The sequence below is a fragment of the Streptococcus pseudopneumoniae genome (assembly GCF_001074565.1).
In the GTDB taxonomy this organism is placed as follows: Bacteria; Bacillota; Bacilli; order Lactobacillales; family Streptococcaceae; genus Streptococcus; species Streptococcus pseudopneumoniae_J.
On the sequence record NZ_JUQX01000018.1, the window covers coordinates 115,343 to 205,873 of the forward strand.

73 protein-coding genes and 2 pseudogenes are annotated in these 90,531 nt (G+C 40.3%); 11 read left to right on the top strand and 64 right to left on the bottom strand.

Going from position 1 to position 90,531, the window contains the following annotated elements; all coding sequences use genetic code 11:
- Positions 1 to 272 precede the first annotated feature (272 nt).
- From ADI74_RS02215 to ADI74_RS02305, 19 genes are all read right to left on the bottom strand, one after another.
- Positions 273 to 2,255, bottom strand: coding sequence for a peptide ABC transporter substrate-binding protein (locus ADI74_RS02215; protein WP_049536754.1), 1,983 nt, complete (start codon positions 2,253 to 2,255; stop codon positions 273 to 275).
- A 177-nt stretch (positions 2,256 to 2,432) separates the two neighbouring features.
- Positions 2,433 to 3,461 (bottom strand): acyltransferase family protein, encoded by a 1,029-nt coding sequence (locus ADI74_RS02220; protein WP_049536756.1) that lies wholly within the window; start codon positions 3,459 to 3,461, stop codon positions 2,433 to 2,435.
- Positions 3,448 to 4,557 carry a UDP-galactopyranose mutase gene (gene glf / locus ADI74_RS02225; protein ID WP_049536757.1) on the bottom strand — a complete coding sequence of 370 codons (1,110 nt, stop codon included), beginning with the start codon at positions 4,555 to 4,557 and terminating at the stop codon, positions 3,448 to 3,450. Before glf ends, ADI74_RS02220 begins: the two co-directional genes overlap by 14 nt.
- A gap of 13 nt (positions 4,558 to 4,570) precedes the next feature.
- Complete coding sequence (locus ADI74_RS02230) at positions 4,571 to 5,569, bottom strand: acyltransferase (protein ID WP_049536758.1); 999 nt, start codon at positions 5,567 to 5,569, stop codon at positions 4,571 to 4,573.
- A gap of 1 nt (position 5,570) precedes the next feature.
- Positions 5,571 to 6,986 (bottom strand): flippase, encoded by a 1,416-nt coding sequence (locus ADI74_RS02235; protein WP_049536761.1) that lies wholly within the window; start codon positions 6,984 to 6,986, stop codon positions 5,571 to 5,573.
- 153 nt (positions 6,987 to 7,139) lie between these two features.
- Positions 7,140 to 8,093 (bottom strand): glycosyltransferase family 2 protein, encoded by a 954-nt coding sequence (locus ADI74_RS02240; protein WP_049536762.1) that lies wholly within the window; start codon positions 8,091 to 8,093, stop codon positions 7,140 to 7,142.
- Between the two features lies 1 nt (position 8,094).
- Entirely contained in the window at positions 8,095 to 9,099 is a 1,005-nt protein-coding gene (locus ADI74_RS02245) for a glycosyltransferase family 2 protein (protein ID WP_049536763.1), read from the bottom strand.
- 8 nt (positions 9,100 to 9,107) lie between these two features.
- The gene (locus ADI74_RS02250) at positions 9,108 to 10,196 is read right to left on the bottom strand and encodes a glycosyltransferase family 4 protein (protein ID WP_049536764.1); all 1,089 of its coding nucleotides are present in this window, start codon (positions 10,194 to 10,196) and stop codon (positions 9,108 to 9,110) included.
- A gap of 15 nt (positions 10,197 to 10,211) precedes the next feature.
- Positions 10,212 to 11,012 carry a LicD family protein gene (locus ADI74_RS02255; RefSeq protein ID WP_049536765.1) on the bottom strand — a complete coding sequence of 267 codons (801 nt, stop codon included), beginning with the start codon at positions 11,010 to 11,012 and terminating at the stop codon, positions 10,212 to 10,214.
- 136 nt (positions 11,013 to 11,148) lie between these two features.
- A complete protein-coding gene (locus tag ADI74_RS02260; protein WP_049536766.1) occupies positions 11,149 to 12,327 on the bottom strand; it encodes a hypothetical protein in 1,179 nt (392 codons plus the stop codon).
- 19 nt (positions 12,328 to 12,346) lie between these two features.
- Positions 12,347 to 13,153 carry a DUF4422 domain-containing protein gene (locus tag ADI74_RS02265; RefSeq protein ID WP_192833022.1) on the bottom strand — a complete coding sequence of 269 codons (807 nt, stop codon included), beginning with the start codon at positions 13,151 to 13,153 and terminating at the stop codon, positions 12,347 to 12,349.
- A complete protein-coding gene (locus ADI74_RS02270) occupies positions 13,140 to 14,507 on the bottom strand; it encodes a sugar transferase (protein WP_049536768.1) in 1,368 nt (455 codons plus the stop codon). Before ADI74_RS02270 ends, ADI74_RS02265 begins: the two co-directional genes overlap by 14 nt.
- A gap of 21 nt (positions 14,508 to 14,528) precedes the next feature.
- The gene (locus ADI74_RS02275; RefSeq protein WP_049536769.1) at positions 14,529 to 15,212 is read right to left on the bottom strand and encodes a tyrosine-protein kinase; all 684 of its coding nucleotides are present in this window, start codon (positions 15,210 to 15,212) and stop codon (positions 14,529 to 14,531) included.
- Between the two features lie 9 nt (positions 15,213 to 15,221).
- The gene (gene cpsC, locus ADI74_RS02280) at positions 15,222 to 15,914 is read right to left on the bottom strand and encodes a capsular polysaccharide biosynthesis protein CpsC (protein WP_049536770.1); all 693 of its coding nucleotides are present in this window, start codon (positions 15,912 to 15,914) and stop codon (positions 15,222 to 15,224) included.
- Between the two features lie 8 nt (positions 15,915 to 15,922).
- Positions 15,923 to 16,654: a capsular polysaccharide biosynthesis protein Cps4B gene (gene cps4B / locus ADI74_RS02285; protein WP_049536771.1), complete on the bottom strand. Its 732-nt coding sequence runs from the start codon at positions 16,652 to 16,654 to the stop codon at positions 15,923 to 15,925.
- 1 nt (position 16,655) lies between these two features.
- On the bottom strand, positions 16,656 to 18,101 hold the full coding sequence (gene cps4A / locus ADI74_RS02290) for a capsular polysaccharide biosynthesis protein Cps4A (RefSeq protein ID WP_049536772.1): 1,446 nt from the start codon (positions 18,099 to 18,101) through the stop codon (positions 16,656 to 16,658).
- A gap of 193 nt (positions 18,102 to 18,294) precedes the next feature.
- Positions 18,295 to 20,256 carry a peptide ABC transporter substrate-binding protein gene (locus ADI74_RS02295; RefSeq protein ID WP_065428536.1) on the bottom strand — a complete coding sequence of 654 codons (1,962 nt, stop codon included), beginning with the start codon at positions 20,254 to 20,256 and terminating at the stop codon, positions 18,295 to 18,297.
- Between the two features lie 145 nt (positions 20,257 to 20,401).
- A complete protein-coding gene (locus ADI74_RS10570) occupies positions 20,402 to 22,369 on the bottom strand; it encodes a peptide ABC transporter substrate-binding protein (protein WP_053092579.1) in 1,968 nt (655 codons plus the stop codon).
- 168 nt (positions 22,370 to 22,537) lie between these two features.
- Positions 22,538 to 24,148, bottom strand: coding sequence for a glycoside hydrolase family 13 protein (locus tag ADI74_RS02305; RefSeq protein WP_049536774.1), 1,611 nt, complete (start codon positions 24,146 to 24,148; stop codon positions 22,538 to 22,540).
- 152 nt (positions 24,149 to 24,300) lie between these two features.
- On the opposite strand from ADI74_RS02305, the gene ADI74_RS02310 reads away from it, so the two are divergent.
- Together ADI74_RS02310 and ADI74_RS02315 are read left to right on the top strand one after the other, a co-directional pair.
- On the top strand, positions 24,301 to 25,785 hold the full coding sequence (locus ADI74_RS02310; protein WP_049536775.1) for a DUF1846 domain-containing protein: 1,485 nt from the start codon (positions 24,301 to 24,303) through the stop codon (positions 25,783 to 25,785).
- 91 nt (positions 25,786 to 25,876) lie between these two features.
- Entirely contained in the window at positions 25,877 to 26,359 is a 483-nt protein-coding gene (locus ADI74_RS02315; RefSeq protein ID WP_049536776.1) for an S-ribosylhomocysteine lyase, read from the top strand.
- Between the two features lie 58 nt (positions 26,360 to 26,417).
- On the opposite strand, the gene ADI74_RS02320 is transcribed toward ADI74_RS02315, so the two are convergent.
- Both ADI74_RS02320 and pflB read right to left on the bottom strand, forming a co-directional pair.
- On the bottom strand, positions 26,418 to 28,523 hold the full coding sequence (locus tag ADI74_RS02320; RefSeq protein ID WP_049536777.1) for an ATP-dependent Clp protease ATP-binding subunit: 2,106 nt from the start codon (positions 28,521 to 28,523) through the stop codon (positions 26,418 to 26,420).
- 393 nt (positions 28,524 to 28,916) lie between these two features.
- On the bottom strand, positions 28,917 to 31,232 hold the full coding sequence (gene pflB, locus ADI74_RS02325; RefSeq protein WP_049536778.1) for a formate C-acetyltransferase: 2,316 nt from the start codon (positions 31,230 to 31,232) through the stop codon (positions 28,917 to 28,919).
- Positions 31,233 to 31,468: 236 nt separating this feature from the next.
- Here pflB and dinB point away from each other — a divergent pair, with 236 nt between their 5' ends.
- Positions 31,469 to 32,530 carry a DNA polymerase IV gene (gene dinB, locus ADI74_RS02330; RefSeq protein WP_049536779.1) on the top strand — a complete coding sequence of 354 codons (1,062 nt, stop codon included), beginning with the start codon at positions 31,469 to 31,471 and terminating at the stop codon, positions 32,528 to 32,530.
- Positions 32,531 to 32,563: 33 nt separating this feature from the next.
- On the opposite strand, the gene ADI74_RS02335 is transcribed toward dinB, so the two are convergent.
- Both ADI74_RS02335 and ADI74_RS02340 read right to left on the bottom strand, forming a co-directional pair.
- A complete protein-coding gene (locus ADI74_RS02335) occupies positions 32,564 to 33,409 on the bottom strand; it encodes an undecaprenyl-diphosphate phosphatase (RefSeq protein WP_009729779.1) in 846 nt (281 codons plus the stop codon).
- Between the two features lie 59 nt (positions 33,410 to 33,468).
- Positions 33,469 to 35,358 carry a DUF2207 domain-containing protein gene (locus ADI74_RS02340; protein ID WP_049536780.1) on the bottom strand — a complete coding sequence of 630 codons (1,890 nt, stop codon included), beginning with the start codon at positions 35,356 to 35,358 and terminating at the stop codon, positions 33,469 to 33,471.
- Between the two features lie 132 nt (positions 35,359 to 35,490).
- Between ADI74_RS02340 and ADI74_RS02345 the strand changes: the two genes are divergently transcribed.
- Both ADI74_RS02345 and ADI74_RS02350 read left to right on the top strand, forming a co-directional pair.
- A complete protein-coding gene (locus tag ADI74_RS02345) occupies positions 35,491 to 37,056 on the top strand; it encodes an ABC transporter substrate-binding protein/permease (protein ID WP_049536781.1) in 1,566 nt (521 codons plus the stop codon).
- Entirely contained in the window at positions 37,053 to 37,793 is a 741-nt protein-coding gene (locus tag ADI74_RS02350; protein WP_049536782.1) for an amino acid ABC transporter ATP-binding protein, read from the top strand. Before ADI74_RS02345 ends, ADI74_RS02350 begins: the two co-directional genes overlap by 4 nt.
- 92 nt (positions 37,794 to 37,885) lie before the next feature.
- On the opposite strand, the gene ADI74_RS02355 is transcribed toward ADI74_RS02350, so the two are convergent.
- The 22 genes and pseudogenes from ADI74_RS02355 to ADI74_RS02460 form a co-directional block, all read right to left on the bottom strand.
- On the bottom strand, positions 37,886 to 38,101 hold the full coding sequence (locus tag ADI74_RS02355) for a hypothetical protein (protein ID WP_000241003.1): 216 nt from the start codon (positions 38,099 to 38,101) through the stop codon (positions 37,886 to 37,888).
- Between the two features lie 106 nt (positions 38,102 to 38,207).
- On the bottom strand, positions 38,208 to 39,104 hold the full coding sequence (locus tag ADI74_RS02360) for an SPFH domain-containing protein (RefSeq protein ID WP_049536785.1): 897 nt from the start codon (positions 39,102 to 39,104) through the stop codon (positions 38,208 to 38,210).
- A gap of 82 nt (positions 39,105 to 39,186) precedes the next feature.
- A complete protein-coding gene (gene ilvA / locus ADI74_RS02365) occupies positions 39,187 to 40,437 on the bottom strand; it encodes a threonine ammonia-lyase IlvA (protein WP_049536786.1) in 1,251 nt (416 codons plus the stop codon).
- Positions 40,438 to 40,515: 78 nt separating this feature from the next.
- On the bottom strand, positions 40,516 to 41,538 hold the full coding sequence (gene ilvC, locus ADI74_RS02370) for a ketol-acid reductoisomerase (protein ID WP_049536787.1): 1,023 nt from the start codon (positions 41,536 to 41,538) through the stop codon (positions 40,516 to 40,518).
- 90 nt (positions 41,539 to 41,628) lie between these two features.
- Positions 41,629 to 42,105, bottom strand: a complete 477-nt coding sequence (gene ilvN / locus ADI74_RS02375) for an acetolactate synthase small subunit (protein WP_001253812.1) — start codon at positions 42,103 to 42,105, stop codon at positions 41,629 to 41,631.
- Positions 42,098 to 43,798: an acetolactate synthase large subunit gene (locus ADI74_RS02380; protein ID WP_049536788.1), complete on the bottom strand. Its 1,701-nt coding sequence runs from the start codon at positions 43,796 to 43,798 to the stop codon at positions 42,098 to 42,100. The genes ilvN and ADI74_RS02380 overlap by 8 nt, the downstream gene beginning before the upstream one ends.
- Before the next feature lie 323 nt (positions 43,799 to 44,121).
- On the bottom strand, positions 44,122 to 46,203 hold the full coding sequence (fusA, locus tag ADI74_RS02385) for an elongation factor G (protein ID WP_000090339.1): 2,082 nt from the start codon (positions 46,201 to 46,203) through the stop codon (positions 44,122 to 44,124).
- A gap of 244 nt (positions 46,204 to 46,447) precedes the next feature.
- Positions 46,448 to 46,918, bottom strand: a complete 471-nt coding sequence (rpsG, locus tag ADI74_RS02390) for a 30S ribosomal protein S7 (RefSeq protein WP_000087874.1) — start codon at positions 46,916 to 46,918, stop codon at positions 46,448 to 46,450.
- A gap of 19 nt (positions 46,919 to 46,937) precedes the next feature.
- Positions 46,938 to 47,354, bottom strand: coding sequence for a 30S ribosomal protein S12 (rpsL, locus tag ADI74_RS02395; RefSeq protein WP_001142333.1), 417 nt, complete (start codon positions 47,352 to 47,354; stop codon positions 46,938 to 46,940).
- A gap of 317 nt (positions 47,355 to 47,671) precedes the next feature.
- Positions 47,672 to 48,271, bottom strand: coding sequence for a response regulator transcription factor (locus tag ADI74_RS02400; RefSeq protein ID WP_049536789.1), 600 nt, complete (start codon positions 48,269 to 48,271; stop codon positions 47,672 to 47,674).
- A 1-nt stretch (position 48,272) separates the two neighbouring features.
- A complete protein-coding gene (locus ADI74_RS02405; protein WP_049536790.1) occupies positions 48,273 to 49,370 on the bottom strand; it encodes a sensor histidine kinase in 1,098 nt (365 codons plus the stop codon).
- Positions 49,371 to 49,374: 4 nt separating this feature from the next.
- Entirely contained in the window at positions 49,375 to 50,109 is a 735-nt protein-coding gene (locus ADI74_RS02410; protein ID WP_049536792.1) for an ABC transporter permease, read from the bottom strand.
- Between the two features lie 12 nt (positions 50,110 to 50,121).
- Positions 50,122 to 50,997, bottom strand: a complete 876-nt coding sequence (locus ADI74_RS02415) for an ABC transporter ATP-binding protein (RefSeq protein WP_049536793.1) — start codon at positions 50,995 to 50,997, stop codon at positions 50,122 to 50,124.
- On the bottom strand, positions 50,984 to 51,178 hold the full coding sequence (locus tag ADI74_RS02420) for a hypothetical protein (protein ID WP_049536794.1): 195 nt from the start codon (positions 51,176 to 51,178) through the stop codon (positions 50,984 to 50,986). Before ADI74_RS02420 ends, ADI74_RS02415 begins: the two co-directional genes overlap by 14 nt.
- Positions 51,175 to 51,381, bottom strand: a complete 207-nt coding sequence (locus ADI74_RS02425) for a hypothetical protein (RefSeq protein ID WP_049536795.1) — start codon at positions 51,379 to 51,381, stop codon at positions 51,175 to 51,177. The genes ADI74_RS02420 and ADI74_RS02425 overlap by 4 nt, the downstream gene beginning before the upstream one ends.
- A 252-nt stretch (positions 51,382 to 51,633) precedes the next feature.
- Entirely contained in the window at positions 51,634 to 52,176 is a 543-nt protein-coding gene (locus tag ADI74_RS02430; RefSeq protein ID WP_049536797.1) for an SP0191 family lipoprotein, read from the bottom strand.
- 10 nt (positions 52,177 to 52,186) lie between these two features.
- Positions 52,187 to 53,854: a DAK2 domain-containing protein gene (locus ADI74_RS02435; protein ID WP_049536798.1), complete on the bottom strand. Its 1,668-nt coding sequence runs from the start codon at positions 53,852 to 53,854 to the stop codon at positions 52,187 to 52,189.
- A 2-nt stretch (positions 53,855 to 53,856) separates the two neighbouring features.
- A complete protein-coding gene (locus ADI74_RS02440) occupies positions 53,857 to 54,222 on the bottom strand; it encodes an Asp23/Gls24 family envelope stress response protein (RefSeq protein ID WP_000216432.1) in 366 nt (121 codons plus the stop codon).
- Between the two features lie 258 nt (positions 54,223 to 54,480).
- On the bottom strand, positions 54,481 to 54,669 hold the full coding sequence (gene rpmB, locus ADI74_RS02445; RefSeq protein WP_001140948.1) for a 50S ribosomal protein L28: 189 nt from the start codon (positions 54,667 to 54,669) through the stop codon (positions 54,481 to 54,483).
- Between the two features lie 106 nt (positions 54,670 to 54,775).
- Positions 54,776 to 55,450 carry a LiaF transmembrane domain-containing protein gene (locus tag ADI74_RS02450; RefSeq protein WP_049536799.1) on the bottom strand — a complete coding sequence of 225 codons (675 nt, stop codon included), beginning with the start codon at positions 55,448 to 55,450 and terminating at the stop codon, positions 54,776 to 54,778.
- A gap of 5 nt (positions 55,451 to 55,455) precedes the next feature.
- Entirely contained in the window at positions 55,456 to 55,902 is a 447-nt protein-coding gene (locus tag ADI74_RS02455) for a LytTR family DNA-binding domain-containing protein (RefSeq protein ID WP_000776579.1), read from the bottom strand.
- A gap of 113 nt (positions 55,903 to 56,015) precedes the next feature.
- Positions 56,016 to 56,189, bottom strand: a pseudogene (locus ADI74_RS02460) (phosphatase PAP2 family protein); the annotation flags it as partial.
- Positions 56,190 to 56,390: 201 nt separating this feature from the next.
- Here ADI74_RS02460 and ADI74_RS02465 point away from each other — a divergent pair.
- From ADI74_RS02465 to ADI74_RS11200, 3 genes and pseudogenes are all read left to right on the top strand, one after another.
- On the top strand, positions 56,391 to 58,940 hold the full coding sequence (locus ADI74_RS02465) for an SEC10/PgrA surface exclusion domain-containing protein (RefSeq protein ID WP_049536800.1): 2,550 nt from the start codon (positions 56,391 to 56,393) through the stop codon (positions 58,938 to 58,940).
- A gap of 251 nt (positions 58,941 to 59,191) precedes the next feature.
- Complete coding sequence (gene tnpA, locus ADI74_RS02470) at positions 59,192 to 59,656, top strand: IS200/IS605 family transposase (RefSeq protein ID WP_049536802.1); 465 nt, start codon at positions 59,192 to 59,194, stop codon at positions 59,654 to 59,656.
- 143 nt (positions 59,657 to 59,799) lie between these two features.
- Positions 59,800 to 60,076: pseudogene (locus tag ADI74_RS11200) on the top strand (IS3 family transposase); the annotation flags it as partial.
- Positions 60,077 to 60,618: 542 nt separating this feature from the next.
- Here the strand turns inward: ADI74_RS11200 and ADI74_RS11395 are convergent.
- The 5 genes from ADI74_RS11395 to ADI74_RS02495 all read right to left on the bottom strand — a co-directional run bounded on the left by ADI74_RS11395 (position 60,619) and on the right by ADI74_RS02495 (position 65,410).
- Positions 60,619 to 60,741, bottom strand: coding sequence for a hypothetical protein (locus ADI74_RS11395; RefSeq protein ID WP_260467084.1), 123 nt, complete (start codon positions 60,739 to 60,741; stop codon positions 60,619 to 60,621).
- An 89-nt stretch (positions 60,742 to 60,830) separates the two neighbouring features.
- Positions 60,831 to 61,334 carry a phosphatase PAP2 family protein gene (locus ADI74_RS02480; protein WP_049536805.1) on the bottom strand — a complete coding sequence of 168 codons (504 nt, stop codon included), beginning with the start codon at positions 61,332 to 61,334 and terminating at the stop codon, positions 60,831 to 60,833.
- Positions 61,335 to 61,445: 111 nt separating this feature from the next.
- Positions 61,446 to 63,206 (bottom strand): ABC transporter ATP-binding protein, encoded by a 1,761-nt coding sequence (locus tag ADI74_RS02485; RefSeq protein ID WP_049536806.1) that lies wholly within the window; start codon positions 63,204 to 63,206, stop codon positions 61,446 to 61,448.
- A complete protein-coding gene (locus ADI74_RS02490; RefSeq protein ID WP_049536809.1) occupies positions 63,196 to 64,965 on the bottom strand; it encodes an ABC transporter ATP-binding protein in 1,770 nt (589 codons plus the stop codon). Before ADI74_RS02490 ends, ADI74_RS02485 begins: the two co-directional genes overlap by 11 nt.
- Positions 64,949 to 65,410, bottom strand: coding sequence for a MarR family winged helix-turn-helix transcriptional regulator (locus ADI74_RS02495; protein ID WP_049536810.1), 462 nt, complete (start codon positions 65,408 to 65,410; stop codon positions 64,949 to 64,951). Before ADI74_RS02495 ends, ADI74_RS02490 begins: the two co-directional genes overlap by 17 nt.
- A 214-nt stretch (positions 65,411 to 65,624) precedes the next feature.
- Here ADI74_RS02495 and ADI74_RS02500 point away from each other — a divergent pair, with 214 nt between their 5' ends.
- Positions 65,625 to 66,293, top strand: coding sequence for a CD20-like domain-containing protein (locus ADI74_RS02500; RefSeq protein ID WP_049536844.1), 669 nt, complete (start codon positions 65,625 to 65,627; stop codon positions 66,291 to 66,293).
- 47 nt (positions 66,294 to 66,340) lie between these two features.
- On the opposite strand, the gene ADI74_RS02505 is transcribed toward ADI74_RS02500, so the two are convergent.
- Together ADI74_RS02505 and ADI74_RS02510 are read right to left on the bottom strand one after the other, a co-directional pair.
- Complete coding sequence (locus ADI74_RS02505; protein WP_049536812.1) at positions 66,341 to 67,057, bottom strand: YebC/PmpR family DNA-binding transcriptional regulator; 717 nt, start codon at positions 67,055 to 67,057, stop codon at positions 66,341 to 66,343.
- 96 nt (positions 67,058 to 67,153) lie between these two features.
- Positions 67,154 to 68,524, bottom strand: a complete 1,371-nt coding sequence (locus ADI74_RS02510) for an MATE family efflux transporter (RefSeq protein WP_049536814.1) — start codon at positions 68,522 to 68,524, stop codon at positions 67,154 to 67,156.
- Positions 68,525 to 68,624: 100 nt separating this feature from the next.
- Here ADI74_RS02510 and ADI74_RS02515 point away from each other — a divergent pair, with 100 nt between their 5' ends.
- Entirely contained in the window at positions 68,625 to 69,179 is a 555-nt protein-coding gene (locus tag ADI74_RS02515; protein WP_049536815.1) for a GNAT family N-acetyltransferase, read from the top strand.
- Between the two features lie 49 nt (positions 69,180 to 69,228).
- Here ADI74_RS02515 and recA read toward each other — a convergent pair whose 3' ends face one another.
- The 9 genes from recA to rpoB form a co-directional block, all read right to left on the bottom strand.
- Positions 69,229 to 70,377, bottom strand: coding sequence for a recombinase RecA (gene recA, locus ADI74_RS02520; RefSeq protein WP_049536817.1), 1,149 nt, complete (start codon positions 70,375 to 70,377; stop codon positions 69,229 to 69,231).
- 54 nt (positions 70,378 to 70,431) lie between these two features.
- Complete coding sequence (locus ADI74_RS02525) at positions 70,432 to 71,688, bottom strand: competence/damage-inducible protein A (RefSeq protein ID WP_049536819.1); 1,257 nt, start codon at positions 71,686 to 71,688, stop codon at positions 70,432 to 70,434.
- 71 nt (positions 71,689 to 71,759) lie between these two features.
- Positions 71,760 to 72,800, bottom strand: a complete 1,041-nt coding sequence (brpA, locus tag ADI74_RS02530) for a biofilm formation/cell division transcriptional regulator BrpA (RefSeq protein ID WP_049505416.1) — start codon at positions 72,798 to 72,800, stop codon at positions 71,760 to 71,762.
- Between the two features lie 4 nt (positions 72,801 to 72,804).
- The gene (locus ADI74_RS02535; RefSeq protein WP_049536820.1) at positions 72,805 to 73,326 is read right to left on the bottom strand and encodes a GNAT family N-acetyltransferase; all 522 of its coding nucleotides are present in this window, start codon (positions 73,324 to 73,326) and stop codon (positions 72,805 to 72,807) included.
- Positions 73,316 to 73,759 (bottom strand): tRNA (adenosine(37)-N6)-threonylcarbamoyltransferase complex ATPase subunit type 1 TsaE, encoded by a 444-nt coding sequence (gene tsaE, locus ADI74_RS02540; RefSeq protein ID WP_049536821.1) that lies wholly within the window; start codon positions 73,757 to 73,759, stop codon positions 73,316 to 73,318. Before tsaE ends, ADI74_RS02535 begins: the two co-directional genes overlap by 11 nt.
- 83 nt (positions 73,760 to 73,842) lie before the next feature.
- The gene (locus ADI74_RS02545) at positions 73,843 to 74,466 is read right to left on the bottom strand and encodes a hypothetical protein (protein WP_049536823.1); all 624 of its coding nucleotides are present in this window, start codon (positions 74,464 to 74,466) and stop codon (positions 73,843 to 73,845) included.
- A 133-nt stretch (positions 74,467 to 74,599) separates the two neighbouring features.
- Positions 74,600 to 75,019: a nucleoside-diphosphate kinase gene (ndk, locus tag ADI74_RS02550; RefSeq protein ID WP_049536825.1), complete on the bottom strand. Its 420-nt coding sequence runs from the start codon at positions 75,017 to 75,019 to the stop codon at positions 74,600 to 74,602.
- Positions 75,020 to 75,130: 111 nt separating this feature from the next.
- Positions 75,131 to 78,796, bottom strand: a complete 3,666-nt coding sequence (rpoC, locus tag ADI74_RS02555; protein ID WP_049536826.1) for a DNA-directed RNA polymerase subunit beta' — start codon at positions 78,794 to 78,796, stop codon at positions 75,131 to 75,133.
- Between the two features lie 32 nt (positions 78,797 to 78,828).
- Positions 78,829 to 82,440 (bottom strand): DNA-directed RNA polymerase subunit beta, encoded by a 3,612-nt coding sequence (rpoB, locus tag ADI74_RS02560; protein ID WP_049536827.1) that lies wholly within the window; start codon positions 82,438 to 82,440, stop codon positions 78,829 to 78,831.
- Positions 82,441 to 82,880: 440 nt separating this feature from the next.
- On the opposite strand from rpoB, the gene ADI74_RS02565 reads away from it, so the two are divergent.
- A complete protein-coding gene (locus ADI74_RS02565) occupies positions 82,881 to 86,591 on the top strand; it encodes a pullulanase (protein WP_049536828.1) in 3,711 nt (1,236 codons plus the stop codon).
- Positions 86,592 to 86,820: 229 nt separating this feature from the next.
- Here ADI74_RS02565 and ADI74_RS02570 read toward each other — a convergent pair whose 3' ends face one another.
- From ADI74_RS02570 to glmS, 3 genes are all read right to left on the bottom strand, one after another.
- On the bottom strand, positions 86,821 to 87,351 hold the full coding sequence (locus ADI74_RS02570) for a hypothetical protein (RefSeq protein ID WP_065428537.1): 531 nt from the start codon (positions 87,349 to 87,351) through the stop codon (positions 86,821 to 86,823).
- 41 nt (positions 87,352 to 87,392) lie between these two features.
- Complete coding sequence (locus ADI74_RS02575) at positions 87,393 to 88,004, bottom strand: helix-turn-helix domain-containing protein (protein ID WP_049536829.1); 612 nt, start codon at positions 88,002 to 88,004, stop codon at positions 87,393 to 87,395.
- Positions 88,005 to 88,189: 185 nt separating this feature from the next.
- A complete protein-coding gene (gene glmS, locus ADI74_RS02580; protein WP_049536830.1) occupies positions 88,190 to 89,998 on the bottom strand; it encodes a glutamine--fructose-6-phosphate transaminase (isomerizing) in 1,809 nt (602 codons plus the stop codon).
- Between the last annotated feature and the right edge of the window lie 533 nt (positions 89,999 to 90,531).

Consider the following 90,531-nt stretch of genomic DNA (forward strand, 5'->3'; position numbering starts at 1 on the left):
CCTAAATCCTTTCATTTTCCAGTAAGCGTTTACATTTCTTTTTTAAAAAATACTCCTTTCTCTGAAAGTGCTCTGCTTAACTGTTATAAATAAAAAATAATTGTACTTTTAATATAACAAATAAAAGACCAGAAAGCAATAGGAAATAGGTAAAATTCACTAAAATTTTCTCTTTTCTGAAAAATCCTATCTCTCATCATTCAGGGACTTATACCAAGATAAAAAAGGACTTAACCATCATGTCGATGGCTAAATCCTTCACTTTTTTAAAGTTATTTCACATGGTTTGCGAGTTCTTCTTGGGCCTTTTTATTTGACTCTTCTTTTTCTTTCAACCATTTTTCTTGAGCCTTTTGGTATTCGTCTGTTGTCACGGCTTTATCTTGTACTTCTAGATATTTGTACAAAAGGGCTTCACTCATACCCTTGTTACCAGAGTATGCAAATGGAAGTGTAAATGGCACCATCTTAGACAACATTGGACGACCAGTTTGAGAAGTTGTTGGGATGAGCAAGGCACTGTCTGTCAACCAAGCTTGGGCAGCAGCATATTTCTCATAACGTTTTGAAACATCAGTGGTTTCTTCACCAGCTTCCACAACCATTTTTTCGTAATCTTCTAAACCAACTTGCTTAGCCGCAGCGTTGTTTGTCCCAGAATCAAATCCTAGATATGTTTTCGTATTTTCTCCTACAGAAGGCTTGATAATATCAAGATAAGTAGATGGATCGATATAGTCTGGAGACCAACCCACGTTATCTGAGATATCCCAGTCTTCTCCAGCCGCAGTTTCAGCGAAGTAGGTAATGTTTTGAACATCATCTTTTTGGAGCTGTTGGATGTCGATAACCACATTATCTGATCCTAGATTTTCTTCAACTGACTGTTTAAAAGATTGAACACGTTGAACTTTTGTTGTATTGGTTTGATCTACAGGCATATCCAAGTGGATTGGGAATTTCACACCTTCCGCTTGAAGGGCCGCCTTAGCTTTAGCGAACTCTGCTTTGGCTTTGTCAGGATTGTAGAGTCCATCTTGGGCATCATCCAAGTTTACGTTGCTCCACTCATCTCCATAGGTCACCAATTTTTCCTTAACTAATTCCCCAAAGTTTTTCCCATCTGCCTGTACAAATGTAGGAGGAACAAATAAGTTACGAAGCAGCTTAGTAGCACCACTTGCACCATTGACTTGAGAAGCATAGGCTGTTCTATCAAAACCAAAGGCAAGTGCTTGACGGAAGTCTTTGTTTAGAAGAGCTTTCTTGGTAGAAGTTTTTTGTTCATCAGTTGTTTTAGATGAGTGTTGATAAGATTGACGATCGATATTGATACCAACTAAGAAAGTTGATGAGTCTTGTTGTGTATAAACAATATTGTCTTTATATTCTTTTTCAGTCTCTGGGTAGCTAGCGCTTGTTGGGAAGAGACGGGCCATTGTAAAGCTGCCATCTTTGAAGGCTTCAGTTGGTTTGTTGGTGTCTTGACCATCCCAGTAGGACAATTTCACTTTATCGAGATGAACATTGTCCTTATCCCAATAGTTTGGATTTTTTTCAAACTCAACAGAAGATTTGGCTACGATAGATTTAAGCAAGAATGGGCCATTGTATAGGATGCTACTTGGATCTGTTCCTTTAGCGAAATCATCCCCTTTAGAGTTTAAGAACTCTTCATTAACTGGAGCCATTACCCCCATCGTTGTCTTAGAATTCCAGAAGCTTTCTGGCTTGTTCAAGGTGTACTGAACAGTGTGGTCATCAAGAGCCTTAATACCTACTTCTGCGAAATCTTTGATTTCCCCTTTAACATAGGCATCCAATCCTTTGATTGATTCCTGAACAAGGTAAAGACCATCTGATTTTTTATCAGCTGCATATTTTAGACCAGTTACAAAGTCTTGCGCTTTAACCGTTGCGTATTCTTCTCCTTCAGAAGTATACCATTTTGCATCCTTCCGAATGGTATAAGTATAAGTCAATCCATCCTTGGACACTGACCAATCCTCGGCCATTGACGGTACAAAGTTACCATAGCGGTCATTTTCTAGCAAACCATCAACAACGTTACTGGTAATATTTGCAGTAGCCGCCTTACCAGTTGTCAAATAGTTGAGGTTATCAGGGTCTGTTTCATAGATATATGAGAAGGTTTTCTCAGATTTTGCACTCGATCCTGATCCAGAGCAAGCAGCTAGAGTCGCAGCCGCCAATAAGGTTACACCCGCAAGGGCAAATATTTTTGAACTTTTCATTTATTTCTCCTTTAAAACTTTCTCTCCATTATAGACTCTTTTTAGAGAGATGTCAACAGAATTTTCTGAATTTTTGTGTTAATTTGGTATATTCTGAAAAGACCAAAAAGGAGAAGACAGTGATTGTCCTCTCCAGATGTTAGCTAACAAAGAGCCACATTATAAATCTAAAATAATTTATTTTAATTTAATATACTTTTGTGGTAATAAAACAATATTCAAAAATGGAATTTTTTTCAATATATAAGTTGCCAGTATGGATAAATACCAACCCAAGACAATCCCAACAACAATGTGAAGAAAAACTGAGTTTATCCCCACTTTCAACATTAGAATCCGAATCATGCTACAAATTGGTGCATGAAGAATATAGATCCCTAAACTATCTTTCCCGTATTTAGTGAAATATAGGAATGTTTTAGGGAAATTTTTCTCCATTTTAGGAAAAATCACAAAAGCAGCTAATACAGAGACAATAAAAGCAATCCCCCACAAACCTGGGTTACTATAGCTTACATAATCCTTCTTAGATCCTACTTCATAAAACAAGAACCAAGCGAACATATAAATAAAATCAAATAGCACAAAGAAAAAAAGAATTTTTTTCAAATTAATTTTATCAAAGTGAATTTCACTTAATACACTGCCAAGAAAGAAACAAAGCCCCCAAACTAGCGTTCTTTGAATAATATAAATATCTGTTTGAACAAATAGGGTTAAACAATAAGCGAAAACACTTATCAAAAATAACATTCTACGATTTTTGACTAAAATAGACAATAATCCATAGATTATCAAAATCGACCAGAGTATATATAAATACCACGAAACCCCAAGAGGATCTTTATAGATATTTAGCAAATCAGATATGGTTGTAGGAACACGAACAGATGCCCCTGCAACTTTTTGAAGACCAAAGTGAATGATCGAATAGAAAATATATGGCAGACCAAAAACAATTGTCTTCTTTTTAGCATATTGCCAGAACTCCTTCAAATCCGACACAGGTTTGAAAAAGTATCCTGATAAGGCAAAAAATACTGGTATATGAAATATGTAGACTTGTGCTATCAACAATGATAGTATGTTGTTTGCTGTGGGAAATTTTTCCGATTGATACAGTCCAAGCAACACATGTCCTACTAAGACTAAAAATATGGAAAAGCCTTTTCCAAAATCTATCCAATTGATTCTACTTTTTGTCATATCCAAACTCTTTCTCCACAACCTCAAGCGCTCGTTCAATCACCACATGCATATCGTAATACTTATAATCTGCTAAGCGTCCACAGAAGATAACCTTATCATTCTTTGAAGCCTCCTCTTGGTACTTAGCAAACATAGTATTATTTTTCTCATCGTTGATCGGATAGTAGGGTTCGTCCCCACGCTTCCAGTCGGCTGGATATTCACGCGTGATAACGGTCTTTGGCTGCGTGCCATACTCGAAATGCTTGTGTTCGATAATACGAGTATAGGGAATCTCACGCTCTGTATAGTTCACTACAGCATTCCCTTGATAATTTTCCTCGTCCAAGGTTTCATGCTCAAAACGAAGGCTACGGTATTCTAACTCTCCGTGCTTGTAGTCAAAATACTGGTCGATCATTCCTGTGAAGACAACTTTATTAGCAGATGCTTCCAACTCTTCACGGTGAGCAAAGAAATCTACTCCAAGTTCAACTTCTACATCTTTCAGCATATTTTCGATGATGACATTGTAACCACCAATAGGAATTCCTTGGTAACGGTCGTTAAAATAGTTATTATCAAAGGTTAAACGAACTGGAAGGCGTTTGATGATAAATGGTGGAAGGTCTGTCGCAGAACGTCCCCATTGTTTTTCAGTATAACCCTTGATCAATTTTTCATAGATATCCGGACCAATCAACTTGATAGCTTGTTCTTCCAGATTTTTCGGCTCAACATCCTTCATATCAGCTGTCTGCTCAGCAATTTTATCTTTCACTTCCTGTGGAGTTTTTGTCCCCCACATAGCATAGAAAGTATTCATATTGAAAGGAAGATTATAAAGACTTCCTTTATAGTTTGCGACAGGTGAGTTGATATAGTTGTTAAACTCAGCAAATTGATTAACATAGTCCCAAACTTTTTTATTAGAAGTATGGAAGATATGGGCACCATATTTATGGACATTGATACCTTCTACATTTTCACAGTAGATGTTCCCTCCAATGTGATCGCGTTTATCAATCACTTTTACTTTTTTTCCACGTTTTGTAGCTTCGTGAGCAAAAATAGCTCCAGACAAACCAGCTCCGACGATAAGATAATCGTACATAGTGTTCTCCTTTTTATAATTTAACGATTCGATTGAAATAAGGAATTTTCATTAACATTCCAACAATAATAAAACTAACACTTAAAGTAAATATAGCGAAAAGTAAATATGATCCTACGAAACTAAAACCAAATAGTTTTTCCCATACCTTCATAGTATATGTATGTATTATAAAAACTCCCATAGTTTGATTAGAAAGGGAAACAATACATTCGCTCCGTTTTTCATTCAAAGTAAGCGTGAGGATAGTTAGAAAAATTCCCAAACTTACAACTTTTACAAATAAAATATCATAAAAATATTCAGCAAAAAGATTATGATAAGTAGTCTTCGCTATGAAAAATAATATTACTGGTGAAATCAATAACAACAGTACCACAACTGCTTTCATCCATCTCTTAAACCTATTTTTGATAATATCCTTGTTAAATTGCGCTATAAAACCACCTAAAAGGTAGTAAAAAAACCAAGTCCATAATCTAAAGGTTTGTATAACATATGTTTGTGCTGGCATTTGAAATACAATATTTGCTAACTCAAAAATCAAACCAATAACTACCAATAAAGATAGACTGTATAAATAACTTCTTTTTGAATTTAGAAATTTTTTCAAAATCGGCAAACATATATAAATAAGCATTAAGGATCCGAAAAACCAAAACTGAAAGAAATAACCTTTTTGTATCAAAGAACCTACAATTTTTTTAATTAGGTTCTCTGTGAAGTCTCTTTTAAACAGCCAGACGATAAAGGTCCATGACGACACTGTTATTAGAATCCATTTTACTTTCTGCAGTATGTAAGAATAGGTAATCTCTCTCTTTCCCAACAATAAATAACCATTGACCATAAAAAATAAAGGGATAGAATAAGTTCCTAAGTAATATAAATATGTCAAAAGATTCCATGAACCTGTCTCTTTAAACCCATCCATCGTTGTATGAAGTAGAACAACTCCAACACATGCAAGTACTTTTAATAGATCTAAATTAATATTTCGATATTTGCGCATTCTAATTTTTCCTAATCATTTGTTTTAATTCTGTCACATCTACCACTTTCAGAGATAGAATCAAAAAAAGGTAAATGATTCCACCAAGCACCACAAACACTAAAACATTTATGACCGGTGAAAAATGTATGAATGTTTTTGAAGCCAGCAAAATGCCATACATGATAGCAGATCCGAGTACAACTTTTGTCATAGATCCAATAATGGGAACTTCTTTTAAGTATTTACGAGTAAAGAACAATTGAATTGCCCATACAAGAACTTCTGTCAACACTGAGACAATCGCTGCCCCTATATAACCAAGCTTAGGGAGAAATAACAAATTCAAAGCAACACTGAGAATCGCAGGCACAGTTGTTGAAGCCATAAATTCCTTATTTTTATTGTGTGGAATCAAAATTTGAATTCCCATAATATTGGTCCAACCGATAAAGAACATACGAAAAATCATAATAGAAATTGCATAGCGTGCATCTTGAAAGTCCTTCCCAAGGAAAAATTGAACAAAATCATCGTTGACAATCAACATTCCTGCTATGATTGGGAAAATCACCAAGTTATAGATTAAAAAAGACATCTCGTGCATCTTATTGACTGCCTTATAATCTCCTGTTGCTAATAAATTAGCAACTCGAGGTAACATAACACTCCCAAGCGATGTTACCAATGTTAATAAAATATTTACCAATTTAAGAGCCTGATCATAAATTCCTACATCTTTTGTAGAGGATAAAGCACCAAGCATCGTACGATCCAAAGTTACATAAAGCGAAATAGCAATCTGTGGTAAGAATAGCAAAATAATAGGCTTCAAATGATGTTTGGCGTACTCTAAATCAAAATGAGGTTTTCCAATAAATTCCCGAGCGGGTAGCCACATGCTTAGCTGCCCCAAGAGTTCAAATATGGTTAGCAAAAAGACATAGAGGTATAGGTCATTTGCAGATTTGACAAAAAGGAAGATGGAAACCACTCCAACTAATTTTACTGTAATATTGCGAACAGTAATCTTTCGAAAATCCTCCAACCCTTGAAAGAGCCAGGATATATCTAATCCTTTAGAAACCAAAGCCAATCCTAGAATGTAGGCTACTGGATTTTGCATAAAGGGAAGGGTTAGACAAAGAAGACCATACAAGGTTAGAGAAAGGACTGTTGCACCTAATTGCAGAGAGTAGATTCCCCAAAAGTTTTTTTCAATTTCCTTGCGATGCCCTGAAATTACCTTGGTCCCATAGTTGGCAACTCCTAGAGTCGCTAAGAGGATAAAATAAGTAACGATGGAGTTAAAATAACCATAAATTCCTAAATCATCCGAAGAAAAGACCCGTGTTACATAGGGAGTCGTAATAATCGGAAGTATAATCACCAACAATTGATAAGATAGATTGTAGGCATAGTTTTTAAGTACTTTCATTTCAAGTCGTCCTATTTAGAATCAATCAGCGAAAATAAAAACTTTGACCGATTAGACTTATAATGGGCAATTATTCTAAAAGTTTCTTTCATATTTCCTCTTTCCTACAATTTTTAAGACTTATTCCAAATTAAATTGAATCTATACACGATACTATCGTAGCAACAAATACAATTTAGTGCTAAAAATAAAAATAAGGTATTTAAGTTTTACTTTCGATGATAACTTACTATTTTTTAATAACTCACTCATTTTGACTCTCAATAACTCTTTATCTTTTGCAAAATCTTTTAAACCTGAGTCAGCTTTTGCACCAATTACTACAAAACCACCCAATATTTTTTTTGCTTGTAATGATTGTAGTAACTCTTCACATTGGTTATATTTTTTCCTAATGACTTCTTCGTTTCTTTCAACCGCATCAAAGAATTCATACCTTTTTTCAGTAAATGTTGAACGGACAATACTTCCCTCTCTTCGATAATAATTGTATGTTTCAAGTGGGCTGATTACAATTTTATCTGCAAGAGAAAGGTGTTCACTAACGACATAAAAATCTTCATAAATTTTACCAACTGGAAAAGGAACTGTCTCCAGGATACTTTTGTGGTAGAGTTTGGCACAAGCAGAAACTGTCGCGAATTTATCATCCAACATTGCTTCCAGAGCCTCTTCTTTTGTGATTGGAGCTAGACCTTTATAATCTGATTCTTGTAAGCGATAAGAAGTATAAGCATTATATTTAGACGCTGTCTTCACCTTAGTTGAAATCAAGTCTGCATGATGCTCCTCATGAATTTTCACGATTAACTCTAGAGTATATTCTTCAAGATAATCATCTGGATCTAAAAAGAAAATCCAATCTGAACTCGCTTTAGAAACTCCAAAGTTACGTGCATCAGATAAACCACCATTTTCTTTGTGAAAAACATGGATATTTTCATACCGATTTGCATAATCCTCGCATAACATAGGAGAATTGTCTGTTGAACCGTCATTTACAAGGATTACTTCGAAATTTTGATAGGTTTGCTTTATCAAACTTTCTATAGCAAAGTGCAAATAGTCTGCAACATTATAAACCGGAACAACAATGCTAATCAACATCTTAAACCCCTCTCTCTTTTTCTTTCTTCTTCGAGTATTTCTTCAAAATGGGATTGAAAATCACACCTAGTGCATAGTTGGTGTTATGGTTCAAATAAGATAATTTATCAAATTTTTTCGTAGGAATGTAGTTATATGAACTTTGCTGAATTTTACTGTATAGTTCAGTCAAGAGTGCCTTAGAGTCATCAACTATCCAAGACAAATCAACTTGCAAACTAATTAAATAGACCAATGTCTCAGAAACAACTCGATTCAAGACAACATCGCCCTCAATTTTTGAAAAATAGTCTAGCACAGAGTTTGTTACAGTTAGATGATGACGAACATTTCGCTTCATACTCTCAATATTCATACTCTGTTCAGGTCTTCCAATATAGTATTGATAAATATCGAAATTCCAGTAAACAAAACTATGGACATACTCTAAAGGAAATAGAGTGTACTGCATATCAACGTAAAAAGTTTTTTCACTCAATCGAATGTTATTCTTTGATAAGATAGATGTTTTATAAGCAACTGAATGCATTGGAATTCGAACATCAGGAATTCCCGTATATGTCTTACCAACTTCATATTTATCAATAAAATCATTTCGAACAACAGTGTCATTATATACATGTTGTTCTGTAAAATCGGTAATAATCATATCTACATCAGTAGTTTCAAGAGCATCCAAAAACTTTTCAAATTCTGCCGGAATAATCCAATCATCTCCGTCAATAACTTTAAAAAATTTCCCTTTCGCTTCCTGAATACCACGATTGATAGTGGAACCATGTCCACCATTTTCTTTCGTTATTACTCGTCCATTCAGTAAAGAATCTTTTTCCAAAACTTCTTTTGCTACTTTTTCTGTATCATCTGTACTTCCATCATTCACAATCAAAACCTCAAATTTTTCTTTATGATTTGGGTTTACTTGCTGGAAGGATTCAATTCCTTTTAAAATATAGTCCTGAATATTATAACTAGGCATTACAATTGTTAACAAACAATCTTTCATTTTATCTCCTAAATTTTCTCAATCAGTTCAATCCACTGGTTAAGAATCATATTTTTATCAAATTTATCCATATTGTCTTTGGCATGAGATGAAAAACGATTCCTAATTTCCTTGTCATTCATTAGCTCTAACAATCTCTTAGACATCTCATCTATATCATAACAATCTATTAGATATCCATTAATACCATTTTCGACAATCTCACTAGGCCCTGTCGGACAACTGAAACTAACAATAGGAAGATTGTATTGCTGAGCTTCTAACAATACCAAGGGTAAACCCTCGTAACGAGAAGTCATGACGTAAATCCCTTTATCCCCATATATTAGATCCTGATTTTTCTCTAGTCCTTTAATGAACAATTTATCCTGCAAATTGTTTTCCTTGATTAGTTCCCGGATTTTGTCTACTTCATCTTGATTGCCAGAACCGTAGATTTCCCAGGTCCAGTCAGACTTCTTAGACAAAACCTTTTTGGCAACTTGAACAAGGTAATCATAGCCTTTTTGATTATCAAAACGACCAACTGTAACAAGTTTAGTCGACTCATTGTTATAAGTTACATTAGAAAGAAGATTTTCTTTCCAATTGTAAATATAAGCAATCTTATCCTCAGAAATACCGTATTTGCTTATATAATTTCTACGATCTTCTAGGGTGAGAGTAATAATCTTATCTGCAAGCTTTGTTCCAACATACCTTTGTACTCTCTGAGAAAATTCTCTATTATCAGTAATTGAATTGGTGTGATCACATAAAACTACTTTAGTAGGAATCCCTATTCCTGCTAAAGATAAAAATACATTGGCGGATATCCCTATCCCAAAGGCAACCTCTATCTCATTATCTATAAAATATTTTTTTAACATTTTTGAGATTTTGAGAATATTCTTAGACAAGCGTACTCTATGGTCAAAAAAATTGGAGTATTTTACCTGAGAATTAATTTTAAAGAAAAGGTTAGATTGCTTTGTTGTAATTCCAATCAAATGAACTTCACACTTTTTTGTGAGTTCATTTGCCAATGATATAGCAACTCGCTCACCACCGCCAGAATCGTCTAAAATCCATTTCACAATACATACTTTTTTTGCCAATTTTTAACCTACCCTTTACTCTTTATCTCTAGTTGATATAAGCTCGATATTATGTGCCACTCTATCTTCTACTGGAGGGAGTTCCATGAAATCGCCATAAATTTCCGTCAAATAACCTTTATAATCTGTAGGACATTTTATTATAACATCTTCAAAATTAAGAGAGTTAGGCTCCCCAAAGTACTCTTTAGGAACTATTTCTCTCTCCCTATATCTGCCTAGAACATTCCCAACGTAACGGGAAGTTTTTAAATCATATTTCTGAATAAGTTTATGCAGATTCTTTACTAAAGCATCTTTTGGAAGTAGCTTTTGGATTCTTAGCGTTTTAGATATTTTAACTATAAGATTCTCTATAGTTCCGCGATTTTTGTCTTCAAGATGATCCAAAACTGATATTTTACAAAGCATTCTTTGAAACAACACTCTAGAACTATGTAATTTAGCTGCAAAACTCCCCTTTTCTGGATAACCATCTAGAGGAAAAATATCAATAAAGACATTGCTTTCCAAATTTGCAAATTTAACAATCACATTTTTATCGACCAATTGAGTTATATCGAGATTTAGAGGATTATTGACTATCTTTAAATAGCTTGGTAATAAACGTGGAGCTACTTTTTTAAACTTTTCATAATCTTCCCTCGGCATGCCAATATCAATATCATCATCCCAAGGGATAAATCCTTTGTGACGTACTGCTCCAAGCAATGTTCCCCCTAGAGCATAGTAGGTCAAATTATTTTCTTCACAAATATTAATAAATTCTTTCAAGATAGACAGAATCTTGTTTTGAATAATTTTGATATCCGACATACTTTTCTCCTCTGTAAAAACGATACAATTCGATATATAATAATACTCCTGTTCAGTATTCTCTTAAATCTGTAGCTGACTAATACTACTTAATTTCCCATTATATTATTTTTTCAAACGAATCATTCTCTAACATTTAATCTCTTTCGCTGGAAGATTGATAATCAGAATATATTAAACTTCCTATCAAAATCCAAAATATATTGTACTGAAGGTACAAATTCAAATCATCAATTATTGAATGGAAACTCATCAATATCAAAATAAAAGCAAGAACCCATTGACGTCTCTTAATAACTTTAAACAAAGTTAAGGTTAACAGTATAATCATCAATACTAGGATTAGCAAACCGTATTTTTGTAAAATTTGCATATACAAATTATCCACATATAGATACGTCTGATAAATTTTTACTCCCTCTGTAGTGAGACCATTCCCAGTCCATTCAACTTGTCGGCCAAACAAACCAAAGCCATATAGCTGCAGAGATTTATTCGTCAAATATATACGATTACCTAACATGTAGTTTAATTCATAAAGAAAATTATTAACAAAAACATTAGTTGAATTGAGATAAGTAAATGAAATCCAAAAACTCACTAGTGCATTTACAATAAAGGTAAATTTAAAAATACTAAACATACGTCCTAATTTAGAGAAAAGATCAGGAAACCACTTTATTAATAAATTGCAAATCAACAATATACAGGAACTATAAAATGTCAAACGAGAATCAGTCTGTTCATATACCCAATAAACAGATAAAGCTAGCAAGAACCACTGCCAATAATAGATTCTATTTTGCTTTAAATAAAATACAATAGCAACTACATTCATTAGCAAAGCCGACGGAAATAAAGCATATCTAAAGCCCAAATAGTTACGGACTCTCCCAGAAATCTCTAAATAATTAGGTATAACTCCCAATTTAGCACTTATTATAACAAACAATAACAAGCATACACTTATCACTAAAGCAATTTTCGCTACATTTTTAAACGGAATATCACGTAAAGAATAAACAAACAATATACCTACTGCGATATTAGAATTGATAGTGCCCATTTCCCCTATAATAAAGTAAAGTAAAATTGTAGCAAATAATCCAATGAGTGTTTTGTAATCATACTTTCTTTTAAATGACTCTTTTGTAAACAAAAAAAAGAGTAAAGTAGCTACCACTATTTTATAAACTTCTTTAGGTAAATATTGAGCATAAAAAGTCACACTTAATATTGAAATAATTAAAAATATCCCTAACGCAACAAGAGCTAAAATTTCTGGCAAAGACTTTATTTTTACTATTAATTTCATTCTTATTGTTCATCCCTATCTAAAAACTCTGACCATACTTCTTTCCGAAAAATTTGGCCAGTAAGAAAGATTTTCCTTTTTCAAATAAATTCACTCTCTCCATATACATAAATGGGAGTTCTTTTGGCTTAATGTTCTTATGTTTCAACCACACATTAAATAATAATTCACTAACACGACCGAACAGTCTAGCTTCAAATGGTGTTAACTGGGATACATCTATTTGCTCATACATCTTGTCTAAAATAGGAAATAACCAAGAAAAATACTGATTTACCAAATCTTTTTTCATAATAAACATATTGAACATGTAACCACTACGTTGCTTCATGACCTTATCGAAGACCGTCAAATATTCTGGACTTAACTGTTTAATGACATCACGAGCAATATCAAGATGACTTCCATTCAAAGTATGGGCATAGTGTGAATAGAGTGTTTCAATATAATACCGCCTCTTCTTAGGAACCAGAACATCATTTGTCAAAAGAAGATTATCTAAATCATCTCGAGATAAAACAACTTCATCCATACTGATATAATCTGAATATCTTTGTGATCTTTTGGTAAAATAACGGCGATAGTGTACCAAACCTAGATAATCACAGTCTAAGTTCTTCCACGCCCAGTAAAGTCCTGTTAATTCACAATAATATGGATTTAAAGATGAAATATTATCACCAGTATTATCTCCAATAAAACCGATATCTGATTTTCCTTCTCTCCCAACATGTATTGGAAGATAAAGAGTATTATCTTGAGGCATTTTAGCCTTCTTGTGTGTTGCTACTATGATTTTTACATCTATCAATCTACTTCGCTCCATCTTTCATCAATACAACTTTAACTGTCTTCAATAAAATCTCAATATCTTTCCAAATTGTCCAATCGTCTATATAGGCCACATCTAATTTGACAACTTCATCGAAATTCTTGATCTCACTTCGTCCACTGACCTGCCATAACCCTGTTATCCCAGGTTTAAAACTTAGACGACGTTTTTGTTCTGGGGTATAGTGTTCATACTCGTCCACTGTTGGTGGTCGTGTACCTACCAAACTCATATCTCCCTTTAGAACATTATAAAACTGTGGCAGCTCGTCCAAGCTAGTCTTCCGTATAAAGCGACCAATTTTCGTGATACGTGGGTCATCATCCACCTTAAACATTCCACCCTGCATGGTATTTTGTTCCATGAGTTCTCTTTTTTTGTCCTCAGCATCTACACACATGGAGCGAAACTTGTAAAAAGTGAAGTGGCGACCATTTTTTCCAATACGCGTCTGAGCAAAAATAGCAGAGCCCCCATCCTTTCGAATCAAAGGGACCAGTAAAACACCGACTAGACCACATAGTATCAGCCCTACCAATGCACCCACGATATCAATAATCCGCTTAGCAATCACGTGGCTAGTCTTATAAAATGTTGTAGAAAAAGTCACAACGTTTAATCCTGCCATCTCACGGATTTGCTTGTTACGTGCCAAACTACGATCAAAAACATTTAGATTGACTGTTACATCAATTCCCATCGTTTCAAACTGAGAGATAAGCTCTCCAATATTGTATTTTTCACTTGGAAGATTGATAAAGACTTCATCGACCACCTCATGAGTCGCAAAGTCTACTATCTCCTCCTCTGCTACTACCTTTAAAGAATTATGCTGAAAATCTGGTTTGTCTAAAACACTGACAGCTACCAACTCCCCAACAACCTCATTTGATTCTATTAATCTATCCAGTACCTTTTCGACACGAGAAGTTGCTGTAAGCAAGAGGATCTTCTTACTTCCTTTAAAATTGGGATAAGCTCGTTTCCAATACCACTTGATAAATAGGTTTAGCATATAGACTAAGAGAGCATGTAATGTGAGGAAGTAAATCATGCCTCGTCTAGAAATACTAAATCGATCTTCTAAGAAAAAATTAGAAATACTAATCGCTAGCGCAAAGAACAGGATATATTTCAATGTCTGGACAAGTTCAATCAAATATCCCCTTTTAAAGAAATCCTGTCCATAATCACTGATATAAAAGACAAAATAATGGAGGATATAAAGTGCAATAGCTGTTGTTGAAACAATCTCCGTTTCTCTCACAGCGCTAAGCAGATAAGTCAATAAAATAACAAGAAAACTCTGGATTATGGCCAATAAAGGCTTTACTACTTTTCCATTCATCTCTATCCCCCAACCTATTTTTTATTTTTTCCCGTAATCTCCATAATTTCCATAAGAACCGTATTTGTCTACTGAAGTATCGAATTTATTCAACACAACTCCTAAAAACGGCTTCTCTGTGTGTTCCAATTGTTCTTTCGCTTTTTGAATATCTCGTCGATTTGTTTCACCTGCTGCTGTCACTAAAATAGAAGCATCACATTTTCGCGTAATGATAGCTGCATCAATCACGACACCGACAGGAGCAGTATCTACAATGATGTAGTCAAAATATTTACGCAAGGTTTCAAGCATTGTACTGAAATTCTTACTTTGAAGAAGAGCTGTCGGATTCGGTGACACAGAGCCAGCCTGAATTACAAAGAGATTTTCGATATTGGTATCACAAAGCCCTTGCGATAGGTCTGTAGTTCCTGATAGAAATTCTGTCAGACCTGTGATTTTATCCCTTGCTTTAAAGACACCTGACATAACAGAATTGCGGATATCTCCATCAATCAACAGCGTTTTGTAACCTGCACGCGCAAAAGCCCAAGCTATATTAGTGGAAGTCGTTGATTTTCCTTCTCCTGGTTTCACAGAAGTGATAGAAAATACTTTCAAATCATCTCCACTTAACTGTAGGTTCGTGCACAAAGCGTTATAATATTCCTCCACCTTTTTTACAAGATCCAATTTTGCCTGTGAGATTTCTAACGTTGGCATAACTTCCTCCTATTTCATTTTATCCAAATCTGGAACGACCCCTAGAAGTGGAATTTGTAGTACATCTTCGACATCTTCAGGACGTTTCACACGGGTATCGAGTAACTCAATCAAAAGAACAGTAATTACTGTTACGACGACTCCTCCAAGAAAACCAAACAAGGTGTTGCGTCGAACATTTGGAGAAGAGGGAGTCGTAGCTGGTCGCGCTTCTTCAAGCGTCGTTACATCAGATACTCGCGTTACAGCGATGATCTTTTCTGCAGCAGCTTCTCGTAGAGAATTAGCGATGCGACTGGCTTCCTCTGGTTGTTTATCCTTGACAGAGATTGAGACGATACGAGTGTCAGCTGGTACAGTCACTTGAACTTTGCTGGCTAACGTTTTTGCTGGCATATCCAATTTCAAATTTGTCGCTACCTTTTCCAATACATCCTGCGAAAGGATAATCTCACGGTAGTCTTTTACCAGATAAGATCCTGCCTGCAAGTCCTGATTTGTCAGTCCCAGCTTATCTCCTTGATTACGGTTGACTACGTAAATACGCGTGGTACTCGTATATTCTGGCTTAACAATAAAAGTGCTATATGCAAAAGCTCCCGCCCCTGTCACAAGTGCCACTAATAAAATAATTAGCTTGCGTTTCCACAAGGTTTTTAATAATTGAAATACATCGATTTCTATCGTATTTTGTTCTTTCATCATTTCTCCTAAATTAGTTGATCCATTACAATTTTTCGAGGATTGTCTATAAAAAGTTCCTGAGCCTTCGCTTCTCCGTATTTTTGGGAAACAAGGCCATATGCTTCTGCCATATGAGGAGGTCTACCGTCTAGATTGTGCATATCACTTGCAATCACATGAACCAAATCCTGCTCTAAAAAATACCGAGCTCTTTTTTTCATGAATTTATAACGTTCGCCAAAAAGTTTGGGTTTGAGGACATGTGAACTATTTACTTGCGTGTAACAGCCCATATCGATCAGTTCTCGAACGCGTTTTTCATTATTTTCAAGAGCATCATAGCGCTCGATGTGGGCAATGACTGGAGTAATTCCCAACATCAAGATCTTGCTCAAGGCGCTATGAATATCGCGATAAGGGGTGTTCATACTAAACTCTATCAAGGCATAACGACTATCATTGAGGGTTGGAATCCGCTTTTTTTCCAGTTTATCCAAAACATCTGGTGTGTAGTAAATTTCCGCCCCATAAGCAATGACCAAGTCACTCGCAACTTCCTTAGCTATTTCCCGAACCTGAAGAAAATTTTCTGCTATCTTCTCTTCTGGAGTTTCAAACATGCCCTTGCGACGATGAGAGGTAGAGACAATGGTTCGCACCCCCTGCCTGTAGGCTTCTGTCAAGAGGGCCTTGCTTTCCTCTCTTGACTTGGGACCATCATCTACATCAAAGACAATGTGCGAATGAATATCAATCATTTCATCTGCCCTCCAACACGTCTTGAATAGCAGCTTTGACAGATGCAAGGCTACTGTCGTCAATTTCCATCATATAGAGGTTACTATCTGGCATCGCATAGGAAGGGAGATCCATCCGTCCTGTACCTTTCAAGTCTTGCGAATTCACTTTGTAAGTTCCACCACTTTCTAACTGAGCATTGACCAAGTTCATCATGGTCTCAAGCGGCATGTTTGTTTGGATAGAATCTTGCAAGCTATCAATAATCGTACTATAATTTTTCAGTGCCTCGGTCGACGTTAATTTTTGAAGGATAGCCACAATCACCTTTTGTTGATTGCGCCCGCGGTCACGATCGCCATCTGCTAGGGAGTAGCGCTCACGAACAAAACCAAGAGCCTGTTCTGAATCAAGATGAACATTGCCTACAGGGTAATGCTTTCCATTTGTATGGGCAGTAAATTCTTGATCATTATAAACATCTACCCCACCCAACAAATCAATCAATTTCAAAAACGAAGTGAAGTTCAATCGCACATAGTAATTGATATCCACTCCATAGAGATTTTCTAAGGTGTGGATGGATGAATCAACTCCATAAATACCCGCATGGGTTAATTTATCTTTTTGATTATTTCCACCATCTGCGATTGGTACATAGGCATCACGTGGCGTTGTGGTCAAGAGGATTTTCTTGGTATCTCGATTGACAGTCATCAGGATATTGACGTCTGAACGCGAGACTGAACTAATCGGGCCATAGGTATCAATTCCACTCACATAGATATTGAAAGACTGACTCTTTGAAGTTTTAGGAGCTTCTACTTTTTTAGTGAATCCCTTAGTATAAATCTTTTTTATCTTCGATGCGTAATCTGGATACTCTGACTCGATGATATTTTCAAAGACACTATTTAGGACAATGGCCTTGGTGTCACCTGCAATCAAACTCTTGTAAGCTGCCAAGTAAGACGAACTCTGGTCGACCGTCAAATCGGTATTCTGACTTGACTTGATATCAGCTAGTAGTTTTTGAATGTTTTCATTATCAGTCCCAGTCGGTGCTGTCACACTCGTCAGTTGCGTAACATTTCCAATCTCACTATCTGCTAAAACAGCAACACTGATAGAATATTCTGAGTAATTAGAAGTCGCATTTAAACGATCGGTCAGTCCAACAAACTGCTGTACTGCAAAAAGCGACACTGAGCTCACAAGGATAGAGAGCACTAACAGAAAAATGGTAAACTTTTCAGCTTTTTTATAGATAATCAAGAGCAGCCCTACTAAGGCAACTAGTAGAACTAACGCAGTTGCCACTAGATTAAGATATCTAAAAGCAAGGATATGGTATTTAAAAATCAAAAACAATAAAAAGCCAGCCAACAATAGATAAATAGCTAACAAGGCTATGTTAACACTTCGCTTTACTTTCCCCGAGCGAGTTCTCTTTGAACGTCTATTCATGTTAATCCCCTATACGTTAATAATTAGGATTATTATATCACAATTATGAAAGAAATTCCAATTATTCCCACCATTCTCAGCGTTTTCATTCACTTCTGTATGCTTTATTTACTTTAAAAGTATACTAACTTCATTTCTCGATGACAAATTAAAAAGACAAGGGCATTTTATCGTGCCAGCTTGTCTTTCATTTTTATTTAACGTGGTTTGAAAATTCTTTTTGACTCTTTTCGATAGCCTTTTTACTTTCTTCTTCCCACTTAGCCTTAGCTTCATCAAATTGTTTCTTGGTAACAGGATCTTTTTGCAGTCTCATGTACTTGTAGTTATTTCCATCACCTTTGATTCCCACTAGAGAGTAGGCACGTGTAAATGGAGTTACTTTGGTCACAGAGGCTGTTCCACCATTTGACATCGTAGACATGATCAGAGAATTATCAATCATCCAAGCTTGAGCTTCAGCATATTTTTCATAACGCTTAGCGACATCTTGATTCTCAGCGTCTGCTTCTTTTAGAAGTTTCGTATAGGTATCAAGTCCTAGACTCTTGATGAGTTCTTGATCTTCCTTAGCATCTAGACCGAAAATTTTGAGATAAAAACCATCTTCGGCGTTAAATGGATCCAGATAAGTTGACGGATCTTGGTAATCACCAACCCAGCCATCAAAGTTCAAATCGTAATCACGAGCTGCTGGATTTGGAGCTAGGAAAGCGACATTCCCAAAGTCATCCGTTGAAAGTTGCTGAACATCAATAACGACATTATCAGAACCTAGTACTGTTTCAAGTGTCTGTTTAAGCGAATTCATACCAGAAACTGCATTTTTATTGGTTTGATCAACCGGGATGTCCAAATGAATCGGGAAGGTCACCCCTTGGGCTTCCAATTCCTTTTTAGCTTCCGCAAATTTGGCTTGGGCCTTTTCCTTGTTGAAATAACCGTCTTGGGCATCCGCCAAGTTGATTCCTGACCATTCTGTTCCATACTGAACAAGTTTGGAAGAAACCACTTCTCCAAAGCTCTTATCTCCCACCTGCACAAATGTCGGAGGAACAAGGGTATTACGAAGGGTCTTACTTGCTGCTTCTTGCCCGTTAGATTGAGCAGAGTAGGCTGTCCGATCGATGGCAAAGTTCAAGGCCTGACGGAAATTTTTATTTAAAATCGCTGTTTGAGTTGATTTCTTTTGCTGGTCTGAGGTTTTTGCAGTATGGTTATAGGCTTTTCGGTTAACGTTAAAGTTGAAGTACCAAGAAGTCTTGTCTTGCAAGCTATAAACGATATTGTCTTGGTATTTTTCTTTTGTCTTAGCATAGCTCGAGCTATTTGGATAGACTCCCGCAAGCGTATAGGCACCACTTTCAAAGTTACGAATGGTCATCTCCTGATCAGAGCCATCAAAGTAAGCTAACTTAACTTTTTCAATGGTTACTTTATCATGGTCATAATAGTGTGGATTCTTCACATATTCGATCGAAGATTTTGATGTGAAATCTTTTAACAAGTAAGGTCCATTGTAAAGGATGCTATTTGGCGTCAATGTTCCAAATTCTTTATCCTTTGATTTCAAGAACTCTTCGTTGACTGGGAAAAGGATACTATTGGTTGTCTTTGAATTCCAATACGGTTCCGGTCGAGTCAAAGTGTACTCGACTGTGTAATCATCCAAGGCTTTGACACCGACAGTTGAAAAGTCATTGGTCACACCCGTCACATAGTCATTCAATCCCTTGATTGAATTTTGGATCAGATCCATAGCTTGTCCCTTGTTGTCCGCAGCATATTTGATCCCAGTGACAAAGTCTTGGGCTTTGACTGGAGCATATTCCTCACCATCAGCCGTATACCACTTGGCATCTTTTCTGAGTTTGTAGGTATAGGTCAAACCATCTGCTGAAACAGACCAATCTTCAGCTAGAGCTGGCGTTAGATTGCCATAGCTATCATTTTCTAGCAAACCATCTACAAGATTAGTAATCACAGCAGTGTTATCTGCGTAATAGTCTAAAAGATAGTTAAATGTCGTTGGGTTTGCGCTAAATGTTGATGAGAAGGTGCTTGTGTCTGTATTGGACTGTCCACAAGCTGAGAGTAAAATCCCTGTAGCTAGGACAAGACCAGTTTCGATAAGTCTTTTTTTCATTTTCATCATCCACTCCTTTATGTCACTTTTTATAACATGTACATATTTTATCAAATTTATCCTAAATTGTAAAGTTCCTAGTTTTACGACGACTGATGTCTCAAAACAAAAAAGAAGCACAGTTTTTCTGCAACTTCCTTTTCTTTGTCATAGACTATTTGACGTGTTTTTCTAGCTCTTTTTGGTATTTGGCATTTGTTTCAATCTTTTCTTTCTGCCATTTCTTGAGAGCTTCTTCGTATTCTTTTGTAGTCACGACATCCTTTTGCAGTTCCAAACCTTTGAATACAAACGGATCTCCCTTGATTCCGACTTGAGAGTATGCTTTTGTGAATGGTACAGTACGGCTAACAGTTGGAGAACCACCTGAAGAAGCAACTGGGATCAAGAGCGAGCTATCCGATACCCAAGCTTGAGCTTTAGCGTATTTTTCGTAACGCTTATTGAGGTCGCTTGTTTCAGCTGCGGCATCATCCAAGAGTTTCTTGTATTCGTCTAGACCGACTTGAGCCATCACTTCTGGATCTTTTCCACGAGTGATACCCAAGTGTTTAAGGGCAGAACCCTTCTTAGCATCAAGAATGTTTAGGTAAGTAGCTGGGTCTTGATAGTCTGGTCCCCAACCAGTTCCATTCAAGTCGTAGTCTTTTTGTGCTGGAACCTTAGCTTGAGACGTAATGCTCATTTTTTCATTATCTGTCATTTGAAGGACATCGACAATGACATTCTCCGTACCCAGTGTTGATTCGATGGACTGCTTGAGTGAGTTGGTTTGTTGAACGGCAATGACATCCGTTTGTTCAACTGGAACATCCAAACGGATTGGGAAGGTCACACCCTTAGCCTGCAATTCTGCTTTTGCCTTCGCAAAAGCTGCCTTGGCTTTTTCAGGACTGTAAATCGTATCCTTGCCATCTGTAAGGGCTACATCTTTCCATTGGTTTCCATAAGAAACCAGCTCTGCTTGTGCCAACTCTCCAAATGTCTTTTCACCTACTTGAACGTAGTCATGAGGCACTAGACTATTACGGATAATCTTGTCCGCACCTTCTTCACCATTCAACTGAGCAGTATAAGAGTGACGATCAAGAGCAAAGTTCAAGGCTTGACGGAAGTTCTTGTTAAGAAGAGCTTCTTTCGTTGAAGTTTTTTGAGCCTCGTCAGTCTTGGCTGTTTTATTGTAAGACTGGCGGTTTACGTTAACAGTGAGGTAGTAGCTAGTCGCTTCTTGTGGACTGTAGACAATCTTATCGCCGTACTCTTTCTTAGTTGACTCAAAGTTTGAGCTTGTTGGAAAAAGACGGGCTGTTGTATAGGCACCTTGTGTAAAGCTACGAATCAAAGATTCTTGGTCGGAACCATCATAGAAGGTTAGTTTGATGTTGTCAATCTTAACATTGTCCTTGTCCCAGTAGTTTGGATTCTTTTCATATTCGATGACTGATTTTGAAGTCAATGATTTCAAAAGGTAAGGACCGTTATAAAGGATGCTTGATGGGGTTGGTGCACCATAGTCGCTCCCTTTAGAATTCAAGAATTCTTCATTAACTGGAAGCATGGTAGCAGTTGTGACTTTAGAGTTCCAGAAGCTTTCTGGTTTGTTAAGCGTGTATTCAACCGTGTAATCATCAACAGCCTTGACTCCTACAGTAGAAAAGTCATTGCTTTCTCCACTGATGTAGGCAGCCAAACCTTTGATAGAGTCTTGAAGGAGGGATAAGCCGTCTGATTTACCGTCAGCTGCGTGTTTCAGACCTGTAACAAAGTCTTGAGCCTTGACTTCAGCGTATTCTTCTCCCTCAGAAGTATACCATTTCACACCCTTACGAAGTTTGTAGGTATAGGTCAAGCCATCTTTAGAAACGGACCAGTCTTCTGCAAGCGAAGGAATCAAGTTCCCGTATTTATCGTTTTCCAAGAGGCCATCGACAACGTTGGCTATAACGTCAGAAGTTGAGCTCTTGCTCGTCACGCTGTAGTCCAAAGATGATGGATCTATTGCATAGACATAAGAAAATGTCTTGGGAGCATCAGCCTTTTTTTCGCTTTGCCCACAAGCGGTTAACAGAAGGGCTGTGCTCAGGACGGCACCTGCTCCTAAAAGCCACTTTTTCGATCTCATAAGTAATCTCCTTAAAGATAGTATTTTCACCATTATACCCTATTTTTTTATAAAAGCAAGGACTTTCGGATGATTTTTTAGAAAATTCTAACAAATATTTTTTAAAGATTTTTCTATACAATTTTTAGTAAAAAACCTCAAGCTTCAAAAGCTTGAGGTTCACTTATTTTAATCCGTTAGTTCCACACAGAAAGCATCCCATGGAGCCAAGGTCTGTTTTTCAACTGCTTCTTGAGTCACAGTGTTTTCAATCAAGACAGATTTAACTCTTTCTTCTACTGAAAAGTTTTGTTTTTCATTGGACAAGTTAGCCACAACTAGGAAGCGACGGTCTCCGTCCTTACGGATATAAGCAAAGACCTTATCAGCCGTATCAAGTAATTCAAAATCAGCTCGAATCAGCCAACTGTTCTCCTTACGGATCTGGATGAGTTTCTGATAGGTATAGAAAATAGAATCTGGATTTGCCAGTGCTTCTTGAACGTTGATTTCTTGATAGTTTGGATTAACTGCCAACCAAGGCTGACTAGTTGAGAAACCAGCGTTTTTGCTTTCATCCCATTGCATCGGGGTACGGGCATTATCACGTCCGATGACACGGATACTGTCCATAATTTCCTCGAGCGGAACACCTTTTTCAAGAGCTTCACGCGCATAGTTGAGGGATTCAATATCTTCTACTTGATCCAGTGTTTCAAAAGGATAGTTGGTCATCCCAATCTCCTCACCTTGGTAGATATAGGGAGTCCCCCTCATAAGATGAAGTAGGATTGCAAAGGCTTTGGCAGATTTCTCACGGTATTCTTGGTCATTTCCCCAGATTGAGACGATACGAGGGAGGTCATGGTTGTTCCAGAAGAGGGAATTCCAGCCATCCTCAACACCTAACTCTGTCTGCCATTTGTTGAAGATTTCTTTCAACTTAGCAATATTCAGTTCTTTTTGATAGTGCCACTTAGGTTGCCCTTCCTGATACTGAAGACAAATATGTTCAAATTGGAAGACCATAGACAATTCTTGACCCTTTGGATCAGAGTAGAGTTTGGCAATTTCTGGCGTTGCCCCCCAAGTTTCTCCCACTGTCAAGAGATCTTTATCCCCAAAAGTTGCCTGATTCATTTCCTTGAGATAAGGATGGAGCATAGGACCGTTATTGACTACTTTCTCATCAGGAATCTTACCAATCATATCAATGACATCCATACGGAAACCACCAATACCTTTATCAATCCAGAAGTTCATCATCTCATAAATTTTCTGGCGAAGTTTTTCATTTTCCCAGTTGAGATCAGGCTGTTTTTTGCTGAAAAAGTGGAGATAGTACTGACCCGACTTTTCATCATATTCCCAAGCAGACCCACTAAAGATAGACTCCAAATCATTGGGCTCATCCCGCCAGATATAGTAGTCTCGCTCAGGGCTGTCGGAATTTTCACAGGCTTCGACAAACCAAGCATGTTCATCTGAGGTATGATTGACCACCAAGTCCATGATAATTCGAATATCACGTTTCTTAGCTTCTGCGATGAGTTGGTCCATGTCCTCCATGCTCCCGAAAATAGCTGCAATCGCTTGATAATCAGCAATATCATAGCCATTATCATCCATCGGACTGTCATAAACAGGAGAAAGCCAAATCGCTGTAATCCCTAACTTAGCTAGATAGTCCAACTTACTTGTAATTCCTAGCAAATCACCAATGCCATCTCCATTGCTATCCATAAAACTCTTTGGATAGACTTGATAGACTACGGCATTGTGCCACCATTTTTCTTGCATCTTGTTACCTCGTTATTTTAATACTCTACAGTCTATGATAGCGCTTTTTTAAACTTAGTGCAAGCGTTTGCCTAATCTTTTTGATTTCTTTTTTAGCTTTATAGTTTCCTAACTTCCAATTTTTTATTATAATGGAGGTCAGAGGTAAAAAAATGAAAAAACAAGCTTTTAGTTCTGAACAATATCTGAATCTACAGCGCAACCACATCTTGGAGCGCATTAACCAATTTGATGGCAAGCTCTATTTGGAGTTTGGTGGCAAAATGTTAGAAGATTTCCACGCTGCTCGCGTTCTTCCTGGTTATGAACCTGACAACAAAATCAAGCTCTTGCAAGAATTGAAAGAGCAAGTTGAAGTTGTTATCGCCATTAATGCTAGCAACATCGAGCATTCTAAAGCACGTGGTGACTTGGGTATTTCTTACGACCAAGAAGTTCTTCGTTTGATTGACAAATTCAATGAGCTAGGAATTTTTGTTGGTTCGGTTGTCATCACACAATACGCTGGCCAACCTGCTGCAGATGTCTTCCGCAACCAGCTAGAGAAAAACGGAATTGATTCTTATCTTCATTATCCGATCAAAGGATACCCGACTGATATGGACCACATCATTTCTCCAGAGGGTATGGGGAAAAACGACTACATCCAAACCAGTCGCAACTTGATTGTCGTAACCGCTCCTGGACCTGGTTCTGGAAAATTGGCCACTTGTATGTCAAACATGTACCATGACCAAATCAATGGTATCAAGTCTGGTTACGCTAAATTTGAAACCTTCCCAGTCTGGAACCTTCCCCTTCATCATCCAGTCAACTTGGCCTATGAGGCTGCCACAGCAGACCTTGACGATGTCAACATGATTGACCCCTTCCATCTCCAAACCTACGGAGAAACCACTGTCAATTACAACCGTGATATCGAAATCTTCCCAGTACTCAAACGTATGTTGGAACGCATTCTTGGTGAATCTCCATACACTTCACCAACAGACATGGGTGTCAACATGGTTGGCTTCGCTATTACAGATAATGAGGCTGCTATCGAAGCCTCTAAACAAGAAATCATCCGCCGTTACTATCAAACAGTTCTTGACTTCAAGGCTGAAAAAGTCGGGGAATCTGCTGTCAAGAAAATCGAGTTGCTCATGAACGACCTCGGTATCACACCTGCAGACCGTCAGGTTGCTGTCGCTGCACGTCAAAAAGCTGAAGAAACCGGCGGGCCTGCCCTAGCTCTCGAATTGCCATCTGGTGACATTGTCACTGGTAAAAACTCAGAACTCTTTGGTCCTACAGCTGCCGCCTTGATCAACGCCATTAAGAAATCAGCTGCTATCGACAAGGAAGTAAAATTGATTGAACCAGAAGTTGTCAAACCAATCCAAGGCCTTAAAATCAACCATCTCGGTAGTCGCAATCCACGCCTGCATTCAAATGAAATTCTCATTGCCCTTGCCATTACAGCCATGGAAAATCCTGATGCTGCACGTGCAATGAAAGAACTTGGTAACCTCAAAGGAAGCGAAGCCCACTCAACCATCATCTTGACCGATGAAGACAAGAACGTCCTTCGCAAGCTAGGCATCAACGTAACTTTCGATCCTTACTACCAATACGATCGCTTGTATCGGAAATAATTCAAACCTCTCCTTCGTCGGAGAGGTTTTCTCTCTATCTCAACAGCACCCTTTATGATATAATGAAAGAAGAAAACTGAAAGGATTTACCATGTCAAAAGAAGTTATTGTTGAAAGTTTTGAACTTGACCACACCATTGTTAAAGCACCATATGTTCGCTTGATTGGGGAAGAAACAGGACCAAAGGGAGACGTCATCTCCAACTTTGATATTCGCTTGGTGCAGCCAAATGAGGACTCTATCCCTACCGCTGGGCTTCACACTATTGAACACCTCTTGGCAAAACTCATCCGTACCCGCATTGACGGCATGATTGACTGTTCACCATTTGGTTGCCGTACAGGCTTTCACATGATTATGTGGGGACGTCACACCAGCGCTGAGATTGCAGCTGTTATCAAAGATTCGCTCAAGGAAATCGCTGAAACCACTACTTGGGAAGATGTCCCTGGAACAACCATCGAATCTTGCGGAAACTACAAGGATCACAGCCTCTTTTCTGCTAAAGAATGGGCGAAACTCATCCTGGAACAAGGAATCTCAGATGATGCCTTTAAGCGCCATGTCATCTAAACACAAAAGGAACCAGCTTTTAGCTAGTTCCTTCTTTTTTTATTCTCAAAATCTTGAGTTAGGCTTTTTCACGAATGACCAAAACGCCATCTTCCATGTCTGCTTCCAAATGTTTGGCATCTAGATGATCCAAGTGGAAGTCTGTTACTTTATCACGAATTTGTTGTTCAACCACGCGACGGAGCGGACGAACACCCATAACTTCATCATAGCCTTCTTCTGTGATAAAGTCCTTAGCTGCTTGACTAACTTCCAAATCAATGTCTTTCTTAGCCAAGGTTTGGTTGACTTCAGCCAACATCAAGTCCACAATCTTAGAAAGGTCTTCCTTATTCAAGTGTGAGAACTCGATAACTGCGTTAAAGCGGTTAAGGAATTCTGGACGGAAGAATGGTTTCAAACGATCCATCAATTCTGGTTTATCCGCATCTTCTGTCAAGTTAGCTTCATAGCCAAATCCAGCATTTGATGTTGCAATAATGACAGTGTTCTTGAAGTTCACGGTATTTCCTTGACCATCAGTTAAACGACCGTCATCCAAGACTTGGAGGAGAAGGGTAATGACTTGAGGATCCGCCTTTTCAATCTCATCCAAGAGAATGATAGAGTAAGGATTACGACGAACACGTTCTGTCAAGGTATTGCTATTGTCATCATAACCCACATAACCGGCTGTTGTACCGATCAATTTAGAAACGGCTGTGCGATCACTGTATTCAGACATATCCAAGCGGATAATCGCATCTTTGGTTCCAAACATATCCAGTGCCAATTGCTTAGCAAGCTCGGTCTTACCAACCCCAGTTGGACCTACAAAGAGGAAGCTACCGATTGGGCGATTGCCTTCATCAAAACCAGCACGGTTACGACGGATAGCACGAGCCACTGCTTCTACTGCCTTATCTTGACCAATAACCTTGTGTTCCAAACGATGGGCCATATCCTTGAGACGTTCGATGTCTGACGCTCCCATTTGTGATACTGGAATACCTGTCATTCGTTCCACAGATTCAGCCACATCATTGACAGTGGCAGTTACTTTCATATCTTCTGTGTGGTTTTCGACTTTTTTCTCCAATTCTGCAATACGTGTTTTGGCATTAAGAGCTGCTTCAAAGTCTTCTGCCTCAACTGCTTTTTCTTGCTTGTCTTTTTCTGCCTCGATTTCCCGTTCAACAGCATGCACATCTGTTACAGGATGTTGAGCTGCCAAGTGAGCTGCCGTTACATCGACAAGGTCGATAGCCTTATCTGGCAAACTACGTTGAGGAATGTATTGGACAGAATAATCCACTGCTGCCTTCAAGACTTCGTCTGGCAAGATGACATTGTGGTGTTGTTGATAGAGGTCACGAATTCCTTGAAGGATTTTAAAAGTATCCTCTGCTGAAGGAGCATTGACCTTGACTTCGTTGAAACGACGAGCAAGAGCTGCATTCTTCAAAATCGTGTTACGGTATTCGTCTTGAGTTGTTGCTCCAATCACTGTCAATTCTCCACGAGAGAGGGCTGGCTTGAGAATGTCCGCAAGCCCTTTAGATCCACTGTCTCCACCAGTGCTACCAGCACCGAGAATTTGGTGAATTTCATCAAAGAAGAGGATAATATTTCCTGCTTCTTTCACTTCGTTGACTAGATTTTGCACATTTTCTTCAAAGCTACCACGGTATTGAGTACCAGCCTCAAGACCTGAGATATCAATGGAAATGATTTCCTTGTTTTTGATTGCTGCTGGGACATCCCCGTTAACAATGGCTTGTGCCAAGCCTTCGACAACTGCTGTCTTACCAACACCTGCATCTCCGACCAGAACAGGATTGTTCTTGGTACGACGTGAGAGGATTTCAGCTGTTTCTTGAATTTCCTTGTTTCGGCCAATAACAGGATCCAACTTACCCTCACGAGCTTCTGCTGTCAAGTTACGACCTAGTTTAGCAAGGACACCGTCTTGTTTCATACTTGAAGCATGTTGGTGCATTTGCGCATCAGATTCTGCATTTCCTGGCAATTGACCAGTTGCACGATAATGAGCAAATTCCTCAGGTGTCACTTCACGTCCATTAATCAAGTAGCGACGATTTTCAGAACTATATCCTCTCATACCACCCATCAATTGGTTAAATAAATCATCCATATTGTTAAAGTTATTAAAGTTGTTGTTCATATTCTTTACCTCGTTTATTGTTAATTAATTGCGATCTCTGATATTGACTAACTTTGATCTTTGTTTTAAAAATTTTAGACTAGCTAACTAGCTACCCTACGTATAATTTCTGGTTTTTCTTTTTTAAATAAGCCTTCTATCATCTTCTTTTCAAAGTCTGTTAGATTTAACATAGGCCTCACCCCTTTCTCGGGATTCTATACCTCATTCTCAAAGACTAATTCGTTGAAAATGAGCTTTTTAAGGAATTCATTTTCCTTATGTTTCTACTATATCACTTTGGTCAGTAAAAGTCAATAACTTTTTGACCAAATTTGACTAATTTTTTAAAATTTTTCAAGGACGCAAAAAGCCAGTCGTTTCCAACTGGCCTTTTCTATTTAATTTAAAATCTTAGCTCAATGCGTCATCCATTGAAAGAACTTCGTGGAAGACACGTTGTGTCAATTCAGTTTTTTGTTCTGGAGTGAGGTATTTAGTGTTTACACAGTATCCAGAGATACGCACGATAACATCTTCACCTGACATGATCTTTTCGTAAACATCGTTCAAGTCCATAACGTTCAAGTTAACGTGTTGTCCACCGTTTTCGAAGTAACCATCAAGGATTGTTACCAAGTTATCAACTTGTTCGTCACGAGTCTTACCAAGAGCACGTGGAGAAACTTGAGTTGTCAATGAGATACCGTCAGCTGCGTAACCAAAGTCAAGGCTAGCAAGTGAGTTCAAGTTTTGCAACCATCCACCTTTAGCTTTGTTAGATGGGTTAGCACCTGGTGAGAAGAATTCAAGTTTAGACAAGTTCACAGAACCATCTTCGTTGAGGTATACACCCTTGTGGACTGGTGAGTTACCAGTTTGTTTAGAGTAAGCAACGTTAGATGTGATTGTCAAAAGTGATACTGTAGCTTCTGCGTCTTTGTAAAGTTTGTGGCTACGTAGACGAGTTGTGTAAGCTTCGATCAACCATTCTGCCAATTCGTTTGAACGTGGGTCATCTTCACCCCAACGTGGGTATTCACCGATTGTTTCATAATCGTAGATGTAGCCATCCTCATCACGGATTGGTTTAACAGTGGCGTATTTAATCGCTGACAATGTATCAACAGTGTTAGCAAATCCACAGATACCGAATCCCATGTTGGCACGTTGTTTAGTCGGCAAGAAGGCCATTTGAACAGCTTCGTAGTTGTACTTGTCAGTCATGTAGTGGATGATGTTCAAAGCATCTACATAAGTGTCAGTCAACCAATCAAGAGATTTTTCAAAGTTCGCTTTAACTGATTCGAATTCAAGAACTTCGTCACGGATAGGATCGATGTCAAATACTTTGTAGTCTTTGTGAACATCGTCGTAACCACCGTTCAAACCAGTAAGAAGGGCTTTAAGAACGTTTACACGAGCACCGAAGTACTGGATGTTGTGGCGTTGATCTTCGTTTTCTGGGTCAAGTGGTGACACACAGCATGAGATACAGCTCATTTCTCCGTATCCATCTTTAGCCATTGTTGTTACACCTTCGTATTGGATAGAAGAGTGTTTGTGGCTCATGTGCATACAGTAGCGACGGAAGTTGTATGGCAATTTGTCAGTCCAAAGAACTGTCAAGTTTGGCTCTGGAGAGTTACCGATGTTGTCAAGAGTGTTCAAGAAACGGTAGTCCATCTTAGTAACACGGTGACGACCGTCGTTACCCATACCAGCCATAGAAGTTGTGATGAATGTTGGGTCACCTGAGTACAATTGGTCATAAGCTTTTGTACGAGCAAATTTAACTGTACGAAGTTTCATAACGAAATCATCAACAAACTCTTGGATTTCTGATTCAGTAAATGTACCACGAGCAAGGTCACGTTCTGCAAAGATGTCCAATACGATTGGCACACGACCTAGAGATGTAGCGGCACCATTAATCACACGGCAGACAGCCATGAAAGCGATGTTAACCCATTGGATTGCTTCTTTAACGTTCATCGCTGGTTTGCGAACGTCAACTCCGTAAAGGTCACCCAAGCGAACAACTTGTTGCAATGCTTGGTATTGAAGGTTGATTTCTTCACGAAGACGAATTGTTTCTTCATCGATTTCTTCGATTGAGTTCCAGTCGTTTACTTTTTCTTGCATCAAGTAGTCTGCACCGTAAAGAGCAAGACGTGCGTAAACACCGATGATACGTCCACGTGAATATGCATCTGGAAGACCAGTTACAGTGTGAGCGTGGCGAGCACGACGGATGTTTGAAGTGTAGGCACGGAAGATACCGTCGTTAACTGTTGTTACATATTTAGTAAAGATTTCGTGAACAGCTGGATCTGGTTCGTATCCATTTTCTTTCAAAGTAGTTTCAGCCATACGGATACCACCTTTTGGCATGAAGTTCAATTTGAAGAGTTCATCATTTTGGATACCAAAGATCAATTCGTTTTCTTTGTCGATAAATCCGGCAGGAATATCAGCAATAGATGTTGGACGAGTGTCCATTGGGAAACGAGTTTCTTCGTAGTGAGCCTTAGTTTCTTCTACAATTTTTTTGATGTGAAGTGAACGTTCTGTTGGTCCAGCAAGGAAGCTTTCATCTCCATCATAAGGTGTATAGTTAGCTTGAACAAAGCGAGAAATACTTGCTTTTTCTTTCCAATCTACGCCTTTGAAGCCTTCCCAAGCTTTATCAAAAATGTCTTGTGCTTCAACAACTGTCTTAACAACCATGTTAATGTCCTCATTTTTCTTTCTAGTAACAGCCATCTGTTACATTCATGAGTCAAGTATACCATACAGTAACCGATTTCAACAAGCGAAATCCGGCTTTTTTGTTACTTTCTTTTCTAATACAGTCCATTTTTGGACACAATCTGTATTATATTTTTGAAAGTAGGATTACTCTTTTCCATTTTTTCAGAAAAAAAGGTATAATGAATAGAAAATGACGCTAGAAAGGTGCAATAATGCTCATATTTCCATTGATTAATGATCTGTCAAGAAAAATCATCCACATCGACATGGATGCCTTTTTTGCTGCGGTGGAAATACGAGACAATCCTAAATTAAAAGGAAAACCTGTCATCATTGGAAGCGACCCTAGACAAACTGGCGGACGAGGAGTTGTTTCTACTTGTAGCTACGAGGCACGAGCCTTTGGTATTCACTCTGCCATGAGTTCTAAAGAAGCTTATGAGCGTTGCCCCCAAGCCGTCTTTATCTCCGGGAATTATGAAAAGTATAAGGCAGTTGGACTTGAGATTCGAGCTATTTTTAAACGCTACACTGATTTGATTGAACCCATGAGTATTGACGAAGCCTACTTGGATGTGACAGAAAATAAACTCGGTATCAAGTCAGCTGTTAAAATAGCTCGCCTCATCCAACAAGATATCTGGCAGGAGCTACATCTGACTGCTTCTGCAGGCGTCTCTTATAACAAATTCTTAGCTAAAATGGCTAGTGACTATCAAAAACCACATGGTTTAACAGTCATCCTCCCAGATCAGGCTGAGGATTTTCTCAAACAAATGGACATTGCTAAGTTTCATGGAGTTGGCAAGAAGAGCGTTGAAAAACTGCATGAAATGGGCATTTATACTGGCGCAGACTTATTGGATGTCTCAGAAGTCACTTTAATCGATCGGTTTGGCAGACTCGGTTTTGATCTTTATCGAAAGGCTAGGGGCATTCATAATTCACCGGTCAAGGCCAATCGTATTCGCAAGTCTATTGGCAAGGAAAAAACCTACGGAAAAATCCTACACGTAGAAGAAGACATCAAAAAAGAGCTGACTCTTCTCTCAGAAAAGGTAGCTCACAATCTCAGCCAACAAGGCAAAGCTGGAAAAATCATTATCCTAAAAATACGATATGCTGACTTCTCTACTCTAACTAGACGAAAAAGCCTCCCACAAGCAACACAGGATGCTAGTCAGATTTCTCAAACTGCCCTTCAACTCTACGAAGAACTAGCTGAAAAAGAAAAAGGCATTCGTTTGCTAGGAGTCACAGTAACAGGATTTTAAAAAGCTTGAAGGAAGATTCCCTCAAGCTTTTTCTTATACAAATAAACGCACAAAACTATAGAGCAACAAGACACTACCGAGTACGATACGGTATTTACCAAAGAGGGTAAAGTCGTGCTTCTTCACATAGCCAGTCAAGAAGCGAATAGCAACCATGCTGACCGCGAAGGCTACTCCCATAGCAACCAAAAGCAAGAACAGTTGTCCAAAACTCAAGAGTTGACCTGCTTTTATAAATTTGAAAATCTTTAAAGCACTAGCCCCAAACATAACAGGAATTCCGAGGTAGAAGGTAAACTCTGTTACGACAGAGCGACTCGTTCCATTTAACAAACCACCAACAATCGTCGCACCTGAACGGCTCGTTCCTGGGAAGAGGGCGAGGACTTGGAAGAGTCCGATATAGAGAGCTGTCTTGTAGGGAAGCTTTTCAAGTTCTGTGATTGTTGGTTCAATAGCTTGCGCCTTATTTCTTTTTTCAAGATAGATAAAGGCAACACCATAGATAATCAACATAATCGCAACTGATACCATATTATGAAAATGAGTGTCAAACCAATCATCCAGCTTAAAGACTAACAATAAAGGCAAGGTCGCAACGAGGACTTTTGACCACAATTGCCAAGTTCGACGGACTTCCACCTTATTTTTACCAGGTTTGAAGGGATTGAGCTTGTTAAAGTAAATCACCATAACCGCTAAGATAGCACCGAGCTGAATGACAACATTAAACATGGACATGAAGGCTTCATTTTGGTCCTTGTATTGTACAAATTCTTCAACCAAGATCAAGTGACCCGTACTTGAAATGGGCAACCATTCTGTAATTCCTTCAACAATCCCAAAAAAGATCGACTTCAAAATTTCAATAAGATACATGTATTACTCCTTTTTCTGTCCTCTATTATAGCATAATTTCAGATTCTGCGATAGGTTTTTTAGAAGGCACCGATGCTACCACCACCTCCGCCTCCTGAGAATCCTCCACCTGAAGAACCACTTCCAGAAGATACGGAGTAGTTGCTTGCTGTGTTTGCAATACTAGCATAGTGACTCATTTGAGCAGTTGAATGATAAAACATGCTGTGCCAGCCATAAGCTACATAAAGATTGATATCTGGATTCTCAACTTGAATCTGATAAGATTTCATCAAATGACTCACCTTGTCCGCATAACCAAATAAAGTAGCATAGACAAGGAGGCGATTCCAAAGAACAATACTCTCTAATTCTGCCTTGTCTAGATGGGCGATATCGCGAAGCATGTTTTCAAAACTAGTCCAGAGATAGTACGCTTCTAGTCCTTCTTCGTTTAAAACACCATCACGAGTATCAAATCGGGTTGTCCAATAATAGACGGCAGCTAACATCAAGCTCACAAACCCAAGGATAGGAAGTGGCAGGGAAAAATACCCGTGAGCATCCAAACTGTACAAGAACCAGCCAAAACCAACGAAAGCAGGTAGAAGCGTAGAGACACCTATCGTCAATCGCAAGATTTTTTCGCCATTACTCAGTGGACGATAATAATCTGGAAGTTGCAAAGAGGAAACCCGCTTTCTCACCCCATCCTGCATCTGCTTCAGAGCTTGCTCGAAAGACGACTTAAGCTTACGTCCTGTTTTCTGAATCCTTTTTTCATCAGCTGCTTTTGCACCTTGGTAAAGACTAGTTGACACTTGGTAATCTGCAAACAAATCTGAAACAAGCACTTCTTCTCTTCCTGAAAAGGCCAAATTAAGACAATCTTTTTCAAAACTTGCCAATCCTTTTTCTTTTACGACTTTTAGACGGACCTCATCTCCATTTGAGATGATTGAAATATTTCCACGGTCGATCACATCCAATAAGGTTGCCTGAACGAGTTGGTCAAAGGTGAACTTCCCTCCTCCCTTGGTCAAGGGACTGACTTCCTCTAAAGAAGTGGAGTAAACAGATTCCGATAAAACCATCGGTTCTAAGTCCATTGGCGGTTCGTAGAGACGGTGATTTTTAGCATGTTTCTTCGATGGGGAGGTTTTTCTTCGGTAAATGCGATAGAAAATGACACTAAAGACTAAAGAAAGCGAGAGTAAAAAAGGGATAACCCACGTAACCAGAGCTTTGCTTTGAGCTTTTTCAGCAGCAATGGACTCCTCTATTTTTTCAAATTCTGCTAAACGATTGCCCTTCAATCCCTGATCCAAAGCTGTTCCAAAATCTTTTCTAGGCCAATAGGCATGCAATTCAACCCCACGCTGACGAGGTAGGTTCTGTAAATGAACACGATAATCACCACCTGTCTTCTCTACCTTGCCCTCTGTAAAGAGTTTCCCTGTATGAAAGAAAAGTTTTTCAGCTCCATTAAAGCCTGTTACCCGAAACTCAAAATTTTCGATAGGTTCTGAACTATCTGTCAAGGGTTGCCAATTAAGTTTCGCGATATCATCATATAGAAATAGGAGGTTTTTTAGTTGCCATGTGATTACCACTTCAACGGTATCCCCTTCTTGGCCTGGATTATACACTTTTACAGTATAACCTTCCGATTCTTCTATCACTTCACTATTGACATTCTCAATGGCGCTAGCATTTTTCCATACCTGAACCTTCGGACTGGGATCTATTTCAAAGCCCTTTGGCATCTTACCAGAACGGCCAAGTCCTACTAGTTGTCCATTAAAGTCTTCATCAAAATAATAGACTACTTTCTCCCTAAATTCTGCCGTATTATCTGCATGAATATACAAATCACCTTGGTAAGAGCGAATCTTAAAATCAACCGCAAAAACAGAGAGTGGTAAAATACAAAACAAGCTAAATAAAAGCACGAAAAAAGTCTTTTTCATAACACAATCCCCTTTTTATCTTTGCTGTCATTATATCATTTTTTATAAGTAAAGGCTTACTTGTATTGAAAATCTCACCATTTTTAGATACAATAGAGAGAAGTCATTTTTAGACTAGAAATAGGAGAAAACATGAAAAAATTATGCTTATCTATTCTTGCTAGCCTAGCCCTTACATTAGGACTAGCTAGCCAAGTCCAAGCCGACGAATATTTACGCATCGGAATGGAGGCAGCTTACGCTCCCTTTAACTGGACCCAAGACGACGATAGTAATGGTGCTGTTAAAATCGACGGTACCAATCAATATGCCAATGGCTACGATGTCCAAATCGCTAAAAAGATTGCCAAAGACTTAGGTAAGGAGCCTTTGGTCGTTAAAACCAAGTGGGAAGGACTTGTCCCAGCCCTTACTTCTGGCAAAATCGATATGATTATTGCAGGTATGAGCCCAACGGCTGAACGCAAACAAGAAATTGCCTTTTCAAGCAGTTACTATACCAGTGAACCTGTTCTATTGGTCAAAAAGGACTCTGCCTATGCCAATGCCAAATCTTTAAACGACTTTAGTGGAGCAAGAATCACGTCCCAACAAGGTGTTTACCTTTATGATTTGATTTCCCAAATCCCTGGTGTCAAGAAAGAAACAGCTATGGGCGACTTTTCCCAAATGCGCCAAGCTCTTGAGGCTGGTGTTATTGACGCCTATGTTTCGGAACGCCCTGAAGCTCTAACTGCTGAAGCCGCTAACTCTAAGTTTCAGATGGTCCAAGTAGAACCAGGTTTCAAGACCGGAGAAGAAGATACTGCTATTGCCATTGGACTTCGTAAAGATGACAGTCGTATCAGCCAAATCAATGCTAGTATTGAAACCATCTCCAAAGATGAACAAGTTGCACTGATGGATCGGATGATTAAAGAGCAGCCGGTGGAGGCGACAACAACGGAGGAAGAAAGCAGCTTCTTTAGTCAAGTCGCTAAGATTCTTTCTGAAAACTGGCAACAGCTCTTGCGTGGTGCAGGTGTCACTCTTTTAATCTCAATCATCGGAACTATCGTAGGTCTCATTATCGGTCTTGCCATTGGTGTCTTCCGTACGGCTCCTCTCTCTGAAAACAAAGCCATTTACGGCCTACAAAAACTAGTCGGTTGGATTCTCAATGTCTATATTGAAATCTTCCGTGGTACACCGATGATTGTTCAATCCATGGTTATCTACTATGGGACTGCTCAAGCTTTCGGTATCAATCTCGACCGGACACTGGCTGCTATCTTTATCGTCTCAATCAACACGGGTGCCTACATGACAGAAATCGTTCGTGGTGGTATTCTAGCAGTTGACAAGGGACAGTTCGAAGCTGCAACTGCTCTTGGTATGACCCACAATCAAACCATGCGTAAGATTGTCCTTCCTCAGGTTGTCCGTAATATTCTACCTGCTACTGGTAATGAGTTTGTCATCAATATCAAAGATACCTCTGTATTGAACGTTATTTCAGTTGTCGAGCTTTATTTCTCAGGAAATACTGTAGCGACTCAAACCTATCAATACTTCCAGACCTTTACCATCATTGCAGTGATTTACTTTGTCCTCACCTTCACTGTGACCCGTGTCCTACGTTTTATCGAACGCTATATGGACATGGACACTTACACTACAGGTGCTAACCAAATGCAAACGGGGGATTTGAAAAAATGACACAACCAATCCTTGAAATCAAACACCTAAAAAAATCCTATGGACAAAATGAAGTGTTAAAAGACATTTCTCTCACCGTCCATAAAGGAGAGGTTATTTCTATCATCGGAAGCTCGGGAAGCGGAAAATCAACCTTCCTTCGTTCGATTAATTTACTAGAAACACCTACAGGAGGAGAGATTCTCTATCGCGGAGAAAATGTCCTGGAAAAAGGCTATAACCTCACCCATTATCGTGAAAAGCTCGGTATGGTTTTCCAATCTTTCAATCTCTTTGAAAATCTGAATGTCCTCGAAAATACCATCGTCGCCCAAACGACAGTACTCAAACGTGACCACTCTGAAGCTGAAAAAATTGCCAAAGAGAATCTTGAAAAAGTTGGTATGGGAGAACGTTACTGGCAAGCCAAGCCGAAGCAACTTTCTGGTGGACAAAAGCAACGTGTAGCTATCGCTCGTGCACTCTCCATGAATCCTGACGCCATTCTCTTCGACGAACCAACATCTGCCCTTGACCCCGAAATGGTCGGAGAAGTCCTCAAAATTATGCAGGATTTGGCTCAAGAGGGCTTGACCATGATTGTCGTAACCCACGAAATGGAGTTCGCTCGCGATGTCTCTCACCGTGTCATCTTTATGGATAAAGGCGTCATTGCTGAAGAAGGCAAACCAGAAGACCTTTTCACGAACCCTAAAGAAGAACGGACAAAAGAATTCCTTCAGCGTTATCTCAGTTAATAAATAAAGACTGCATACAGAATGCAGTCTTTTTAGTTTGTAATTGTAAAGAAAAGGCAGACCCGATTCAGGAATCTGCCTGTAACCACAGTTCAATCTTCAAATTTTTCATGATTTTTTTCATAGAAATCGATTAAACTAAGAGCTGTTTCAAATGAAATATTTTTAACTTTTGCGCGTCCTTGCGCTAGGGCAATTATAGACATTTCACGCGCATTCGTTTCTTTAGAGATACGGTAACCTGTGATCTTCTTATCACGAACCCAGCCAACAACTGCTTCTACCTTTTCAAAGTTTGACTTAACCATGTTCTTCTCCTGAATTATTCTTTACAATTCCTAATTGTATACGTTTTTATTTCATCTGTCAATAAAAAAACATATATTCGTCACAACTATATTATTCTGCATATTTTTATTTGGCTTTTAAAGCCGATAATATATGAGTTCTTATATCCTCAACTCCATTAGGATTTGCTGGTAGGAAAATTGTATTATTTCCTTCTTTTTCTGCAAAATTATTCAATGTGTCTAAATACTGGTTCGTTAATAGGATAGACATGATTTGTTCTTCAGTTAGTTCGACATTGGCTCCTTTTAACTCTTGGATAGAATCAGCAAGTCCGTCAACAATCGCTTTACGCTGCTCTGCAATCCCTACCCCATGCAGGCGATCTTTTTCTGCTTCTGCTTCTGCTGCGGTTACGATCTTAATCTTATCTGCTTCAGCAAGTTCTTGCGCTGCAACTCTTTTACGTTGTGCAGCATTGATTTCATTCATTGATTGTTTTACTTCAGCATCAGGTTCAACCTTAGTAATCAGCGTTTTGACAATGATATACCCATATGTAGACATTTCTTCTGCTACTTGTTTTTGAACTTCTAATGCAATTTCATCTTTCTTCTCAAATAACTCATCTAAAGTTAACTTAGGTACAGATGAACGTAAAGCATCTTCGATATAGGATTTAATCTGAGCTTCTGGACGCATCAATTTATAATAAGCATCCGTAACGTTGTTTTCATTAACTCGATATTGAGTAGCCACATTCATCGTCACAAATACATTATCCTGCGTCTTAGTTTCTACAACGATCTCACTTTGCAACAATCGTAGTTGGACTCTAGCCGCAATCCTATCAATTCCAAAAGGAGCTCGTACATGAATACCACTATTACTCAACTTTTGGTATTTACCAAAGCGTTCAATAATAGCGACAGATTGTTGCCGTACTACATATACAGAACTAATTACAATCGCTGATACTATCAGCACTAGAAAAAATAGAACAAGTAAAACATGTAAAACCATGGGAATCTCCCCCTTTCATCACCCTCATTATAGCACCATCATATTAATTACGCAAATAATATGATAATAAATTTATTTTATTTTACACCAACATATTATACAAAGTCTCATTCCCATTTAAATTAATATAAGATGGGTCAAACTTTTCCATCCGACGAATCAAGCCATTATAATCATGCTTATCCGCAAGAGCAATCCCAATCAAGACTGGCCCTGTCCCCTTGCTGGCTCGTTTGATATACTCAAAACGAGTAATATCATCATGCGGCCCCAAGATATCATTTACAAACTCTCGGAGAGCCCCTGGACGTTGTGGGAAATTGACTACAAAGTAATGCTTGATGCCATCATAAATCAAGGCACGCTCTTCCATTTCTGGCATACGGTTAATATCGTTATTGCCTCCAGAAATGATGCAGCAGATTGTTTTGCCTTTGATATAGTCCGATAGAACTTCCAAGGCCGCAACACTGGCAGCTCCAGCCGGTTCGGCGACAATCCCTTGCTTAGAATAAAGATCAATCAGGGTCTCGGAAATCAAGCCTTCATCCACTCCTACAAGAGTTTCAACATTCCGACGTGTCGCTTCATAGGTCAATTGCCCAACTTTCTGTACAGCTATGCCATCAGCAAACTTGTCGATTTCTTTTAATTTAACTGGCTTTCCAGCTTCAAAAGCAGCCTTCATCGAACGGGCACCATTGGCTTCAACACCAATGACTTCCATTTCCGGATTTGTTTCCTTGATATAGGTAGAAACTCCCGCAATCAGACCTCCACCACCGACTGGAACGAGAACAGTGTCAAAGTCGATTGACTCTTTCCGAGCGTCTTCTAAGATTTCATAGGCAACTGTTCCTTGCCCTGCCTGAACATGGACATCATCAAAAGGATCGATAAAGGTTCTATTTTCTGAAACGGTAAATTCTTGGGCTGCCTTAGCCGAAGCGTCGAAAGTATCTCCGACCAATTTGATCGTCACATAGTCACCTCCAAAGAAGCGAACTTGCCCAATCTTTTGTTGAGGCGTTGTGATGGGCATAAAAATTGTCGCAGGAATTTTCATCTCGTTACAAGTGTATGCGACACCTTGAGCGTGATTCCCCGCCGATGCACAGACCACACCACGCCCACGTTCTTCTTTTGTCAACTGTGAAATGGCATAATAAGCTCCACGAATTTTAAAAGAGCGAACTCGTTGCGCATTTTCCTTTTTCAGATAAATCTTAGCCCCATACTTTTCTGATAAATAATGATCATATTCCAGTGGTGTATTCACTACTACACCACTTAAAACTTTGTGGGCTTTCACCACATCTTTTGCACTTAGCATGTCTCCTCCTCAAATACTTTACAAGGTAAAAAGCGAGTTAGGTACCCCCCAACTCGCCTTCTGTCTTTATTCTAAGAATTAGTTATAGATTTTGAAAGCATCATCATCGTTTTTACCAACGAATGGCATTGCTTTACGTAGTTCTACACCAACTTTTTCAATTTCAAGATCTGCAGCTTGCTCACGGTAAGCAGTCAATTTTGGACGACCAGCCTTGTAGTCATTGACAAAGTCATTGGCAAACTTACCATTTTGAATATCTGCAAGAACAGCCTTCATGTTTTCTTTGACTTGGTCAGTAATGACACGTGGACCTGATACGTAGTCACCAAACTCCGCAGTGTTTGAGATAGATTGACGCATTTTCTTAAATCCACCCTCATAGATCAAGTCAACGATGAGTTTCATTTCATGAAGGACTTCAAAGTAAGCCAATTCTGGTGCATATCCAGCTTCTGTCAAGACTTCGAAACCAGCTTCCATCAAAGCAGTCAAACCACCGCAAAGAACGGCTTGTTCACCAAAGAGATCTTCTTCTGTTTCTTCCTTGAAGCTTGTTTCAAGAAGACCAACGCGTGCTGAACCAACACCCTTAGCCCAATCCATAGCGATATCTTTGGCATTTCCAGTAGCATCTTGGTAAACTGCGTAAAGGGCTGGAACTCCAAAACCTTCTTCGAAGGTACGACGTACCAAGTGACCTGGTCCCTTAGGCGCACACATAAAGACGTCTACGCTCTCTGGTGCTTTGATAAATTCAAAGTGGATGTTGAATCCATGAGCAAATCCAAGTGCGTTTCCAGCTTCTAAGTTTGGAGCTACTTCTTCAGCATAAAGGTCTGCTTGGATTTCGTCTGGTGCCAAAATCATGATCACATCAGCCAACTTAGTTGCTTCTGCTACTGTATAAGTGTCAAAACCGTCTTCTTTGGCTTTATCAAAAGATTTACCTGGACGCACACCGATAATCACATCGTGTCCTGTATCACGCAAGTTTTGCGCATGAGCATGACCTTGTGATCCATACCCAATTACGGCGATTTTTTTACCGTCAAGCGCTGCTACTTTTACATCTTTTTCGTATTCCATTTGTACTGCCATAGTTTTTCTCTCTTTTCTTTTATTTATTGCCTTTTAGACTTATTTAACAATTTTAAGTTATTTTTTATACTCAATGAAAATCAAAGAGTATTAGTCGCGGGTAAATCCAGTTGCTCCCGTACGAGCAATATTCCTAATTCCATAAGGACGAATTACTCGTAAGAGGGCCTCACTCTTTTCAGCATTCCCCGTCATCTGGATCGTAATCGAGCTTGGAGCCACATCCACCACCGTTGCACGGAAAGGTTGAATAATAGCCAAGATTTCTGCACGCTTTTCAGCGGGCGCAGACACCTTCACCAAGATAACTTCTCTTTCCAAGTGTGGTTTATCTGTAATATCCCGAATGCGAATCACATCGATCTGACGGTTGAGCTGCTTGATGATTTGCTCGACCTCATCATGAGACGCCACATCAATGATGATGGTAATCCGTGAAACGTTTGGATCCTCAGTCGCACCGACCGAGATACTCTCAATATTGACCTGACGGCGAGAAAGGACACCCGTAAAACGGTTGAGTACTCCTGAGCGGTTTTGTAGTCTTGCTGTTAACATTCTACGCATGGAACTTCACCCCCAACATCTCATGATTGCTCTTACCAGCTGGTACCATCGGTAAGACCTGTTCCTTACGAGAAATGTCCACCTCGATAAACATCGGTACATCCTCTAGAATGACTTCTAGATCCTTCTCTATCGTCTCTGGATTATCAAATTTATAGTTTTTGATGCCGTAAGCCTGTGCCATCAACTGGAAGTCAGGAAGAGTGTCAAAGACTGACTCTGAAGTCCGACCCTCATAGAAGGATTCTTGCCACTGACGAACCATTCCTAGTGAGTGGTTATTCAACATCACGACCTTAATCGGTACCTTGTAGATGTTTAGGATAGCTAGTTCTTGGTTGGTCATTTGGAATCCACCATCACCGACGAAGAGAACGACCTCTTTTTCTGGATTGGCAATCTTAGCTCCGATAGCTGCAGGAACACCGAATCCCATGGTACCCAAGCCACCAGATGTGACCAATTGACGTTCATTCTGATATGGGTAATACTGGGCTGTCCACATTTGATGTTGTCCAACGTCAGTAACGACAATAGCATCCCCATTCGTCAACTCACCGATGCGTTCAATGACTGCCTGCGGTTGAACCACACGTTCTTTCTTATCATAAGAACGAACACGGTTCTTGTCCTTGGTGACTTTGTCAATCCACTTTTCAGTATTGTTATGAACAGTTGGTTCTGCTAGTAGCATCTGCAAGGCTTTCTTTGCGTCCCCAACCACTGGAATGTCTGCACTGATAATCTTACCAATCTCTGCTGGATCAATATCGATATGAGCAACCTTGGCATTTTTAGCAAAGGTCTTAGGATTTCCAGTCAGGCGGTCATCGAAACGGCAACCAATACTAATCATAAAGTCTGCCTCGGTCATGGCAATATTAGCTGCGAAAGAACCATGCATGCCTCCCATTCCGAGGAAGAGTGGATGGCTTGTTGCAATTGTACCTTGTCCCAAAAGACTGGTAACGACTGGAATTTGATAGCGTTCAGCAAATTCATTCAGTTCTTTAGAGGCTTCTGCATAGCTGATACCGCCACCTGCCAACAAAACAGGTTTCTTAGCCTTAGACAATTGTTTCAAGATTTTCTTGATTTGCATGTCGTTTGGTTCTATCGTCGGCTGATAACTTGGCAAATGCACTTCAGGCGAATAGATGAAGTCTGTTTCAAGAGCCGATACATCCTTAGGCAAGTCAATCACGACAGGACCTGGACGACCTGTGGTCGCGATATGGACTGCTTCCGTAATGATACGAGGAATGTCAGCTGTCTCACGAACTTGGTAATTGTACTTGGTAATGGGCATAGTAATACCGACAATATCCGCCTCCTGAAAGGCATCCTTCCCAATTCCCGCTCGAGCGACTTGTCCGGTAAAGACCAAAAGGGGAACGCTATCGCTCATGGCATCCGCAATCCCTGTAATAGCATTTGTTGCTCCTGGCCCACTTGTGACGACTGCGACACCCAACTTTCCAGTTGATTTGGCATAACCTTCAGCTTCGTGCAAACAGCCTTGCTCATGACGCCCCAAAATGTGACGAATACCTTTGAAATTATAAATCGCATCATATAAAGGCAAGACAGCCCCACCAGGATAACCAAATATGGTATCAATTCCTAAATCATGGAGGGTTTCTAAAACTAGGTCCGATCCCGTCTTAGGAGCGTCTAAACTGATTTTCTCCATTGTTCCCCTTTCTCTTCTCTTAAAAATAGCTTGTTACTATCATACCATTTTTTCAAATATTTTCAAGACAAAAGTATCAATTTTCTGAATTTTCTATCTAAGAGTGTATTTATGAATGTTTTTCTAATTTTTATTAACAATTTAAACAAAATCGGATTCTTTATTAACTTTCATTTATTAACTTTCTCTATTTTCTTAGTAAATAGACTTTCTAAAATCCTTACTAGATTTCTTTCATTTTGCAAATATAGACATACAAGATGCTTGAGATAGGCATAGAAAAAGGAAGCCACCAAGTGACTTCCTTCTAGAGCGACGACTGATTAGTCTTCACCTTTGTTTTTCTTAATGATTTCTTCTTGTACTGACTTAGGTACATCTTCGTAGTGGTCAAATACCATCATGAAAGTACCACGTCCTTGTGATGCTGAACGAAGAACAGTTGCGTAACCGAACATTTCAGCAAGTGGAACGTAAGCACGAACGATTTGGCTGTTACCGTGTGCTTCCATACCATCTACACGTCCACGACGAGCAGTTACGTGACCCATAACATCACCAAGGTTTTCTTCTGGAACAGTGATTGTAACAAGCATCATTGGCTCAAGGATAGCTGGTTGTGCTGACTTAGCAGCTTCTTTAAGGGCAAGTGAAGCCGCGATCTTGAAGGCAGTTTCAGATGAGTCGACATCGTGGTATGAACCATCGTAAAGCTTAGCTTTAACGTCAACCATTGGGTAACCTGCAAGAACACCATTAGCCATAGATTCTACCAAACCTTTTTCAACCGCTGGGATAAATTCACGAGGAACCACACCACCGACGATTGCGTTTTCGAATTCGAATCCTTTACCTTCTTCGTTTGGAGTAAATTCAATCCAAACATCACCGAATTGACCTTTACCACCAGACTGACGTTTGAAGAATCCACGTGCTTGAGTAGAAGCGCGGAATGTTTCACGGTAAGATACTTGAGGAGCACCTACGTTCGCTTCAACTTTGAACTCACGACGCATACGGTCAACAAGGACATCAAGGTGAAGTTCACCCATACCAGAGATAACTGTTTCACCAGTTTCAACGTTAGTTTCAACGCGGAATGTTGGATCTTCTTCAGCCAATTTTTGAAGGGCGATACCCATCTTGTCTTGGTCAGCTTTAGATTTTGGCTCAACCATCAATTGGATAACTGGTTCTGGAACGTTGATTGACTCAAGGATGATTTTAGCTTTTTCATCTGTCAATGAGTCACCAGTTGTAGTATCTTTCAAACCAACAGCAGCAGCGATATCACCTGAGTAAACAGTGTCGATTTCTTGACGGCTGTTAGCGTGCATTTGAAGGATACGTCCGATACGTTCACGTTTACCTTTAGAAGTGTTCAATACGTAAGAACCTGATTGAAGAACACCTGAGTATACACGGAAGAATGTCAAACGACCTACGAATGGGTCCGTCATGATCTTGAAGGCAAGAGCTGCGAATGGCTCTTCATCAGATGCTGGACGAGTTTCTTCTTCATCTGTATCTGGGTTGATACCTTTGATTGCTGGGATATCAAGTGGGCTTGGAAGGTAGTCAATAACCGCATCAAGCATCAACTGAACACCCTTGTTCTTGAAGGCAGAACCACACAATACTGGGAAGAATTCAACATTGATAGTTGCTTTACGGATAGCAGCTTTCAATTCTTCGTTAGTGATTTCTTCACCTTCAAGGTATTTCATCATCAAGTCTTCATCAGTTTCAGCGACTGCTTCAACCAATTTTTCACGGTATTCTTGAGCTTGGTCAAGGTATTCAGCTGGAATATCTTCTTCAAGGATATCTGTACCAAGGTCATTAGTATAGATTTCAGCTTTCATCTTGATCAAGTCGATGATACCGCGGAAGTCATCTTCAGCACCGATTGGCAATTGGATTGGGTGTGCGTTTGCTTGAAGACGGTCGTGAAGTGTGCTTACTGAGTAAAGGAAGTCAGCACCGATTTTGTCCATTTTGTTAGCAAATACGATACGTGGAACTCCGTACTCAGTTGCTTGACGCCAAACTGTTTCAGTTTGAGGCTCAACACCTGATTGTGAGTCAAGAACAGTAACCGCACCGTCCAATACACGAAGAGAACGTTGTACTTCGATTGTGAAGTCCACGTGTCCTGGTGTGTCGATGATGTTTACGCGGTGGTTGTTCCATTGAGCTGTTGTCGCAGCAGATGTGATAGTGATACCACGTTCTTGCTCTTGCTCCATCCAGTCCATTTGTGACGCACCTTCGTGAGTTTCACCGATTTTGTGGATTTTACCAGTGTAGTAAAGAATACGCTCAGTAGTTGTTGTTTTACCGGCATCGACGTGAGCCATGATACCGATATTACGAGTTTTTTCAAGTGAAAATTCGCGTGCCATGAGGTTTATTTCTCCTATTTATTTTAATTTCTATTCTATTATAACACGATTTTAATAAAAACGGATAGGCAGGACCTACCCGTTCTCAATGTTTTCATGTTATGTGTTGGCTTCAACTTGTAGATAAGTTGAATTGAACTCGGGCTAAAAGCTTGGAAAATAGATAAGCTTTCCTAGAATCTTTGATTCTGCGTCAAGCTTCCTAATTTTCAGTCGCTTTTTTAACGCCCTTAGTATCTTATTCTTACCAACGGAAGTGTGCGAAGGCACGGTTAGCTTCAGCCATACGGTGAGTGTCTTCACGTTTCTTAACTGCTGCACCAGTGTTGTTCGCAGCATCCATGATTTCTTTTGCAAGACGGTCTTGCATTGTGTGTTCACCACGAAGGCGAGCGATCGTTACCAACCAACGAAGTCCAAGTGTTGTACGACGTTCTGGACGAACTTCAACTGGGACTTGGTAGTTAGATCCACCAACACGACGTGCACGTACTTCAAGTACAGGCATGATGTTTTCCATAGCTGTTTCAAATACTTCAAGTGCATCGTTACCAGTAGCTTCTTTGATTTGCTCAAAAGCACCGTAAACGATTGAAGCAGCTGTACCACGTTTACCGTCAAGCATAACGCGGTTGATAAGACGAGTAACTAGTTGTGAATTGTAAAGCGGATCTGGCAATACATCACGTTTTGGAGCTCTATTTTTACGACTCATTTCTCTTTATCCCCTTTCCTTATGCTTTTTTCGGACGTTTAGTACCGTATTTAGAACGGCCTTGTTTACGATCGTTAACACCTGCAGTATCAAGTGCACCACGGACGATATGGTAACGTACCCCTGGAAGGTCTTTTACACGTCCACCGCGAAGAAGCACCACGCTGTGCTCTTGCAAGTTGTGTCCGATACCTGGGATGTAGGCAGTAACTTCGATAAGGTTGCTCAAACGTACACGAGCGAATTTACGAAGGGCAGAGTTAGGTTTTTTAGGTGTCATTGTTCCAACACGAGTTGCTACACCACGTTTTTGTGGTGAAGAAACGTTTGTTTGAACTTTTTTATGACTGTTGTAACCAACGTTCAAAGCTGGTGATTTAGATTTTTCTACTTTTGATTTACGCGGTTTGCGAACCAATTGGTTAATTGTAGGCATCTACATTCTCCTGTGTTTTTTTATTTTTGGTGATGATACACTTGGTGACAGCTACCATCTGTGTGTACTTTTGCAACATTTGTCAGCACGTCCCTGTACACTTTTGAGAGACCAAAAGTAAAAAGTACCGTCTATTATTGTAACACATTTTTTCTTTCCTTGTCAATATTTTTTTCGTTTTTATACTGATCTTTTATCTCTTTGACACTAGTTCTTACCGCTTTTTTAACAAAGAAAAGGAAGCCCATTGACTTCCTAAATTCAGTTATTGATTTCATTCAATTAAGCGTTCGTTTGAGATATTTTTACCTTTCTTATCAAAGCCAACCTGATTCTTTTGCGATGTTGGCTGCCTCTGTTCGGTTGCCTGCATCTAACTTGGAAAGAATATTGGTGACATAGTTTCGGACGGTTCCGTTTGATAGATAAAGTTGATCTGCGATTTCTTGGTTGGATAAACCCTGAGCGATTCCCTTTAAAACGAAGATTTCTTGTTCTGTCAACGGATTGGGATGAGCCATGACCACTTCCATCAATTCAGGTGAATACTCCTTGCGTCCTTCGAGGACAGTGTGCAAGGTTTGCATGAGGTCTGCAATGCTTCTTTCTTTCAAGACATAGGCATCCACTCCAGCCTTAATCGCGCGTTCAAAATAACCTGGGCGCTTGAAGGTTGTCACCACAACTACCTTTGTTTCTAACTTTTCTGCTCGTATCCACTCCAGGACTTCAAGGCCCGTCTTAACAGGCATTTCTACGTCAAGAATGGCGATATCCACAGACTCTTTTTCTAAGAGTTGGATTGCTTCTTGTCCATTCTTGGCTTGTAGGACAGTCTCTACATCTGGTTGAAAGGTAAGCAACTGGCACATAGCATCTCGCAACATACTTTGATCTTCTGCAACAAGTAGTTTCATCTTAGTTTCTCTCCTTATAAGGTAGTCGAACCTGCACTTCAGTTGGATGTTTCTGACTAATCACTTTTACTTCTCCTGAAAAAGGAAGGACACGATCTCGAACGGTATGGAGTTCATCTCCCTTTAGAGAAGCAAAGCCACAGCCATCATCTCTCACCGTTAGAATAAGTTCTTTCTCTGTTCGTTCTAATTTTAAGTAGGCTTTGGATGCTTTGGCATGTTTGATGATATTGGTCACCAATTCAAGCAAAATCATGGAAGCTGTTGACTCCAATTCCTGAGTAAGGCTAGCTGTATCTAGTTGGTGATTGATTTCTGTTTCAATTCCTGCAATTTCCAGCATTTTTTTAACAGTCGTAAATTCGGAAGCAAGGGTTCTGGTTTTAAGATTTTCGATAATTGTACGAACTTCATTCATGGATTCTTTGCTGATTTGATGAATTTCTTTTAATTCTTTTTCCACTTGAGGATAGGCCTGCATTTGAAGAAGCTGGAGGGCAAGGTCCGTCTTCACACTCAGCATGGCAAAAGTATGGCCTAGACTGTCATGGAGATCCTGGCCGATACGACTGCGTTCATTTTCAGCCAAAAAAAGATTGAGCTTGGCATTTTGCTTTCTCTTTTCTTCCTTTAATTCTTCTGTCATCCGAATTCGATAGAGACCAAAAGTCAAGGCATCAGAAAAGACAAAAGTCACCAAGAAAAAGAGCAGTTGCCAGGGACTAACTTGATCGACCATATAAATCCCTGTCAAAATCAAGGGTTGCAAGACAATAAAACTGACAAAACGCCAAGAGTGAAAAGATATCTCATCCAGTTGGTAAATGAGGAGGTTTGATAAATAAAAGATAAACCAAGCGAAGCTCCCATTCAGCCAGACGGAACTGTAAAAAATGTAGGCAAGCATGATCCACCAAGCCAGCCACTGCACGGTGCGATTTTGACTGACTAAAACCGAATAGAAAGCTAGGACAAATAGTAGAGTCCATAACAAGGTTAAAAGCGGGTACTCTCCAACAATGACACCCGCTATAGGAAAGATGATAAACACTGTTGAAATATGAAACATATAATGAGTGTTTTTTAATTTTTCCAACATAGATTTATTTTACCTCGATCCGTTTTTTCAGTTGGATGACCAAGACACCAAAGAAAACTGTATAACCTAGTACAACCAAGGCAGCAAGAATGTTAAACTCGTGGTGCTCCAAATAAGTAGAGACAACCTGCATCAGTTGATAGGTTGGGGTCAGTTTTCCAATGGATTGGAGCCATTCTGGGAAGGAACTCAAAGGGAACCAGAGTCCACCTAGGACAGCCAAAGCAATGTAGGCAATATTTCCAATAACCGTCATCAGTTGGGCGCTGGGAAGCAAGCTCACCAATACCCCCATGCTGATAAAGACCACGCTTCCGACCAGCAAAACAACTCCAATCACCAACCAATCAAGCCAAGGCAGAGTCACTCCACGGACAAAATGACCAACCGAAAAGACAACTATAATTGATAACAAGAAAGTCAGCAGAGTACTGAACAGTTTTGATACATAATATTCTACCATAGATACAGGAGAATGTTGAAGCAATTTTTGCCAGTTGTTTGTCTTATCAGACTCGAGTGTGCTAGGGATACTGAAAAAAGCACTTGACATGATACTAAAGAGCGTCATGGCAAAAAGATAGGCTTGAAGAGCAATTTCTGGAATATCTGACCCTGACATCATACCAGAAAAAATCAGGTAAAACACACTTGGGAGTCCGATGGATAGCAAGTAGTAGACGGCTTGCCGCTTCATCTGAATGATTTCCACTTTCATGAGACTTATCATATTTTTCATCGTCAATCTCCTTTAGTCTTGAGTCGTTTCGAAGATACTGTCTAAGAGAGTTCGATTGCGAACTTCAATTTCTTCGATCGTGCAGCCCTGTTCTTGCAAGGCTTTCCATACCTGGCTGGCTTCTTTGGTGGTGAAGGAAAGAGCGTTTTGCTTGATTTCAATCTCTTGAACCTGGTCCAAAGTGCTGATAAATTCCTGATAAGTTAGAGGTACCGTAAAGTGTTTTTCTTGTTCTTCACCACGCATAGCATAAGGCGTCGTATCGCGAATCAATTCTCCCTTGTGGAGAACCAAAATGCGGTCAGCCGTATGTTCTACCTCTTCAATATAGTGAGAAGAATAAACAATGGTGACACCATTTTTCTTTAACTGATTGACAATTTCCCAAAAATGCTGACGTGTCGAGGTATCCATTGCAGCAGTCGGCTCATCTAAAAATAGAATTTTCGGACGACCTATTAAAGACAACACAAAAGAGAACAAACGTTTTTGCCCCCCAGACAACTTGCCCGCTAGCTGATTTTTCTGCTTGTCTGAGAATCTCAACAAGTCATCAATTTCTTTGTCTGAAAGGCTGTCAGGATAAAGTGACTTGAAAAATGATAGAAGTTCTTTCACTTTCAAGCTTTGGACAACTGCATTTTCTTGAGGCAAGACAGAAATAAGCTGCTTTAATCGAGGATCTGTTGGCGCAAATCCTTGAATGGTTACCTGACCTGAGCTCACGAACTTGTCGCCCAAGAGGCAATCAATCAAAGTTGTCTTTCCTGCTCCATTAGGTCCTATCAAGGCGACACATTCACCATCGTTGATTTCAAAGGAGATGTTCCGCAAGATCTCCTTGTCTTTTATTTTCTTACTCAATTTCTCAACTTTAATCACAGTCATGAGATTCTCCTTTCAACCACTCCATTCCCATAGGGAAAACGACAAAAATCATAAATCCAATCCCCCAAGCACCACGAATGAATTGGCCAAGCAAGGTTTGGTCAAACCAACCTGTAAACATTTCCACTAACCATGCCAAGAGTGACAGGCCGATAAAAAGATAGGTGATTGTTTTTTTCATTCCTCAAACTCCTTTTTCACTTCTCTGACTAATTTCAAACCTTCTCTGACAAGCCAAGACATCATTCCAAAGCCAGCAAAGAGCTCCCAAGGAAAATGGTAGAAACCCTCGTCCAATCCTGAAAACATGAGATAGGTCATAACTCCTGCTGCTACTAAACTCACTGCGACAATCATTTTATTTTTCATTTCTTCTTCCTCCATTTCATACTTCAATTATAGTCTTTTGAAGTTAGCGGAGCTAGATGCTTCTGTCACTAGGAAATATGACAAATGTCATATAAAGAGGCGGTGGGGTAGATGTCCCTATACCAAGTATCAATTTCCTAGTTCTAGTCACGCGAATATGATTAGAAACCCTTTAAAGTCTAAGAAAGACTTGATCTATCCGTAACCCGCACAAAGGATTCTTACAAATAAAAAGAGGGCAGGATTTATAATCCCAGCCTCTTTCGTTTATTCTTCTCTAAATCCTTGTAACTTTAAACCAGCAATCAGAGTATTCGGCTTCTTAAAGTCTTCTACACTATCCTCAAGCGATTTAAAGAAATAAGTCTTTTTAACTCTATCCATATCTGCTTTCTCAAGGTCAAGATCGATAACTATTCTCATCTTTTTATTATCGGTGATAAAATATTCAACCTTAACACCTGGCTCGTCCTTGATTTCAAGATACTCTGGAGAGCTTTCCGCAGCTTCGCGAAAGACTTCTTGAAATTCTTCCAGAGTAATTTCTGCAGGAATTTCCTCTCCAAATTCTCCCAACATATCCATCTTGTATCGTTTTACAACATCTGTGTAAACTAAAGTCAGAGTAACATCGGAGTTATCAATTCTTCCTTTGAGAACTTTGGTCGTTTCCTTGATTTCTTCTTTCACCTGACTAGATGAATCAACCGAACTTGCTGTACTACTTGAATCTGTTGTTGCGGTGTCGGTTTGACCACAGCCAGCAAGAGCAAGTAACGCTGCAAAAATCAATCCTAAAACTTTCTTCATTAAAAATCTCCTATTCCACACTGAAGAGATATGGGTAAACAGGTTGTTGACCTTGGTGGATTTCGACTTCAACATCTTCAAATTCTTCTGCGATTTCTTGGGCGATTTGGTTAGCCAATTCTTCACTTCCATCTTCACCAATATAGAAGGTTACGATTTCACTGTCTTCATCCAACATATGTTTCAATGTTTTAGTCAGAGTTTGGTGCATGTCAGGGTTTGATACGAGGATCTTACCATCTACCATACCAAGATTGTCATTTTCATGAATTGCTAATCCATCGATAGTTGTATCACGAACGGCTGTTGTTACACTACCACTTACGACATCACCAAGGGCTGCAGTCATACGTTCTTTGTTTTCTTCGATTGATTTGCTTGGATCAAAGGCAAGAAGACTGGTCAACCCTTGAGGAATTGTACGTGCTTCTACAACAACAGCAGGTTGTTCAAGCACTTCAGCCGCAGACTGAGCTGCCATAAAGATATTTTTGTTGTTTGGCAAGAAGATGATGTTGCGAGCATTGACCTGTTCAACAGCCTTGATAAAGTCTTCTGTTGAAGGGTTCATCGTCTGCCCACCTTCGATGACATAATCCACACCTTGGGCACGGAAGATATCTGCTAAACCTTGACCAGCTACTACTGCGATAAGGGCATACTCTTTTGTTTCAGCAGGCTTGTTTCCTTGAGTTGCTTCTTTTTCAACTTGCGCCTCGTGTTGATTACGCATGTTGTCCACTTTGACCTTGATCAAGCTACCATATTTGAGACCTTCTTGCATGACAAGACCTGGATCTTCTGTATGGACGTGAACTTTGACGATTTCATCATCATTGACAACAAGTAGAGAGTCACCTAAGTCATTCAAGTAGTTACGGAATTCATCGTAGTCAAAGTCCTTAGAATAAGTTGGACCTTGTTTGAGAGCTACCATGATCTCTGTACAGTAACCGAAGGTAATATCCTCAGTTGCCACATGCCCTGCTACAGACTTGTGGTGCTCTGCATTGATCATTTCACTCATGTTGGCAGGAGTCGCTACAAAGTCTTCAGAAGCACTGTATTCACCAGTAAGAGCTGAAAGGAAGCCTTCGTAGATGAAGACCAAACCTTGACCACCTGAGTCTACCACACCAACTTCCTTAAGGACTGGAAGCATTTCTGGTGTCTTAGCCAAAGCTGCTTTCGCGCCTTCCAAGGCTGCACGCATGACCTCAACAGCATCATCTGTCTCCTCGGCTTTTTTCTTAGCCCCAATGGCTGCACCACGAGAAACTGTTAAAATAGTTCCTTCGACTGGTTTCATAACTGCTTTATAAGCTACTTCGACACCGGATTGGAAGGCAAGAGCCAAGTCTTGACCTGTTAATTCATCTTTTTCCTTGATAGCCTGAGAGAAGCCACGGAAGAGCTGAGAAGTGATAACCCCTGAGTTCCCACGCGCACCCATCAAGAGTCCTTTGGCAAGAATGTTCGCTACTTCTCCAACTGTAGAAGCAGGCTTGTCTGCTACTTCTTTCGCACCATTTTCAATGGTCATTCCCATGTTTGTCCCAGTATCTCCATCTGGAACTGGAAAGACGTTTAATGAATTGACATATTCTGCTTGCTTATTCAAACGAGTTGATGCAGCTTGCACCATCTCTTGAAATAAGCTGGTAGTAATTTTTGACACGATTATTCTCCTACAACTTTGATATTTTGAATGTAGACATTCACAGTCTGAGCAGTAATTCCTAGTTGGTTTTCCAAACTAAAACGAACGCTCTCTTGGATGTTTTTTGAGACTTCACTAATCTTTGTTCCGTAGCTCAACACGGTATAAACATCAACTGCAATGCTGCCATCCTCGGCTGCTTTTACGACAACGCCTTTTGCATAATTTTCCTTACCAAGAAGGGCTTGGAAATTATCTTTGAGGGCATTTTTACTAGCCATACCGACCACACCAAAAATCTCAGTTGCTGCACCACCTACAACGGTTGCAATCACTTCATCTGTCAGTTCGATTTGACCATCTTTTGTATTAATTTTTACAGTCATTTTTTTTACCTCAACTAGTTGATACTCTATTTTATCATATTTCAGCCCAAGTGTAAAAGCAGAATGCTGTATCGGCGGATATTTATACTCAATGAAAATCAAAAAACAAACTAGGAAGCTAGCCACAGACAGTACTTGAGTACGGCAAGGCGAAGCTGACGTAGTTTGAATTTGATTTTCGAAGAGTATTACTCTATTTTTCAAATGTTTTTATCTCTAGAGCAAAAGAAAAAGACCAGTCAGGTCTTTTCATTTTTATTAAACGCGTTCAACTTTACCTGATTTCAAAGCACGAGCTGAAGCCCAAACTTTTTTAGGTTTACCATCGATAAGAACAGTAACTTTTTGAAGGTTTGGTTTTACGGCACGTTTTGTTTGGTTCATCGCGTGTGAACGGTTGTTTCCTGATACAGTCTTACGACCTGTAAAGTAACATACTTTAGCCATTGTGTTTTCCTCCTATTAGATCTAATATAGCGGATGTGCTAGCACCACATACCGTACTATGTTATCACACTTTCTTATTTTTGGCAAGGGAATTGGAAGACTTTTTTTATTTGACGTAGACAACTTCTAATTTACCAAAAGCTACCTCTCCACGGATAATCAAGGTTTTGCTGGTTGGGGCTACAGGAGCATCTGCCTTGGCTACTCCACAAGAAGTCTCCACCTTTAGGTCCACTCTCCAGTGTTGGGGCACATAGATAACTGCATTCCCTAAACTGACTTCTACCTTCAAGGTTGCACTATCGCCTAACATCTCTGCATTGTCATAATAAATCTTGGCATTTCCACAGCTAACTTCAAACTGGTCTTCTACCAAGTCTTGGTCCTGTTTGTAAAAAGTTCCACTACCAAAGGAAACTTCCTTTTCTGTTAGAATGGTCTTTTCAGCGTCATACCACCATTTTTTCCCGTACCAAAACTTACTTGAATGCGTCAGATAACCAACACCTAGAACTGCTAAGATACTAGCCCAAAACAAAGATTGGTTTGGAATAGGAAAAATGTTATAAAAATGATTCGCAATCATTAAGGCTACTAGAGCGGTAAAAACTGCTGATGTTAGATGACGACGAAGCAAAGCTTCAACTGATTGGTAAGCAAAAAAGGCGATACCAATCAAAGGCCATATCTTGCCATCCAAAGAAGGAATTCCAAAATTTCCTTGCAGCAAGATCCAAGCTGCTAAAACCAATAAAACAATACCAAATGCTTTCTTTTTCATGTCTGTTACCTCATGTTTCTTAGATTTTCTTTTAGGAGGGATTGGTAATGTCGTGAGACATGAACCTCCTTGTGCGTCTGATAAAAGGAAATGGTGCCCGTTCCTGAAAAGGACTTGTCCACTGAGTAAATCTGACGGATATTTGCGATAGTTGACTTGGAAACTCGACTAAAATAGCGAGGCAAGATAGACTCCAACTCATAGAGCTTGAGGCGAACCTCATAAGCTTCCTTCTGGTTATGAGCGTAGATCTTGCTCCCTTCTGTTTCAAAGAAGAGAATTTCTGAAAGGTCTAGGTAATATTCACCTGTCCCCTTGTAAAAAGTCAACCTCGGAGCCTTTGACTCTTGCAAGAGCCGTTGCAAATCTGCAATTTCATCTGTCAAAGCAGGGGTCTTGATGACAATTTCAGTCTCATCTAAATTGCCGTCAATCTCAATTCGTAACTTCATCACATCTCCTTTCTGACTCTACTATATCAAAGCTAAATTAGGAATACAAGGGCAAAAAAGTAAGTGGTCAATTTGAAGCAGTAAGTGGTTGTAAGACTAGCTTGACTTACATGTCAAAATAAGAAGAAAAGGAATCCCCACACCAGACCACAAGCATAACCTACGAGCACATCCTTGGGATAATGAACACCACCCAAGACTCGCACAAGACCGAGAAAAGCTGATGAGACCAATAAAACCAACCCCACAGGCAGATTTGCATGCAAGCAAGCCATGGAAATGATGGTTTTTACTTTCATTAGTTACGAAATAACACATATCAAAATCAGTTTGAGCAAAGAAACTTCTTTGCTCTTTTTATCTAAGTTTTAAAATTGGAGTAATTTAAATATAAAATTAAGTCAAAAAAAAACATTTTATGATATTATAGTAAAGAACAAAAGAAATTTTGTGCAATTAATTTAGAAAAAGATAAAGAGGGATCTGATATGAAAAAACAAACTATTATTGTTGGGGCCGCAATCCTAGCTGCAACCACTGGAACGACTGTATTCGCAGAGGAAGCTGAACCAACTTCTGTAGCACAACCTACTAAAGCAACTGAAGCAGCTCCAACAGCAGAAAATGCTACTCTTATTCAGAAAGCAGAAAAAGAAGTTGCGAAAACTTCAAAAGATGTAACTAACGCTGAAACTTCTGCAAAAGAAACTTTCGATAAAGAAACTCAAGCTAAATCTGATCACGATAAAGCTACAGATGAAGTAAAAGCTGCTCAAGATGCAGTTAATAAAACTAACGAAAAATTAAAAAATGCTGAAGCTACTTTAGCTAAAGATAAAGAATTAACTCCAAAATTAGAAAAAGAATTACAATCTAATAAAGACGAAGTAACAAATACAGAGAATGAAATCTCTAATACAGAAAATCAATTAACAACAGCTAAAGAAAAACAAAAAACAGAAGAAGCTAAAATTCAACCGCAAGTTGATGCTTTGAATGAAGCAACTTCTTCTAAAGAAGTTGCTCAAGATAAAGTAAATTCTATTAAACAAGATTTGAAAACAAATCAAGCAAATGAAGCTACTTTAACTAAAGAAATCAATGATTTAACTTCTGCTAAAGAAGCTGCTAACCAAAATGTAACCAAAACAAAAACAGCTTTAGATAATGCTAAAACAGCTGATAAAACTCGTGCTAACAACATTGCTTCACAAAAAACAATTGTAGCGCAAGACCAAAGAAATAAAGATAATGCTATTGCAACAGAAAAAGCAAAAACTGCTGAAAAAGAAAAATTAGCTAATGACTTGACTTCTGCTAAGAATGCACTTGCTGACAACTTGGAAATTCCAGTAACAGATGCTTATATTTCTGCTCTTAAAGCTTACAAACAAAACGATTCAACTGCTAACAGTAATGCCGTAGAAAAAATTGCTAAAGAAATCCTTAACTCAAAAGAAGTTAAAGATGCAATGGAATTACTTAAAGAAAGTGACACACGTACTGTTGACCCAACCAACCTTACAACAGAACAATTAAAAGAATTAAATATCCGTATGTCTCAATTCATTGAAGATGTACGTACTAAATTCGGAACTTTCTCTCCAACTATGGTTCGTGTAAGTGAAGAATCAGTTAACTTATCTAAACTTATCGGTGAAACATATAAAAATGCTATCCGTAAATATGCTAACACTACAAATCCTACTGTATGGAACGCAGCTGAAATGGGTCACTTGAAAAGTAGCGAATCTGTTGGTGCTAACTTAGCAAAAGCTGGTTATAACACTACAGCTGCTCCAGTTCGTATGGAAACACTTGCTTATTCACTTGAAACAAATATGACAACAATGGGTGAATTGAAAGCTGAAGTTTATAATAGTATGATTCGTTGGTTGTATGATGATGAATTGAGTGATTGGGGCCACGCTCTTATCCAATCAGGCTTGATTTGGGATTATAAGAAAACAGAATTACAAACTTTCGTAGTTCAAGACGGAAGCTATGTAATGATTGGTGCTACTGAAACAAGCTTGAAAGAACAAGATAGCACATTGAAAACTAAAGAGTATGAAATTCCAGCAACAGATTACAGCAAAACGGTTACTCGTGTAAATTCTCTTGACAAACTAATTGAAACAAACAAAGCCGAATTGGCTCAAGCTACTAAGAATGTTAAATCAACGACTGATAAGCTTGATGCTTCAACAAAAGAATTGAAACGTTTAGAAGCAATTGAAATTCAAACTCCTAAAGCACAAACTGCTTACGACAGTGCTGTTGCTAAACAAACTCAATTAGCAAACCAATTAACAGAAAAGAATAACAATCTTACTGCTGTTCAAAACAAAAGCAAAGAATTAAATATTGCTCTACCTAAAGCTGAATCTGATTTAACTAAAGCAACTGAAACTTACAACAAAGCGAAAGCTGAATATGATAAAGCAAGTGCTGATGTAGAACGTGCTAAAGCCGAAGTTAAACGAATTGAGGCTCAATTGAAAGCACTTAATGCTAAATTGACAGAAGCAAAAAATAAAGTTACTAACACTGAAAAATCTATTGCTGAAAACAACAAAGAAATTGAAACATTAACAAATTCTATTAAAGAATTAAAAGAACAACTTAAAGATCAAAAAACTATTCTTAAAGAAAAAGTAAAAGTTCAAAAAGAAAAAGAAGAGATCTACTTGAAAGCTAAAGGAGTTGCTGATGTAGAACGTGCTAAAATCAATGAACTTAAATCTAAACATGAAGCTGCGGTTACTTATTTAGAATCATTGAAATCAGAAAAAGCTCGTGAAGTACAAAAACAAAGAAAACTTGAAAAATACAATAGAATGTTCGATAAAGTATTGTACGGAACAAATACTACAGCTAATCAAAATTCTAATCACACTCTACCAGCAACTAACTCTTCTAATGAATCAGTATTACCAAATACTGGTTCAATTGAACAATCATTCATGACATATTCAGCACTTATAAGTTTAGCTACTGCAGGTTATGCTTTGGCAAGAAAGAAAAAAGAAGACTAATCCATTCTGACAATTTAAAAAAGAGAAGACAAGTTTAGACAATATCATTAAGTTAAGAAATTCAAATACGATTCTGTATTGAATTGCACCCCAAAAGTTAGACAGAAAAAATCTAACTTTTGGGGTGTTTTATTATGCGACTATTAGTCCGTCTCGCTCCGCTAGGTGCGCGTCGAAGGTTATACCAAAAAAACTCCAAACGCAATACAATAAGGGTGTTCAAGCCAATTGTAAAGCGAAAGGAGAAAAATATGGCACAAAAGGCTCATAGTTTATCGCACACAAAGTGGCACTGTAAGTATCACATTGTGTTCACCCCTAAGTATAGACGAAAAGTCATCTATAATCAATATCGGAGTAGTTTAGGCGAAATATTTCATCGCTTGTGTAGTTATAAAGGTATTGAAATTATCGAAGGCCATTTAATGCTAGATCATGTTCACATGTTGGTAAGCATTCCACCTAGAATTAGCGTTGCAAGTTTCATGGGATATTTAAAAGGTAAGAGTTCACTCATGATGTTTGACAAACACGCCAACCTCAAGTATAAGTTTGGGAATTGGCATTTCTGGGCGGAAGGTTATTATGTAAGTACGGTGGGACTCAATGAAGCCACAATTAAGAAATATATTCAAGATCAGGAAAAGCATGATATAGCACTAGATAAATTGAGTGTAAAAGAATATGAGAATCCCTTTAGGGATAGTGGTAAGTAATACAAAAGCCTCTTTGAGAGGTAAGTGACGAGTCAAGAGCAGTAAGGCTTGAACAAAGTGAAAGCCAGCATCTTTAGGCGCTGGCTGGTAATTTGGGCTTATAGCCCCGGTACAAACCACCCGTTAGACGGGTGGTTATGATTATGAAATTAACTTATAAAGATAAGGTTCAGATCTATGAACTTAGAAAGCAAGGTCAAAGCTTCAAACAGCTTTCAAAAAGATTTGGAGTGGATGCTTCTGGTCTAAAGTACATGGTGAAATTAATTGACCGTTATGGAATAGAAATCGTTAAAAAAGGGGAAAAATCGTCACTATTCCCCTGAATTAAAACAAGAAATGGTTGAGAAAGTTCTGCTTGAAGATCTTTCACGAAAAAGAGTATCTTTAGATTATGCTCTACCCAAAATCGGTAAAATTGTTTACGCCATATGATTGTAACACCTTATCAAAAAAATCACTAGGTAAGGTGTTGGTTTTGTATAGAATTTTTACACTAAACTTTAATTCAAAAAAGACAATTTCCTTAGTTTGACTATGAAACTCAAACTATTTTTTATCAAATACCTTGATATGTGGGTGGTTGATTTCATCTATAGAGTAACATAAATCTCAAAAAATAGGGTGAAAAAAACTTTATTTGTGATGCAAAAAATAGAAGATAGGATAGAGGATCACTTTGATAACCTCAATCCTATCTCCTATTCAAATGGTTAGTTCACTAACTTATGACATTGAATCTACAGTATGCTCTTTTTAAAAGTTATTAGTCATATTTACGTTTAAGACCGATTACTCCTAGAGCATAAGTAATACCCGCCATAATCACACCTAACACATTTACTTCAGCACTAGTATTTGATCATACTTTCTTAGTTGAAGTAGGAGTGTTTGGAATTTCTTAAGCAGTTGCTTTTTGGTATTCTGCTTTAATGTCAGCAACTGGTTCTTCATTGGTTTTTTTACTTTTGCAATTTCTTGATTATTTCCTTCTTTTCAGCTATTTTCTTATCAAGTGTTTCTACTTGTTTAACTTCATCTGCATAAGTTGTTCCATAGTTCATTGCTAATGTTACTGCGACCATACCAAGAATGTTCCCACAAATTCCATGTTGTTTGAATTTACGGATTGACCCATAAGTGGTTACGAGGCCAAGCCCACTTGCTTTGCTTCTTACAAAATAAAGAAAAGAATTCCCCAGAGAAGACCACAGGCGTAGCCAACTAGAATATCCTTAGGATAATGAACGCCACCTAAAACCCGCACAAGACCGAGAAAGGCTGATAAAGTCAATAGAACCAATCCTACAGGCAGATTTGCATGTAAACAAGCCATGGAAATGATGGTTGCTGAAAAGACATGGCGGCTGGGCATTGAATTCCCAGAACTGTCCTTGTCTAGTAGCGGAACAATTCTCCAAGTCTCATAAGGTCGCGGTTGATTGATCCACTTACGAAGGAGCGTCAACAGGACAAAGCCAAAAGCTGGCACCAAGATATAAGCATATAGGTCTTTCCCGATTCCTTTACGGACAAAGCTTATTCCCAACAGGGTCAAGTAAGCTAAGGGCATCAGGACTGTCATCATGCGATTAAAGATTCGCATCAGTTGCAAAAGTTGTGGATGTCGAAGGAGGCTTGATTTCCTCTTATCGTACCACTCTTGATAATTTTTCATATATTTCTCGTTGTTTCTAGATTTTACACAAGAAGCCTGACAGAATGAGCTTGCTAGCATCTCCTACTCTAGTATAGTGCAGAAAAAGAAGGCCGTCAAGCCTTCTGAGGTTTATTCTTCTGCATCATCTTCTGTAAATTGACTATTATAGAGATCCGCGTAGAAGCCAGCTTGGGCCATCAGATCATCATGATTCCCTTGCTCGATGATATTGCCATCTTTCATGACCAAGATCAAGTCTGCATTTCGGATGGTTGACAAGCGGTGGGCAATAACAAAGGAAGTTCTCCCTTCCATCAAACGGTCCATGGCTTTTTGGATCAATTCCTCTGTCCGTGTATCAACAGAAGAAGTCGCCTCATCCAAAATCAAGAGTGGCGCGTCCTTGAGCAAGGCACGAGCAATGGTCAAGAGCTGTTTCTGTCCAACAGACAAGGTCACTGTATCATCCAAAACAGTATCGTAACCATCTGGCAAGGTCATGATAAAGTGGTGGATTCCCACAGCCTTGCTGGCTTCCATCATTCGTTCATCACTGATGCCCGTTTGATTATAGATGAGATTTTCTCGAATGGTTCCTTCAAAGAGCCAGGTGTCCTGCAAGACCATTGAAAAGGCATCATGCACTTCTGAACGCGTCATGTTCTTAGTATCCACACCATCAATGCGAATACTTCCCTTATCAATCTCATAGAATTTCATCAAAAGATTGACAATGGTTGTCTTACCAGTCCCAGTCGGCCCAACAATGGCAACCTTTTGACCAGCATGAGCTGTCGCAGAGAAGTCATGGATGATGGTGCGCTCTGGTGTATAGCCAAATGACACCTGTTCAAAGACTACTTCACCCTTCATCTTGGTCAATTGTCTTTCCTTATGAGATTCATCTTCCATTTCCTCTTCATCTAGAAACTCGAAGACACGTCCCATGGCTGCGCTAGCCTGTTGAAGACTGGTAATTCCTTGGGCAATTTGAGAAAGGGGCTGAGAAAAGATACGCACGTAAGCCATAAAGGCAACGATAATCCCGATACTGATGTGCCCATTCAATGCCAAGGCTGCACCAACGATAATCACCAAGACGTAGCTAAAGTTTCCTATGAATATCATGATTGGCATCATAATTCCTGAAATAAACTGAGATTTCCAAATACTGTCATATAGGCGATGATTTAATTTCGCAAATTCTTCTTTAGTGCTCTCGATAGCATTGTAACTGGTCACCACATTATGGCCAGAGTACATTTCTTCCACATAGCCATTGACGGCTGCCAAATCCTGTTGCTGACTCTTAAAAAAGCCCTGTGACTTGCCCATAAAGACGGACACGAAAACGAAACCGATAAAAGTTGAAACAACGGTTACCAGTGCCAAAATCCAGTTCATGCCAAACATGGTAATCAAAACTGCAATCAGCAAGAAGCTAGCTGAGATAACTGTCCCTAGACTTTGATTGAGTGACTGAGCCGCCGTATCGACGTCATTGGTGACACGAGAAAGAGTGTCCCCTTGAGAATGACGGTCAAAATAGCCTAGAGGCAAGCGATTGATTTTTTCAGCGATAGCCTTCCGCAAACGTTGTGAAAAATGTTGGATACTAGTTGAAAAAATGTAGGCCTGTGTATAGTTAAGGATAATACCAAGCACATAAAGGATAACCAAAAAGCTAGCAATACTTGATACAGCCTCCAGGTCAATCCCCGTCATCAAGCCATCTGAGATTAAGTTGGTGATTTCTTTTATCTTGGTCGGTCCATACACCGTGATGATACTAGAACACACAGCTCCGACAACAGCTACTAGTAGGGGAAGTTGGAGACCTGCTAGAAAAGGTCTACACTGTTTCCATAAGGACATTTTCTTATTTTCCATGTTCCAATTCCTCCTTCGATAGTTGTGAATAAGCAATTTCTTGGTAAACTTCGTTGGTTGCAAGGAGTTCCTTGTGGGTGCCTTGTCCCACGACTTTACCTTGATCCAAAACCATGATTAGGTCAGCATCCATGATGGTTGAGATGCGTTGCGCTACGATGAGCTTGGTCATGGATTGTGTTTTTTCAGCAAGTTCTTGGCGCAAGATCCGGTCTGTCTTGTAGTCCAAGGCTGAGAAGGAATCATCAAAAATGAGGATTTCAGGCTTACGAGCCAAGGCGCGTGCAATGGCCAGACGCTGTCTTTGTCCACCTGAAAAGTTGGTCCCTCCTTGGGCCACTTCTGAGTCAAGACCTGCTTCCTTATCCTCGATAAAGTTTTTAGACTGGGCCAATTCCAAAGCTTGCCACATGGCAGGTTCACTTAGTGGACTTTCTTGACTCTTACCAAAGTCTAAGTTTTCCTTAACATCTCCAGAAAAGAGCACAGCTTTTTGAGGGATATAGCCGACTTTATTGCGCAAATCTTCCAAGTCGTAATCTTGAACATTGACACCGTCAACTAAGATTTGACCAGCCGAGACATCATAAAAACGAGGTATCAGATTAACAAGTGTCGATTTCCCAGAACCAGTTGAACCGATAAAGGCGACCGTTTGCCCTGCTTCGGCTTTGAAAGTAACCTGTTCCACAACTGCTTCTGAGTTTTTAGAGTAGCGGAAGGTTACATCACGGAATTCCACTTGTCCTTGAACTGAAGGATCCGCTGTCTGAGCATGACCAGGATTTTCAATAGAAGGATGCAGATCCAATACTTGATTGATACGTCCTGCCGAAACCAAGGTACGAGGAAGAACGATAAAGAGTGCTCCCATGAGAAGGAAGCCCATCACGACCTGCATAGCATAGGACATGAAGACCACCATATCACTAAAGAGTGGCAAACGTTCTGCCAAACTTGCGTCGTTGATGATATAGGCACCAATCCAGTAAATGGCTAAACTCAATCCACTTGAAATCGCCATCATAATCGGGTTCATAATCGCCATCAATCGATTGACAAAGAGGTTGAGACGCGTCACTTCATCATTGGCTGCTTCAAATTTTTCATCTTGGTAATCTTCCGCATTGTATGCACGAACAACTCGAATCCCAGTCAAGCTTTCACGAGTGATGCTATTAAGTTTATCTGTCAATTTTTGGATGACAGATTGTTTTGGAAAGGCCAGAGTCATGAGAATAGTGGTCATCAAGACATTCACAATAACAGCCACAACCACTGCCCAGAGCCAGTATTCCGACTTCCCAAGGATTTTTCCAATAGCCCAGATAGCCATGATTGGTCCACGAGTGACCACCTGGAGTCCCATGGTAAAAAGCATCTGAACCTGTGTGATATCATTAGTCGTCCGAGTCAAGAGACTTGGGATTGAAAAACGTTTGATCTCTGTCTGCGAGAAATCTAGAACACGATGAAAAATATCGCTTCGTAAATGAGTTGTGTAAGACGCTGCAACGCGAGCGGCAAAAAATCCAACAGTAACGGATGACAGAAAAGCAAGTAGAGACAAGCCTATCATCTTAAGGGCTGGTGACCAAAGTTCACCCAACTGCGTTCCAGACGTTCCCAGTAATTCTGTAATTTGCGAAATATAGGTCGGCACCTCTAACTCGAGATAGACCGAGAAACAAGTGAACAGAATCGTAAGGACGATCATTCCCCACTCTTTTCCTGTAATACGTTTAGCGAGTTTCTTCATTCTCTCCTCCTATCTTCTCAACATTTTCTTGCAACTGACTGAGGACCTTTTCAAAGATTGCCAAGTCGGACTTTGAAACACCCTCTAGCAGACTCTGATCAATCCGATCAAAAAAAGCCTTAACTTCTTGCATCTGCGAACGCGATTTATCCGTCAATCGAACGTACTTGGCTCTCTTGTCATTTGGACTCACTTCCAATTCCACCAAACCATTTTGCACCATACGCTTCACTAGATTACTGGCGACTGACTTGGTGATATTGAGTTCCTGCTCAATATCCTTGATTAACACCGCCTGTTCAGACTCCTCACGATAGTCTAAAAATCGTAGGACCTGCCCTTGCGGTCCGCCCATAAATTCAATGCCACAGCGTTTAGCTTCCTGTTGCACCATAAGGTGAACCTGATGACCAAAACGTTTAAAAGCTAACATCGGCTTGTCCATGATTGCTCCTTTCTCACTATTAAATATAGTTCTCTGGAGAACTAATTAAGTTTCCATGAGAACTATTTTATCACTTTCAGAAGAGATGTCAAGAAAAAAGTTCCCTAGAGAACTATTTTAGTCTGAATTGACATTGGAGAATATTTTCTCTATAATAAGCACTAGCTACCGTGGATAGGAATCCATTCACTTGACGAAGGGAGAAAACGTTCAAATGAAACCAGAAGAACAAAAAGTTTTAGGGATTTTAGCAACCATTTTTGGAGCCATCGCACTTTTAGGATCTTGGATCCCGTTTATTAACTATCTATCGTTTTTCATCGCTATTGTCGCTTTGATCTTAGGTATTATCGGACTTATTGCCAATCTCAAAAAACGGAAAACAATGGCCATTATCGGAACATCCTTGTCAATTGCTTCTATTATACTCTTCCTTACGACCCAGATGTTGTATGCTAATGTCTACAAAGAGTTTGTCAGAGAGTTTAACCGTTCCTATAGAGAAGCCAGTTCCTCAATGGAACGCGACTTGACAGATGATACCATTGATTCACTCCCTGAAGAGGAGGAAGAAGACGATACCTTTACTTGGACCCAAGAACAGTTCGACGCTTTAATCGAAGGTGACCTTGATAACAAAGGAAAAGGTGGTACCAATTACAAGGATATTATCAAAAAACACGGACTGCCAGACTCCGAGTTTGATTCCACTATTGGGGGATACGATACTAGAAAAGTCACCTATATCTCTATTGGTGACAATATCAAGACTGTTACCTTAACTTTTGCAAAACAGGACAATGGTCAACTCTTACTAGTTCATAAAATAGCTGTAGGCCTAGGAGAAAGCCAGCAGCAAAGAGATTCTGGAACCAGAATCTAATCTCAAATATAAAAAGCGAACAGCTAGCAAGTCTGTTCGCTTTTTTATTAGAATCCATCTACATTTGTGTAGATCTTTTGGACGTCCTCATCATCTTCAAGGACGCTGTAAAGTTTCTCAAATGTTTCCAAATCTTCACCTGACAACTCAACTTCTGACTGAGGAATCATTTCCAATTCAGTAACTTGAAATTCTTCGATGCCAGACTCACGAAGGGCAATGATAGCCTTATGAAGGTCTGTTGGAGCTGTGTAAACAGTGATTGTTCCTTCTTCCGTTTCTACATCATCCACATCAATATCTGCTTCAAGCAAGAGTTCAAAGATAGCATCCGCATCATCACCAGCAAATACGATCACACCCTTGTTGTCAAAGAGGTAAGAAACCGAACCTGAAGCTCCCATGTTCCCGCCATTTTTACCAAAAGCAGCACGAACGTTCGCAGCTGTACGGTTGACGTTTGAAGTCAAGGTATCCACAATCAGCATAGAACCATTTGGTCCAAATCCTTCGTAACGTCCTTCTGTAAAGGTTTCATCTGTGTTCCCTTTTGCCTTATCGATAGCCTTATCAATAACGTGTTTTGGCACTTGCGCTTGTTTAGCACGATCGATAACGAATTTCAAAGCAGTGTTTGATTCTGGATCTGGTTCCCCTTTTTTAGCTGCTACATAGATTTCTACACCAAATTTTGCATATACTTTAGAGTTAGCTCCATCTTTAGCCGTTTTCTTGGCTACGATATTGGCCCATTTACGTCCCATTAGGAATCTCCTTTTTTCACATTTTAATCTTTCTTATTATAACACAAGTCTAGCTGATTTTCACTAGAGGAGATGGATTTTCTTTTGCAAAGCAAGCTAGGATTTCCCTCCGACTGCCACGATTTTCTTGCCTTCTTTTATCCAAGGGTGTTGGGAAAGGGAGAAGTAAAGTTGGACAGTCATCACAACCCAGAGTAGCGGTTCACAGAGAATAACACCTGTATAGCCTGTCCATGGAATAATCCAAGCTACGAAAATAATTTTCCCAAACAACTCGATAAAGCTAGATATAAGTGGCAAAAGTTTTTGGCCTAGTCCCTGCAAGCTATTTCTATAAATCAATAAAAGGCTTAAAAATGGATAGAATACCGAACTGATACGTAAGTACAAGGTCCCATTTTCTACCAAATAGCTGTCTGTCGAACTCGCCAAGAAAGAAACTAGGCTAGGACTGGCAAAAAATAGGAAAATACAGGCAAAGGCTGCCCAAGACATACTCAAATAGCTCCCTAAACGAAGGCCTTGGACAATACGTTCGGGACGTTTCGCCCCAAAATTTTGAGAGATAAAAGTCGTCATCGATGCTGAAATAGCCGTCATTGGCAGCAAGGCAAAGGCCATGATTCTGCGCGCTGCTGTTTGAGCACTGATAATGACTGCACCAAAACTATTGACAGAGGATTGCAAAATGACACTTCCGATAGAGACGATTGACCCCATCAGACCCATGGCTAGCCCCTGCTCCAAGAGATCAACATAGAGAGACTTATTCCATTTGAAATGTTTCAAGCCTGGAAGAAGCTCTGGAACACTCTTACGAATATAAAAATAACAGAAAATAGCTGACAGACCTTGCGAGATAATAGTCGCAAGACCAGCAGACTGAACACCCAGATACAGTTGCGTAATAAAATACAAATCCAAGATCACATTAACGATAGCTGAGAAGATAAGAAAAGCAAGAGCCGCAAGGCTATCACCAATCGAGCGCAGTAAGCCTGCAAAAAGATTGTAAGCAAAACTAACCCCTACACAGGTAACAATCATGGAGATGTACTCGTAGGATTGAGGAAGGATTTCTACAGGTGTTTCTAGGTACTGCAAGAGTGGATAAAGACCGAAGAAGCCCATCAGCATGACAAGAGCACTCAGGATGGCACCCAGAAGCCAAGTTGCTGCAACTGCTTCCTTGATTTTGGTGAAATTACGAGCCCCATAATAGCGGGCAATGACAATCCCCATGCCATTGCCAACACCAAGCGTAAAGCCTATGATCAAGTCAAAAATGGCCGTTGTTGCTCCTACTGCTGCCAAGGATTCTTGCCCAAGAAAACGCCCAACAATCAAGACGTCAGCCGTATTATAAAGCTGTTGAAAGATATTAGACAACAAGATTGGAAAGGCAAAGCTTAAAAGCGAAGGAAGGATTGGACCATTGACCAAATCCACTTTTCTTTTCTTATTCATAAGCCTATTATATCAGCTTTCTAGAGGAGCGACAAGGATTGCTTGAAATCAATTGCCTACCGAGAGACAATTTGCTATAATCAAGAAAAGGAGGTCATTTATGAGTTTGACCAGTCAATTAATAACCAATGCATTTCCTGATTTGGATAAGGTTGAAAAGCTAAACAATGAAGCCTTCCCCGAGGAAGAACGAGTCCCACTGTCTGAGTTTTTACGCTATCAAGACCGAGACGATGCCCACTTTTTCGCCTTTTATAACGAAGAAGAGTTTGTCGGATTTGCTTTTGCCATCTCCAATCAAAAAGCCTTTTATATCAGCTTTTTTGCCATCATGCCCCACCTGAGAAGCCACGGGTATGGGAAGGAAATTATCGACAAACTAACTGATTTTTATCAGCGGACCATGTTGCTTGAAGTCGAGCGCTTAGATGAAGAATGCGATAACTTGGAGCAAAGGAAGGCTAGAATGGACTTCTATCGGCAAAATGCCTTTAAAACAGCCAACGCTTTCCTTGAGTACGATGGTTTGAGTTTTGAAATCCTCTATCGTGGCGATCACTTTGACGAAGAAGCCTATCGTGACATCTTCCAGAAGTTGCAAGATGAACATTACTTTGACTTTCATATCGAATACAGACGCTTTAGTGATCATTAGTTCGTTTGAATTAGATAAAAAAGTAGCAGATTTTCTGCTACTTTTATTTTTATTCTTCAATTTCAATTCCAAGATCATCGCCAAGGTCAAGTGTTACTTCTTGGTTAGAAGTCGTCTCCGCTACTGGACTATGATCAGAAGCTTCTTCATCTTCAATCAAGCCATATTGAACACGGACTTGATGGTCAATGGCGTCAAAGATTTCCGGATGATCTGCCAAGTATTTTTTAGCATTTTCAGATCCTTGCCCGATTTTTTCACCCTTGTAAGAGTACCAAGCTCCTGCTTTTTGGATGATATCAAGGTCACTTGCAATCTTCAAGAGTTCACCAGTCTTAGAAATCCCTTCTCCGTACATGATTTCAACAAAAGCTTCTTTAAACGGTGGAGCCACCTTGTTTTTAACAACCTTGATCTTGGTTTCCTTACCGACATTGGTATCTTTTTGGTCACCAGTTCCCTTGATTTGTGTGCTTCCACGAACATCCAAACGGACTGAAGCATAAAATTTCAGAGCACGTCCACCTGGAGTTGTTTCTGGGTTTCCAAACATGACCCCAACTTTTTCACGCAATTGGTTGATAAAGATAGCAATTGTTTTGGTCTTATTGATTGAAGCACCAAGTTTACGCATGGCCTGGCTCATCATACGAGCTTGTAAACCAACGTGGCTGTCTCCGATATCACCATCTATTTCTGCACGAGGCACAAGGGCCGCAACTGAGTCGATAACGACTAGGTCAACTGCACCTGAGTCAATCAATTTCCCTGCAATTTCAAGGCCTTGCTCACCTGAGTCTGGTTGTGATAAGAGCAATTCGTCAATATTCACACCAAGGGCTGCTGCATAGGCTGGATCAAGGGCATGTTCCGCGTCGATAAAGGCAGCGATACCGCCTTCTTTTTGAGCTTGCGCAACAGCGTGAAGGGCAACTGTTGTTTTACCAGATGATTCTGGTCCATAGATTTCGATGATACGTCCCTTAGGATAACCACCTGAACCAAGAGCAATGTCTAGAGCCAATGAACCTGAACTCATCACTTGAACTTTTTGCTCTGCACGCTCGCCCAAACGCATGATTGAGCCTTTACCGAAATCTTTCTCAATCAATTTAAGAGCATCGTTCAAGGCTTTTTCACGATCAGCTCCAAATTTTTTTCCGATTTCATCTAATTTTTTTGTTGGTTTTTTCGCCATTTTGTTCTCCTATATTCTACTGGTCCTTAGACCTATCTTTTATTATACCAAAATTTAGTCACTTAATAAAGCCTTGCGAACTAGGTTAAAGGCATGCATTACCGCAATATGACGAACATCTGCACGGCTCCGTCCTGCGATATTCGCCTTGATAAGTTCTGTTCCTTTTGCATGCGCCAAGCCGATAAAGACGGTCCCAGCTGGATGCTCCTCTAGGCTATCTGGTCCTGCCACACCCGTCAAACTCACTCCGTAGTCAGACTGAGTCTTGAGACGTGCCTGCTCTGCCATTTTTCGAGCGGTAAACTCAGAAACGACCCCGTATTCTTTCAGCTCTTGCTCGGAAATATCCAGCATCTTGGACTTTTCCTCTAGGCTGTAGGTGACAAATCCTCCATTAAAGATAGCTGACACACCTGAAAAGTCTGCTAAAGTAGCCTGAAAGAGGCCTGCCGTCAAACTCTCTGCTGCAGTAATGCTTTTCTGTCTCTTCTTAAGCTCTTCTACAACGACACTTGCTAGACTGGTTTCTTCTCCATATCCATAACAGATATCTCGCAGTGAATGTCCATCGAAAGTCTGGCGACCCAAGATTTGATTTTCTAGGATGTCCAGTGCTTGATCAGCCTTTTCTTGACTGACTGCTTTTGTAGACAAGCGCAAGGTCACCTCTCCCGTTTTGGCATAAGGAGCCAAAGTCGGATCCGTTTGTTGGTCAATCAAGTCCGCCAAAATAGTCACCAACTGACTTTCTCCAATTCCAAAGAAACGGAGCACTCGGGAATAGAGCTTAGCACCAGTCATTAACTTGGGTAAGAGCTGATTTAGGACCATGGGTTTCAACTCACTAGGAGGTCCTGGAAGAACCACGTAGGTCACGCCATCCACTTCCGACACTCCTCCGACAGCTAAGCCTGTCTCATTTGGCAATGGGGTTGCCCCTTCTACAATTTGGGCTTGCCGCTCATTATTTGGTGTTCGCGCATAGTCTGGCCTTTGGGCAAAAAAGATATCTAGTTTTTCCTGCGCTTGAGGATTAAACTCTAGATTTTTTCCCAAAAATTTAGCCAGAGTTTGTTTGGTCAAATCATCCTTGGTTGGTCCCAAGCCCCCTGTCAAAATCACAAGATTGCTACGTTGACTCGCAATCTCAAGCAAGGACAAAAGACGAGCTTCATTATCCCCAACAGCTGTTTGGAAGTAGACGTCTACCCCGATTTCAGCTAGTTTCTCTGATAAAAACTGAGCATTGGTATTGACAATCTGCCCTGTTAAAATTTCTGTTCCTACAGCAATAATTTCTGCTTTCATTTTTCCTCCTACCTATCTATTCGGATTCTTTTTGAAAAAATCGCAGGAAATTTCCCACGATTTAATTTTTTTTATTCTGTTTCTTCGCTTGAAGCACTAGTACTTGATGAAGGTGCAGGTCGACCAAATGCCGTCTCGTAAAGAACAACATTGGTTTCCAACTCAGTCACTTCCTCTTTACCTAGTGAACGACGTAAAAGATTTTGCATTTCGAGCATATGTTCTGAGGTAACGATTTGATAAGAAATCCCCTGCAACTCAGCATCTTCTCCACGCAATTGATGCGTTTCAATATTCTTGAAGGAATCTTGATAGCCGAGCAATTGTGGAATACTCTTGGCTGAAAGGTCGACATTGGTCTGCATATTGTTGCTCAAAGCTTTGAGGATGCCTTGATAATGGCTCACACTATTTAGACTCAAAACCTTCTCTACGATTTTTTGAATAACTTCCCGTTGACGTTTTTGACGACCATAATCTCCTTCTGGGTCTTGGTAACGCATCCGTGAATACACCAGGGCTTCCTCACCATTCAAGGTTTGTTCTCCAACACCAATGGAAATCTTATTAAACTCTTCTTGGTCAGCAATCGAAATCGGGAAACCAAGTGTATTGTTGACGGTGATTCCCCCAACTGCATCCACCAATTGTTGAAGACCTTGCATATTGACCATGACATAGCGGTCTATATGGATATTCATCATCTTTTGAATAGTAGAAATCGCCAGTTCCGCACCGCCATTGGCATAGGCAGCATTGAGTTTAGCTTCCTGAACTTGGCCGTCTCCAAGGTCAATCTTGGTTAAAATATCCCGTTCCAAACTCATCATAGTGGTTTTCTTCGTCTTCGGATTAACGGTAAGGAGAATCATGGAATCACTATTCCCCACCCATGGATCTGTACGTTCCACATTTCCCGTATCTACCCCCATCAAGAGGATGGTCAGAGGCTCAGTCGCCTCGATAACGTTGGTTTCTTCACCAATCTTTTTATAAGTCTTTTCACTCAAGGTTGCTGTTCCTTGTTGGAAAATGGTGTAACCATAAACCGCTACACCTACAACTGTTACTGCTAGAAAAGCTAGCACCATTCCAATTAATTTTTTGATCATCTCGTTATTCATCTATCAGTCTGCCCATAAGGCAAACATCTAAAAATGTCCCTTCTGCTAAATAGGCTCCTCTTTCTTGCAAGCCTTCTGTTATAAATCCCATTTTTGAATAGAGGTGGATAGCGGCCTCATTTCGTTTTTGCACACTAAGTTGTAAGCGACGCAAAACAGCACTCAATTTAGCCCACTCAATACCTTCTTCTAGAAGTATGGTAGCCAAACCTTGGTTCCAAAATTTCTTTTGAATCGCCAAAAAAACATCTCCAATATGCCGAACCCTTACATGCTGATCAGCAGTGATATTCAAAACACCTGCAATCTCATCTTTCAGCAAGGCGAGGAGAGTAATTTGATTTTCTGAAGCAGCTTGTTTTTCGATAAAAAGAGCCATTTCAGACGCAGTCATTCCTATGCCATGTTCATCCAAGCTAGTGAAGTCTGTCTCTCGACCGACTTGATTTAAAAATGCAACCAAAGCTGCGGCATCTTGGATCTCAGCCTCACGAATACACAATTCATACTCCATCCTGAAGCTCCTTGATGAGTTGTTCAGGCCGAGAGCCATGAGCTATAAATTGAAGGCAACGACCGTCGACTTCTTTCAAAATTTCCAACTCCAAGTAAGAATCTGGTAAATCTTCACCCAAAAGATGCCCCCACTCAATAACAGTCACACCACCACCAAAGAGAAACTCATCCAAGTCAATAGAATCAGCGTCCCCTTCGATACGGTAAACATCAAGATGATAAAGTGGCAAGCGTCCTTCATACTCTCTGACAATGGTATAGGTTGGACTTTTAATCATCTGACGGATATCCAAACCCTTGGCAAGGCCTTTTGTAAAGGTTGTTTTACCCGCGCCCAACTCACCCGTCAAGATCAGAACATCGTCTTTTTGCAGGATACGACCTAATCTTTCTCCAAGAGCTAGAAGCTCTTCTTCATTTTTTATGTGCATGCTACTATTATACCAAAAAGTTTCCTTTTGTGTGAATTTTCTTTACAAACTTACTATAATGATTTCAAAGAATCAACCTCTACTTAAAAGAATAGAAAAATCGCAAAAACAAACAAGATATCTCGAATCAGATGGCTATAAAAGGAAATTTCTCTGTGAAGGCATTTGGGAAAAAGGAAACGTGCACATAGAAATCCGATACCGACATACAAGAGAATCGAGGAAATGACAAAAGGATTTCTCAGGAAAAGAACAGTAGCTAAAACGGAAATGACGACTGTTTTCTTTTTATTGAGGTAATTTTCTATATCTCGAAAAATTTTATCAAAAGGTAAGAAAATCAATAAATCTACTCCTAGCAAGAAAAAGAAGGAGGGTAAAAAGAGGTCAACCAGTTCCTGTTGCAGCCTGCTAGTGGTTTGAATGCTTTCTGAGAGAACCAAACAGGTTGCCAGAAGATTGACTGCTAAAAGGAGACCATAAATAAGACTCACTTTCTTTTGAACATGTAAAATACTGTGCTTTGACTGGTCTGCTGTATGAAAATAATTTATCCCAGCACAAAAAATAGAAATTCCTACAATCAAAATCAAAAAATAAGCATTGGTCTGCTTCAAAGATAAAAAGGATTCTTTCCATAATAGACAACTAGAAAAACTAATCTGGATGACCGAAGCCAACAATAATAGGCGAATTGATTTTACCATTTCTTTTCCCTCCATATAAGGGATTATACCCTGTAAGGAGGGTGAAATGAAGAATGCCCTCTCAAGTGTTCTTCTTTTATGCTCAACTGACCAAAAAACAGTTCCATTATGCATAGAACTGTTTTTTATCAGTCTAATCCTTAAACCAGAGAGCAATTTCTCGTTTGGCAGAAGCTTCCGAATCGGATCCGTGAACTACATTTTGAATGGCTTGATTGTCTCCTGCAGCCTTGGCAAAATCTCCTCGGATAGTTCCTGGCAGAGCTTCTTCTGGACGAGTAGCCCCCATCATTGTCCGCCAAGTTTCAATCACTTTCGGACCTGATAGAATACCCACTACTACTGGTCCTGAGGTCATAAACTGACGGATAGGAGGATAAAAACTTTTTCCAACCAAGTCTTGATAGTGTTGGTCAACCAAATCTTCTGAAACTGTTGAACGCAACTCTAATTTTTCGATTTTGAAACCACGCTCCTCAACTCTTTTCAGAACCTGACCAATCAGACCTCTTTTCACACCATCTGGCTTAATGATAAAGAATGTTTGTTCCATACGGACACCTCCTTGGCATTTTAGTTCTTCTATTCTACCACACTTTATGGAAAAGTGGGAAAATTTTCTGAAACAAAGCAAAAAGAGAACCCAAAGGTTCTCTTTTTGCTTTTATTCTACTGTTTCTTCAACTTGGATTTCCACAGTTTCCTCTACTGGAGCAAGTTCTGTCTCTTCTTGTTCTGGAGCCAGATAGGCTGCTTCATTGATAGCTTGTGGTTCAAGGTTACGGTAGCGAGCCATACCAGTACCTGCTGGAATGATTTTACCGATGATAACATTTTCCTTGAGTCCAAGGAGATGGTCTTTCTTACCACGGATGGCCGCATCTGTAAGGACACGAGTTGTTTCCTGGAAGGAAGCTGCTGACAAGAAACTGTTGGTTTCAAGTGAGGCTTTGGTAATTCCCATAAGGACTGGACGACCTGTCGCTGGAACTCCACCTGCGATAAGAACATCTTTGTTGGCATCTGTAAAGTCGTTGATGTCCATGAGGGTACCCATGAGGAGGTCTGTGTCACCTGGATCCATGACACGAACTTTACGGATCATTTGACGAACCATTACCTCGATGTGTTTGTCACCGATTTCTACCCCTTGGCTACGGTAAACTTTTTGTACTTCACCGAGAAGGTAGGTTTCAACTGACAAGACATCACGAACAGCAAGGAGGCGTTTCGGTTGGATAGAACCTTCTGTCAATGCTGTACCGCGAGAGACTTGGTCTCCAACTTCGACACGCATACGTGCTGTAAATGGTACCACGTATTCACCTTCGCCAGTTTCACCCTTAACAAAGACTTTCTTAGTACGAGTTGATGCATCTTCTTCGATGGCTGTAACCTCACCCTTGACTTCAGTGATAACCGCTTCCCCTTTCGGATTGCGGGCTTCAAAGATTTCTTGGACACGAGGAAGACCCTGAGTGATATCGGTATTTGAGGCAACCCCACCCGTGTGGAAGGTACGCATGGTAAGCTGTGTACCAGGTTCCCCGATAGATTGGGCAGCGATTGTACCAACTGCTTCACCAACTTCAACCGCATCACCAGTCGCCAAGTTGATACCGTAACAGTGACGGCAGACACCATGACGAGTGTTACATGTAAATACAGAACGGATAGTCACTTCTTCCACACCAGCATTGACAATTTCACGCGCCTTGTCTTCTGTAATCAACTCATTTGGACCGATGATAACTGCACCAGTTTCTGGATGTTTAACAGTTTTCTTAGTGTAACGACCATTGAGACGTTCTTCGAGAGACTCGATCATCTCTTTTCCTTCTGCGATAGAGCGGATCAAGAGACCACGGTCTGTTCCACAGTCGTCCTCACGGATGATCACATCTTGGGCAACGTCAACCAAACGACGAGTCAAGTAACCTGAGTCGGCTGTCTTAAGGGCCGTATCGGTCATACCTTTACGGGCACCGTGAGTTGAGAAGAACATTTCGAGTACTGACAAACCTTCGCGGAAGTTTGAAAGGATTGGCAATTCCATGATACGTCCGTTCGGAGCGGCCATCAGACCACGCATACCGGCAAGCTGTGAGAAGTTTGAGATGTTACCACGGGCTCCAGAGTCCATCATCATAACGATAGGGTTCTTAGGATCTTGGTTGGCAACCAAGCGTTTCTCCAATTTTTCACGAGCCGCACGCCATTCAGCGGTAACTGCATTGTAGCGCTCGTCGTCCGTGATCATACCACGACGGAATTGTTTGGTGATTTGTTCTACACGTTTGTGTGATTCTTCGATGATTTCAGCTTTGTCTTCAACAACTGGGATATCGGCAATACCTACTGTCAAACCTGCAAGAGTTGAGTGGTGGTAACCGAGGTTCTTCATACGGTCAAGTAGGGCAGAAGTTTCTGTCGTACGGAAACGTTTGAAGATTTCAGCGATGATATTCCCAAGATTTTTCTTCTTGAATGGAGGGTTGAGTTCAAGATTGCGAATGGCTTCCTTGATATCTCCACCTAGTGGCAAGAAGTACTTAGCTGGAACTCCTTCTGTTAAGTTAGCATTTGTAGGTTCTTGCAAGTAAGGTAGACCCTCTGGCATGATGTCGTTGAAGAGGATTTTACCAACTGTTGTCAGCAAGACCTTGTGTTTTTGCTCTTCTGTCCATGGTTTGTTGAGGCTATCAGTCGCGATACCTACACGTGAGTGGAGGTGAACATAACCATTACGGTAAGCCATAACCGCTTCGTCACGGTCTTTGAAGACCATTCCTTCACCCTCACGACCAGCTTCTTCCATGGTCAAGTAGTAGTTTCCCAAAACCATGTCCTGAGAAGGAGTAACAACTGGTTTACCATCTTTCGGGTTCAAGATGTGTTCAGCAGCTAGCATGAGGATACGAGCTTCCGCTTGGGCTTCTTCTGAAAGCGGTACGTGGATGGCCATTTGGTCCCCGTCAAAGTCGGCATTGTAGGCTTCACAGACAAGCGGGTGCAAGCGAAGGGCCTTCCCGTCAATCAAGACGGGTTCGAAGGCTTGGATCCCCAAACGGTGAAGGGTCGGTGCGCGGTTCAAAAGCACTGGGTGTTCTTTAATCACTTCTTCGAGGATATCCCAGATACGTTCATCTCCACGTTCCACCAAGCGTTTCGCTGCTTTCACGTTTTGTACAATATCACGCGCAACAATTTCACGCATAACGAATGGTTTAAAGAGCTCGATCGCCATTTCACGTGGGACACCACATTGGTACATCTTAAGAGTTGGACCAACGGCGATAACGGAACGTCCTGAGAAGTCAACACGTTTACCGAGCAAGTTTTGACGGAAGCGTCCTTGTTTCCCTTTGAGCATGTGGCTCAATGATTTGAGCGGACGGCTACCTGGTCCTGTAATCGGGCGACCACGACGACCATTGTCAATCAAAGCGTCAACCGCTTCTTGAAGCATACGCTTCTCATTTTGAACGATGATACCTGGTGCATTCAACTCAAGCAAACGAGCCAAACGGTTGTTACGGTTGATAACACGGCGGTAAAGGTCATTCAAGTCAGATGAGGCAAAACGCCCACCATCCAACTGCAACATTGGACGAAGATCTGGTGGAATAACCGGAAGGATATTGAGAATCATCCATTCAGGTTTGTTTCCAGACTTGTAAAAGGCATCCAAAACATCCAAACGACGGATGGCTTTGACACGTTTTTGTCCAGTAGCTGTCTTCAACTCTTCTTTGAGTTCGGCAATTTCTTTTTCAAGATCTACTTGTTTCAAGAGGTCTTGGATGGCTTCGGCACCCATCTTGGCAACGAATGATCCATAACCATACTCACGCAAACGCTCACGGTATTCGCGCTCTGTCATAATAGACTTGTGCTCAAGCGGTGTATCCTTCGGATCAATCACCACATAAGCCGCAAAGTAGATCACTTCCTCGAGGGCACGAGGGCTCATATCAAGGGTCAAGCCCATACGACTTGGAATCCCCTTGAAATACCAGATGTGAGATACAGGAGCTTTCAACTCGATGTGCCCCATACGCTCACGACGAACTTTTGTACGCGTTACTTCAACCCCACAGCGGTCACAAACAATCCCTCTGTAACGAATGCGTTTGTACTTCCCACAAGCACATTCCCAGTCTTTTGTAGGACCAAAGATCACTTCGTCAAAGAGTCCTTCACGTTCTGGTTTCAAGGTACGGTAATTGATTGTTTCAGGTTTTTTGACTTCTCCATAAGACCATGAACGGACTTTGCTTGGAGAAGCTAGGGTGATTTGCATACTTTTAAAACGATTTACATCAACCACTATTTCTTCCCTTTCTATTTTAAGTGAACTGCTTATTCTTGTTCAGCAGCTTCTTCTGTTGCTTCCGCTTTTGTTGCTTTCTCAGTTTCTTCAGCTTCAAAGGCTGCTTTAGCCTCTTGGGCTGCTTTTTCGCGGGCTTTTTCAAGGTCATCTACGTGGATGACATCTTCGTCCATTCCTTCATCCAAGTCACGAAGTTCCACTTCTTGGTCATCTTCGTCTAGGACACGCATGTCAAGACCAAGAGATTGCAATTCTTTGACAAGAACTCGGAAGGATTCTGGAACACCTGGTTTTGGAATTGGTTTTCCTTTTGTAATAGCTTCATAAGCTTTCAAACGTCCGTTGATATCGTCAGACTTGTAAGTCAAGATTTCTTGAAGGACATTTGACGCACCGTAAGCTTCAAGAGCCCAAACTTCCATCTCACCGAAACGTTGTCCACCAAACTGAGCTTTACCTCCGAGTGGTTGTTGGGTAACAGTTGAGTATGGTCCGACTGAACGCGCGTGCAATTTATCATCAACCATGTGGTGGAGTTTGATCATGTACATGACACCAACTGATACACGGTTGTCAAACGGCTCACCTGTACGTCCATCGTAAAGGATTGTCTTAGCATCGCTGTCCATACCTGCTTCTTTAACAGTGTCCCAAAGGTCTTCCGAACTTGCTCCGTCAAAGACTGGTGTTGCGATGTGGATACCAAGGGTACGAGCAGCCATACCAAGGTGAAGTTCCATAACCTGACCGATATTCATACGTGATGGCACCCCAAGTGGGTTCAACATGATATCGACTGGAGTTCCGTCTGGAAGGTAAGGCATGTCTTCTACAGGAACGATACGAGAGACAACCCCTTTGTTTCCGTGACGTCCGGCCATCTTATCTCCGACCTTGATCTTACGTTTTTGAGCGATGTAGACGCGAACCAGCATGTTAACACCTGATTGCAACTCATCTCCATTTGCACGTGTAAAGATCTTAACATCACGAACAACACCATCGGCACCGTGTGGTACACGAAGAGAAGTGTCACGCACTTCACGAGACTTGTCTCCAAAGATAGCGTGCAAGAGACGTTCTTCAGCTGAAAGGTCTTTTTCACCCTTAGGTGTGACTTTACCTACAAGGATATCGCCTTCTTTGACCTCAGCACCGATACGGATAATCCCCATTTCGTCGAGATCTTTAAGGGCATCTTCACCAACGTTTGGAATTTCACGAGTGATTTCTTCAGGCCCAAGCTTTGTATCGCGAGTTTCTGATTCGTATTCTTCTAGGTGAACAGATGTATAGACATCGTCTTTGACCAAGCGTTCGCTCATGATAACGGCATCCTCGAAGTTGTAACCTTCCCATGTCATGTAGGCAACGATTGGGTTTTGTCCAAGCGCCATTTCACCTTTTTCCATAGAAGGTCCATCAGCGATAAAGTCGCCTTTTTCAACGACATCGCCGACTTTTACGAGCGTACGTTGGTTGTAGGCAGTACCTGAGTTAGAACGACGGAATTTTTGGATGTGGTAAACGTCCAATGAACCATCTTCACGGCGTACTTCTACTTTGTCAGCATCTGCGTATGTAACTTTACCATCATACTGAGCAATAACAGCAGCACCAGAGTCATGAGCTGCTTGGTATTCCATACCAGTACCAACGTAAGGCGCTTTTGGATCAATCAAAGGCACAGCCTGACGTTGCATGTTGGCACCCATGAGGGCACGGTTGGAGTCATCGTTTTCCAAGAAAGGAATACATGCTGTCGCAACGGCAACTACCTGTTTTGGTGACACGTCCATGTAGTCAACCACTTCTGCTGGATACTCTTGGTTGACCCCTTGGTGACGTCCCATGACAACTTTCTCAGCAAAAGTCCCATCTTCGTTGAGGCGAGAGTTAGCCTGCGCCACAGTAAATTCATCTTCTTCATCGGCTGTCAACCAAACAATCTCGTTGGTCACAACACCTGTTTCACGGTCAACCTTACGGTATGGTGTTTGAACAAAGCCATACTTGTTCAAGTGTCCGTAAGATGACAAGTTGTTAATCAAACCGATGTTTGGTCCTTCAGGTGTCTCGATTGGACACATACGACCATAGTGAGTGTAGTGCACGTCACGAACTTCATATCCAGCACGGTCACGAGTCAAACCACCAGGTCCTAAGGCTGACAAACGGCGTTTGTGAGACAACTCAGAAAGCGGGTTGTGTTGGTCCATGAACTGTGACAACTGTGATGAACCAAAGAATTCTTTAACCGCAGCTGTTACAGGACGGATATTGATAATTTGTTGTGGTGTTAAAACTTCATTGTCCTGAACAGACATGCGTTCACGGACATTACGTTCCATACGAGAAAGTCCAAGACGTACTTGGTTGGCAAGCAATTCACCAACTGCACGGATACGACGGTTTCCAAGGTGGTCGATATCATCCACACGTCCGATACCTTCAGCCAAGTTGAGGAAGTAGCTCATCTCTGCAAGGATATCCGCAGGAGTTACAACACGAACCTTGTCGTCTGGATTGGCATTTCCGATGATGGTTACAACACGGTCTGGGTCCGTTGGGGCAACAACCTTGAATTTTTGAAGCACAACTGGTTCTGTCAGAACAGCTGCATCGTTTGGAATATAAACGATCTTGTTCAAGTCGCCATCCAAGTGACTCTCGATACTTTCAATCACGCTACGAGTCATAACGGTACCAGCTTCTACCAAGATTTCACCAGTTTCAGGGTCTACCAATGGCTCCGCAATGGTTTGGTTGAGCAAGCGTGTTTTAACGTTGAGTTTTTTATTGATCTTGTAACGACCAACAGCTGCCAAATCGTAGCGGCGTGGGTCAAAGAAACGTGCTACAAGCAAGCTACGTGAGCTTTCAGCAGTCTTAGGCTCACCTGGACGAAGGCGTTCGTAGATTTCTTTCAAGGCTTCGTCTGTACGAGAGTCCATTGGGTTCTTGTGGATATCTTTTTCAATAGTGTTGCGAACCAATTCGCTGTCACCAAAGATATCAAAGATTTCATCATCACCAGAGAAACCAAGCGCACGAACCAAGGTCGTAAATGGAATCTTACGAGTACGGTCGATACGAGTATAAGCGATGTCTTTTGAGTCGCTTTCAAGTTCCAACCAAGCTCCACGGTTAGGGATAACAGTAGAACCATAGCCCACTTTGCCGTTCTTGTCTACTTTGTCATTAAAGTAAACACCTGGTGAGCGGACCAACTGAGAAACGATAATACGTTCACCACCATTGATGATGAAAGTACCCATTTCGGTCATGATTGGGAAATCACCAAAGAAGACTTCTTGGGTCTTGATTTCGCCTGTTTCTTTATTGATCAAGCGGAAGGTTACAAAAATTGGTGCTGAGTAGCTAGCATCGTGGATACGAGCTTCTTCGAGCGTGTATTTTGGTTCCTTGATTTCATAGCCAACAAATTCCAACTCCATTGTGTCTGTGAAGTTTGAAATTGGCAATACATCTTCAAATACTTCCTTAAGACCGTGATCTAGGAAATCTTTGAATGAATCCGTTTGAATTTCAATCAAATTTGGTAAGTCAAGAACTTCTTTGATTCTTGAAAAACTACGACGGGTACGATGTTTCCCGTATTGAACGTCATGTCCTGCCAAGATGATTCTCCTTTGTAAATAAATTCCAAGCCTTGTCAATCAGGCTTTTCTAATCGTCATATGGTTTTAAAAACCCCTATCACCGTGTCCCTTTGACGAATTTTCAGAATCTTTAAATCTTTGTTACAAGCACTCAAAAACCTGAAAAAAGCACAAAAAGAGCAGCTAAATCTGACTTTTTCAGAAGATTTAACTGCTGTGAGCCTTGTCTGGACAATATTTCAGACAAAACCTACGACAAATGATTATTCTTATTATACCTTATTGCCCAAGATTTTTCAAGGTTTTTTTACCATTTTTTAAACAATCTTTTCCTATATATTATTTTAAAATTTCAAGAGAATGAAACATTGTATTTTCTCTTAAAATCAGGAAAACGCTTGCACTAATGTTTACCTCGTGCTATACTGATAGGGAACAACTACACAAGGAGAATTGTGATGAAAAAGATCCCATCTCAAACTGAGAAAAAAATAATTTATGGTATCCGTTCCTTGAAGAACGGAACTGGTTCTGTCCTTATTGGTGCTAGCATTGTCTTGCTTTCTGCTGCAATGCCAACTATTTCGGCTAACGAAAACCTGCCTCAAACTCAGGAAAATACCAGCGCTGTGATCAAGGCCCCTACTGAGACTGAAACGAGTCAAACTCAAAAGGAAACGCCTATTTCTGAACAAAAGAATGCAAACGCTTCCCTTGATTCTAAAAAAGAAGCTCCAGCTGTAGAAACTACTACAGCACCAGAAACACCTAAAACAGAAGATGCTACTACAAGCCAGCCTAACAGCAAGGAAAAGAAAGTAGATGCCAGCACTTCGGCGCCAAATTCTGATCAAAAACCACAAGCAGACACTAGTTCTGAAGAACCAATCGAAGATAACTACTTCCGCATCCATGTGAAAAAACTCCCTGAGGAAAACAAGGATTCTCAAGGCCTTTGGACTTGGGACGATGTTGAAAAACCTTCTGAAAACTGGCCCAATGGAGCCAAGTCCTTCAAGGATGCCAAGAAAGATGACTATGGCTATTATCTCGATGTCAAACTTAAGAATGATCAAGCTAAGAAAGTCAGCTTCCTCATCAATAATTCCAAAGGGGACAACCTGACAGGGGACCGTTCAGTAGAGCGCCTCTCTCCAAAAATGAACGAGGCTTGGCTAGATGAAAACTATAAGGTATACAACTACCGTCCTCAGCCAGCGGGAACAGTCCGTGTCAACTACTACCGCACCGATGGCAACTATGACAAGAAATCACTCTGGTATTGGGGCGATGTCAAGAATCCAAGTAGTGGAGAATGGCCTGACGGTACTGACTTTACCGCAACTGGAAAATATGGTCGTTACATTGATATCCCACTCAATGAAGCTGCAAGAGAATTTGGATTTTTATTACTAGACGAAAGCAAGAAAGGCGATGATGTGAAAATCAGAAAAGAAGATTATAAATTCACAGATCTAAAAAATCACAGTCAGATTTTCCTCAAGGATGATGACGAAACCATCTACACTAATCCCTACTATGTGCACGATGTCCGCATGACTGGTGCCCAACATGTGGCCAAGTCTCGTATCGAAAGCAGCTTTTCTACCCTTGTTGGAGCTAAGAAAGACGATATCCTTAAACGCTCTAATATCACTGATCATCAAGGGAACAAAGTAACCATTACTGATATCGAGGTTGATGAAGCAGGTAAAAAAGTGACCTACATCGGAGACTTCTCTGACACCCAACACCCTTACACAGTCAGCTACGATTCAGACCGCTTTACGACACGTTCAAGCTGGCGCCTCAAGGATGAGTCTTACAGTTACGATGGTCCACTCGGCGCAACTCTAAAAGAAGATGGCAAGCGTGTTGACCTCACCCTCTGGTCTCCAAGTGCTGATAAGGTTTCCGTTGTTGTCTATGACAAGAAAGATCCTGAAAAGGTAGTTGGAACTGTCGCCCTTGAAAAAGGAGAAAAAGGAACCTGGAAACAAACTCTGGATGCAAACTCTGGTCTCGGTATCAGCAACTACACTGGCTACTACTACCACTACCAGATCGAGCGTCAAGGTAAAACTGTCCTCGTTCTTGATCCTTATGCCAAATCACTAGCAGCCTGGAACAGCGACCTTGCAAAAACAGACGCTGCCCATAAAGTCGCTAAAGCCGCCTTTGTTGACCCAGCCAAACTAGGCCCACAAGACTTGACCTACGGGAAGATTCGCAACTTCAAATCGCGTGAAGATGCCGTTATCTACGAAGCTCATGTTCGTGACTTCACTTCGGATCCTGCCATCGCAAAAGACTTGACCAAGCCATTTGGTACCTTTGAAGCCTTTATCGAAAAACTAGACTATCTCAAAGACTTGGGTGTGACTCATATCCAACTCCTTCCAGTCTTGTCCTACTACTTTGTCAATGAATTGAAGAACCATGAACGTTTGTCTGCCTATGCTTCAAGCAACAGCAACTACAACTGGGGATATGACCCTCAAAACTACTTCTCCTTGACTGGTATGTACTCAAGCGATCCTAAAGATCCAGAAAAACGTATTGCCGAATTCAAGAACCTCATCAACGAAATCCACAAACGTGGCATGGGGGCTATCTTGGACGTGGTCTACAACCATACTGCCAATGTTGATATTTTTGAAGATATTGAGCCAAACTACTATCACTTTATGGATGCAGACGGAACACCACGGACTAGCTTTGGAGGCGGCCGTCTGGGAACTACCCACTACATGTCTAAACGTGTCTTGGTAGACTCTATCAAGTATCTGGTTGAAACCTACAAAGTGGATGGTTTCCGTTTCGATATGATGGGTGATCACGATGCGGCTTCAATCGAAGAAGCTTACAAGGCTGCACGCGCCCTTAATCCAAATCTTATCATGCTAGGTGAAGGCTGGAGAACCTATACTGGTGATGAAAATACGCCTGTACAACCTGCTGACCAAGATTGGATGAAGAAAACAGATACTGTCGCTGTCTTTTCAGACGACATCCGCAACAACCTCAAGTCTGGCTATCCAAACGAAGGCCAACCTGCCTTTATCACAGGTGGCAAACGCGATATCAATACCATCTTTAAAAATCTCATTGCCCAACCAACTAACTTTGAAGCAGACAGTCCTGGAGATGTTATCCAGTATATCGCAGCCCATGATAACTTGACCCTCTTTGACATCATTGCCCAGTCTATCAAAAAAGACCCAAGTAAGGCTGAAAACTACGCTGAGATCCATCGTCGTTTGCGACTTGGAAATCTCATGGTCTTGACCGCTCAAGGAACTCCGTTTATCCACTCTGGGCAGGAATATGGACGTACCAAACAATTCCTTGACCCAGCCTATAAGACTCCTGTTCCTGAAGATAAGGTTCCAAACAAGTCTCACTTGTTGCGTGACAAGGACGGCAAGCCATTTGTCTATCCTTACTTTATCCATGACTCTTACGACTCTAGTGATGCTGTCAACAAGTTTGATTGGACCAAAGCAACTGACGGCAAAGCATATCCTGAAAATGTCAAGAGCCGTGACTATATGAAAGGTTTGATCGCCCTTCGTCAATCGACAGATGCCTTCCGACTCAAGAGTCTGCAAGACATCAAAGAGCGCGTCCACCTCATTACTGTTCCAGGACAAAATGGCGTTGAAAAAGAAGATGTGGTCATCGGCTACCAAATCACAGCTCCAAATGGAGATATCTACGCCGTCTTTGTCAATGCGGATAGTAAGGCTCGCGAATTCAACTTGGGAACTGCCTTTGCTCACTTGAGAAAGGCTGAAGTTCTCGCAGATGAAAACCAAGCCGGACCAGTAGGAATCGCTAAACCTCAAGGTCTCGAATGGACTGAAAAAGGCTTGAAATTGAACGCTCTCACTGCCGTTGTTCTCCGCTTGTCTCAAGGTGGTGCTATTGTCGCCCCAGCTGTGGAAGAAAAACCAGAATTTGATCTTTCTAGCTTGGAAACCCAACAAGACCAAGCCCAAAACCTAGTAGCAAATCCTGACTCTCAAGAAACTGCTACAGAGGCTCTTGCTCAGAAAGTCCTTCCAAACACAGGAACCGAGAGCAAATCCCTTCTTGCCCTTGCTGGATTCAGTATCCTTGCCCTTCTCGGACTTGGATGGTTGATAAAAAACAAGAAAAAGAAATAACACTCAATGAAAATCAAAGAGTAAACTAGGAAGCTAGCCGCAGGCTTTACTCGAGTACGGCAAGGCGAAGCTGACGAGGTTTAAAGAGATTTTCAAAGAGTATAAACTAGCCCTCCTATAGAAAAACACCCCATGGTTAGAAGAATCTTCTAGTCAATGGGGTGTTGTTTTTTATATTTATCAATCTTTACCCAGCATAATAGAGGAAAAACTTTTCGAAATCTATGAATTACTCAACTATCAGTTCCTTGTCTTTCAAAGTTAACTTCGAGTTTTCTGTCAATTCTGTTTGTTCAAAAGTGTAAATCGTCTCACCCTTTGTATCGATCATATACCAGGCTTGGTCTTTACGGACAACTAGGGCAAGCTCCGTACTATTTGTGTCCTCGTTTTTGACAGACAAAGGAAAGGCCTTGTCCACACCTTCCAGAGCTACTTTCTCACCTGTTTTTAATTCTACTAGGTAGTGCACGCCATCCTTTGTACCAAAACTGTAGTCCGCATTAATCTTTGTGTGGCTATCGTAGTCTTTCATTAGAATGGAAGTTTTATCTAAACCATCAAATGCCTTTTTAAAGTGTTCTTTCTGCTCTTCAGCTTTCTTTTGATCTTGAGACTGAACCGTCTCTTGCACAGCAGCAATCCGTTCCAGGTTTTGCTTTTTCGCTTGTCTCGCCTGATGGATCAAGACCGTACGTATCAAGAAAGAACTAGACAAGACGATACCTATCAGCATAGCAATAATATTTTTCTTCTTCATTTTCTTCTCCTTAGAGTATACAATTTAGGGGTGAGAAAATGCTATTTTGTTTGTTTTTTTAAAATAATATAACTTGTAATCAAAATCACAAATAGAACTAATATAAAATTCAAAGTGTGAAATATTCCTATAGGATATGGCGCAACCCACCCCTGTTTGAAAATCAACAATGAAATAAAACCAGTAGCCATAGAAGTAGGCATAAAAGCAATTCCAATTATATTAAGCCAATTCACATAAAACGGTGCTTTTTCTTCCGATAATATTCTTGCGATAAAATATCCAACAATTCCTACCACTTGAATAATTATTGCTCCCAAAATAGCTTCCATTGTTTGTTTTTCATACCATTCAGCAAATGCACAAAACAATCCAATAGCAATAAAGGCTGTTGATGAGATATAAAGTACCTTGCTCGCAAATTCTCTATTTTTTTGTTCTTTATCTACTACGGGTTCAATTCCTTTTAAAATATAATCTGTAGTAACACCAAAATAATCACTCATTATAATTACTTTTTCTAACTCAGGTGTACTTTGTTCACTTTCCCATTTTGAAACAGCTTGTCTTGAAACACCTACCTTATCAGCAAGTTCTTCTTGTGATATTCCTTTAGTTTTTCTTAAATATTGTATTCTGTCTGCCATGTTCATTTGACAACACTCCTTTCTTTTATGATACAATCATAACAATTTCGTTGGTTGCATAGCCACCATTAAAATATAGAAATATGTCAACTTGCAGTTGCAAATGTGTTTTTCAATACAAATCCCTATAAATTCCGATTTGTTATATATTTACATTATACCCTACTTATGGCAAACTAGACTCTTTTAGCTTATTCTACTGTTACTGACTTAGCAAGGTTACGTGGTTTGTCCACATCAAGGCCACGGTGAAGTGTTGCAAAGTAAGCGACCAATTGCGTTGGTACGACCATTGAGATTGGTGAGAGGTAAGGGTGAACGGTCGTAAGGACGATATCGTCTGTCTCTTTAGCAACATTTTCTTCTGCGATAGTGAGAACCTTAGCACCACGTGCTGCAACCTCTTGGATATTTCCACGAGTATGGTTGGCAAGGACTGGATCTGACAAGAGGGCCAAAACAGGAGTTCCCTCTTCAATCAAGGCAATGGTTCCATGCTTGAGTTCTCCTGCCGCAAAGCCTTCACACTGGATATAAGAAATCTCTTTGAGTTTGAGACTTGCTTCTATAGCTACGTAGTAATCTTGACCACGTCCAATGTAAAAAGCATTACGAGTTGTTTCAAGAAGCTCACGAACTTTAGCATCAATTGTTTCTTTCTCAGAAAGAGTTGATTCGATAGACTGAGCTACGATAGACAACTCATGAACCAGGTCAAAGGCTTGGGCTTTGGCATTGCCATTTGCTTCTCCGACAGCTTTTGCAAGGAAGGCAAGGGCTGCGATTTGTGCTGTATAGGCCTTTGTTGATGCCACAGCAATTTCAGGACCCGCGTGAAGAAGCATGGTATGGTTGGCTTCACGAGAAAGAGTTGAGCCTGGCACGTTTGTCACTGTCAAGCTTGGAATGCCCATTTCATTAGCCTTGACCAAAACCTGACGGCTATCCGCTGTTTCACCAGACTGACTGATAAAGATGAAAAGTGGTTTCTTGCTGAGAAGTGGCATACCATAGCCCCACTCAGAAGAGATTCCAAGTTCAACTGGTGTATCCGTCAATTCTTCCAGCATTTTCTTAGAAGCAAATCCTGCGTGGTAAGATGTCCCAGCTGCAAGAATGTAAATACGGTCTGCCTCTTGAACAGCCTGGATGATAGCTGGAACAACGACTACTTGACCAGCCTCATCTGTGTAGGCTTGGATGAGTTTACGCATCACCGTTGGTTGCTCGTCGATTTCCTTGAGCATGTAGTAAGGATAAGTTCCCTTACCGATATCCGACAAGTCTAGCTCAGCAGTATAGCTAGCACGCTCACGGCAATTGCCATCATAGTCTTGCACTTCGACACTATCAGCCTTGACGATTACCAACTCTTGGTCATGGATTTCCATGTATTGGTTGGTCTCACGAATCATAGCCATAGCATCCGAGCAGACCATGTTGTAGCCTTCTCCAAGACCAATCAAAAGTGGTGATTTATTCTTCGCTACATAGATAACATCTGGATTTTCAGAGTCAATCAAGGCAAAGGCATAAGAACCACGGATGATGTGAAGAGCTTTTTTGAAGGCTTCAAGAACTGAGAGACCATCCTCTTCCGCAAATTTTCCAATCAAGTGAACGGCGATTTCCGTATCTGTTTGCCCCTTGAAGTGGTGACCTGCAAGATATTCTTCCTTGATTTCAAGGTAGTTTTCAATCACTCCATTGTGGACCAAGACAAAACGTCCAGTCTCAGAGCGATGTGGGTGAGCGTTGTCCTCAGTTGGTTTTCCATGAGTCGCCCAACGCGTATGTCCGATACCAGTTGTTCCCTCAACACCAGCTGTCTTTGCAGACAATTCTGCGATACGACCAACAGCCTTGACTAGGTGATTTTCAGCACCACCTAGGACAAAAATCCCCGCAGAATCATAACCACGGTATTCGAGCTTTTCAAGCCCTTGAATCAAAATATCAGTTGCATTTGTGTTTCCAACAACACCAACAATTCCACACATAGTATATACGACACAGATCAGCTGTGCTTTCTCCTTAAATTGGTATAGTCTGATTTCCCTTTTACAGAATCAGCAAAGACAGTATATACTTGTTTTTCTCAGTTGTCAAGGATAAAAATTGGTATAGTTTTTCTATCTGGTATTTTATCAAGATTTCACTTGATACCTGGCAAGTCAGCATCAATTACTTATAATGAATAGAGGAGGTATTTGCCATTTGATTTTTCTTGGCACTTTTATCTTCTCTTCCCATCTTGTCTGATTTTCCCCATGGGCACCTCCTGGCTCTGCTACTACAAGGCCTTGCGGATTGGTAATAGGGCTGAGATAGCTTGTGTCCATAAATTCCGTCTCCTCATTAGTCTTTTTTTAGGATTTTTTCTACGAGATATCCAGAGCACTAAAACAATCGGTGAGTGAATCCTGGTTACGATTTGGAGCTTGGTGATGATCTTATAATAAAAAGTGAGATGAAGATGAACTGCACCCCAAAAGTTAGACAGAAAAAAATCTAACTTTTGGGGTGTTTTTAT

Excerpts from the sequence above, each read along its gene's own strand:
- ADI74_RS02425 (WP_049536795.1), bottom strand. The coding sequence starts at position 51,381 with ATGGAGGAAGAAGAAATGAAAAATAAAATGATTGTCGCAGTGAGTTTA.
- tsaE (WP_049536821.1), bottom strand. The coding sequence starts at position 73,759 with ATGCACATAAAAAATGAAGAAGAGCTTCTAGCTCTTGGAGAAAGATTA.
- ADI74_RS02380 (WP_049536788.1), bottom strand. The coding sequence starts at position 43,798 with ATGGAGAAAATCAGTTTAGACGCTCCTAAGACGGGATCGGACCTAGTT.
- ADI74_RS02465 (WP_049536800.1), top strand. The coding sequence starts at position 56,391 with ATGAAAAAACAAACTATTATTGTTGGGGCCGCAATCCTAGCTGCAACC.
- glmS (WP_049536830.1), bottom strand. The coding sequence starts at position 89,998 with ATGTGTGGAATTGTTGGTGTTGTTGGAAACACAAATGCAACTGATATT.
- pflB (WP_049536778.1), bottom strand. The coding sequence starts at position 31,232 with ATGGTTGTTAAGACAGTTGTTGAAGCACAAGACATTTTTGATAAAGCT.
- ADI74_RS02340 (WP_049536780.1), bottom strand. The coding sequence starts at position 35,358 with ATGAAAAAGACTTTTTTCGTGCTTTTATTTAGCTTGTTTTGTATTTTA.
- ADI74_RS02440 (WP_000216432.1), bottom strand. The coding sequence starts at position 54,222 with ATGACTGTAAAAATTAATACAAAAGATGGTCAAATCGAACTGACAGAT.
- ADI74_RS02490 (WP_049536809.1), bottom strand. The coding sequence starts at position 64,965 with ATGAAGAAACTCGCTAAACGTATTACAGGAAAAGAGTGGGGAATGATC.
- ADI74_RS02405 (WP_049536790.1), bottom strand. The coding sequence starts at position 49,370 with ATGTTGGAAAAATTAAAAAACACTCATTATATGTTTCATATTTCAACA.
- ADI74_RS02450 (WP_049536799.1), bottom strand. The coding sequence starts at position 55,450 with ATGAAAAAGAAAGCATTTGGTATTGTTTTATTGGTTTTAGCAGCTTGG.
- ADI74_RS02305 (WP_049536774.1), bottom strand. The coding sequence starts at position 24,148 with ATGCAAGAAAAATGGTGGCACAATGCCGTAGTCTATCAAGTCTATCCA.
- ADI74_RS02510 (WP_049536814.1), bottom strand. The coding sequence starts at position 68,524 with ATGAATAAGAAAAGAAAAGTGGATTTGGTCAATGGTCCAATCCTTCCT.
- tnpA (WP_049536802.1), top strand. The coding sequence starts at position 59,192 with ATGGCACAAAAGGCTCATAGTTTATCGCACACAAAGTGGCACTGTAAG.
- ADI74_RS02495 (WP_049536810.1), bottom strand. The coding sequence starts at position 65,410 with ATGGACAAGCCGATGTTAGCTTTTAAACGTTTTGGTCATCAGGTTCAC.
- ADI74_RS02455 (WP_000776579.1), bottom strand. The coding sequence starts at position 55,902 with ATGAAGTTACGAATTGAGATTGACGGCAATTTAGATGAGACTGAAATT.
- ndk (WP_049536825.1), bottom strand. The coding sequence starts at position 75,019 with ATGGAACAAACATTCTTTATCATTAAGCCAGATGGTGTGAAAAGAGGT.
- cpsC (WP_049536770.1), bottom strand. The coding sequence starts at position 15,914 with ATGAAAGAACAAAATACGATAGAAATCGATGTATTTCAATTATTAAAA.
- ADI74_RS02260 (WP_049536766.1), bottom strand. The coding sequence starts at position 12,327 with ATGAAATTAATAGTAAAAATAAAGTCTTTGCCAGAAATTTTAGCTCTT.
- ilvN (WP_001253812.1), bottom strand. The coding sequence starts at position 42,105 with ATGCGTAGAATGTTAACAGCAAGACTACAAAACCGCTCAGGAGTACTC.
- ADI74_RS02240 (WP_049536762.1), bottom strand. The coding sequence starts at position 8,093 with ATGTTGATTAGCATTGTTGTTCCGGTTTATAATGTTGCAGACTATTTG.
- ADI74_RS02360 (WP_049536785.1), bottom strand. The coding sequence starts at position 39,104 with ATGGTTTTACATGTTTTACTTGTTCTATTTTTTCTAGTGCTGATAGTA.
- cps4B (WP_049536771.1), bottom strand. The coding sequence starts at position 16,654 with ATGATTGATATTCATTCGCACATTGTCTTTGATGTAGATGATGGTCCC.
- ADI74_RS02570 (WP_065428537.1), bottom strand. The coding sequence starts at position 87,351 with ATGAAGAAGAAAAATATTATTGCTATGCTGATAGGTATCGTCTTGTCT.
- glf (WP_049536757.1), bottom strand. The coding sequence starts at position 4,557 with ATGTACGATTATCTTATCGTCGGAGCTGGTTTGTCTGGAGCTATTTTT.
- ADI74_RS02535 (WP_049536820.1), bottom strand. The coding sequence starts at position 73,326 with ATGGAGTATGAATTGTGTATTCGTGAGGCTGAGATCCAAGATGCCGCA.
- ADI74_RS02515 (WP_049536815.1), top strand. The coding sequence starts at position 68,625 with ATGAGTTTGACCAGTCAATTAATAACCAATGCATTTCCTGATTTGGAT.
- ADI74_RS11395 (WP_260467084.1), bottom strand. The coding sequence starts at position 60,741 with ATGGTCGCAGTAACATTAGCAATGAACTATGGAACAACTTATGCAGAT.
- ADI74_RS02345 (WP_049536781.1), top strand. The coding sequence starts at position 35,491 with ATGAAAAAATTATGCTTATCTATTCTTGCTAGCCTAGCCCTTACATTA.
- ADI74_RS02335 (WP_009729779.1), bottom strand. The coding sequence starts at position 33,409 with ATGTATCTTATTGAAATTTTGAAGTCGATCTTTTTTGGGATTGTTGAA.
- ADI74_RS02270 (WP_049536768.1), bottom strand. The coding sequence starts at position 14,507 with ATGAATGGAAAAGTAGTAAAGCCTTTATTGGCCATAATCCAGAGTTTT.
- ADI74_RS02230 (WP_049536758.1), bottom strand. The coding sequence starts at position 5,569 with ATGCGCAAATATCGAAATATTAATTTAGATCTATTAAAAGTACTTGCA.
- ilvC (WP_049536787.1), bottom strand. The coding sequence starts at position 41,538 with ATGGCAGTACAAATGGAATACGAAAAAGATGTAAAAGTAGCAGCGCTT.
- dinB (WP_049536779.1), top strand. The coding sequence starts at position 31,469 with ATGCTCATATTTCCATTGATTAATGATCTGTCAAGAAAAATCATCCAC.
- ADI74_RS02410 (WP_049536792.1), bottom strand. The coding sequence starts at position 50,109 with ATGAAAAATATGATAAGTCTCATGAAAGTGGAAATCATTCAGATGAAG.
- ADI74_RS02235 (WP_049536761.1), bottom strand. The coding sequence starts at position 6,986 with ATGAAAGTACTTAAAAACTATGCCTACAATCTATCTTATCAATTGTTG.
- ADI74_RS02420 (WP_049536794.1), bottom strand. The coding sequence starts at position 51,178 with ATGAAAAAAACAATCACCTATCTTTTTATCGGCCTGTCACTCTTGGCA.
- ADI74_RS02545 (WP_049536823.1), bottom strand. The coding sequence starts at position 74,466 with ATGGTAAAATCAATTCGCCTATTATTGTTGGCTTCGGTCATCCAGATT.
- ADI74_RS02220 (WP_049536756.1), bottom strand. The coding sequence starts at position 3,461 with ATGACAAAAAGTAGAATCAATTGGATAGATTTTGGAAAAGGCTTTTCC.
- ADI74_RS02485 (WP_049536806.1), bottom strand. The coding sequence starts at position 63,206 with ATGGAAAATAAGAAAATGTCCTTATGGAAACAGTGTAGACCTTTTCTA.
- ADI74_RS02310 (WP_049536775.1), top strand. The coding sequence starts at position 24,301 with ATGAAAAAACAAGCTTTTAGTTCTGAACAATATCTGAATCTACAGCGC.
- ADI74_RS02430 (WP_049536797.1), bottom strand. The coding sequence starts at position 52,176 with ATGAAGAAAGTTTTAGGATTGATTTTTGCAGCGTTACTTGCTCTTGCT.
- rpsL (WP_001142333.1), bottom strand. The coding sequence starts at position 47,354 with ATGCCTACAATTAACCAATTGGTTCGCAAACCGCGTAAATCAAAAGTA.
- ilvA (WP_049536786.1), bottom strand. The coding sequence starts at position 40,437 with ATGCTAAGTGCAAAAGATGTGGTGAAAGCCCACAAAGTTTTAAGTGGT.
- ADI74_RS02320 (WP_049536777.1), bottom strand. The coding sequence starts at position 28,523 with ATGAACAACAACTTTAATAACTTTAACAATATGGATGATTTATTTAAC.
- ADI74_RS02565 (WP_049536828.1), top strand. The coding sequence starts at position 82,881 with ATGAAAAAGATCCCATCTCAAACTGAGAAAAAAATAATTTATGGTATC.
- ADI74_RS02350 (WP_049536782.1), top strand. The coding sequence starts at position 37,053 with ATGACACAACCAATCCTTGAAATCAAACACCTAAAAAAATCCTATGGA.
- ADI74_RS02400 (WP_049536789.1), bottom strand. The coding sequence starts at position 48,271 with ATGAAACTACTTGTTGCAGAAGATCAAAGTATGTTGCGAGATGCTATG.
- ADI74_RS02315 (WP_049536776.1), top strand. The coding sequence starts at position 25,877 with ATGTCAAAAGAAGTTATTGTTGAAAGTTTTGAACTTGACCACACCATT.
- brpA (WP_049505416.1), bottom strand. The coding sequence starts at position 72,800 with ATGATCAAAAAATTAATTGGAATGGTGCTAGCTTTTCTAGCAGTAACA.
- ADI74_RS02500 (WP_049536844.1), top strand. The coding sequence starts at position 65,625 with ATGAAACCAGAAGAACAAAAAGTTTTAGGGATTTTAGCAACCATTTTT.
- fusA (WP_000090339.1), bottom strand. The coding sequence starts at position 46,203 with ATGGCACGCGAATTTTCACTTGAAAAAACTCGTAATATCGGTATCATG.
- ADI74_RS02525 (WP_049536819.1), bottom strand. The coding sequence starts at position 71,688 with ATGAAAGCAGAAATTATTGCTGTAGGAACAGAAATTTTAACAGGGCAG.
- ADI74_RS02415 (WP_049536793.1), bottom strand. The coding sequence starts at position 50,997 with ATGACTGTGATTAAAGTTGAGAAATTGAGTAAGAAAATAAAAGACAAG.
- ADI74_RS02215 (WP_049536754.1), bottom strand. The coding sequence starts at position 2,255 with ATGAAAAGTTCAAAAATATTTGCCCTTGCGGGTGTAACCTTATTGGCG.
- ADI74_RS02575 (WP_049536829.1), bottom strand. The coding sequence starts at position 88,004 with ATGAACATGGCAGACAGAATACAATATTTAAGAAAAACTAAAGGAATA.
- rpmB (WP_001140948.1), bottom strand. The coding sequence starts at position 54,669 with ATGGCTAAAGTATGTTACTTTACAGGTCGTAAGACTGTATCAGGAAAC.
- ADI74_RS02295 (WP_065428536.1), bottom strand. The coding sequence starts at position 20,256 with ATGATGAAAATGAAAAAAAGACTTATCGAAACTGGTCTTGTCCTAGCT.
- ADI74_RS02245 (WP_049536763.1), bottom strand. The coding sequence starts at position 9,099 with ATGAAAGATTGTTTGTTAACAATTGTAATGCCTAGTTATAATATTCAG.
- cps4A (WP_049536772.1), bottom strand. The coding sequence starts at position 18,101 with ATGAATAGACGTTCAAAGAGAACTCGCTCGGGGAAAGTAAAGCGAAGT.
- ADI74_RS02265 (WP_192833022.1), bottom strand. The coding sequence starts at position 13,153 with ATGGAGCGAAGTAGATTGATAGATGTAAAAATCATAGTAGCAACACAC.
- ADI74_RS02480 (WP_049536805.1), bottom strand. The coding sequence starts at position 61,334 with ATGAAAAATTATCAAGAGTGGTACGATAAGAGGAAATCAAGCCTCCTT.
- ADI74_RS10570 (WP_053092579.1), bottom strand. The coding sequence starts at position 22,369 with ATGAGATCGAAAAAGTGGCTTTTAGGAGCAGGTGCCGTCCTGAGCACA.
- rpsG (WP_000087874.1), bottom strand. The coding sequence starts at position 46,918 with ATGAGTCGTAAAAATAGAGCTCCAAAACGTGATGTATTGCCAGATCCG.
- ADI74_RS02355 (WP_000241003.1), bottom strand. The coding sequence starts at position 38,101 with ATGGTTAAGTCAAACTTTGAAAAGGTAGAAGCAGTTGTTGGCTGGGTT.
- ADI74_RS02275 (WP_049536769.1), bottom strand. The coding sequence starts at position 15,212 with ATGCCAACGTTAGAAATCTCACAGGCAAAATTGGATCTTGTAAAAAAG.
- ADI74_RS02505 (WP_049536812.1), bottom strand. The coding sequence starts at position 67,057 with ATGGGACGTAAATGGGCCAATATCGTAGCCAAGAAAACGGCTAAAGAT.
- ADI74_RS02255 (WP_049536765.1), bottom strand. The coding sequence starts at position 11,012 with ATGTCGGATATCAAAATTATTCAAAACAAGATTCTGTCTATCTTGAAA.
- recA (WP_049536817.1), bottom strand. The coding sequence starts at position 70,377 with ATGGCGAAAAAACCAACAAAAAAATTAGATGAAATCGGAAAAAAATTT.